This window comes from Vibrio nomapromontoriensis (genome assembly GCF_050337205.1).
GTDB lineage: Bacteria > Pseudomonadota > Gammaproteobacteria > Enterobacterales > Vibrionaceae > Vibrio > Vibrio nomapromontoriensis.
This window is the reverse complement of record NZ_JAKJSS010000013.1, coordinates 115,344-196,307: the sequence shown is the minus strand read 5'-3', so window position 1 is coordinate 196,307 and position 80,964 is coordinate 115,344. Positions and strand designations below refer to the sequence as shown.

71 protein-coding genes, 1 tRNA gene and 3 rRNA genes (1 of these 75 cut by a window edge) are annotated in these 80,964 nt (G+C 45.5%); 40 read left to right on the top strand and 35 right to left on the bottom strand.

What is annotated here, in order from left to right:
• From L4D05_RS17790 to L4D05_RS17755, 8 genes are all read left to right on the top strand, one after another.
• Positions 1-194: ribosomal RNA gene (locus tag L4D05_RS17790) — 23S ribosomal RNA — on the top strand; the annotation flags it as partial.
• Positions 195-326: 132 nt separating this feature from the next.
• Positions 327-442, top strand: a 5S ribosomal RNA gene (gene rrf / locus L4D05_RS17785).
• Positions 443-503: 61 nt separating this feature from the next.
• Positions 504-580, top strand: a tRNA-Thr gene (locus L4D05_RS17780).
• A gap of 36 nt (positions 581-616) precedes the next feature.
• Positions 617-732 (top strand): 5S ribosomal RNA (rrf, locus tag L4D05_RS17775).
• Between the two features lie 207 nt (positions 733-939).
• Positions 940-1,491, top strand: a complete 552-nt coding sequence (locus L4D05_RS17770) for an AAA family ATPase (protein WP_428794795.1) — start codon at positions 940-942, stop codon at positions 1,489-1,491.
• 56 nt (positions 1,492-1,547) lie between these two features.
• The gene (locus L4D05_RS17765) at positions 1,548-2,459 is read left to right on the top strand and encodes a virulence factor BrkB family protein (RefSeq protein WP_428754193.1); all 912 of its coding nucleotides are present in this window, start codon (positions 1,548-1,550) and stop codon (positions 2,457-2,459) included.
• Positions 2,431-2,865 carry a D-aminoacyl-tRNA deacylase gene (dtd, locus tag L4D05_RS17760; RefSeq protein WP_428754182.1) on the top strand — a complete coding sequence of 145 codons (435 nt, stop codon included), beginning with the start codon at positions 2,431-2,433 and terminating at the stop codon, positions 2,863-2,865. The genes L4D05_RS17765 and dtd overlap by 29 nt, the downstream gene beginning before the upstream one ends.
• 39 nt (positions 2,866-2,904) lie before the next feature.
• Positions 2,905-3,822: a bifunctional GNAT family N-acetyltransferase/hotdog fold thioesterase gene (locus L4D05_RS17755; protein ID WP_428754180.1), complete on the top strand. Its 918-nt coding sequence runs from the start codon at positions 2,905-2,907 to the stop codon at positions 3,820-3,822.
• Between the two features lie 39 nt (positions 3,823-3,861).
• Here L4D05_RS17755 and L4D05_RS17750 read toward each other — a convergent pair whose 3' ends face one another.
• The 4 genes from L4D05_RS17750 to hslR all read right to left on the bottom strand — a co-directional run bounded on the left by L4D05_RS17750 (position 3,862) and on the right by hslR (position 9,101).
• Complete coding sequence (locus tag L4D05_RS17750; RefSeq protein WP_428794794.1) at positions 3,862-5,751, bottom strand: AsmA family protein; 1,890 nt, start codon at positions 5,749-5,751, stop codon at positions 3,862-3,864.
• Positions 5,752-5,860: 109 nt separating this feature from the next.
• Positions 5,861-7,486 carry a phosphoenolpyruvate carboxykinase (ATP) gene (gene pckA / locus L4D05_RS17745; protein WP_428754177.1) on the bottom strand — a complete coding sequence of 542 codons (1,626 nt, stop codon included), beginning with the start codon at positions 7,484-7,486 and terminating at the stop codon, positions 5,861-5,863.
• A gap of 330 nt (positions 7,487-7,816) precedes the next feature.
• Positions 7,817-8,698, bottom strand: coding sequence for an Hsp33 family molecular chaperone HslO (hslO, locus tag L4D05_RS17740; RefSeq protein ID WP_428754175.1), 882 nt, complete (start codon positions 8,696-8,698; stop codon positions 7,817-7,819).
• A gap of 16 nt (positions 8,699-8,714) precedes the next feature.
• Positions 8,715-9,101 (bottom strand): ribosome-associated heat shock protein Hsp15, encoded by a 387-nt coding sequence (hslR, locus tag L4D05_RS17735; RefSeq protein WP_428754173.1) that lies wholly within the window; start codon positions 9,099-9,101, stop codon positions 8,715-8,717.
• 315 nt (positions 9,102-9,416) lie between these two features.
• Here hslR and gspC point away from each other — a divergent pair, with 315 nt between their 5' ends.
• From gspC to L4D05_RS17675, 12 genes are all read left to right on the top strand, one after another.
• On the top strand, positions 9,417-10,298 hold the full coding sequence (gene gspC, locus L4D05_RS17730) for a type II secretion system protein GspC (RefSeq protein ID WP_428794800.1): 882 nt from the start codon (positions 9,417-9,419) through the stop codon (positions 10,296-10,298).
• Positions 10,299-10,329: 31 nt separating this feature from the next.
• On the top strand, positions 10,330-12,354 hold the full coding sequence (gene gspD / locus L4D05_RS17725; protein WP_428794793.1) for a type II secretion system secretin GspD: 2,025 nt from the start codon (positions 10,330-10,332) through the stop codon (positions 12,352-12,354).
• Positions 12,354-13,850 carry a type II secretion system ATPase GspE gene (gene gspE, locus L4D05_RS17720; protein ID WP_428794792.1) on the top strand — a complete coding sequence of 499 codons (1,497 nt, stop codon included), beginning with the start codon at positions 12,354-12,356 and terminating at the stop codon, positions 13,848-13,850. Before gspD ends, gspE begins: the two co-directional genes overlap by 1 nt.
• A complete protein-coding gene (gene gspF, locus L4D05_RS17715) occupies positions 13,851-15,080 on the top strand; it encodes a type II secretion system inner membrane protein GspF (protein WP_428794791.1) in 1,230 nt (409 codons plus the stop codon).
• Positions 15,081-15,141: 61 nt separating this feature from the next.
• Entirely contained in the window at positions 15,142-15,585 is a 444-nt protein-coding gene (gspG, locus tag L4D05_RS17710; RefSeq protein WP_250618750.1) for a type II secretion system major pseudopilin GspG, read from the top strand.
• A 53-nt stretch (positions 15,586-15,638) separates the two neighbouring features.
• On the top strand, positions 15,639-16,241 hold the full coding sequence (gene gspH, locus L4D05_RS17705) for a type II secretion system minor pseudopilin GspH (protein WP_428754167.1): 603 nt from the start codon (positions 15,639-15,641) through the stop codon (positions 16,239-16,241).
• Positions 16,189-16,581, top strand: a complete 393-nt coding sequence (gene gspI / locus L4D05_RS17700) for a type II secretion system minor pseudopilin GspI (RefSeq protein ID WP_428794790.1) — start codon at positions 16,189-16,191, stop codon at positions 16,579-16,581. The genes gspH and gspI overlap by 53 nt, the downstream gene beginning before the upstream one ends.
• Positions 16,571-17,287 (top strand): type II secretion system minor pseudopilin GspJ, encoded by a 717-nt coding sequence (gspJ, locus tag L4D05_RS17695; protein WP_428794789.1) that lies wholly within the window; start codon positions 16,571-16,573, stop codon positions 17,285-17,287. The genes gspI and gspJ overlap by 11 nt, the downstream gene beginning before the upstream one ends.
• Positions 17,284-18,318, top strand: coding sequence for a type II secretion system minor pseudopilin GspK (gene gspK, locus L4D05_RS17690; RefSeq protein ID WP_428754161.1), 1,035 nt, complete (start codon positions 17,284-17,286; stop codon positions 18,316-18,318). Before gspJ ends, gspK begins: the two co-directional genes overlap by 4 nt.
• The gene (gene gspL / locus L4D05_RS17685) at positions 18,287-19,522 is read left to right on the top strand and encodes a type II secretion system protein GspL (RefSeq protein WP_428794788.1); all 1,236 of its coding nucleotides are present in this window, start codon (positions 18,287-18,289) and stop codon (positions 19,520-19,522) included. Before gspK ends, gspL begins: the two co-directional genes overlap by 32 nt.
• A gap of 8 nt (positions 19,523-19,530) precedes the next feature.
• Positions 19,531-20,025, top strand: coding sequence for a type II secretion system protein M (locus tag L4D05_RS17680; protein WP_265674628.1), 495 nt, complete (start codon positions 19,531-19,533; stop codon positions 20,023-20,025).
• Complete coding sequence (locus L4D05_RS17675; RefSeq protein WP_428754158.1) at positions 20,026-20,784, top strand: type II secretion system protein N; 759 nt, start codon at positions 20,026-20,028, stop codon at positions 20,782-20,784.
• A gap of 165 nt (positions 20,785-20,949) precedes the next feature.
• Here L4D05_RS17675 and cysQ read toward each other — a convergent pair whose 3' ends face one another.
• The 4 genes from cysQ to L4D05_RS17655 all read right to left on the bottom strand — a co-directional run bounded on the left by cysQ (position 20,950) and on the right by L4D05_RS17655 (position 24,050).
• Positions 20,950-21,774, bottom strand: a complete 825-nt coding sequence (cysQ, locus tag L4D05_RS17670; protein ID WP_428754156.1) for a 3'(2'),5'-bisphosphate nucleotidase CysQ — start codon at positions 21,772-21,774, stop codon at positions 20,950-20,952.
• A 4-nt stretch (positions 21,775-21,778) separates the two neighbouring features.
• Entirely contained in the window at positions 21,779-22,336 is a 558-nt protein-coding gene (gene nudE, locus L4D05_RS17665) for an ADP compounds hydrolase NudE (protein WP_428754154.1), read from the bottom strand.
• 262 nt (positions 22,337-22,598) lie between these two features.
• Complete coding sequence (gene nfuA, locus L4D05_RS17660) at positions 22,599-23,186, bottom strand: Fe-S biogenesis protein NfuA (protein WP_265674632.1); 588 nt, start codon at positions 23,184-23,186, stop codon at positions 22,599-22,601.
• 114 nt (positions 23,187-23,300) lie between these two features.
• On the bottom strand, positions 23,301-24,050 hold the full coding sequence (locus tag L4D05_RS17655; protein WP_428794787.1) for a phosphoribosyltransferase family protein: 750 nt from the start codon (positions 24,048-24,050) through the stop codon (positions 23,301-23,303).
• 45 nt (positions 24,051-24,095) lie between these two features.
• Here L4D05_RS17655 and bioH point away from each other — a divergent pair, with 45 nt between their 5' ends.
• A complete protein-coding gene (gene bioH / locus L4D05_RS17650; protein ID WP_428794786.1) occupies positions 24,096-24,863 on the top strand; it encodes a pimeloyl-ACP methyl ester esterase BioH in 768 nt (255 codons plus the stop codon).
• A 243-nt stretch (positions 24,864-25,106) separates the two neighbouring features.
• Positions 25,107-25,556, top strand: coding sequence for an ATP-dependent Lon protease (locus L4D05_RS17645; protein ID WP_265674635.1), 450 nt, complete (start codon positions 25,107-25,109; stop codon positions 25,554-25,556).
• Positions 25,557-25,631: 75 nt separating this feature from the next.
• Here L4D05_RS17645 and L4D05_RS17640 read toward each other — a convergent pair whose 3' ends face one another.
• Positions 25,632-27,962, bottom strand: a complete 2,331-nt coding sequence (locus L4D05_RS17640; protein WP_428794785.1) for a Tex family protein — start codon at positions 27,960-27,962, stop codon at positions 25,632-25,634.
• A 278-nt stretch (positions 27,963-28,240) separates the two neighbouring features.
• Here L4D05_RS17640 and L4D05_RS17635 point away from each other — a divergent pair, with 278 nt between their 5' ends.
• Positions 28,241-30,130 carry an ATP-dependent zinc protease family protein gene (locus L4D05_RS17635; RefSeq protein WP_428794784.1) on the top strand — a complete coding sequence of 630 codons (1,890 nt, stop codon included), beginning with the start codon at positions 28,241-28,243 and terminating at the stop codon, positions 30,128-30,130.
• Positions 30,131-30,268: 138 nt separating this feature from the next.
• Here L4D05_RS17635 and L4D05_RS17630 read toward each other — a convergent pair whose 3' ends face one another.
• Positions 30,269-31,402, bottom strand: a complete 1,134-nt coding sequence (locus L4D05_RS17630; protein WP_265674638.1) for a CNNM domain-containing protein — start codon at positions 31,400-31,402, stop codon at positions 30,269-30,271.
• Between the two features lie 320 nt (positions 31,403-31,722).
• On the opposite strand from L4D05_RS17630, the gene hupA reads away from it, so the two are divergent.
• Together hupA and L4D05_RS17620 are read left to right on the top strand one after the other, a co-directional pair.
• On the top strand, positions 31,723-31,995 hold the full coding sequence (gene hupA / locus L4D05_RS17625) for a nucleoid-associated protein HU-alpha (RefSeq protein WP_250618734.1): 273 nt from the start codon (positions 31,723-31,725) through the stop codon (positions 31,993-31,995).
• 231 nt (positions 31,996-32,226) lie between these two features.
• Positions 32,227-32,922: a DUF1481 domain-containing protein gene (locus L4D05_RS17620; protein ID WP_428754146.1), complete on the top strand. Its 696-nt coding sequence runs from the start codon at positions 32,227-32,229 to the stop codon at positions 32,920-32,922.
• Between the two features lie 83 nt (positions 32,923-33,005).
• Here the strand turns inward: L4D05_RS17620 and purD are convergent, their stop codons facing one another.
• Together purD and purH are read right to left on the bottom strand one after the other, a co-directional pair.
• Positions 33,006-34,295, bottom strand: a complete 1,290-nt coding sequence (purD, locus tag L4D05_RS17615) for a phosphoribosylamine--glycine ligase (RefSeq protein ID WP_428794783.1) — start codon at positions 34,293-34,295, stop codon at positions 33,006-33,008.
• Positions 34,296-34,380: 85 nt separating this feature from the next.
• Positions 34,381-35,973 carry a bifunctional phosphoribosylaminoimidazolecarboxamide formyltransferase/IMP cyclohydrolase gene (gene purH / locus L4D05_RS17610; protein ID WP_428794782.1) on the bottom strand — a complete coding sequence of 531 codons (1,593 nt, stop codon included), beginning with the start codon at positions 35,971-35,973 and terminating at the stop codon, positions 34,381-34,383.
• Positions 35,974-36,269: 296 nt separating this feature from the next.
• Between purH and zntR the strand changes: the two genes are divergently transcribed.
• From zntR to L4D05_RS17590, 4 genes are all read left to right on the top strand, one after another.
• On the top strand, positions 36,270-36,665 hold the full coding sequence (gene zntR / locus L4D05_RS17605; protein WP_265674643.1) for a Zn(2+)-responsive transcriptional regulator: 396 nt from the start codon (positions 36,270-36,272) through the stop codon (positions 36,663-36,665).
• 172 nt (positions 36,666-36,837) lie between these two features.
• The gene (gene cadC, locus L4D05_RS17600; protein ID WP_428794781.1) at positions 36,838-38,436 is read left to right on the top strand and encodes a lysine decarboxylation/transport transcriptional activator CadC; all 1,599 of its coding nucleotides are present in this window, start codon (positions 36,838-36,840) and stop codon (positions 38,434-38,436) included.
• Between the two features lie 472 nt (positions 38,437-38,908).
• Positions 38,909-40,255, top strand: a complete 1,347-nt coding sequence (gene cadB, locus L4D05_RS17595; protein WP_428794780.1) for a cadaverine/lysine antiporter — start codon at positions 38,909-38,911, stop codon at positions 40,253-40,255.
• A 105-nt stretch (positions 40,256-40,360) separates the two neighbouring features.
• Positions 40,361-42,499: a lysine decarboxylase CadA gene (locus L4D05_RS17590; protein ID WP_428754139.1), complete on the top strand. Its 2,139-nt coding sequence runs from the start codon at positions 40,361-40,363 to the stop codon at positions 42,497-42,499.
• Positions 42,500-42,639: 140 nt separating this feature from the next.
• On the opposite strand, the gene L4D05_RS17585 is transcribed toward L4D05_RS17590, so the two are convergent.
• From L4D05_RS17585 to L4D05_RS17540, 10 genes are all read right to left on the bottom strand, one after another.
• Entirely contained in the window at positions 42,640-44,283 is a 1,644-nt protein-coding gene (locus L4D05_RS17585) for a methyl-accepting chemotaxis protein (protein WP_428794779.1), read from the bottom strand.
• Between the two features lie 312 nt (positions 44,284-44,595).
• Entirely contained in the window at positions 44,596-44,892 is a 297-nt protein-coding gene (gene fis / locus L4D05_RS17580; protein ID WP_006073423.1) for a DNA-binding transcriptional regulator Fis, read from the bottom strand.
• A 23-nt stretch (positions 44,893-44,915) separates the two neighbouring features.
• Positions 44,916-45,884 carry a tRNA dihydrouridine synthase DusB gene (gene dusB, locus L4D05_RS17575; protein WP_265674648.1) on the bottom strand — a complete coding sequence of 323 codons (969 nt, stop codon included), beginning with the start codon at positions 45,882-45,884 and terminating at the stop codon, positions 44,916-44,918.
• Between the two features lie 201 nt (positions 45,885-46,085).
• Positions 46,086-46,967 (bottom strand): 50S ribosomal protein L11 methyltransferase, encoded by an 882-nt coding sequence (gene prmA, locus L4D05_RS17570; RefSeq protein ID WP_265674649.1) that lies wholly within the window; start codon positions 46,965-46,967, stop codon positions 46,086-46,088.
• Between the two features lie 106 nt (positions 46,968-47,073).
• The gene (accC, locus tag L4D05_RS17565) at positions 47,074-48,417 is read right to left on the bottom strand and encodes an acetyl-CoA carboxylase biotin carboxylase subunit (protein ID WP_265674650.1); all 1,344 of its coding nucleotides are present in this window, start codon (positions 48,415-48,417) and stop codon (positions 47,074-47,076) included.
• A gap of 15 nt (positions 48,418-48,432) precedes the next feature.
• Positions 48,433-48,888, bottom strand: a complete 456-nt coding sequence (gene accB, locus L4D05_RS17560; RefSeq protein WP_265674652.1) for an acetyl-CoA carboxylase biotin carboxyl carrier protein — start codon at positions 48,886-48,888, stop codon at positions 48,433-48,435.
• 55 nt (positions 48,889-48,943) lie between these two features.
• Positions 48,944-49,393: a type II 3-dehydroquinate dehydratase gene (aroQ, locus tag L4D05_RS17555; protein WP_428794778.1), complete on the bottom strand. Its 450-nt coding sequence runs from the start codon at positions 49,391-49,393 to the stop codon at positions 48,944-48,946.
• 273 nt (positions 49,394-49,666) lie between these two features.
• Positions 49,667-51,616, bottom strand: coding sequence for an acetate--CoA ligase (acs, locus tag L4D05_RS17550; protein WP_428794777.1), 1,950 nt, complete (start codon positions 51,614-51,616; stop codon positions 49,667-49,669).
• 168 nt (positions 51,617-51,784) lie between these two features.
• Entirely contained in the window at positions 51,785-52,411 is a 627-nt protein-coding gene (locus L4D05_RS17545; protein WP_428754135.1) for a 3'-5' exonuclease, read from the bottom strand.
• A 40-nt stretch (positions 52,412-52,451) separates the two neighbouring features.
• Positions 52,452-54,278 carry a DUF294 nucleotidyltransferase-like domain-containing protein gene (locus L4D05_RS17540; protein WP_428794799.1) on the bottom strand — a complete coding sequence of 609 codons (1,827 nt, stop codon included), beginning with the start codon at positions 54,276-54,278 and terminating at the stop codon, positions 52,452-52,454.
• Positions 54,279-54,566: 288 nt separating this feature from the next.
• On the opposite strand from L4D05_RS17540, the gene L4D05_RS17535 reads away from it, so the two are divergent.
• From L4D05_RS17535 to L4D05_RS17520, 4 genes are all read left to right on the top strand, one after another.
• Positions 54,567-55,754, top strand: a complete 1,188-nt coding sequence (locus tag L4D05_RS17535) for a 3-phenylpropionate MFS transporter (RefSeq protein ID WP_428794776.1) — start codon at positions 54,567-54,569, stop codon at positions 55,752-55,754.
• 69 nt (positions 55,755-55,823) lie between these two features.
• Positions 55,824-59,252 (top strand): PAS domain-containing hybrid sensor histidine kinase/response regulator, encoded by a 3,429-nt coding sequence (locus L4D05_RS17530; RefSeq protein ID WP_428794775.1) that lies wholly within the window; start codon positions 55,824-55,826, stop codon positions 59,250-59,252.
• Between the two features lie 163 nt (positions 59,253-59,415).
• Positions 59,416-59,748 (top strand): DUF3316 domain-containing protein, encoded by a 333-nt coding sequence (locus tag L4D05_RS17525; RefSeq protein WP_428754129.1) that lies wholly within the window; start codon positions 59,416-59,418, stop codon positions 59,746-59,748.
• A gap of 154 nt (positions 59,749-59,902) precedes the next feature.
• Positions 59,903-60,238: a DUF3316 domain-containing protein gene (locus L4D05_RS17520; protein WP_428754128.1), complete on the top strand. Its 336-nt coding sequence runs from the start codon at positions 59,903-59,905 to the stop codon at positions 60,236-60,238.
• Between the two features lie 101 nt (positions 60,239-60,339).
• On the opposite strand, the gene L4D05_RS17515 is transcribed toward L4D05_RS17520, so the two are convergent.
• Both L4D05_RS17515 and L4D05_RS17510 read right to left on the bottom strand, forming a co-directional pair.
• Positions 60,340-62,043 carry a sodium:solute symporter family protein gene (locus tag L4D05_RS17515; protein WP_428754126.1) on the bottom strand — a complete coding sequence of 568 codons (1,704 nt, stop codon included), beginning with the start codon at positions 62,041-62,043 and terminating at the stop codon, positions 60,340-60,342.
• A gap of 10 nt (positions 62,044-62,053) precedes the next feature.
• Positions 62,054-62,320 (bottom strand): DUF4212 domain-containing protein, encoded by a 267-nt coding sequence (locus L4D05_RS17510; protein WP_250618715.1) that lies wholly within the window; start codon positions 62,318-62,320, stop codon positions 62,054-62,056.
• A gap of 333 nt (positions 62,321-62,653) precedes the next feature.
• On the opposite strand from L4D05_RS17510, the gene L4D05_RS17505 reads away from it, so the two are divergent.
• A complete protein-coding gene (locus tag L4D05_RS17505; RefSeq protein ID WP_428794774.1) occupies positions 62,654-64,384 on the top strand; it encodes a potassium/proton antiporter in 1,731 nt (576 codons plus the stop codon).
• A 106-nt stretch (positions 64,385-64,490) separates the two neighbouring features.
• On the opposite strand, the gene L4D05_RS17500 is transcribed toward L4D05_RS17505, so the two are convergent.
• The 4 genes from L4D05_RS17500 to aspA all read right to left on the bottom strand — a co-directional run bounded on the left by L4D05_RS17500 (position 64,491) and on the right by aspA (position 70,078).
• Positions 64,491-65,120: a response regulator gene (locus L4D05_RS17500; protein ID WP_428794773.1), complete on the bottom strand. Its 630-nt coding sequence runs from the start codon at positions 65,118-65,120 to the stop codon at positions 64,491-64,493.
• A 99-nt stretch (positions 65,121-65,219) separates the two neighbouring features.
• Positions 65,220-67,007 (bottom strand): protein-disulfide reductase DsbD, encoded by a 1,788-nt coding sequence (locus L4D05_RS17495; RefSeq protein WP_428794798.1) that lies wholly within the window; start codon positions 67,005-67,007, stop codon positions 65,220-65,222.
• Positions 67,008-67,165: 158 nt separating this feature from the next.
• Positions 67,166-68,476, bottom strand: a complete 1,311-nt coding sequence (locus tag L4D05_RS17490) for an anaerobic C4-dicarboxylate transporter (protein ID WP_265674670.1) — start codon at positions 68,474-68,476, stop codon at positions 67,166-67,168.
• Positions 68,477-68,626: 150 nt separating this feature from the next.
• Positions 68,627-70,078 (bottom strand): aspartate ammonia-lyase, encoded by a 1,452-nt coding sequence (gene aspA / locus L4D05_RS17485; protein ID WP_265674672.1) that lies wholly within the window; start codon positions 70,076-70,078, stop codon positions 68,627-68,629.
• Positions 70,079-70,426: 348 nt separating this feature from the next.
• Between aspA and L4D05_RS17480 the strand changes: the two genes are divergently transcribed.
• The 3 genes from L4D05_RS17480 to mutM are packed head-to-tail and all read left to right on the top strand — an operon-like array spanning position 70,427 to position 72,333.
• Complete coding sequence (locus tag L4D05_RS17480) at positions 70,427-70,945, top strand: FxsA family protein (RefSeq protein WP_265674673.1); 519 nt, start codon at positions 70,427-70,429, stop codon at positions 70,943-70,945.
• 6 nt (positions 70,946-70,951) lie between these two features.
• Complete coding sequence (locus L4D05_RS17475) at positions 70,952-71,506, top strand: hypothetical protein (RefSeq protein ID WP_428794772.1); 555 nt, start codon at positions 70,952-70,954, stop codon at positions 71,504-71,506.
• A gap of 8 nt (positions 71,507-71,514) precedes the next feature.
• Positions 71,515-72,333 (top strand): bifunctional DNA-formamidopyrimidine glycosylase/DNA-(apurinic or apyrimidinic site) lyase, encoded by an 819-nt coding sequence (mutM, locus tag L4D05_RS17470; RefSeq protein WP_428794771.1) that lies wholly within the window; start codon positions 71,515-71,517, stop codon positions 72,331-72,333.
• Positions 72,334-72,434: 101 nt separating this feature from the next.
• Here the strand turns inward: mutM and lpxM are convergent, their stop codons facing one another.
• The 4 genes from lpxM to coaBC all read right to left on the bottom strand — a co-directional run bounded on the left by lpxM (position 72,435) and on the right by coaBC (position 76,382).
• A complete protein-coding gene (gene lpxM / locus L4D05_RS17465) occupies positions 72,435-73,385 on the bottom strand; it encodes a lauroyl-Kdo(2)-lipid IV(A) myristoyltransferase (RefSeq protein ID WP_428794770.1) in 951 nt (316 codons plus the stop codon).
• 7 nt (positions 73,386-73,392) lie between these two features.
• Positions 73,393-74,334 (bottom strand): LpxL/LpxP family Kdo(2)-lipid IV(A) lauroyl/palmitoleoyl acyltransferase, encoded by a 942-nt coding sequence (gene lpxL, locus L4D05_RS17460; RefSeq protein ID WP_428794769.1) that lies wholly within the window; start codon positions 74,332-74,334, stop codon positions 73,393-73,395.
• A gap of 5 nt (positions 74,335-74,339) precedes the next feature.
• Positions 74,340-74,930, bottom strand: coding sequence for a nucleoid occlusion factor SlmA (gene slmA / locus L4D05_RS17455; protein WP_250618704.1), 591 nt, complete (start codon positions 74,928-74,930; stop codon positions 74,340-74,342).
• Between the two features lie 240 nt (positions 74,931-75,170).
• Positions 75,171-76,382, bottom strand: a complete 1,212-nt coding sequence (gene coaBC, locus L4D05_RS17450; protein WP_428754116.1) for a bifunctional phosphopantothenoylcysteine decarboxylase/phosphopantothenate--cysteine ligase CoaBC — start codon at positions 76,380-76,382, stop codon at positions 75,171-75,173.
• 213 nt (positions 76,383-76,595) lie between these two features.
• Between coaBC and radC the strand changes: the two genes are divergently transcribed.
• The 3 genes from radC to rpmG all read left to right on the top strand — a co-directional run bounded on the left by radC (position 76,596) and on the right by rpmG (position 77,985).
• A complete protein-coding gene (gene radC, locus L4D05_RS17445) occupies positions 76,596-77,270 on the top strand; it encodes a RadC family protein (protein ID WP_428754115.1) in 675 nt (224 codons plus the stop codon).
• A 296-nt stretch (positions 77,271-77,566) separates the two neighbouring features.
• Positions 77,567-77,803 (top strand): 50S ribosomal protein L28, encoded by a 237-nt coding sequence (gene rpmB / locus L4D05_RS17440; RefSeq protein ID WP_076589033.1) that lies wholly within the window; start codon positions 77,567-77,569, stop codon positions 77,801-77,803.
• Positions 77,804-77,817: 14 nt separating this feature from the next.
• Positions 77,818-77,985 (top strand): 50S ribosomal protein L33, encoded by a 168-nt coding sequence (gene rpmG / locus L4D05_RS17435; protein WP_002535344.1) that lies wholly within the window; start codon positions 77,818-77,820, stop codon positions 77,983-77,985.
• 114 nt (positions 77,986-78,099) lie between these two features.
• Here rpmG and L4D05_RS17430 read toward each other — a convergent pair whose 3' ends face one another.
• The 3 genes from L4D05_RS17430 to cpxA form a co-directional block, all read right to left on the bottom strand.
• Entirely contained in the window at positions 78,100-78,576 is a 477-nt protein-coding gene (locus tag L4D05_RS17430; RefSeq protein WP_428754114.1) for a tRNA (cytidine(34)-2'-O)-methyltransferase, read from the bottom strand.
• 179 nt (positions 78,577-78,755) lie between these two features.
• Positions 78,756-79,880, bottom strand: coding sequence for a M14 family metallopeptidase (locus L4D05_RS17425; RefSeq protein WP_428754113.1), 1,125 nt, complete (start codon positions 79,878-79,880; stop codon positions 78,756-78,758).
• Positions 79,881-79,969: 89 nt separating this feature from the next.
• A protein-coding gene (gene cpxA, locus L4D05_RS17420) for an envelope stress sensor histidine kinase CpxA (RefSeq protein ID WP_428794768.1) crosses the window boundary here: on the bottom strand, positions 79,970-80,964 show its 3' portion. 394 nt of this gene lie beyond the right edge of the window; only the last 995 of its 1,389 coding nucleotides appear in the window; the start codon falls outside the window, past its right edge; it ends in the stop codon at positions 79,970-79,972.

Genomic DNA, 80,964 nt, shown 5'->3' with positions numbered 1-80,964 from the left:
ATTGCCCGGTAGCTAAGTTCGGAATCGATAACCGCTGAAAGCATCTAAGCGGGAAGCGAGCCCTGAGATGAGTCTTCCCTGGCACTTTAAGTGTCCTAAAGGGTTGTTCAAGACTAGAACGTTGATAGGCAGGGTGTGTAAGTGCTGCGAGGCATTGAGCTAACCTGTACTAATTGCCCGTGAGGCTTAACCATACAACACCCAAAGGGTTTTGATGGACTCAAAGCAAGAACATAATTGAATGTGTATTAAGAACKTTTATTAAGCTTTCCGAATTAATTTTGCCTTTAGCTTTTAATAAAAGCTGAAAGTAAAAGAAGAATTTGCTTGGCGACCATAGCGTTGCGGACCCACCTGATCCCATGCCGAACTCAGAAGTGAAACGCAGTAGCGCCGATGGTAGTGTGGGGTTTCCCCATGTGAGAGTAGGACATCGCTAGGCTTTAATTTTGATAAAAGAGCCCGTTTGAAAAAGCGGGCTCTTTTAGTCCAAAAAACTAATTGCTGATATAGCTCAGCCCGGTAGAGCGCACCCTTGGTAAGGGTGAGGTCCCCAGTTCGAGTCTGGGTATCAGCACCAGTTAACCGCTAGCGTATAACGTTAGCTCAAGATTTACTTGGCGACCATAGCGTTGCGGACCCACCTGATCCCATGCCGAACTCAGAAGTGAAACGCAGTAGCGCCGATGGTAGTGTGGGGTTTCCCCATGTGAGAGTAGGACATCGCCAGGTTCTAATTATAACCTCACCTGAGGTTAATGAATAAAGCAAAGAGCTATAAGTCTTTATTTATCGTATTCAAAGCCCGCCTTCTTGGTGGGCTTTTTTCGTTTTGACGATAATAAAATCTGCCCTATAGACTCGGCTGTATATCTTCATTCTTAGAAGAACGATGGTAGACTCAATACTATCGCCCCATCACAGTAAGACTGACACGTAATGAACACGACCCTTCCATTTATTATTACAGGTGGTCCAGGCTCAGGGAAAACGACGCTCTTAGAGTCAATGGAATGTGAAGAGATACAAGTATTTCCTGAAGTGCCAAGACAGCTTATTATTGAGCAGTCCCACGTAATCAATGGCATTTTACCATGGGTTGATTTATCGGGATTTGCAGAGCTATGCTTCAGAGAGATGCTGACTCAAAAGCAGGTAACATTAAATTATCCACTCACTTTCCTTGATAGAGCGATTCCAGATATCTGTGCCTATCTCTCATGGGGTAATTTAGAGATTCCACAACATATTGCTTTAGAAGCGAGCAGCGGCTATCAACAGCTTGTGATATTCTGCGAGCCGACATTAGAAACTTATGTGCAAGATGACATTCGCCCGTATCCTTTCGAGGAAGCACTGGTCATTCATCGAAAGCTTTACGAGTTCTACGAGTCTATGGGATACCAAATTGTCTCATTGCCATTGCTGGCAGTTAAAGAGCGCGCAGCATTACTAACCTCTATATGTCGAGAATACTTACGCGTCGTTTAGCAAGGAGCCTACGAGTGAAGTTTAAAATCAGGGACAATGCATTTCCCATTCGAAACATGATGGAGTTGATTGCAAAGATTATTCGTTTTGTTCGTTATCTAGCACAACGAATGGCACATGACCGTGTCAATGTTAATGCAGGCTACTTAACTTATATTACTTTGCTTTCTATAGTGCCTTTACTGACGGTCTTGCTCTCCGTGCTTTCTTCATTTTCAATCTTCGCTAATACAGGGCAGGTACTTCAAGACTTTATTATCCAGCACTTTGTTCCTGCTGCTGGTGATGCTGTATATTCTGCCTTGGTCGAATTTGTCTCTAATACGACAAAGATGACAGCAATTGGGAGTAGCTTTCTATTTGTTGCCGCTTTAATGCTCATCTCTAACATTGACCGAAACTTAAACTATATTTGGCGAGTTAAAGTGAAACGGCGCGCCGTATTTTCTTTTTCAATGTACTGGATGATACTGACGTTGGGTCCTATTTTAGTTGGGGCAAGCATCGTTGGTACCTCTTATGTGACGTCATTAAAAATACTGGAGCATGATGCATTAAGTGGGGCTTTCAGCCTATTAATTGGCTGGTTGCCCGCCATTTTGGCGCTCTTGGCATTCTCTGGGTTATATCTATTAGTCCCGAATAAAAAAGTGCGTTTCTCTCACGCTTTAATTGGGTCTTTGGCCGCAACCTTACTGTTTGAAATTAGTAAGAAAGCGTTCGCATACTACATTACCCAGTTTCCCTCTTATCAACTAATTTATGGAGCGATAGCCGCGATTCCAATATTGTTTATATGGATATACTTATGTTGGTTCATTGTTTTGATTGGTGCAGAGGTGACAGCTGCGCTTGGTGAGAAAGAGCACTGGCTACCCAGATCTCACATGTTACAATCGAGCGTCGACAATGAATCTCAACAGATAAAGGAAGCGCTAAGTGATAGCACTGATACAGAGAGTAAGTGAGTCTTCGGTTAGCGTTGACGGACAAGTTGTAGGGGAAATTGGTAAAGGGTTACTCGTTTTACTTGGTGTCGAAAAAGATGACGATGACGCAAAAGCGAAAAGACTGGTTGAGCGAGTCACGACCTATCGAGTTTTTGAAGATGAAGCTGGTAAAATGAACCTTAATGTAAAAGAAGTAGGTGGAAGCTTACTTGTTGTCTCGCAATTCACTTTACCTGCGGATACCAAAAAGGGCACGCGTGCAGGATTTTCACGCGGTGCAAACCCTATAGATGCAGAACGTCTTTACCACTACTTTTCTGAACAATGTCGTCATGTATTACCAACAGAATGCGGGCAGTTCGCCGCTGATATGAAAGTTTCTTTAGTCAATGATGGCCCTGTGACGTTTTGGTTGCAAGTATAGGTCGAGTAAAGCGCTAGTTTTACATTTGAAAGGATATCCATGTTTAAACTTATTACTCCAAAGACTGAGAATCAACTGGCTAAGTACTACCAGTTTCGCTGGCAGATGTTACGAGAGCCATGGCGTTTACCGGTTGGCTCTGAGCGAGACGAGTACGATGAAATGAGCCATCACCGTATGATCGTTGATGGTCGCGGTCGACCGATGGCTATTGGTCGTCTCTATATTACGCCTGATAATGAAGGTCAGATCCGTTATATGGCGGTAAAGAGCAGCCGTCGTGATAAAGGAATGGGTTCTTTGGTACTTGTAGCACTGGAGTCTTTTGCGCGACAGGAAGGGGTTAAACGTTTAGTGTGTAATGCTCGTGAGGATGCGATTTCATTCTACGGTAAAAATGGTTTTGAGTGCCAAGGGGAGTTGAACGATCAGCATGGTCCAATTCGCCATCAGCTGATGATTAAGCCGCTTGATCCGTTAGCAAAGGTATTACGTCGTCCTGAATGGTGTGCCGAGCTACAACAGCGCTGGGAACAGCAGATTCCAATTAGTGACAAGATGGGCATTAAAATTAACCAGTACACAGGTTATCGATTTGAGTGCAGTGCTCAGTTAAACCCTAACCTTAATCCACATAACACAATGTTTGCTGGGTCAGCTTTTACTCTCGCGACATTAACGGGTTGGGGAATGACGTGGTTACTAATGCAAGAGCGTGGGTTGAATGCCGATATAGTGCTTGCTGATAGTGGGATTCGTTACCGACACCCGGTAGAAATGAACCCTGTGGCGGTGACTTCACTCGATGGTATTAGTGGCGATTTGGACCGTTTAGCGACGGGACGTAAAGCGAGAATTATCATTAACGTCACGATCTTTAGCGGTGATAAGCCTGCTGTAGAGTTTGTTGGTACTTATATGCTGTTACCAAACTACCAAGACAAAATGACTCAGTAGTACGGTCTGCGATATTGTTTCGCGATATCGCTGACCATATTATTGCTCTAATAAGCAGCTTGTTGTCGGCTTTTGTTTCACTGACCCTGATAGTAAATCAATAGTGGTCAACTCGGAACAGTGGGAAATGAGCTTTAGTTCCACTGGAGATGTTTCGAGGTGACTTAACTCTACCTCGCCAGATGCTTCCCCATCGATATTATCACCATGGATGGTTAGTGGTGACAATGATAAGCGCCCCCGATCGGCAACAAATTGAAGTGGTGTTATTTCTACTGGAATAGAGTTACCCTTATTGCTCGCGATAGAGGTATTGTCAAATACGGCGTCAAACTTGCCTGTTAACGTTTTTGAAATAGCTAGCCTATCGGCAGTGAGTACATTCATAGACAGATTGATATCAGCGGTGCCAGTAATATCAATACTGTTTGGTGTCTGCAAATATTTCAACAAAGACAACGGTAGAGAATAAGCTCTTGCACTGACGGTTAAGGGCTGACTTATCGCAGAAAAGTCCAGTGAAGCTACCACATCTAGATACCCTTTTTGATAGGGGATAAATAGTCGTTTCAATTGCCATTTGCCATCGTTACTTTGTATTTCTAAAGCGACTTGACTGGCTAAGACACTATCAATACTAACGCTATTGGCTGAGGCCGTGGTTTTGCCTTGCCATAGACCCCACTGACCTTTTTGTATCAACTCTAAATTATTACCTTCCAAATTTAAGCCAGATACCTGCCAGTTAGGTTTATCCTCGGTTTGTATCCATTGCCCACGACCGACTGTAAGATGATTGATACTGAGTTGGTTGAGATCGGTAAGAGGAAGGAGCTTGAAAAGTGACTGTAGAGCATTTTGCTGTGTTTCTTCATACACCTTAACACCATCGATAACAACACGGTCAAGTGCGATCGCATTGGGCTGCCAAACGCCTGCGAGCTGAATACGACCCTGCTCAAGCGTACTATCGATATCTTTTAAGTTTATCACTCCCTTACCAGCAATGACCTCAACGGTAGGTTCAATAAACTGGAGGCTCTGGTATTGGATACTATCAGCGTCAAACGAGACGTAAGCATCAATTTGCTCCCAAATAGAGTGGCGAAGATCAATTTGTTCAAAAGACGCGTTGAGATTTTCTACTTTGACATCGTTGAAACGTAGATTAGCGTGCAGTAAATCTACGCTATTGATGTGACCAATGGCAGTAAAGATCTTGTTGTAATGAGCGATAGAAGCCGTTGTAAGATCGAGGTTAAGCTTATCTACTGTCGCATTCACTAAGGACCACGTGCCATTTTCATACTGTGCTTGAGTGGATACCGTTGCTTGATTCCAGGTGAAAGACGCACCGTAGATCTTGCTTTCCTCGCCGTTGAGTACGCCATCAATGAGTACGTCGTTGGCGGATTCTCCTTGGTAGTATATTTGAGAAGCCCGTAGCTGAAACTCACCACGGATACTCGCTATGTTTGGCTGATATTGAACATTGCGGAGCTGCAATTGAAGATCGTTGATGATCACATTGTCATCAGAGTAATCAATATGATCGAGAGCTATATTATCGATCGATAAGTCATGGGCTAATGATGTAGATTGACGAGACAGAGTTGAGCCTGAAAGTAGCAATTCATGAATACGGAGTGGCGCAGTAATTGATTGTGAGGGTGAGAGCCAAATAGACATGCTATTGGCATCTATCGATTCCTGCCCCTGTCTTTCAATATGGACACTATTGAAGTCAAACTGATTTGGGTACTGGTAGCGTACGGATTCGCTGATTACTTTAATGTTCAGTGTTTTGTCTAATGCATAGGAAACCATAGGGCTCGCATACTGTGTATGCAGCAAACAAAAGAGTGCTAATACAGAAAGTAGTCCTAGAGCGATGAGCGCTATTACTATGGCCAGTGTTTTTCGTATCACGTTGTTCTCTCTTACCTACTGAGCATAATCAGTAATTTAGCTCGAAAGTGATCAAAAAGCCCCTCTTATGAGGGGCTTGGTCACTAAAACTTGAATATTAATCTAAGTATTAGTCTATTTGTGGTCCTGCCGCGACTAATGCTTGACCTTCCGAGTTATCAGTATACTTCTCAAAGTTATTCACAAAACGTTTCGCGAGGTCTTCCGCTTTGCTTTCCCATTGTAGTGGGTCAACATATGTATCGCGTGGGTCTAAAATGCCAGAATCGACGCCAGGTAACGAAGTCGGAACTTCTAGGTTAAACACTGGGATTGTCGTAGTTTCCGCATTTTCAATTGAACCATCTAAGATAGCATCAATGATACCGCGAGTATCTTGGATTGAAATACGTTTACCAGAACCGTTCCAGCCAGTATTCACTAGATAAGCTTCAGCGCCAGCGGCTTCCATACGTTTAACTAACACTTCTGCGTATTTAGTTGGGTGCAGTGTTAGGAAAGCGGCACCGAAACATGCAGAGAATGTTGGTGTTGGTTCAGTAATACCTCGCTCTGTACCGGCTAGTTTAGCAGTAAAGCCCGATAGGAAGTGATACTTAGTTTGCTCTGGAGTTAGCTTTGAAACGGGTGGAAGCACGCCAAATGCATCAGCGGATAGGAAAATAACTTTATTCGCATGACCACCTTTAGAAACGGGTTTTACAATGTTGTCGATATGATGGATAGGGTAAGAAACACGGGTATTCTCGGTTTTCGAACCATCATCAAAGTCGATAGAACCGTCATTGCGAACCGTTACGTTTTCTAGCAGAGCATCACGGCGAATCGCGTTATAGATATCTGGCTCAGCTTCTTTGGATAGATTGATCGTTTTCGCGTAGCAGCCACCCTCGAAGTTGAAGATGCCATCATCATCCCAACCATGTTCGTCGTCACCAATCAGCTGACGTTTTGGATCGGTAGACAGTGTTGTTTTACCTGTACCGGATAGACCAAAGAATACAGCGACGTCTTCATCTTCGCCTTTGTTAGCAGAGCAGTGCATGGATGCGATGCCTTTAAGCGGTAAGAAGTAGTTCATCATTGCGAACATGCCTTTCTTCATTTCGCCGCCGTACCAAGTGCCACCAATAAGCTGCATTTTTTCTGTCAGGTTGAAGACGGTGAAGTTTTCTGAATTCAGACCTTGCTCCTGCCATTTTTGGTTGGTGCACTTAGCACCATTCATTACCACAAAGTCAGCTTCGAACGTTGCAAGTTCTTCATCGCTTGGGCGAATAAACATGTTCTTAACGAAGTGTGCCTGCCATGCTACTTCTGTGATAACACGGATACATAAGCGAGTGTCAGGGTTGGTACCGCAGTAGCCGTCAATAACAAACAAGCGTTTGTTAGATAGCTGCCCAGTGACCAGTGTTTTTAACTCATCCCAGACATCGGCAGAAATTGCTTTGTTGTCATTTTTTCCTTGATCAGACCACCACATCGTGTCACGAGTCGTGTCATCGCGAACAATGAACTTATCTTTAGGGGAGCGACCTGTAAAGATGCCTGTATCAACGGCAACTGCGCCTAATTCAGTGACGACACCTTTTTCGTAACCTTGTAGGGTGTCTAATGTTTCTTCGGTGAAAAGTTGCTCATAGCTAGGATTGCGAACAATCTCAGTAGAGCCAGTGATGCCATATTGAGTTAGATCGAGTTGTGCAGCCTTATTAATGTCCATAACGGTCATAGGTGCTCCTTATTGGATTTTTGTAGGGATTTTAAAATTGTTATAATTTGTTTTTTATTTTGAACTCCATGCTAGCAACGGAAACCCGATAAAACAGGGATGCAGTTCAAAAATTACTCATCATATCGTGACGGTTTTAAGTGTTTGGTCACATATTAAATCGCGGTGGTTTATTCTAGGGCAAACCTTTGCGTTAGGGTAAATGTAACATAAGTGATAACAGGATAGTGATACGTTCCGTCTGGAAATGTTGTGTTATCGTTAAATTTTTCATAAAAAAAAGCCAGTTCAGATAGAACTGGCTTGTGTAACATATTTCTAACACCGAAATTAGTGTAGAGTCGGTTTCTCACCTTGCTCATCTTTTTGAGCAAATAACTCTTTTATGTCGCCATCATCAAATGAGTAAGTGCTACCACAGTAGTCACAATGTAGTGCTACCGACCCTTCTTGCGCTAAAATTTCATAGACTTCATCTTGGGCAATAGTGGCAATAGCGTCTGCACTGCGTTCACGTGAACAGCCACAGAAAAATTCGACTTCTTTTGGTTCGAACAATTGAACCTTGTCTTGGTTGTAAAGACGGTACAATAGGTCATTGGCTTCTAAGGTGAACAGCTCTTCATTTTTTACAGTGTTTGTTAATTGCTCTAAGTGTTCAAAGTCTTCAGGTGAGCCAGTGCCATCAGGCATGACTTGTAATAGCATTCCTGCCGCCTTAGCTTGACCATCCTGAATGCCTGTGCGGATCCAAAGACGAGTTTTGAGTTGCTCTGAACGCTCAAAGTAACCTTCTAACACCTCTGACAAATTAGCGCCTTCTAGACCCACTACGCCTTGGTAACGCTCACCTTTATCTGGAGTGATCGTGATAACAAGATAGCCTTTACCAAGCATGTCGTGAATCGAGGCGTCATCGGCAATTTGACCTTCCCAGCGTGCCACACCACGTAGTTTTTGGTTATGGTCACCATTGATTACCGCCAAAGAGACTGGACCATCACCTTGCAGTTGCATGGTAATTGAGCCTTCAAACTTTAACGTCGCGGTGAGTAGGCTAGTTGAAACAAGAAGCTCTCCAAGCAGGCTTTGCAGTGCTGCAGGGTATTCTTTGCTAGAAATAATCTCTTGATAAGCCGTATCGAGCTGTACCAATTCTCCTCGTACAGATAGCTCTTCAAAAAGGTAGCGGTTTAATGTGTTATTAGCCATTTAAGGAAGCTCCAGCTTATTGGTGTTTAAACTTAATGATATTGCGACGCTGTTTTTTGTCAGGACGACGCTCTGGACTTGGGTTGTGTGCATTCAGTTTGCGCTGCAAAGCGAATTCTTCTCGCTTAGCGATACTCTCTTTCGTTTCAGAATAAAGAGTCTGGGCTTCCGGTGCTCCTCTACGCTGATCTGAAATACGTTCAATCATCACCGTTTTTTCTTCGTTGCCTTGACGGAGGGTTATTACGGCGTTCAGCTCTACAATTTTACTGGGTTTTGAACGTTGTCCATTGTAGTGGACTTTCCCACCGTCGACCATATTACGGGCAACACTGCGTGTTTTGTAAAAGCGAGCGGCCCACAACCATTTGTCGAGGCGAACGGCATTATTTTCTGAACTCATCTCGATTCCTGCTTTCTAACCCGCATTATAGTGTAAGACACTAAATACGTTGCGGCGGGTTTACAATGATTACCCCACTAAATGGTGTTTAGCTCCCAAAAAATCAACCCTAGCAAGTAGATTGCATGGCACTAATATTTATATGTGACGTAAACTCACAATTATGGAGTGTTCTCAGCAGAAATTGACGCTAGTAAATGAAAAAACCAAGAAAAGGATTCATAATGCATCATTATGATGGAATACGGCTAGAGACAGGATACTAGGTGCGTGAAAGGATTTTCCATATCGACAACAACATTACAATCTACACCTCTGTTTTCATACTTACGTCGTTGTCTACATTATCAACCTCAATTGAGTTTATTTATCGCGCTGTGTCTGCTCGGTTTATCTGCTTGGATTGCCGGTGTATTAGCGTGGCAGTTATTTCCACAATCATCGTCGGTAGGGCGTTGGGTGCCTCCAACTATTGTGAAGGTGCAGTCGACAGGTACGAGCAATAGCGCTTACTCATCAGAAATTAATAAGGCCAATATTTTTGGTCAGTACCAACGCGAGCAAAAAGTCGTACAAACGCCGGTTGTTACGGATGCGCCAAAGACGAGGTTGAATGTTGTGTTAGTGGGTTCTGTTGTGAGTAACAACCCAGATCGCAGCTTGGCAGTCGTGGCAAATAGGGGCAAGCAAGGCACTTATGGTATTGGAGAGCAAATTGAAGGAACTCGTGCCACCATCGCCGCTGTTTTGATTGATCGTATTATTATTTCCAATTCGGGTCGTGATGAAACAGTGATGCTGGAAGGTATTGAGTATAAAAAACTGGACTTAAAACAACCAGCACCGGCTGCTGCGTCAAATGTCGTAGGTAATAATCCAAGAGATAATGAAGAAAAGTTAGCCGCAATTCGCAGTACGATTACCCAAGACCCACAACAGATTTTTCAGTATGTCAGGCTTTCTCAAGTAAAACGTGACGGGAAAATATCGGGATACCGTGTTAGTCCAGGTCGTGATGCTGAGCTTTTTAACGCAGTAGGTCTACAAAATGGTGATATTGCCGTTGCACTTAACGGCGCTGATCTTACCGACCCTGCAGCGATGGGACAAATTTATCAATCCATTTCGGATTTAACCGAACTCAATCTCACGGTTGAACGGGATGGACAACAGCACGACATCTTTATTCAATTCTAGTCGTGAATGTAGTATTTCAAGGGAGCAACAAGTGAAGAGTTGGCTTAAGAAAAGTACTTGGTTATTGGTGGGAAGCTTGTTGGCAGCTCCCGCAGTATCTGCCAATGAATTTAGTGCCAGTTTCAAGGGAACAGACATACAAGAGTTCATTAATATCGTAGGTCGTAACCTCGATAAAACGATCATTGTTGATCCGTCTGTGCGTGGCAAAGTGGATGTTCGAAGTTATGACGTCTTGAGTGAAGAGCAATATTACAGTTTCTTCTTAAATGTACTCGAGGTGTATGGTTATGCTGTTGTTGAAATGGACAATAACATTCTCAAAGTCATTAAAGCGAAAGACGCAAAAACGTCTGCCATTCCTGTTGTTGGGGATAACGACATTGCCAAAGGTGATAGCGTTATTACTCGTGTGGTTGCCGTTCGAAATGTCTCGGTGCGTGAATTGTCGCCGTTACTAAGACAATTAAATGACAATGCTGGTGCGGGTAACGTCGTGCATTATGATCCTGCCAACATCATCTTAATTACCGGGCGCGCAGCTGTGGTAAACCGCCTTGCCGATATCATTCGCCGCGTTGACCAAGCGGGTGATAAAGAGATTGAAGTGGTTGAGCTGCAAAATGCTTCTGCCGCAGAAATGGTTCGTATCGTTGATGCATTAAACAAAACTACGGATGCTAAAAATACCCCGGCATTCTTGCAGCCTAAGCTGGTGGCCGATGACCGCACCAACTCTATTCTTATCTCGGGTGATCCTAAAGTTCGTAAGCGTTTACGTAGCCTAATCAGTCAGCTAGATGTTGAAATGGCGACGAAAGGTAATAACCGCGTGCAATATCTGCGTTATGCCAAGGCTGAAGATTTGGTCGAGGTATTAAAAGGTGTATCGGACAACCTGCAAAAAGAAAAACAGTCAGGTGGTAAATCAACATCCAGTGCCAACCGTACAGAAGTGATGATCACGGCGCATGCGGATACTAATGCGCTCGTACTGACTGCGCCGCCAGATATTATGAAGGCGTTATTGGAAGTTATTTCACAGTTGGATATTCGTCGTGCACAGGTGCTTATCGAAGCGCTAATTGTTGAGTTAGCAGACGTTGATGGTGCTAATTTGGGTGTGCAATGGGGTAATGCGACGAGCGGTAGTGTGGTTCAGTTCTCCAATACTGGCGCGTCGATTGGCAGTGTTATGGTCGGTATGGAGGATGCGAAAGATAAGACTACGACAGAAACTCGTACTGATGCGGACGGCAACCCTTATAATGTAGAGACAAAAACATCGGGTGATTACACAAAACTTGCTAGTGCGCTAGGTGGCGTACAAGGTGCGGCCGTCGGCATTGCAATGGGTGACTGGACAGCATTAATTACCGCCGTTTCCAGTACGTCTAACTCTAACATTCTGTCTTCGCCAAGTATTACCGTCATGGATAATGGTGAAGCCTCATTCATTGTTGGTGAAGAAGTGCCTGTCCTAACAGGCTCTACTGCGGGCTCGAACAACAGCAACCCATTCCAAACGGTTGAGCGTAAAGAAGTGGGCATCAAGCTGAAAGTTGTGCCCCAAATTAACGAAGGTAATTCCGTTCAGCTAACCATTGAGCAAGAAGTTTCCAACGTATTGGGTGCGAGTGGTGCGGTCGATGTAAGATTTGCTAAACGTCAGCTCAATACCTCGGTGATGATCCAAGATGGTCAGATGCTGGTGTTAGGTGGTTTGATTGATGAGCGAGCGGCGGAAAGTGAATCTAAGGTTCCTTTCTTAGGGGATATTCCCTACCTAGGACGCTTGTTTACCTCAACCAGTACCACGGTTGAGAAAAAGAACCTGATGGTCTTCATCAAGCCGACCATTATCCGTGATGGTATTACTGCTGACGGTTTGACGCAGCGTAAGTATAACTACATTCGTGCAGAACAGTTGTTTAAAGCGGATCAAGGCTTGAAGTTGATGGATGATGGTTATATTCCTGTTCTACCTGAATTTGGTGAAACCACACGTTACCCATCTGAAATACAAGCCTTTATTGAGCAAATGGATACTAAGTAATGGGAGAGACAGTGGAGTTTCGCCCGTTAGTTACCCGATTGCCATTTAGCTTTGCCAATCGGTTCAAGGTGGTATTTGAAGCCAGTGAATCTGAGGCGGTATTGTTTTACGTTGAGCCATTGGCGCTTAATGCTTTGCAAGAAGTTAAACGTGTTTATCGACAAACATTTGAGTTAAAGCCTCTACCGGCTGAAAAGTTTGAAGCGAAATTGACCCAAGCGTACCAACGGGACTCTTCGGAAGCGAGGCAGTTAATGGAAGATATCGGCGCAGATAGCGACGACTTCTTCTCATTAGCAGAAGAGCTGCCACAAGATGAGGATCTACTCGAGTCGGAAGATGATGCACCTATTATCAAATTGATCAATGCGATGTTAGGCGAAGCAATTAAAGAAGGGGCGTCGGATATTCATATTGAGACCTTTGAAAAAGTGCTCTCTATTCGCTTCCGCGTAGATGGTGTATTACGGGATGTGTTGGCGCCGAGCCGTAAGCTTGCGCCATTATTGGTCTCGCGAGTTAAGGTTATGGCCAAACTGGATATTGCTGAAAAACGCGTGCCTCAAGATGGTCGTATCTCATTGCGAATTGGTGGACGAGCGGTAGATGTTCGTGTGTCAACGATGCCTTCCTCACACGGCGAACGTGTCGTGATGCGATTATTAGACAAAAATGCGACACGTCTCGATTTGCATAGCTTAGGGATGACCGCGACCAATCATGATCACTTCCGTAAACTTATCCAAAGACCTCATGGCATTATTCTGGTGACGGGTCCAACGGGGTCGGGTAAGTCGACGACCTTGTATGCTGGCCTGCAAGAAATCAATAGTAATGAACGCAACATTCTAACGGTCGAAGACCCGATTGAATTTGATATAGATGGGATTGGTCAGACGCAAGTTAACCCTAAAGTGGACATGACGTTTGCTCGAGGGTTGCGGGCGATCTTGCGTCAGGATCCAGATGTTGTGATGGTTGGTGAGATTCGAGATCTTGAAACAGCGCAAATCGGTGTTCAAGCATCATTGACGGGTCACTTAGTGATGTCGACGTTACATACTAATACGGCGGTGGGTGCCATTACTCGTATGCGAGATATGGGCATCGAGCCGTTTCTGATCTCCTCTTCTTTGCTTGGCGTACTCGCGCAACGCTTGGTGCGTACCTTGTGTAAAGATTGCAAAGTCCCTTACCAAGCTGATACGCAAACCAAAAAGCTATTTGAAATGTCAGAGACTGAGGAATTAGTCCTACATAAAGCGGTAGGCTGTGAAAAATGTAATCAAAAAGGCTACCGAGGGCGAACGGGTATTCATGAGCTTTTGATTATTGATGATGAGGTACAAACCTTGATTCATAATGAGGCGGGTGAGCAAGCCATTGAAAAAGAAGTGCGAAACTACACGCCGAGCATCCGAGATGACGGATTGAGTAAGGTTAAGCGCGGTATTACCTCACTGGAAGAGGTAATGCGAGTGACAAAGGAAGCATAAGTGGCCGCATTTGAATATAAGGCTTTAAATGCCAAAGGCAAGCAGACCAAAGGGCTGATTGAGGGCGATAACGCAAGACAAGTGCGCCAGCGTCTCAAAGAGCAAGGGTTGATGCCAATAGATGTGGTTGAAGCAAGAAGCAAACCTACACGAAGCGCCAACGGAGAGGTAGCAAAACCGGCATTTAAGCGTGGTATCAGCACCCCAGATTTGGCCTTGATTACTCGACAATTATCGACATTAGTTCAATCGGGGATGCCACTTGAAGAGTGTTTGAAAGCAGTATCTGAGCAATCAGAGAAGCCTCGAATTCGGACAATGCTGGCGGCCATTCGTTCCAAAGTAACGGAAGGCTACACTTTGTCAGATAGCTTGGCTGATTACCCTCACGTATTTGATGAGCTTTTTCGCTCAATGGTTTCTGCAGGGGAAAAGTCTGGACATTTAGACTCCATCTTAGAGCGTTTAGCAGACTACGCCGAAAATAGACAAAAGCTGCGTTCAAAGTTGCAGCAAGCGATGATCTATCCAGTCGTGCTGGTGGTGTTTGCGGTGGCGATTGTCGCATTTCTTCTGGCTGCTGTCGTACCCAAAATTGTGGGGCAGTTTGTGCAAATGGGACAAGAGTTGCCGAAATCGACTCAGTTTCTTTTATCCTCAAGTGATTTCATTCAAAACTGGGGTATCGCACTGCTGATTGGTTTTGTACTGATAATGTACACAATTAAAACCGCATTGCGTCGCCCAGTCATACGGATGAAGTGGGATACCAAGGTTCTGGGGCTACCACTGATTGGAAAAATAGCCCGAGGCCTGAATACCTCGCGTTTTGCTAGAACACTGGCGATATGCACTTCCAGTGCCATCCCAATTTTAGATGGTATGAAGGTGTCAGTGGATGTGATGACGAATCACTTCGCTAAGAAGCAAGTATCGCTTGCAGCTGATAATGTGCGAGAAGGGGCAAGTTTACGTAAGGCGTTAGAGCAGACGAAACTGTTTCCTCCTATGATGTTGCATATGATAGCGAGTGGTGAGCAGAGTGGCGAACTAGAGAGTATGCTCACTCGCGCCGCTGATAATCAGGACCAAAATTTTGAATCGACGATCAATATTGCGCTAGGAATATTTACTCCCGCGCTCATCGCTTTGATGGCGGGTTTAGTATTGTTTATCGTAATGGCGACATTGATGCCAATACTGGCAATGAACAATTTGATGTCTGGGTAATCTAACCACGTAGACAGCATGATATTACCTCGTTTACGAGGTGTTTTCCTTGGAGTACTAGATGAAACAGAAAATGAAAAAACAAGCAGGCTTCACCTTGCTAGAAGTGATGGTCGTTGTGGTTATTTTAGGCGTGTTAGCCAGTTTTGTTGTTCCTAACTTATTAGGTAACAAAGAAAAGGCCGATCAACAGAAAGCGATTACCGACATTGTAGCGCTAGAAAATGCCTTGGACATGTATAAGTTGGATAACAGTATTTATCCAACCACGGATCAAGGGCTAGAAGCGTTAGTGACGAAACCAGGTAATCCAGAGCCTCGCAATTATCGTGATGGTGGTTATATTCGTCGTTTGCCTAACGACCCTTGGGGCAATGATTATCAATACTTGAGCCCGGGTGATAAAGGAACGATTGACGTGTTCACTCTTGGTGCTGATGGTCAAGAAGGTGGTGAAGGCGCAGCAGCCGATATTGGTAACTGGAATCTTCAAGACTTTCAGTAATAGGTAAGATAACAGAGCGTGTGAGCGCTCTGTTATCAATGAAGTGGTAACCGATGCGTCCTATTAAGTCCTTTCATTCAGGTTTTACGCTACTAGAGATACTTTTAGTACTAGTGCTGCTCTCGCTTAGTGCTGTAGCCGTAATTGCGTCAATACCGCCTAAACAAGATAATCAAGTAAAAGAAGAAGCTCAGCGCTTATTCCAAAGGCTTCAGCTGTTCAATGAAGAAGCAATGTTGGCTGGCAAGGATTTTGGAATTAGAGTTGATGAAGAACAGCGCCGCTATGTGTTTTTGGAACTCAAACCGGAAGGTTGGGAAAAAATATCATTAAAAACGATCCCAGATGAGATCACACTTCCGGATGGTTTAACCATTAAGCTTGATTTGAGTAATGGTGTCTGGGGCGTGGACGACCGACTGTTTGAACCCACATCTTTATTTGATGATGAGATGTTTGCAGATGTCGAAAAGAAGAAAAAACCAGAGAAGCCACCGCAAATATTTATATTGTCGAGCGGTGAATTTACCCCAGGTGTCTTTGTCCTAGCACCAGAAAATCGCGCTAAGAAAGATCTCACGTGGCATATTCAAATCCAGGAAAATGGCTTGGTACAAGCAATGGATGATAGGGATTGGAATGATGAAAAGCGTTAGGGGTATGACGCTGCTGGAAGTGCTAGTTGCCTTGGCTATTTTTGCCACCGCTGCGATTTCTGTCATTCGCTCGGTTTCTCAGCATATTAATACCTTGAGTTACCTAGAAGAGAAAACCTTCGCCGCGATGGTCGTTGATAATCAAATGGCGAAAGTTATGCTTAATAGCAGTGCATTAAAAGCCGCGAATGGCAAAGAGACGTTAGCGGGGCGAGAGTGGTTTTGGCGAGTTACACCCGTTAAAACATCAGATAATTTGCTTAAGGCTTTTGATGTCAGTGTCGCGACTGACAAAAAATCGAGCCCAATTGTGACCGTAAGGAGTTACGTTGCAAAATAATCGCAACGGGGCGCCTTCACGCGGATTTACTTTAATTGAAGTCTTAGTGGCGATGGCGATTTTCGCAAGTCTGAGTGTGGCTGCTTATCAGGTCGTGAATCAAGTACAGCGAAGTAATGAGTTATCTCAAGAGCGCAGTGCTCGACTACAAGAGATTCAGCGAGCTTTTGTCTACTTAGATAGTGATTTTAGGCAGATAGCTTTACGACAGTTTCGACATGAAGGTGAAGCACCATTATCTGCTCTGATGATATGGCAGCAGAATTTGCTCGACTCGGATAGTAAGGGGGTACTCTTTACCCGTTTAGGTTGGATGAACCCGCAAAGCCAATTTCCTAGAGGTGAGGTGGCGAAGATAGGCTACCGCCTGAAAGAGGATAAGTTAGAAAGGTTATGGTGGCGTTATCCCGATACCAGTGTCGGAGAGCTACCCGTTATCTTGCCGATTCTGACGAAAGTGAATACTTTCGAACTGCGGTTCTATAATGGCGATTCGTGGTCAAAAGAGTGGCAACAAGAACTTACTTTACCTCAAGCAGTAGAAGTCACGTTGGAACTAGAGGATTACGGGAAAATTACCCGAATTTATTTGACGCCGAACGGCACAGTCAATACCTCTGCGTCAGCAGGAGGCAATGCCAATCAAGGTGGCGGATCGAGTCAGGGTGATGGCAGTAATGATGCCAACCAAGGGAGTGGTGGATGATGAAAAAAGTGCATGGTCATTCATCATCTCAAAAAGGTGTCGCGTTGATCGTGATATTGTTGTTATTGGCGATCATGGTGTCGATTGCGGCGACGATGTCGGAGCGCTTATTTAGCCAGTTTACCCGAGCTAATAGCCAGATTAATTACCAGCAAGCCTATTGGTACTCTATTGGGGTTGAGGCTCTCGCAACCGTCGCGATTAAAGAGAGTTTTAAAGACAATAAAGACAGTATTAACCTCAATCAGCCATGGGCGATTGAAGAGCGTACGTACCCGCTAGATTACGGCGAAGCTACCGGGCGTATTGTCGACATGCAGTCATGCTTTAACATCAATGCTTTGTCGAGTATTGCTCCGACTGCAAATAGTACGGAGAAGCCTTTTTTAGTGCGATTTTTTCAGCGACTGTTGGAACAGTATGACGTAGAAAATTACCAAGCAGAGCAGATAGCAGACTCAACCTGGGAATTTGTAAATAAAGAAACCACAGTACGGTCCGTATCGGGTGTGGGTGACAGTTATTATGAATCACTATCTCCTGCTTATGTCACCGCTAACGGCTTATTGGCGGATAGCTCTGAATTACGGGCTGTAAATCAAGTGATGGGGGATGTCACGCTGCGCTTAGGATCAGCGATTTGCGCGCTTCCAGTTTCGACGTGGCAATTGAACGTCAATACGCTCGCTACGGAAGATGCTGATATATTGGTTGCACTGTTTGCTCCTAACTTATCGCGAGATAATGCGTTGCAATTATTGGAGAATCGCCCATTTGATGGTTGGTCAGGAGTGGACAAATTTCTTGCAGAATCACAAATGAGTAGTGTGGATGAGAATACTCGTAAACAAGCGTCTCAGTATTTATCTGTAGACAGTGTGTACTTTGAGCTTGATGCTCAGGTCGTGGTGGATGAATCACGGCTGAGATTAAGAACGTTATTTTATAGCAAAGATAGAGAAGATCTGACGGTGGTACGTCGTCGATTTGGAGGATTGAGTGAGCGAGTTCTTAACCGTTCGACTGAATAGTCAACCTAATAGCCCAGTATGTTGGGCGGTGTGGTCGACTGGACAAAAGGAAGTGATTGCCAGTGGTGAGCTGGAAAGTCTTGAGCAGCTGGAAACAATAAAAGAGTACGCTCAACAAAGAGTGACTTTATTACTGTTGTGCTCTCAAGACGTTCATTTCTCCGAAGTAGAGATCCCGGCGGGGGGAGCTCGTCAGTTTGAGACGATGTTGCCTTACTTAGTTGAGGATGACATTGCCCAAGATGTTGATGACTTACATTTTTCGATACTGCATAAGTACAATGGTAAAGCGGTAGTTTGTGCCGTGGACCGCGCGTATTTACTGCAAATATTAGCGTGCTTTTTAGAGTGTGGTATTGACGTTAAGAAAGTCGTGCCCGATGTATTAGCTCTGCCAGAATCCGAGCATATTAGTGCGCTTGAATTAAATGAACAGTGGCTATTTCGAACCAGTCAGTGGCGAGGAATGACGGTAGATCAGCACTGGCTTGGCGCTGCGATTGACTCTGATTACCTAACCTCAATGTCAGAGGAAGGCGAAGTTGACGTCATCACGGTTGATGTTTACTCCCAACCTTGTGAAGAGATGAAGGCTGATTCGACCCATATCACATGGCAATTTGCGCCGATTGAAATGCCGATGGCGCTGTTATCGCAAGGTGCTATTGATAGCCAAGCAACGTTATTAACGGGTGAGTTAAAGCCGAAAGCCTCATTTGTTAAGTACTGGAATATTTGGCGTAAAGTTGCGATTGCTACGGTGATTTTGTTGGTTGCGCTTATTGCAGAACAGGTGGTTTTGGTGAGTCAGTATGAATCACAAGCCACGGCATACCGAGCGGAAAGCGAACGTATTTTTCGCACGGTATTCCCAGATAAGAAACGAATACCCACAGTCAGTTATCTTAAAAGGCAAATGCAAGATGAGTTAACCAAGCTTGGTGGATCTGGTATGTCTAGCACCTCAGCATTGGAATGGTTGGCTAAGTTGCCCAATACCGTCGGTCAAGTGAATGGAATGCAGGTCATCAGCTTTACTTATGACGGTAATCGTAATGAAGTTCGTTTAAGCGTGACAAGCCGTGATTTTGAGAGTTTTGAATCGGCTAAGGTCAAACTAGAAACGCAGTTTGATGTTTCACAGGGGCCACTGAATCGAAACGGTGAATTGGTGATGGGTAATTTTGTGTTGAAGAAGAAGTAGGTCATTACATGAAAGGATTATTATTGACGGCCCAAAGCTGGTGGATCTCAATTAGCCAGAGAGAGCAAAGGCTGATGATTGTCTGCTCTATTTTTTTGATTCTTGGTGTCATTTATTGGGGCATTCTCTCTCCTTTTGCTGTGCGAACAGAATTAGCTCAGTCACGTATACAATCGGAAAAGCAGTTGCTGTCTTGGGTAAAAGAGCAAGCCAATCACATTACCGAAAAACGTCAGGCTGGTGGTGTCGTTGTGTCAAAACAGGCGCTTAACCAAATTATCACCTCATCCACGGGGCGTTTTAATATTGAACTTATTCGTATGCAGCCTCGCGGGGAAGAGCTACAAGTGTGGATCAAACCGATACCGTTTGAGTTTTTTGTTAACTGGTTATTTTATCTGCAAGAAACACATGGTGTGAACGTAGAAATTATGGACATAGATAAAGCGGACCAAAGTGGTGTTATTGAAGTGAACCGCTTGCAGTTTAAGCGAGGGGGCTAAATGAAACGAGTGATAAAGTATATCGCGTTGTTCACTGCTGTCTTTTTCGCCAGTGTGATTTATCACGCGCCTGCGCAAGTGTTATTAAGCGTCGCCCCCTTGCCACCTAGTTTGGTGATTAGCGGTGTCCAAGGAACCATATGGCAGGGACGAGCACAGAGTGTGAGTTACCAGCGTCAGCAAGTAGGCGAGGTGAGTTGGCGTTTTTCATGGTCGAGCATACTGACGCTTTCACCAGAATATGCGGTTCGCTTTGGGCGCGGTAGTGCACTGGGCATTGCAGGGAAAGGCAATGTCGGTGTTAATTTCTCAGGACCCTATATTCATACCTTACTGGCTTCTCTGCCTGCAGAGAGTATTCTTGATATTTATACGCCACCCGTTCCTATTAATGCCGGTGGTCAGATAGAGCTAGCGATTCGTTCTATGCAATATCAATCGCCATGGTGCGGCAGTGGTGATGGCTCATTATCATGGAATGCTGGTTATGTGGAGACGCCAGTCGGGAGTTTAAGTTTTGGCCCGACAGTGGTTGATATGACTTGTAGTGATAGTACGATTAAAGCCAGTGGTGCTCAAAATAGTGCGCAAGTATCCAGCGAGTTTACGGGTGAGTTAAAGGCGAATCGTCAGTATCAAACTCAAGCTTGGTTTAAACCCGGCGCCGATTTTCCGACTTCTATGCAACAACAACTTAAATGGATTGGTAATCCAGATAATCAGGGGCGTTATTCTTTTAACTATCAAGGACGCTTTTAAATGGTTTGATGACTTGTACTTGATGACTGGTGCTAATAGGGGCGAGTTATTCATCTAACGCTACAGGTACAATAAAAAGGCGGTGGTTACCACCTTTTTTACGTTTATAGTGTGGTCTTTTTTGATATTGATACTTGAGTGTAAGTTATTGCCACTAGAGGGAGGTTACTCTTTAATAAGAATATCGTCCCAAGGCAGAGCTTGATCACCAATCACGATGAAGTTGGGATTTTCTAACGTTTCTCTTAAGTTATAGGAAAGCGGCGCGAGTTGAGTGCTAAGAATGGCCCCTCCCGCTTCTTCAACAATACATTGTGTCGCCGCCGTGTCCCACTCTCCGGTAGGCCCGAGTCTTAAATAACAATCGACAGCGCCTTCTGCGACAAAGCATGCTTTCAGGGCGGCGGAGCCTAGAGGGACTAAGTCATAATTCCATGCGCTACTCATTTTTTCTGTCACACGATTGATGTTCTGTCTACGGCTAATAGCAATAGAAATCGCGTGGCTAGCCACTTCATGCGTGTGCACTTTAATTCTTAAACTCTCATCCATCTCGGGAATCTTCCACGCCCCTTTACCCTGATAAGCGTAATAGGTCACACCAGACACGGGAGCATAAACGACGCCCATGATAGGCTTGTTATCACGAACCAAGGCGATAATCGTGGCAAAGTCGCCGCTGCGAGCAATGAACTCTTGTGTCCCGTCTAAGGGATCAACTAACCAATATTCTCGCCACTGGGAGCGTTGCTCTAAGCTGATATCAGCGGCTTCTTCCGACAAAACTGGGATGTTTGGGGTAAGTTGAGACAATTGCTCCATAATCAATTTATGGGCGGCTAAATCAGCACTGGTGACGGGTGTATCGTTGTCCTTGGTATAGGATTCGTAGTCATTCTTTTCATAAATATCGAGAATGAGCTGCCCAGCAGAGCGTGCAATTTCAATAACATCAGGTAAATGGTGGGAGAGGTCGTGATTGAGAGTCATTACGTTACAGCCCCAGAGTTGGTTTTAGTCTTAACATTAACAATAGCGCAGTGATGCTGCGAGCTTCAGAAAAATCGATGTGCGTGAGTAGCTCATCGGCTTGAGCAAGTGGCCACTTGATGATCTCCAGTGGCTCTGGTTCATCACCTTCTAGCTTTTCAGGGTAAAGATCTTGTGCGACGAAGAGTGTCATACGGCTAGAGAAGTAAGACGGCGCTAAAATAACTTCTTTGAGTGGTGTCAGAGTACGAGAGCCAAAGCCGATTTCTTCTTTAAGTTCACGCACTGCCGCTTGTTCTGCTTCTTCGCCTGGATCAATAAGACCTTTAGGGAATCCTAACTCGTAACGCTCTGTGCCTGCCGCGTACTCACGAACTAATAGAATATCGCCATGCTCGGTGATTGGGACCATCATAACGGCATTTCGACCACTGGGCTTCATGCGTTCGTAGGTTCGCTTAGTCCCGTTTGAAAACTGTAAGTCTAGCGCTTCAATCTTAAAGAGCCTAGATTCAGCAACGGTTTTTTGGGCTAAGATTTCAGGTCCTTGTTTGGACGGCATGGGAGTTCTCCTTAGCATATGCAATGATAGCGATACCATCGCGACGCATTGATTGTAGTGGTTAATATATACCTAAGTAACTTCAAGATGCTAGGTTCTGTGACAATTACTTATGGCTAGGTTCGTGTTTGAGTTTGCTAGGAGGGTGTCATTATCTGCGATGATGTGGCGAAGAAAAATAAAAGCGGCGCGTAAAGAGTAACTTTACGCGCCGCTTTAAATACTGCTGTCTTACTTGAGGGTAAGCCGCCTAAAGGGAGGGCTAGTAGTAAGAATGCTCGCCGCGATCGTGCTCGGTCATGTCGCGAACCGCGCTTAACTCACCAGAAAACTCTTCAAGCAGTTGCTTTTCGATGCCTTCTTTTAGCGTAACATCGACCATGGAACAACCATTACAGCCGCCGCCAAACTGGACGATGGCAATCCCCTCTGGTGTAATTTCCATTAGGCTAACATGACCGCCATGGCCGGCTAATTGCGGATTAACCTGTGTTTGAATCGCATACTCAACGCGCTCCATTAGCGGAGCATCGTCTGAGACTTTACGCATTTTTGCATTTGGTGCTTTTAGCGTAAGTTGAGAGCCCATTTTGTCAGTGACAAAATCAATTTCAGCGTCTTCAAGGAAGGGAAGAGAAAGCTCGTCAACGTAAGCCGTTAGAACTTCGTATTTAAATTCAGTATCGTTGCTTTCAACGGCTTCTGGTGGGCAGTATGACACGCCACACTCTGCATTTTGTGTTCCAGGGTTCACAACGAAGACGCGGATGCTGGTACCTTCTGGCTGCTGTGCCAGAAGTTTTGAAAAGTGACTTTGTGCACTTTCTGTAATAGTAATTGGATTTGACACGACGAGTACCCGAGTAATTTTGTAGGTTATTACCGCTATTCTACTCTTGAACTAAGAGGATGCCAAAATTTTTTGCTCACGGCTTGTACAAGATGTGTCGTCGAGTGCAGTGAATCAATTTGGCGTGCGGCACAGACAGTAAATATCAATTTTTTCTACGCCTACTTCAAGTAATAATTGGCTTAAATGCTTAACCGTCGCGCCAGTTGTGACCACATCATCAATAATGGCAACATGTTTGGCTGTGGGGGCGTTTTGCAAAGAGAAGGCGTTGCCTACGTTAGTGAGTCTTGCCTGCCGGTTAAGTGACTTCTGTTTCGGCGTATTCATCCGTTTATGAAAAACCTGCCCTTTAAGGTGACAGTTAGGCCACAAGGCATGCATTTGTTTTGCCATTAAATGACTAAGATTAAAGCCTCGCCATAATTCTTGATGCCAGGTCATGGGAACAGAAATGAGTATCGGAGCGGGATCAGGAATGCGTTGCTGGAGTTTTTGTATCAGTGGCGGTAATAACCAAAATTGCCGCTGCTGTTTTATTTTTTGAATAAAGAGTGAAAGCGGGAATTGGTAGTCACCTAAACAAACCATCCTTTGCCATGGTGGTGGAAGTTTGAGGCACTCACCACATACCGACTGTTCATTGAGAGGTTGTTCACTGGGACATTGTTCATTGAGAATAGGTAAGGCGCAGCGCAGGCAGCGTGGAACAACATCTTCGATATAAGGTTGGCAATAGTGGCACCAAAGGTTATGACCGAGCGAAGAAGGGATACCGAGACCACATATATGGCATCGCTTACGTATGGGAGTAAAATTCTGCATGACGCTATCAACTGACGTTTGTAAGATAGTGATTAGCATGAAGTAAAATTCAATCGAGAAAGTTGTAATTCAGTAGGAGAGAATGTGAGTCAAGATGTGAAAGTTCACTGGCAATCAGAAGGACAGGGCCCCGATCTTATTTTGATCCATGGTTGGGGTATGAACGGTGCGGTATGGGAGCAGTGCATACCGAAGTTAAAAGACTGCTTCACGGTACATGTCGTTGATCTACCTGGTTACGGTTTAAGTGGCGAAGTATCATGCCAATCATTTTCTGACTTGATAACACTTGTCCTAGAGGGCGCGCCATCGAGAGCGATTTGGTTAGGGTGGTCGCTTGGAGGGCTGGTGGCCACACAGATTGCGAATCAGCATCCAGATCGTGTTGTACAATTAGTGACGTTAGCGAGTTCACCGAAATTTTCGCAACAATTACCGTGGAAAGGAATAAAGCAGGAGGTGTTGAATGCCTTCACTGAGCAGTTGTCCGCGAATTTCACCTTAACGATTGAGCGCTTTATGGCACTGCAAGCGATGGGGAGTCCTAGTGCTCGCAAGGATGTAAAACAGTTGAAAGAGGCGGTTTTATCTCGTCCAATGCCGGCACCGGAGGCGCTTCATTTAGGCTTAGAGTGGTTAGGGAGTTTAGATTTGCGTCAAGCTTTACGAGAAGTCGATGTTCCTGTTCATCGCTGGTATGGTCGCCTAGATGGTTTAGTACCAGTGAAAGTCGCTGATGTGCTGGACTCTGAAATGAGTGCACATGATTCTCATGTGTTTACTGGTTCCTCTCATGCCCCCTTTATTACTGAATTAGATAACTTTGTCGGAAAGTTAAAGTCTCTCCTTTAACCTTGTAGCTCGATAAATTGTTGGTTTTTCATTCGAATTGAGTAAAGTTTTTCACAGATATTCCGATACGATAAAAAGAAAGTATGTTTTTAAATGGCAGTAGCAGCGTGTAAATCTAAGCTGCTACTGTTCTATGGTAGGCGTCTAGGTCGCGTGCATAAATGCGAATTATACGTCGTCATTTGTAACCCACTAAATTGTGCAGTATTAGTTATTTTCACTCAATTGAGAGGAGAGTGATAAGTGATAGTGTCGCCCAATAATATCAGTGCGCCTGTGGTGGCTTCTTCTGTTAATCCACAAACAGAGCAAGCAGCCCGTGATAATAAGGTTCGTGAGCCAATTATCCCTACGGTTGAGCTTGCAAGAACCAATGCGGAACGTCGTATTAATGAAGAGGAAAAGCGGCGCAAACGAAATGCTTGGGATCCGGCTGAGCATCCCGAATATGACGACGATAATGAGCCGCGTTCCACAAGCGATCCTATTCAACGTTTGTTTCAGCTGTTGGCATTGAATACCTACAGTGCGTCACAAGGAAAAGGATACGCAATGCGTTTTCGCTTACCGCAAAAAATACTCAAAGCGGCCATTATGGAAGGGAGAATGGCAAAGCGACGTACCGTTATTCGCTACCATTATGGCCATGCGGTTGCGCCGAATACGCCCTCTGATATTATTGCGGTAACGTAAAAAGAGCACAAATTGTGCTCTTTTTATTATCCATGCCCTTTTTATTACGGGCATGAGGATGACGATGGATTGCGGTTATTTTTTTGCTTTAGCAAACGCAGCCGCGAAGGCTCCACCCATCGCATTGCCACCAGTCTCTGCTCGCGGCTGACGCGGCTTAGAAGCTGTTTTTGTCGTAGAAGTCGTCTTGTTATTTTGACCACCTGATCGAGAGGTTCGATTATCTTGTCCTGGCTCGTCGTTCAGGCGCATGGAAAGCCCGATACGTTTTCGAGCCGCATCCACTTCCATAACCTTTACTTTGACAATATCGCCCGCTTTCACCACTTCGCGAGGGTCTGAAACATAGCGATCGGTCAATGCTGAAATATGAACTAAGCCATCTTGGTGCACACCAATATCGACGAAGGCACCAAAATTGGCGACATTCGAGACAACACCTTCCAGAATCATTCCTGGCTCTAAATCAGCAACGGTGTTCACCCCTTCTGCAAACGTCGCAGTTTTAAACTCTGGTCTTGGATCTCGGCCAGGTTTGTCGAGTTCTTTGATGATGTCAGTGACGGTGGGTAAACCAAAAACATCATTGGTGTAATCGATGGCACTCAATGACTTTAGAAAAGCACTGTCGCCGAGTAATGAATTCAATGGGCGATGAGTTTTTTCAGCAATCGTTTTGACTACGGGGTAGGCCTCTGGGTGAACAGAAGAGGCATCTAATGGGTTCTTGCCACCCATTATGCGTAAGAAGCCAGCACATTGCTCAAATGCTTTTGGCCCTAAACGAGCGACTTTTTTGAGCGTAGTACGAGCGTCAAAACGGCCGTGCTCATCACGGTAGTCGACAATGTTTTGCGCCAAGGTTGTTGATAAGCCAGCAACTCTAGTCAGTAGGGCGGACGATGCTGTATTAACGTCGACACCTACCGCATTTACACAGTCCTCAACCACAGCATCAAGGCGCTTTGCGAGCATGGTTTGGCTAACATCGTGCTGGTATTGACCTACACCAATTGACTTAGGGTCAATTTTTACCAACTCTGCGAGTGGGTCTTGCAGTCGGCGAGCAATGGACACTGCGCCACGTAGAGAGACATCCATGTTCGGAAACTCTTTTGCTGCGAGTTCTGAAGCCGAATAGACCGATGCACCCGCTTCACTGACAATGATTTTTTGTACTTTATGGTTGCCACGTTTAATCACGTCAGCGGCAAAGCTATCGGTTTCACGTGATGCCGTGCCGTTACCGATAGCAATGAGGTCAACATTAAACTGTTGGATAAGCTTATCGATGGTGTGTGCAGATTTATCGTATTGCTTTTGCGGCACGTGAGGATAAATAACATCGGTGGCCAATACCTTACCAGTGGCATCTACCACCGCAACTTTACAGCCAGTTCGTAAACCTGGGTCTAAACCAAGAGTGGCGCGAGGACCCGCAGGTGCCGCCATGAGTAAGTCTTTTAGGTTCGTCGCGAAAACCTCAATAGCCTCGACTTCAGAGCGTTCTTTTAGCGCGCCCATTAATTCTGTTTCCATGTGCATCGACACTTTGATACGCCATGACCAGCTGATAACTTGTTTGCGCCAAACGTCGGCAGCCGCGGTACTAAGGTGAATGCCATAGTGCTGGGCAATCAGGGTCTCACAGTATGATTCTCTTACTTTCTCCTCATTTGCTGGATCGGCGTTGAGGGAAAGTTGCAGGTAGCCTTCATTTCGGCCGCGCAGCATAGCGAGCGCTCGATGAGAAGGTACTTTGCTAATCGCTTCATTGTGCTCGAAGTAATCTTTGAATTTTTCACCTTCACTTTCCTTACCCGCGATCACGCGAGAGGTGAGCTCCGCATGGCTGGTTAAATAGCGGCGAACCTTATCGAGTAAGCTCGCGTCTTCAGCGATGCGCTCCATAATAATGGCACGGGCACCATCAAGCGCGGCTTTGCTATCGGCAATGCCTTTTGCAGCGTCAATATAGCGCTGAGCCGAACTTTCAGGCTCATTATCTGGCTGCAACCAAAGGAGATCAGCGAGCGGCTCTAAACCGGCCTCAATAGCAATTTGTCCTTTAGTGCGACGTTTTGGTTTGTAAGGTAAGTAGAGATCTTCAAGACGAGTCTTACTGTCAGCCTCATTAATTTCATTGGCTAATGAGGCGGAGAGTTTGCCTTGTTCATCAATGGATTTAAGGATGGTTTGACGTCGGTCGTCGAGCTCTCGTAAGTAGCTCAGGCGCGAATCCAGTGAGCGAAGCTGAGTATCATCAAGCCCCCCCGTGACCTCTTTTCGATAGCGAGCGATAAAAGGAACAGTATTACCGTCATCAATCAGTGTGACAGCAGCTTCTACTTGCTTTGGGCTGACGCTCAGCTCTTTAGCAATCAGTTGACAGATAGCGTGGCTCATCCGTGTATTCTCTTTTTGTTATGTGAGAGAAAGGAATGCTCCCTTCCTTGATATCTTTAGGATATAAGGGCTCGAAAGCAAGTTTGCAATTGCTCGGTCATTTTTCTCTGCATGACAGAGGTGAAAATAGCTGTAGATTTGCTAATTTATTGATATGCGCGTGGATATTCCGTTAGTTTTCTGTAAAGTTAAAAGAAGGCAGGGAGAAATTAGGATGCTCGTTGTCTTATATGAAGTGGATACCATTAGTCGGTCGGTCAGTGAATGGATGTATTATAATGAAGAAATCAGCAATTAAATTGGCGTTAATTCTTGCCTCTATGACCAGTGGGTGGGCAATGGCCGCACCTGATCTTTCTACGACTCAAGCACCATTACTCACGATTGAGAAAAAGATCGTCTTAGGTCGTGTTGAAAGTGTTTATTATCAAGGTATTGAAGCGTTAGAAGGCGTGCCATTTGTCGGAAAAATTGACACCGGTGCCGACACGACATCAATGCATGCTGAAGATATTGAAGTCATCAGTAACAACCCTAAATATCAAGGGCTCAGTAATGACAAGCTGCTGCAAACCATAGTCGATGAATACGGTGGCTCGGCGAGCGACTGGTGGCTAGAAGAGTTTGACAATGAACAGCGCAACTTCCAAGGTATTGTACGTTTTTCAGTACGCCACCCTTATACCGGTGAAAAAATCACAATGGAACGCCCGTTGACGAGAACGAGTGTGATTCGAAGCCGCACAAGCAGTACACCAATCTACCGACCGGTAGTGACTCTTCCAATGACCATCGCGGGAAAAACCGTTGAAACAGAAGTAAACCTGACAGATCGCAGTGGATTTAGTGCGCCTATTTTAATTGGCAAAACTTTCTTAGCCAATAACGCGTGGGTGATGGCTGGGTATGATTATTTACAAGCGCAGAAAGACGCGCAGGTGATTGGTCGTCGCGAAGTGGGTTCTGTAGACGGCGTGAATGTCGATGTGAGCCTTTCACTTAAGAATAACTACAGTATCTTGAACGCACAAAATATCCAAGTAAATCAAAAAGAAGGCAGTGTCACTTTTGATTTGGCTGGTAAGGATAAGGAATCAAAGTCGGTGACGTATCCTTTAGTGAAAATGTTGTCGATGGGCGATAATGAGTACCCAATGGTTTACGTGACCTTTAAAGGGGAAAAAGAATTTGAGCAGCCAATTTTGGTCTATCTGAAAGACCGTTCGAAAAATAGCACTCAATTGCGTCTAGGTTTGAATACGATAAATCAGCATTTCATTATCGACACTCAAGCTAAGAATAAACTGACAAAGAAAAAGCAAAGCTTTAAAGCGCGAATGAGTGACAGCCCACTTGTTGTTTCTCCGGTTGAAACATTGATTTTAGATGGGCACAAATTGGATGCTGAGCCTTCTTTCACAGTTAGCACCCCTTTACTTAAGGTCGCCAGCTTTGAAATGATTGAGGCGAAAGGGCGAGATAAAGTTGAGTACTACCTCTCTAATGATCTTGGAAATGATGAGATTATTCGTAAAACCATTTTGCGAAAAATTAAAGTAGGTGACACGGTGAGACCCGTTGTCGATGGTGAGTTCATCGTAGGAGGCAAGGACGTTAATGTTGAGTTTGCTTTAGAGGCGCTGGATAGTGACGAAGGCAACCAACCGTATTTTGTCATTGGCAAGAAAGCTAAGAAGTCCGGCGTATTAGTGAATACACGCAGTGAAAATTTGCTTGATGCGTATCCTGTATTTACCGCGGGGCATATTGAGAATGCAACCGTCGAAGGGCTGCAATTTCCAGTTAAATTAGACACTGGCGCTGATGTTAGTTCGATGAATGCACTGGATATCAAGCAGTTTGAAAAAGACGGTAAAAAAATGGTCACCTTTACCTATGCCAATGATATGGGTATGAAGCAGACGTTTACTCGTGAAGTTGTCGACGTTATGCGCATCAAGGCCAAGCAAGGTGAAAAAGCCAATGTCCGCCCTGTCGTTGAGATGAGAGTGCAATTAGGGGATGTGGAGAAAACCGTAAAGGTGAATCTACAAGACCGCTCTCGCTTTCATTACAGCATGATTTTGGGTAAAAACTTCCTCAAGTATGGGGTGGTGGTGAGTAGTGATGAAAACTTTTTACTTGGTAATGAGATTGGTAGTCACTAAAACGACGTCATCGATAGAATAAGAAGCCGCAGTAAAATAAAAAGCGCCAGCGAGGATTCTCACTGGCGCTTTTTGGTATCGTTATGAAGCTAGAAGCTAGAAGCTAGAAGCTAGAAGCTAGAAGCTAGAAGCTAAAAGCTATGACGGAGATTGGTCAGAGTCTTTCTTTTCAGCGGTCTCTGCAGGCTTATCCGAAGGTTTGTCCTTTAGCTCTTCATCGTCCTCATCAGAACCATCAATCATGCTATGCTTTTCTTTCCAATGCTCCCAGCGTTGTGAGGCAAGCTCTTGCATGTCTGTGGTCTTGTCTGCCTCATCGACAATCTCTTGGCCGAGTAAGTGCTCGAAGATATCTTCCAGGGTAATAATGCCTTGAATCGTGCCGTACTCATCAACAATGATGGCGATGTGTAATCGTTCAGCCATCATTTTTTCAAAGGCTTTAGGTAGCATTATTGTGTTAAATAGCACATGAATAGGGCGCATGACCGCACCTAGTTGCTGCTCTCCAGCACCTTGTTGCTGGAGCTTAAATAGCTCAAGACGGTGTACAAAGCCTAAGATATTGTCTTTTTGCTCACGATAAATCAGTGGGCGAGAAAACGGCGTATCTTTGTGTTGGTCGAGAAATTCATTAATCGTCATTTCTGCGGGTACACGAAACACAACCGGTCTTGGCGTCATCACGTGAGTGACTGGGATATCTTGTATATTAAGGATGTTCGTCAATATATTCGATTCGCCTTCAGCAAACTCCCCACTTTCTTTTGCGAGTAGTGCCATCGCAGAGAGTTCATCACGCATTTTAGGTGCTTCATGGCCACGAGCGAGACGCTTAGTGATTTGTTCAGAGAACCAAACAAATGGTGTCAAAGCCCATACCATCCAGCGCAGGGTGCTAGCCGCTGACGGCGCGAGTTGGCGCCAGTAGGTTGCCCCAATAGTTTTCGGAACAATCTCTGACAGTACTAAGATGCCAAGCGTGAGTACCGCAGAAAACACACCTAACCATTCGCTTCCAAATACCACAGCCGCTTGCGCGCCTGCTGTTGCTGCACCAATGGTATGAGCAATGGTATTGAGCGTTAGAATAGAGGCCAGTGGGCGATCGATATCGGCTTTTAGTTTCGCCAGTCTTCCCGCTGCCGGGTGTTCATTTTGTCGTAGCTGAGCAAGGTAGCTTGGTGTAATACTAAGTAGCACTGCTTCCAATACCGAACAGATAAAAGAAACACCGATCGCAACCGAAATATATACCGTTAAGAGAAACATTTATGTCCTAGTGTGTACACACATCAACCTAACTTTGCTGAAACTTCAGCCTGTGCATTGTTGGTGAGTGTTAATAAAATAGGGCTGCTCCAATGGATTCATCAGGCTTATCACTTGTGCAGCAGTGCCTTTATGGGACTTTATGACACAAATTACAAGGTTTCAAATTCAATCTTAGGGTAACAAATTGTGAGTTAATGCTCATAAAATGGCGAAATCTCAATCATTAGTGATAAAGATGCTCTACAAACCTTTGCCAGATGGGGGCTTTATGATTTAGAGTGGGCTTTAATTCGATAACATGAAAGAAGGGAAACCTAATGAATAAGACCCAATTAATCGACTTTATCGCTGAAAAAGCTGATCTATCTAAAGCACAAGCAAAAGCAGCTCTTGAAGCAACGCTTTCAGGTGTTTCTGAAGCACTAAGTGAAGGTGACCAAGTTCAACTAATTGGTTTCGGTACGTTTAAAGTTAATCACCGTGCTGCACGTACGGGCCGTAACCCTAAAACGGGTGACGAGATCCAAATCGCTGCTGCTAACGTACCTGCATTCGTTTCAGGCAAAGCGCTTAAAGACGCAGTTAAGTAATTAAAGCAGCACCGATGATATTGGTATCATCGGTGCTGTTGTTACTAAAGAGGATTACTGGTAAACCTGCCCAAGCCTTATCTCTCGTTGTTTTACCAATGCTTCCCTTTCTCAGATACTAAACTTATATGAACATCCTGCCATTTTTATGGTCTTATCATAGAGTGCACTTTCCGATTAACGCTGGTTATTTTCTCGATAGTATCGATCATTTGAGGTCATAGAACGTAAATGAAAAAGACGCTACTGCTATCATTACTCACGGTTGCCTTAGTGGGTTGTTCTTCAACGCCTACCCCTAGTATTAACCAGTACTCTCAGTTCACGGGAGGGCAAACTCTTGGTGATGCAACTAGCCTTTACTGGTACACAGAGCGTTTGACTCAGCCGTATAATGCGGCGGAATATGTCAACATGAATGATTACGGTTGGTACAAGTCTAATTATCGATGGAGTGGCGGTGAGTTACGTGAGTTTGTTCGTGAAGGGCTGCAAAATGATCCGCCAAACAAACCGGTAGAATACCGAATCCATGTGCGTTTTAATAAAGATGGTGAGGCGATTTACCAGCAGTATCGTCGTAATGGTAAAGTGCTGCCAATCAAACGGGCTCAACTTGAGAATTACCAGCGAGAAGCAACCTTACTCACCGAGCGAGTCAAAGAGCAAGATAGCGATGGCTTGGAGCTCATTCAGGGGCATTGGGATGGTAAAACATTAGAAACCTGCAATGGTATCGCTTTGCAAAACATTAAGTTTGAGCAAACACTACCAGACTTCGTTGTGCAAAGATTAGCGGCGGTAGAGAGCTACGTGGCCTTCTTGGGGAGTACGCGTTTAACTGGCGCTCGTGTAGAGCAGTTACTGATGTTATCTGAAGGCGATGCCGATTGTATTGAAAGACCGAATCTAATTGCTGATGAGTAGTAAGCAGGCTACTTTGGTTCGATAAAGGAAGGGCGCCGTTATGGCGCCCTTCTTGGTATAGCGTTAATAGATTTAGATAAAAACTACTTTTTTAGCTCACGAGCAATAGCGCGATAGCCAATGTCGTTGCGGTGGAACATGCCATTCCAACTAACTTGCTTAGTCAACGCGTAAGCGCGCTCTTGAGCCTCAGAAACGGTGTTACCTAGTGCCGTAGCACAAAGTACACGACCACCGTTTGTCACAACATCGCCAGCTTCGTTATTTGTCGTACCCGCGTGGAAAACCTTTTGGCCTTCAACTTCACTTGTTGGTAGTGAAATAACGTCACCTTTTGCGTAGTCAGCAGGGTAACCGCCGGCCGCAAGAACAACACCGATAGAAGCGCGTGGATCCCACTTCGATTCTGCTTGGTCTAGTTTCTCGTCGATAGCCATTAGGCAAAGTTCAACAAGGTCAGACTCCATACGCATCATGATTGGTTGCGTTTCTGGATCGCCGAAACGGCAATTGTATTCGATAACCTTAGGTGTGCCGTCAGCATCGATCATTAGGCCAGCGTAAAGGAAACCAGTGTAAGGTGCGCCTTCAGCGTCCATACCACGTACCGTTGGGTAGATAACTTCCTCAAGGATACGATTATGGATTTCAGGAGTTACAACTGGCGCAGGAGAGTAAGCGCCCATGCCGCCTGTATTAGGACCTGTATCTTTGTCGCCAACACGTTTGTGATCTTGGCTCGTTGCCATAGGAAGAACGCTAGAACCGTCAACCATAACGATGAAGCTTGCTTCTTCGCCTTCAAGGAATTCTTCGATAACAACGCGGCTGCCAGCTTCGCCAAATGCGTTGCCCGCTAGCATGTCTTTGATTGCGTCTTCTGCTTCTTCAAGCGTCATCGCAACGATAACGCCTTTACCAGCAGCAAGACCGTCAGCTTTGACCACGATTGGAGCGCCTTGCTCGCGAACGTAAGCGATAGCTGGCTCAATCTCAGTGAAGTTAGCGTAGTAACCCGTTGGGATATCATGACGAGCGAGGAAGTCTTTGGTGAATGCTTTCGAACCTTCAAGCTGAGCTGCTGCTTGAGTAGGACCAAATATTGGCAGGCCCACTTCACGGAAGGCGTCAACCACACCAATAACTAATGGTGCTTCAGGGCCGACGATAGTCAGTTCGATTTTTTTCTCTTGAGCAAACGCGACTAAACCTGCGATGTCTTCAACGCCGATGTTTACGTTCTCAAGTTTAGGCTCAAGTGCAGTACCTGCGTTACCTGGAGCAATGAATACTGTTTCAACGTTTGGGTTTTGTGCCGCTTTCCAACCCAAGGCGTGTTCTCTACCGCCAGCACCGATGATCAATACGTTCATGTTTTAATCCTTAAGTCTATAATTCTTAAAAGCCCCTCAAATTTGAGAGGCTCGATAGCTACTAATCGTTTAGATAAACTAAATATTAGTGGCGGAAGTGACGCATGCCCGTGAAGATCATCGCCATGCCGTGTTCGTCTGCTGCTGCGATAACTTCGTCATCACGCATAGAGCCGCCTGGTTGGATAACACACTTGATGCCTGCTTCTGCTGCCGCGTCGATACCGTCACGGAATGGGAAGAATGCGTCAGATGCCATTACACAACCTTCAACCTGTAGACCTTCGTCTGCAGCTTTGATGCCTGCAATCTTCGCAGAGTAAACGCGGCTCATTTGGCCAGCGCCTACACCAATAGTCATGTCGCCTTTCGAGTAAACGATAGCGTTAGATTTAACGTATTTCGCTACTTTCCAGCAGAATAGAGCGTCTTTTAGCTCTTCTGCTGTAGGCTGGCGCTTAGAAACTACCTTCAGGTCATCTTCAGAAACCATGCCTTGGTCGCGGTCTTGAACGAGCAGGCCGCCGTTAACGCGTTTTACGTCAAAGCCAGTGGTCTTAGTTGTCCACTCACCGCACTCAAGGAGGCGAAGGTTTTTCTTAGCCGCTACGATTGCTACCGCTTCAGCAGAAACTGACGGCGCAATGATGACTTCAACGAATTGACGCTCAGTGATTGCCGTTGCTGTTGCTGCGTCTAGTTCACGGTTGAATGCAATGATGCCGCCAAATGCAGACGTTGGGTCTGTTTTAAATGCACGGTCGTAAGCTTCTAGGATATCTTCACCTAGTGCAACACCACATGGGTTAGCGTGCTTAACGATAACGCAAGCTGGTGCGTCGAATTCTTTCACACACTCAAGTGCAGCGTCAGTGTCAGCGATGTTGTTGTAAGACAGTGCTTTACCTTGGATTTGGCGAGCGGTAGAAACGGATGCTTCTTCAGGATTTGCTTCAACATAGAATGCGGCTGCTTGGTGGCTATTCTCACCGTAGCGCATGTCTTGTTTTTTCTCGAACTGTTGGTTAAACGTACGAGGGAATTTAGACTCTTCATCACCTTCCTTGTTCTCACCGTAAGATGGAACCATAGTGCCGAAGTAGTTAGCAATCATGCCGTCGTAAGACGCGGTGTGCTCGAATGCTGCGATAGCTAGGTCGAAGCGAGTCTCTAGCGTTAGAGATTTCTCGTTAGCGTCCATTTCAGCGACAACGCGGTCGTAGTCGTGTGCGTTAACCACGATCGTTACGTCTTTGTGGTTTTTCGCAGCAGAGCGAACCATGGTTGGTCCACCGATGTCGATGTTCTCAACAGCGTCAGCAAGAGTACAACCTTCTTTAGCAACGGTTTCTGCGAATGGGTATAGGTTTACAACAACCATATCGATAGGATTAATACCGTGAGTTTCCATCACATCATCATCTTGGCCGCGACGGCCTAAAACGCCACCGTGAACTTTTGGATGCAGTGTTTTTACACGGCCATCCATCATTTCAGGAAATCCTGTGTAATCGGATACTTCTGTCACCGCAATGCCTTGCTCAGCAAGTAGGCGAGCAGTGCCACCAGTAGAAAGGATATCAACACCACGTTGCGAGAGTGCCTGGGCAAACTCAACAATACCAGTTTTGTCAGATACGCTGATAAGAGCGCGGCGAATTGGACGAGCGTTATTCATGCTTCTGTCTTCCTCAAAGTCACAGAGTTAACGTTGCTGTGGGTAGGCGTTGTGATTATGCTTACTCACGGCTAAAAGATTGTTGCCAAAACAGATTGCTTTGCAGCGCCGTTTAGAGCGCTTATTATCCATTTGGGCAATGACCCTTGCACAAAAAAGCATCGTTGATGCTGTTGGCGCGTATTCTAACCAATCTATTACAAAAAAGCTCGCGCAATCGTTTGGCATCGCAAAAAAAAGTGCAAAAAAATAGATTTTAGGTCGACATTGTAACGAAGAGGTTAAATTAAAAGGTTATGTTTCAGATAGGTGAGTTAGCAAAACGCTGCAAGGTGACGGCGGATACGTTGCGGTTTTATGAGAAAAACCAATTAATTATTCCAGCGGGTCGCAGTGAGTCGGGTTATCGGCTTTACAATGAAGAAAGCCAAAGGCAGGTCAATTTTATACTGAAAGCTAAAGAGTTGGGGCTGAGTCTGGATGAAATTAAAGAATTGCTGGGCATAAAGTTGGAAGCGACAGAGCATAGTTGTGCAGAAGTGAAAGCCATTACGTCTGCTAAATTAGCGGTGATCGATCAGAAAATTGCCGAACTCACGCGTATCCGTTCAGCGTTAAAGAAAATCAATGATGCTTGTTGTGGGCATCAGCATGATGCCAGTCACTGCTCTATCTTGGCGGCTCTGGAATAACGGTGGTAAAACGGATTAGGAGGTAAATAACCTAAGTTTGCATGTTTGATCATTCGCATTTGGTAGGTGAATGCCTATAGGGCTACTATAATCCCGCCTTTCTTCGTGTTCCTACTAGTAGCGTGGTGCTATTTGGCGGGTGCGATGCGGTATGTGAGAGACGACAATTTATATGGTAGAGGTCTATTTTCAAATCAATGACTGGGTACTCAGCGTTGATGAAAATAAGCTGTATCGACAAGATAGGGAAGTCTCCGTTGAACCACGCTTAGTCAATTTATTACTTTTTTTAGCTGAACATTCGGGGCAAGTTTACTGCCGCGATGAGCTGATTCGCTATGTTTGGGATAACGCCATCGTCACAGATCAAGTGGTAACTCAATCGGTGTTTGAGTTGCGTAAAATTCTGCGTGATGGCCGTGAAGAAAATTTACACTATGTCGGCACTGTGCCAAAACGCGGTTATAAACTGGTCGCGGCCGTCACCCCTATGACCACTGAACAGTTTCATCAATATCGGACGTTATCTACCGCTAATGTAACGGATGTGGCTCACGTCACCTCAGTGACTACACCAACTTCTCCTCCAATTGAGACTCAATCAAAAGCACTACAAGAGCCGATGGCTTTTCCGGCCGCTCCGCTCACCCGCGCGCTATATCAAAAGAAAAAAAATCCTAAACACCCTAAAGTAAAATCGCTTCTTAGCCCTTGGCGCTTAGGAATTATTAATGCAATTTGGATTGGTATATTAGTGGCGGCGGTAGGGGTGTTTACCTATAAGCAGTCGGAAGTGAGTATTACTCAGGTAATTGATACGCATTTGATCGCGTTTGAATACCAAGATGGGATTCGTAGCTTTGGGCGTAGTTACGAATTGGCGGATGGGTTTGCTCAGAAGTTGATGCTAGATATTACCCGAGTCACCGACTATCGAGTGATGTTACACAAGACGGCGTTCAAAACAGGCATTGTTCCCGGGAAAACCGTCTTAGTCAGAGTGGATGAAAACGATGGCGGAGACTTTCTAGAATTGGAATATAGAGACAACTCTTCAGAGAAAGTGTTGTTTAGTCGGCAGTACGCGTTGGCGAATAAGCATCTTAAGTCAGTGCTGAAGCAGAGTTCGTTAGATCTTATGCGGATCTTAAAGATTGAAGATGCAGAGCAGCGAGCCATTAACACGGTGTCGGGTGTGCCCAATGATCCTGAAGCGTTAGCGTTGTTTATTCGCGCCAATCATTACCTCAATGTGTCTGATAACCAGCAATTTCAGCATGCGATTGACTTGTTAGAGCAGATCCTAATCTCGGAGCCTGATAATGCTTATGTTCAGTCTGAGTTATTAGTCGCTTATTACGTCCAGCAAGCTCTTGATGAAAGTAAGGTATTAAAAGAAGAGAGGTTAACGCAACTCAGTTTGGCGCTTAATCATTTTGTCTCTAGTGAAAGTGGTCCGATCCAACCTAGAATTTATGAGGCATTGTCATTACACGAAACCATGTTAGGGGAGCAAGCTAAGGCTCAAGCTCACCTTAAACAAGCGTTAAAGATACGCGATTCAGTATTGTCTTATGTGATCAAAGGCAAGCATGCCGAGCTTGCTGGTGATCTGGATAATGCCAGTGAAGCGTATAGTGAGGCATTTTATATTGATACCTCAGTAGAAACGTATCTGTTGTGCGAAAACTTAGTGTTTTCGAGTAATCTCAAACAGATTGACCACGCGATGTATCGGGCTGTTCACCCTTCTGTTGTTCGTCTCCTGTAATAATGCGGATCAGGTGAAGTATTTACGATATGGACGTTGAAAAGACCGACGTTGAAATAGAGATCTTGAAGCGTATACCTCAAAGTAATACGTCGAGCTAAGAATGCTTCAACGCCCTCCCTATGTGGAGGGCGTTTTTATTTGTTTCACCATAACCTTGATATCAGGGCAGTGTATGGACATGGATAATATTGACGTCCTGATATTTTTATAGTGATTTATAATTTACTCGGTTATTTGTTAATTCATTGTTTTTGTTAGGGTTTGTTTGTATTGATGATAAGGTTTATATCAAGATTAACGTTCTGTCGCTAATGTTTTTATTGATAACTTTAGATTGATTTTTTTAGCGATGATAGGGCGTAACCTGCACTTCGAAATTTAATGAGGTGCAACATCACTTTCTGGTGGCATCTCGAATCGGATTCAGTTTGGGCGCAACGCGCTTAAGTAGAAAACATGTGGAGATGTTATGTCATCGAATACTAAGAAAATCGGTCTTGTTGCCTGTACGGGGGTTGTTGCCGGAAACATGATGGGCAGTGGTATCGCTTTGTTGCCATCAAGTTTAGCGGCGGTCGGCTCTATTTCACTATATAGCTGGATAATATGTATCGTCGGGGCGTTGAGTCTTGCCTTTGTTTTTGCGCGCTTAGCAACGAAAAACCCACAAGAGGGTGGACCTATTGCCTACGCGGGTGAAATCTCTCCTGTTTTTGGCTTCCAAACTGGTGTGCTTTATTACCATGCTAACTGGATTGGTAATTTGGCGATTGCAATTACCGGCGTGTCTTACCTCTCGGTCTTTTTTCCAGTGCTTAATAACCCAGTGCCAGCAGGTCTTGCGACCATCGCGTCTGTTTGGGTTTTTACCATGGTCAACTTGTTAGGTGGCAGCTGGGTGAGTCGCCTATGTACATTAGGACTTGTGCTTATTCTGGTTCCCGTTTTAGGTACGGCTTTCTTTGGTTGGACGCACTTTGAACCTGCACTCTATAGCCAAAACTGGAATGTCTCTGCAGGCAGCGACAGCCATGCTGTTATCGCCGCTGTGCTGATTTGTCTTTGGTCGTTTGTTGGCGTTGAATCTGCCGCAGTATCGTCAGGTATGGTTGAGAATCCGAAACGCACTGTGCCGATGGCAACGATGTTAGGAACCGCGATTGCAGGGGTTATTTATATTGTCTCTACCCAAATGATTAGTGGCATGTTCCCTGCGGCAGAAGTCGCGGCTTCAGGTGCCCCCTTTGCGCTAGCAACGACAGAAATCTTTGGCCATTGGACAGCCCCATTTGTAGCGGCTTTCACTGCATTAGCGTGTTTCACTTCTCTGGGCTCTTGGATGATGCTGGTTGGCGAAGCCGGTAAACGTGCCGCCACTGACGGTAACTTCCCTAAAGTGTACGGTGAAGTAGACAAAAATGGTGTGCCTAGAAAGGGCCTGATTTTGGCGTCGATTAAGATGACGGCATTAATGTGTGTATTGATGGTCTTTAGCTCTAAAACTGCTCACGCTGCCGATCTCTTTAACCAGCTCACCACCGATGCGGTTCTACTCACCATGCTGCCTTATTTCTATTCAAGTATTAATTTGATTCGTTTCGAGGGCATGACCACTCGTAATGGCTTTGTCATGTTCTTCTCTGGTGTTGCTTGCTTATTTTGCATGGTGGCATTGGCTGGGGCGGAAGGGACAACACTCACCGCTACCTTCATTATGTCGCTGATTATTCTGATGTTCTATAGCAAGAAAGCGGGGCTGGCTCAATATATGGAGCAACACCCGAACGAAAGAACGTCACAACAATCCAGTCACTAATTCTCTGCTGGTGTGAACTATCACACCAACAACTTATTCCTTAGGCGCTCTAGTTACTCACTGTCATTGGCAGGGAGCGCCCTCATTCACCTTGGAGATCTCCAAATGAATATTTTTGCAATCCTTAATCACATGGGTGTGTTCTTTAAAGAAGAGCCCGTTCGTCAGTTGCATGCTGCATTAGAAAAAGCTGGCTATGATGTGGTCTATCCTGTTGACGACAAAGACTTAATGAAACTTATCGAGATGAACCCGCGGGTATGCGGTGTGTTATTTGACTGGGATAAGTACTCACTGAATTTATGTGAACGTATCAGTGCTGTAAACGACAAGCTGCCAGTCCATGCTTTTGCCAATGACCAATCAACCTTGGATATTTCACTGACAGATCTGCGTTTGAATGTGAGTTTCTTTGAGTATGCTTTAGGTATGGCAGACGATATTGTCGTGAAAGTGAAGCAAGCGACTGAGGCCTACAAAAGTGCCATCATGCCTCCGTTCACTAAAGCATTATTTAAGTATGTAGAAGAGGGGAAATATACCTTCTGTACACCAGGGCACATGGGCGGAACCGCGTTCCAGAAAAGCCCAGCGGGCAGTATTTTCTATGATTTCTACGGTCCAAATACTTTTAAGGCGGATGTTTCTATCTCGATGCCTGAGTTAGGCTCTTTACTTGATCACTCAGGGCCTCACAAAGAAGCGGAAGAGTATATTGCCCGTACGTTCAATGCCGATAGTTCTTATATTGTGACTAATGGTACATCCACGTCCAACAAAATCGTCGGCATGTATTCAGCGCCAGCAGGCAGTACTGTGCTGGTGGATCGCAATTGCCATAAATCGCTGACACACTTAATGATGATGACGGACGTTACGCCGATTTACTTCCGACCAACACGCAATGCTTATGGAATTCTTGGTGGCATTCCACAGCGAGAATTTAGCCGTGACGTGATAGCAGACAAAGTCGCTATGACAGAAGGTGCCACAGCGCCGAGCTACGCGGTTATTACTAACTCCACTTACGATGGGCTGCTTTACAATACTCAATTCATCAAAGAGTCTTTAGATTGCAAACACATCCACTTCGATAGTGCTTGGGTGCCATACACTAATTTCAACGCGATCTACGATGGTAAATCTGGCATGAGCGGTGAGGCGATGCCGGGTAAAGTGTTCTATGAAACGCAATCCACGCATAAATTGCTCGCAGCGTTCTCGCAGGCTTCTATGATTCACATAAAAGGTGAGTTTGATCAGGCGTCATTTAATGAAGCCTTTATGATGCACACCTCAACGTCTCCTCAATATGGCATTGTCGCTTCTACGGAAACGGCTGCTGCGATGATGCGTGGTAATACGGGACGTAAGTTGATGCAAGATTCCATCGACCGTGCTGTTCGTTTCCGTAAAGAGATTAAGCGACTAAAAGGTGAGAGTGAAGGCTGGTTCTTTGATGTGTGGCAACCAGATAATATTGATACGACAGAGTGCTGGAAACTGGATCCAAAAGAGACATGGCATGGATTCAAAGATCTTGATGATGACCATATGTATTTGGACCCTATTAAGATCACACTACTGACTCCGGGAATGAATAAATCTGGTGAACTGGAGTCTTCTGGTATTCCTGCATCATTAGTGGCTAAGTACCTTGACGAGCGTGGTATCGTGGTTGAGAAAACAGGTCCTTATAATCTATTGTTCTTGTTCTCTATTGGTATTGATAAGTCTAAAGCGATGCAGCTATTACGTGGCTTAACCGAGTTCAAACGTGGTTACGACCTAAATCTAACGGTACGTAATATGTTGCCATCATTGTATCGAGAAGATCCTAGCTTTTATGAAGGCAAACGAATTCAAGAAGTCGCGCAGGGCATACATGATTTGACGATGAAGTATCAGCTTCCAGAACTCATGTATAAAGCCTTTGATGTCTTACCGGAAATGAAAGTGACTCCTCATGCTGCGTGGCAACAAGAGTTACGCGGCCAAATTGAAGAGATTAATCTGCAAGATATGGTAGGACGTGTCAGTGCCAATATGATTTTGCCATACCCTCCTGGTGTTCCATTGGTGTTGCCAGGCGAAATGGTGACAGACAGTTCGCGTCCAGTATTAGATTTCTTAGAAATGCTTTGTGAGATTGGTGCCCATTATCCAGGTTTTGAAACGGATATTCATGGCTTGTATCGCCAGAAGGATGGCAGCTATACCGTGAAGGTACTCAAGGGCCAATAATGATGACATTGTGATGTCGGCAGGCATGCTCCACCATCACGCTCTCATCAAAATGCAGTGGCCGCTACCCCAATTGACGACCACTTAAATCAAAGGCGAACGGTTTACCGTTCGCCTTTTCTTATTGCGATAAACGGAAATCAGGAGACTTTAAATGCCCCAACGCCATTGGCGAGCGTCTGTCCATCCTCCAGTAGGCGCTCGCTTGCATCGGCAAGTGACTTGGCTTCAATCGCGGACTGGCTGCCGTGGTCGGCAATTTGTGTTAGGTTCTGACTAATTTCATCGGTTGCCAGTGTTTGTTGTGAGCTGGCTTCGGCAATTTGTTGATTGAGAGAAAGAATGGCATTCACTTGATCATCAATTTCCGTGAGCGCTTGTTTCGCATTCGCAGCTTGTTCGAGTGTCGCCTTTGATTGTTGCTGTGTTTGAGTCATTGATTGGCTGACTTCTGACGCTTGAGATTGCAGTTTTTGAATGATTTGCTCTATCTCATCAGTGCTGGTTTGGGTTCGAGTCGCCAGTGTTCTGACTTCATCGGCCACGACAGCAAATCCTCGTCCTTGCTCTCCAGCTCTTGCTGCTTCAATAGCTGCGTTGAGTGCTAACAAGTTGGTTTGTTCTGCGACACCCCGAATGACTTCCAGAACCGACCCCACCTCTTGAGTATCATTGGCTAGCATCTGAATGTTGGCGTCAGTCTCCGTTAGGCGAACCGATAAAGACTGCATGTAGCTTGATGCTAACTCAATAACTTGTGTACCGTGTTTACCCTGCTCACTGGCTTGCTTAGCGGCGCTTGCTGCATGTTGAGCTGAGTTGGCGACTTCTTGGTTACTGGCGTGAAGCTCATTCATTGCTGAGGCAACAGTGTCGACAGCCTGTTGTTGTTGCTGAGATTTGCTTGCGCTGCCTTGCGCGACTTTGTTTAGTGATACAGCGGCTTCAGTGATGTTTTCGGTGACGGGTTTAATATCACTAATAATGACACCAAGCTTGGTTGTAAAACGGTTGAATGCCGCGGCAATCTGGCTTAGTTCATCGGCGCCCTTTTCAGGTAACTGGCGTGATAGGTCGCCATCCCCGCTGGCGATATCATTAAGCGCATCTAATGTTTCTTTACATGGCGTGACAATACTGCGGCTGAGCCAAGTAGCAAGGGCTAACATAAAGACTAGAGCCACTAAGACGGATGTCATCACCTTTTTGATTTCGTTCCAGACCAAGGCTTGAATATCATCGACATAAACGCCAGTACCAATGATCCAACCCCAAGGGGTAAAGGCTTTAATATAGGATATTTTTTCCACGGGAGCGTCGGCACCCGGCTTTGGCCACATATAGTTCACGAATCCAGATTGTTTGCTTTTTGCTACTTCAACCATATCGACAAACAAGCGTTTGCCATTAGGATCCGATATTTGGCTTAAGTTCTGTCCAACGAGTTTTGGTTTAAGAGGGTGCATGATCATGTTGGGTGTCATGTCATTAATCCAAAAGTAGTCGTTAGTTTCGTAACGAAGAGCCTGAATCGCTTGGCTAGCTGCTGATTGAGCTTCGCTTTGTGTCATGGCGCCTGATTGCTGTTTTTGGTAGTAATGATTGACGAGCGTATAGGCGCTCTCAACAAGGTGGCGGGTTTTGGTTTGTTTTGCCTCTGTCAGAGATTTGTCGTAGTCGACAAGTGACAGAGCAAGTGGAACAAGCAGGGCAACAGAAACAACTAGGATCAATAGATACAAACGGTTCTGAATAGAAATGCGGCGCAAGAATTGGGTATTCATCTTAAGAACTCCTTTTTCTTAAAGTGAACACATCACCAATGGGTAATATTGGCATGCTGACTTTTAAGTTAATTTTATGAATAATTATGAACTAGGCAGTCTGACTTAAATTTATAATTGTTATGCATTTACCTTACGGTATTCGCTCTATTGATACCATCCCCCAATAGTCTAAGACTTGAGCTAGCTTCAACTTTCGCTTGGAAAGGGGGGAATACCAGGAAGAGTTGGCTGGGGCGTTGCTGTTACAAGCAAAAAAAAGCCACCTTCTTAGCGAAGGTGGCTTGGTATTCTGCTAGTTACGAGAACCTATTAGTTCATGCCGTATTTTTTTAGTTTCTTGCGAAGAGTACCGCGGTTGATACCCATCATGGTTGCTGCGCGAGTTTGGTTACCGCGAGTGTACTGCATGATGGTGTCTAGTAGTGGTTGTTCAACTTCTGCCAACACTAGTTCATACAACTCAGTGACATCTTGACCATTCAATTGAGCAAGGTAGTTCTTTAGAGACGCTTTGACAGAGTCACGTAGTGGCTTCTGAGTGATTTGGTCTTGAGATGTTACTGTAGTAACGGTCAATGGTTCTGAAGTCAAATTCTGTTCGAACATAATCGGTTTAGCTCTTCTCGTAATTATGATGCAACGTTTTTAAAATAGCCTTGTAATGAATCTAGCTGCTCGTGAGCAACTTCAATTGCATTAAAGGCACGACGAAATTCACTGGCTTGTGCATGTTCTTTTAAATACCAGCCAACATGCTTGCGCGCGATACGTGGACCTAAATACTCTCCATAAAACTCATGGAGGGCGTGAACATGGCCAAGCAAGATGCCCTCAACATCTCCAACTGGACGTTCAGGCATCAGTGTGCCGTTTTCCAAATAGTGTTGGATTTCCTCGAAAATCCATGGCCGTCCTTGGGCCGGACGTCCAATCATCAAAGCGTCAGCGCCAGTATAGTCCAAAACGAACTTGGCCTTCTCAGGGCTATCTATATCTCCGTTAGCGATAACAGGGATAGAGATTGCTTCTTTAACCGCTTTGATGCTGTCGTATTCAGCCTCACCTTTATACATACAAGCTTTAGTTCGACCATGAAGGGCGAGTGCTTGTATGCCACAGTCTTCGGCAAGCCTTGCTATTTGGACACAGTTTTTATTGTCTGTATCCCAGCCAGTACGGGTTTTTAGCGTTACTGGAACATCTACTGCATCCACAACAGCACGCAGAATATCTTCGATAATCTCTGGGTGCTTTAGCAGTGCAGAGCCCGCTAGCTTTTTATTTACTTTCTTTGCAGGGCATCCCATGTTGATATCGATGATCTGTGCACCGTTCTCAACACTGAATTGTGCCGCATCAGCCATAAGCTTTGCGTCGGCACCTGCAATTTGCACGGAGCGAATACCCGATTCACCCTCATGCACCATGCGCTGCTGCGACTTAGATGTTTTCCACAGTTTAGGATTAGAGGACATCATTTCACTGACCGCCATTCCAGCACCGTAACGAAGACACAACTCGCGAAATGGTCTATCTGTTACTCCAGCCATAGGAGCGACGATAAGATTGTTCTTAAGTTGGTATTTTCCGATTTTCAAAACATCGCCACAGGTTTACACAAGCAAGGGCGCGCATTTTACGCATTTTTTCGATGCGTGAAAAGACTAATATTTGAGCATTTACAATTTGTTTCTGCAAAATGCCTGATTTTCAGCCTTTTAGTGGTGAAAGTATTCGGTATTCAACATGAGAAGTCGCCCCTGTTAACGGGTTAAACGACTTCTCATCGCGAAAAAGGGTTATTTAGTGGCGGAGATACGACACCATTCTTTGAGTTCGACGATAGGGTCAACCGTCATTTCATCACGATAGTAGTTGGCGACGTCTTCTGCTTGGGTATCAAGTACGCCTGACATTGCTAACTTACCTTGGTCTTTGACCAGCGATTTGATCACGGCTGACAAATCACGTAATGGACCCGCAAGAATGTTCGCTACCACAACATCGGCGAGTAGGTTTTCAGGTTGATCTTGTGGCAAGTAAAGTTCAAGTTGGTCAGCAACACCGTTGCGCTGGGCGTTATCTTTCGAGGCGACTAAAGCTTGAGGATCGATATCGATACCAATGACTTTAGCTGCGCCAAGTTTGATCGCCGCAATGGCAAGAATACCGGAACCACAACCAAAATCGATGACCGTTTTACCAGCAAGGTCTAGCGACTCTAGCCATTCTAAACACAATGCAGTTGTAGGGTGGGTACCGGTACCAAATGCTAGACCAGGATCTAACATCACGTTGATCGCATCTGGTTCTGGAACATCACGCCAGCTTGGGCAGATCCATAGGCGTTGGCCAAATTGCATTGGGTGGAAGTTATCCATCCATTCGCGCTCCCAGTCTTTGTCTTCGAGCTGCTCAACTTTATGTGCGAAGCCTGCGACTAACATGTTGCTGGCTTTGATTTGTTCTAGGACGAGCTTAGTGTCAGTTTCGGCATCATAAAGGGCAACAATGTCAGTATCACCCCAAAGTCGAGTCTCACCCGGTAGGGGCTCAAAGACAGGCGTGTCTTGTGCATCGAGGAAAGTAACAGACAGCGCGCCTGTTTCTTCCATTAACATATCGCCGATAAGTTCAGCGTTGTCATTTGTGGCGTTAAGTTTGATTTGAATCCAAGGCATGAGTCTGGTCCGTGGTGAGTAATTTTGCGCAGAGTGTAGCAGATTAGCGAAAAGAGCGTATAAAAAAAGCCCACATCAGTGGGCTTAGTATCATCGGGCAATAGGCTTACTGTAAACCGAGCTTCTTCTCTAGATAGTGGATGTTCGCACCACCGTGTTGGAAGTTCTCGTCGTTCATGATAGCCAGTTGTAGCTCGGTATTCACGTTAATACCTTCGACAATCATTTCACCTAACGCATTTTTCATACGAGCGATCGCCACGTCACGGTTTTCGCCGTAAGTGATGAGCTTACCGATCATTGAATCATAATGCGGTGGTACGGTATAACCGGTATAGATGTGAGATTCCCAACGTACACCCATGCCACCAGGAGCATGGAAGCGTGTGATCTTACCAGGTGAAGGTAAGAAGCGAACTGGGTCTTCGGCGTTGATTCGGCACTCGATTGAGTGACCACGCAGTTTGATTTCATCTTGAGTAAATGAAAGCGGTTGGCCAGCTGCGATACGTAGCTGCTCTTTAACAAGGTCGATACCCGTTACCATCTCAGTAATGGTGTGCTCTACCTGAATACGCGTATTCATTTCGATAAAGTAGAATTCGCCATTCTCATACAAGAATTCAAACGTACCAGCGCCACGGTAGCCGATTTCGATACACGCGCGAGTACAGCGCTCACCGATGTACTTACGCATCTCTTCGGTAATACCTGGTGCTGGTGCTTCTTCCACAACTTTCTGGTGACGACGTTGCATTGAACAATCACGCTCACCAAGGTGAATCGCGTTGCCTTGGCCGTCAGCCAGTACTTGAACTTCAATGTGACGAGGGTTTTCTAGGAATTTTTCCATGTAAACCATGTCATTGTTGAAACACGCTTTTGCTTCAGCGCGCGTCATGGCTATCGCTTCAGTCAGTTCTGCTTCAGAGCGAACCACGCGCATACCACGACCACCGCCGCCGCCAGAGGCTTTAATGATAACAGGGAAGCCAATACGTTTTGCGTGTGCTTTGTTCTTCGCGTCATCATCATCAAGAGGGCCATCAGAACCTGGAACACAAGGCACGCCCGCTTTTTTCATTGAAGTGATAGCGGAGACTTTATCACCCATCATGCGGATGGTTTCAGCTTTAGGGCCTACAAAAATGAAGCCACTACGCTCAACTTGTTCAGCAAAGTCAGCGTTTTCTGAAAGGAAGCCATAACCTGGGTGAACGGCAACAGCTCCAGTGACTTCCGCCGCGCTAATAATGCGAGGGATGTTAAGGTAGCTGTCGATGCCACGAGCTGGACCGATACAAATGGTTTCGTCTGCAAGTAGCACGTGCTTAAGATCGCGGTCAGCGGTTGAGTGAACCGCTACGGTCTTTATGCCGAGCTCTTTACAAGCGCGCAGAATACGTAGTGCAATTTCACCACGATTCGCGATTACTAATTTATCTAACATAATGAGCGCTCTCTATTATTCGATAATGACTAGAGCTTGGTCGAACTCAACTGGTTGGCCGTCTTCAACAAGGATAGCGGTAACAACACCAGACTTATCAGATTCAATTTGGTTCATCATTTTCATCGCTTCAACGATACATAGTGTATCGCCAGCATTTACTTGCTGACCCACTTTCACGAACGGTTTTGCATCAGGGCTTGGCGCGCCGTAGAACGTACCTACCATTGGCGAAAGAACTTGATGTCCAGCAGGCGCCGCAGGTGCTTCTTGAGCTGCAGGTGCTGCTGAAGCAACCGCTGGTGCAGGTGCGGCAACTGGAGCTGGAGCTGCTGCGTATTGAATCGGTGCAACAGGTGCTGTGCCATTACGGCTGATTCGTACCGATTCTTCACCTTCAGAGATTTCTAGCTCAGAAATGCCTGATTCTTCTACTAGTTCGATAAGTTTTTTGATTTTACGAATATCCATGTTTCTATCTCTTCTCTAATGTGAGTCAGATGACTGTCGTGCAGCCATAGAGTATCTATTTTGCTTTCAGCGCCTTAATGGCAGCAGAAAGAGCAAATTCATAGCCTTGCGATCCCAGTCCGCATATCACCCCTTGTGCCACATCGGACAAATAAGAGTGATGACGAAATGGTTCTCTGGCATGAACGTTTGATAAGTGCACTTCGATAAATGGTATTGAAACGCCAAGCAAAGCATCTCTTAATGCGACGCTGGTGTGAGTAAAGGCTGCTGGGTTGATAATGATAAAATCAATATCACCATGGGCGGCGTGTATCGCTTCAATGAGCTCGTATTCACGATTGGATTGCAGATGTGTCAGGGTTATGCCCTGTGCTTGCGCTAAGTCAGTTAGGTTATCAATAATTTGTGATAGTGTTTCCGAACCATAGTGTCCAGGCTCTCTTAGTCCTAATAGATTAAGGTTTGGGCCATTTAAAACTAGAATTCGTGACTTTGCTGCCATAATGCTGCCATCTTCTGTTAACGTGAAATGAACGTGATTTATCTCAAGTTTATATAAAAATCAGCCTAATTTGACGCCAAATTTTGGCTGTTTTTTAAAAGTTGACCAAGATTATAGCTAATTCACAGCATTTAGCAGCAATTTACTGGTCTAATCACCCTATCTTTGTCAGAAAACTTGCAACACAGTGCACGTTTTTACTCAATTCTGAAAAAACTTGATACAAAAAAACCGCCCTAGAACAAGGCGGTTTGTTGTGGATATGTTGCGGCTTTAAGCAAGTTCGGCTTTTTCTGCGATCAGTTTATCAACTACGCTTGGATCCGCTAAGGTTGAGGTATCGCCCAGGTTGCTGGTATCGCCTGTCGCAATTTTACGTAGGATACGGCGCATAATTTTACCGGAACGCGTTTTCGGTAATGAATCTGTCCAGTGCAACACATCAGGGGTGGCGATTGGGCCGATTTCTTTTCTTACCCAATCTTTTACTTGCTTATGAAGCTCTGCTGATGGGTATTCACCATCATTGAGCGTGATATAGGCATAGATGGCCTGACCTTTGATGTCATGTGGGATGCCAACAATTGCTGCTTCAGCAATTTTATCGAAAGCGACTAATGCCGACTCAATTTCTGCGGTGCCCATACGGTGTCCAGAAACGTTGAGTACATCATCGACACGACCCGTGATCCAGTAGTAACCATCTTCATCGCGACGCGCACCATCACTGGTGAAGTACATCCCTTTAAAGGTGGAGAAATAGGTTTGTTCAAATCGGTCGTGATCGCCATAGACGGTACGCATTTGTCCCGGCCAAGAGTCTAGAATCACTAGATTGCCGTCAGTCGCACCTTCAATGATGTTACCCATGTTATCGACAAGTGCAGGCTGAACACCAAAGAATGGCTTACTGGCTGAACCCGGTTTTAAATCTGTTGCACCCGGTAGCGGGGTAATCAAAATCCCACCAGTCTCGGTTTGCCACCATGTATCAACGATCGGTGACTGCTCGTTACCAATGGTCTTGTAGTACCATTCCCACGCTTCTGGGTTAATCGGTTCGCCGACCGAACCCATGATTCTTAAGCTGTCTCGCTTGGTGCCTTTAACTGCTTCATCCCCTTTTGCCATAAGTGCGCGAATGGCCGTTGGAGCGGTGTAGAGAATATTGACTTGGTGCTTGTCGACCACTTCGCTCATGCGGCTCGTATCTGGGTAGTTTGGTACGCCTTCAAACAAAATAGTTTTTGCACCATTAGCAAGTGGACCATAAATGAGGTAGGTGTGACCCGTAATCCAACCCACATCTGCAGTACACCAGAAGGTTTCACCTGGCTGATAGTCAAAGACATACTTAAACGTCATCGCAGCATAGACTAAGTAACCGCCAGTGGTGTGCAATACGCCTTTAGGTTTACCCGTTGACCCTGAGGTATAGAGGATAAATAGTGGATCTTCCGCTTGCATCTCTTCAGGAGGACAAATATCAGACACCGTTGCTGTGGCTTCGTGCCACCAAACGTCACGATGACTGTGCCAAGCCACATCACCACCAGTACGTTTAAGAACCATGACAGTAGAAATATTTTTCACGTCTGGATTTGTTAGTGCTTCATCAACGTTTTTCTTTAGTGGTACGGCGCGACCGCCACGAACGCCTTCATCGGCGGTGATAACGACTTTCGCATCTGAATCGATAATGCGGCCCGACAAGGCTTCTGGAGAAAAGCCGCCAAATACCACGGTGTGAACGGCACCGATTCGGGTACAGGCTAGCATGGCAACCGCCGCTTCAGGCACCATTGGCATATAAAGGCATACCACGTCGCCTTTGTTCACGCCTTGCGCTTTTAGAGCGTTTGAAAATTGACACACTTCTTTGTGCAGTTCGTTGAAGGTGAGTGTTTTATCGTCGGCAGGGTCATCGCCCTCCCAAATGATTGCTACGTCATCCCCTTTATCGGCGAGGTGACGGTCAATACAGTTCGCAGACACATTGAGTGTGCCATCTTCAAACCAGCGAATATCAACATGACCGGTATCGAAAGAGGTGTTTTTCACCTGCGTGAAGGGTTTGATCCAATCTACAATCTTGCCGTGCTCGCCCCAAAATGCCTCAGGGTTACTAACGGACTGCTGGTACATGGATAGGTAAGTGTCGTTATCCGCGTGCGTATGCGTTTTAATATTTTCTTTTACCGGATAAACATGAACTTCACTCATTGCTTCTCTCCTTGTGAATTGAGCACTTCCAACTTGGGCTGAGTTACATCTGCTACTAACTCTCGGCTAGATTGGCATAAACGGCAATTAGACTTTAGGCGTACTTGTTTTAAATGCCTTTAAATCAGTTACTTGCGCTAGTGCTGAAATGAGATCCCAGTCGCAAAATTAGTTTTGGGGAATAAAGGGCGGCATTGTGCCTTTTGTCAGTTTCAAATAGACCAGTGCGGCGGCTTTGGCGTCATTGAGGGCATCGTGCTTATTGTAGGCGGGGATTTCTAAGTGCCGACAAATAGCCTCTAAGCTCAGGTCGAAATAGCCGTTCGGCAGAATTCGCAACAGCTTGTCATTGTAGAGCTGGCTGACTTCAATGAGAGCGTTGGGAAGCGGGAAGCCAAGGTGCTTTTTCGTGACACGATCGAGGATTTTTTTGTCGTAGCGAATGTGATAACCGACCAAAGGGCGATTACCAATAAAGTTAATGAGGGACGTAATAGCTTGCTGTTCACTGATGCCATGTTTCAAATCGTGATGAGTAATATGATGAATTTTTACCGAGTTTTCGTCGAGTGACTGTGGGGCACGAAGATGCACTTCAAATGGGGCGCTAGTAATAATACGGTTACCAATGATTTTGGTCGCGGCAATCGTCACTATTTCAGCCACGTTAGGATCGAGGCTGGTTGTCTCACAATCGAGTGACACAAACTCATTGCAGCGGGCACGGGCAAACAGTGGCGCATAAGCTGTGCCTTTAAGTTTATAGTGCCACCAATATCGTCGAATTGGGTTCATACTGCTCCTTGAACGCTGGTTGTTTTTTTCCTGGGCGTCGCTATATGCGAATTTGGTAATGATAGCCAAGCCATTGCTTGAATTTTTTCACCACATGTAGCCCGTGACGTAACAAGTCCCGCTCTGGGCGTTCTAAGTTCGCTAACTGAATCGCATTTTGGGTGTGATGATGAGTGAGCTGTTGTTGTAACCTGAGTTTGAAAAATTGCTTGAGTGCTTCTGACAGATTATCGGCAGTCGAGGTCTCTAAAACGCGTTTCTCAACCAATTGATCAATTCGCTCGAAAGTGTTGGTTGCTTCTAGCCCATACTCTAGGCTGAGTGCTCGGATACCGTGAACAATAGGAAAAATGCCGCCTTGCTTGATATCCAAGCCGTCCTTGGACGCTTTGACATTACCAAATAAGGTGAGCGGTACAGCAAAAGTGAGGGCGGGGCGGGTAAAGTCAGCCAGAATCAGCTCTTGCCCTTCCATTTGTTCTCGTAATGACGTGCTTATAGGGGCAAGAAGTGCGAGGTTTCCTGCGATAGCCCGGGCGTCGGCAAGAATCGCTAACTCCATCACGTTATCGGGTGTCGCTTTAGAAATTAATTGCCGGACGTGACGGTGCCATTCAGAAACAGATTTAACCCATTGACTATTACTCACCATGACGTTGCCGGGGCATAGTGGATAACCTAATCGAGCCAGTGTATGGCTTAGTGTTTCTAATACCTTCTCTTTGTCTGGCCAATCTAATGTGTCATCTAAGATAAGTGCGTTGTCTTGGTCGGTTTTTAGGATTTGTTCTCCACGACCTTCTGAGCCTAATACGATAAAGCAGCAGTGATTATGTACTGCGGGAGGGAGGATCAATTCGAAGGCTTTTTCGATAATTTGCTCATTTACCGCTGAGATAAGCTCCATCATGAAGCGAGTGCGAATACCATTGCTCACCAAGCTATCGACAAGTTGCTGTTGTTTTGTGGATGCCAGAGCAAGTTCTTCAATGCTATTAGCCCGAGCAATACTGAGCGACAACACATGAGAGTGGGTTGAGAATGTGCTGAGTATTTGGGTCATGTCGAGCATGCCAACCGGCTTTGAACCATCGCATACCATCAGCCGCTTAACGCGTTGCCTTGTCATGGTCACCATGGCATTAAAGAGAAAGTCCTCTTTTTCAACCTGATGAACGGGAAAGGTGGCGATATCACTTATCGAAGTATCGCAGGGTAATTGATCCAGAACGACGGCATGCAGCATGTTGGTACGGGTGACGATGCCATAAGGCAGGGCAGAGGGATGCGCTTGCCGTCTTGGGTCACTATCGTGTAAGCCAATAAGAGCGGCATCAACGCCTTGATCAAGCAATAACTGTGTGACTTCGGTAATAGAATGCTCAGCATCCAGTATTAACGCCGGATGGTAAATATCTTGATCGACCTTTGTCAGAATAAACTCTGCGAGATTTTGTTGTTTTTGCGCGTCTTCGAGTAATTGCTGTCTGGTGGCTAAGTTGCTATCGAAATAGGCGGCAAATTGACCATTGGCCTGATAAAGGGAGAGGAATATCTCTTTGGGGAGTAAGTACACTAACGTGTCTTCAAGGGCGACGTAATGATGTTTTACTGGGTCGCCAAATTGGGCTCGCACATCAAACATGTCATCAAAGGTGTAGTGGGCGTATATTTCATTGCTGAGTTCATCGCGTTCCTCTACCGAGCCCTTAATTAAAATGTAGAGATGCTGACTGAGCTGATGGCTTTTTAGTAGGACATCTTTTTCTCGAAAATAAGCGACGTCTAATGATGAGCGCAACTGGTTTTGCTCGCGTTCAGACAAACGGTCGAACGGAGGCGACGACATATTAAATTTGTCAGGCATCATAGGGTCTCTGTGTTGTCTCACCGTACCTCATATTGTGACACCTATTGCATTAACCTCCAGACGACTTTAGTCGAATAGTTATTGCGATAGGTGGCGGCTAATGTTACCCGTTTAATTGGCGATGGCTTGGTGCACGATGGAGAAAAGATAGGATTCGATATTTGAGGTAATTTATTTCTAGTAACAATTCCCTTTTTTGGAAACACGTGTCATTGCATAATGTGGCCGATCGCGCAGTGATCAGGTTATCTATCCTGATTTATTTCTTCTTTTTAGGTTGTTGTTATGTTGAATCCCTCCCCTTTTGCTTGGGTCTCCCAGTACCTATTTGGTTTCTTCTTTGCCTATGGTGTCTATTTGCCATTTTGGGCGTTGTGGTTTGAAGACCAAGGCGTGTCCGCAACGGATGTTGGTATGCTCATGGGGCTTGGATTTGCGACGCGCTGTGTCGCTAATTTATTGATTACACCAAGAATTCATCAGGTTGAACGCTTACTTCCCGCACTTCGCTGGGCCACATTAGCTTGTACCCTATTTATTGCCATGCACCTTGCTGCCGGTGCCAATTTCATGTTGCTGGCATTGGTCACGGTATTATTTAATCTGAGTTTTGGCCCTATGGTGCCGCTGTCGGATGCAATGGCCAATCACTATGCGAACCGAGGCGTATTGGACTATGGTCGAGCACGGTTATGGGGCTCTGTCGCGTTTATCGCCGGCTCCTCGGTTGTCGGGTACTTGGCCTCGAAGTATGGCGCCAATATGATTGTCTACACTGCTTTGGCTGGGTTTGTGCTGTCGATGCTGTTGGTGATGAGAACGCCAGTTAACCCACCCGAATCAGAAGCGTCACATACGGCAGAGCGTCCGAGTTTAAAAAGCTTGTTGTGCGATAAAGAGGTGATTCGCTTTTTGGTATTGATTGCCCTTATTCAAGGTAGTCATGCGGCTTACTACAGTTTCAGTTCTATATATTGGAAAGAAGCGGGTCACCCTGAAAGTGTCATTGGCTACTTATGGAGTCTGGGTGTCGTTTCTGAGGTGCTATTGTTTGCCTTTAGTAAAAAATGGTTTGCTGGCTGGTCTTTGCGAACCTTATTTGTTGTTTCTTCTATTGGTGTGATCGTACGTTGGGGGTTGACGGCGTCAACAGTGGCACTGCCTGCTTTGGTGGTTATCCAGCTACTTCATGGTGTCACGTTTGGTATCGCGCATATTGCTGCCATTCAATACATTCAAAAGTCAGAAGCCAATAAAATGGTGGCATTACAGTCGCTTTATAATGCGATTCCTCTTGGTGCCTTTATAGCGCTAATGATGGCGGTAAGCGGCTGGGGGTATGAACAATGGGGGGCAAACATTTTCTGGGGTATGGCGTTTATGGGTGTATTAGCGTTATTTATTAAGGTTGAACCAAAAAGTAAACCCGTGAAAGACATCAAAGAGTTTTCTAAGCCTGACCCACAGAAATGATGCTAAGCGTTTGAGTTATTAGGCTATAGCCCTTTAAATGAGACCAAAGGTTTTAAAGGGATATAGCCAATGCAAGGATGGATAGTAATTCCTGTTTCACTGGCATACCTTGGGGTGTTATTTCTCATCGCGTGGTATGGAGACAGGCAAAAAAAGTGGTTGTCGAAGTGGCGACCTTGGGTTTATAGCCTCTCTATCGCGGTTTACTGCACCTCTTGGACCTTTTATGGCACAGTGGGGCAAGCCAGTAACAACCCGTGGTCGTTCCTACCTATTTATATCGCGCCAATTCTAGTCTTTACCTTAGGTTGGCGCGTGATCGCTCGTTTAGTGCTGATTGCCAAGCGGGAACATATCACGTCGATTGCCGACTTTATCGCTGCCCGTTACGGAAAATCACAAGGCTTGGCTGTGGCTGTCACCCTAATCGCGGTGGCGGGGATCTTGCCTTATATTGCGCTGCAGTTGCGTGGTATTACTATGGGACTCGACGTTGTCGCCCCTAACCTAGCCAATGATCTTGGTTATCAAGATACCCATATCTCTTGGTTCGTTGTCGGTGCATTAGCGGTTTTTACCATGCTATTCGGAACTCGTCATATTGATAATACCGAGCATCATCGTGGCATGATGATGGCGGTGGCGTTCGAGTCTATCGTCAAGTTGGTGGCCTTTTTGGTTGTTGGGTTTTTCATCCTTTATCTGGCATGGGAACGTCCTGATATTCGCCTAGCGGAGTTAGCATCTAGTACCTATCAGTCCCCCAATATTCCGACGTTACTTATCCACACCGCGTTAACCATGATGGCGATTATCTGTCTTCCTCGGCAGTTTCATACCATGGTGGTTGAAAATGAACGAGCAAAAGATTTGCATACTGCTCGCTGGCTATTTCCACTTTATTTGCTCCTTATGGGGCTATTTGTGTTGCCGATTGCATGGGTGGGACAGGGGTTGTTAATGGGGACCTCCCCAGACACGTATGTCATTAGTATCCCTAAGTTTGCCGATGCCGACCATATCGCGTTGTTGGCGTTTTTAGGTGGGACCTCTGCGGCGAGTGGTATGGTAATTGTGTCGACCATTGCGCTCGCCATTATGGTCTCAAATGATCTCGTGATGCCATTGTTGTTGCGACGAATCAAGCTCGCTCATCGCTCCCATCGTCACCTGTCTGGCTTGCTGTTGATCATTCGTCGAGCGCTGATCTGTTTGTTGTTGTTTGGGGCGTGGTTGTTTTATCAGGCGTTAGATTCGATACATTCCTTATCTGCGATTGGCTTTTTGTCATTTTCAGCCATTACCCAGTTTGCCCCTGCGCTTATTGGCGGTTTGTATTGGCGACTGGGGAATAGAAAGGGTGTTTATGTCGGCTTGCTAGTGGGTTTTACCATCTGGTTGATTACCTTGATGGGCGAGACCGGGTTACTTGCAGGTGATGCGCAAAATAACCTGTTGATTTGGGTGATTACTCCGCCAGAGATGTTGTTATCTTTGGATATAAAAAGTTCTGATTGGGGCATGCTGATTAGCGTTGTGCTCAATGCGTTGTGTTTCATTGCCGTGTCGTTGTCGACAAGGGCGAGTTTAACGGAGCGCTTGCAGTCGGCTTCTTTTGTCGGTACGCCATTACCCGAAAGTGAAAATATTAGCTTATATCAAAGCCGAGTGACGGTGGCTGAACTCGAAATGTTAGCCTCTCGTTTTGTGGGGCGAACGCGAGTTCGCAGCGCTTATCGACAGTTTTGGCGGCAGCAGCAACAAGATGGATTACCTAATCAACAAGCGTCGGCCGAATTGATTCGACATACCGAACGAGTGCTGGCAGGAGTATTTGGTGCCTCTTCTGCTAAGCTCGTCCTGACATCTGCGCTGCAAGGTCGCAATATGCAACTCGAAGAAGTTGCGACGATCGTTGATGAAGCATCAGAGCTCTATCACTTTAGTCGAGGGTTACTACAGGGAGCGATAGAGCATATTGGACAAGGTATTGCGGTTGTTGATAAGCAACTTAGGTTAGTGGCGTGGAACCGACGTTACCTTGAATTGTTTAGCTTCCCACCAGGGTTGATTCAAGTAGGGCGCCCTATTGCAGAGGTTATTCGACATAATGCCGAGCAAGGGCTTTGTGGTCCGGGCGATCCGAATGAACATGTTCGTAAACGTATCTATCATTTAGAGCAAGGATCGCCGCATACTTCATCAAGGATTCGCTCAGATGGTAGTGTGATTGAAGTTCAAGGTAACCCGATGCCCGGTGGCGGTTTTGTCATGAGTTTTACCGATATTACCGTATTTAGAGCCGCAGAAAGTGCGTTGCGTGATGCAAATGAGCGCTTGGAATCCAGAGTGACCGAGCGAACGAAAGAGCTGGAGCAATTAAATGCTCGTCTTGTATTCGCAACAAAAAAAGCCGAGTCTGAATCACAATCAAAAATGCGTTTTCTTGCAGCGGTCAGTCATGATTTGATGCAACCTTTGAATGCCGCTCGTTTGTTTGCTTCCTCGTTATCTGAAGTCAGTAAAGATGATGAAACGAAAAAGCTATCGTCACACATAGAGAGTGCGCTCGGCGCTGCGGAAGAGCTTATTGGCGACTTATTAGATATTTCTCGTTTGGAGTCAGGTAAGTTGCAAACGAAGGTGCGTGGGTTTGAGCTGTCGGAAGTGTTCGACACGCTAAAGGCCGAATTCAGTGCGATCTCGGTTGGGCAAAATATTCGATTTTCAGTGGTTTCTTCAGGTTTAATCGTTAAGTCGGATCCGAAATTACTGCGCCGAGTACTGCAGAACTTTCTTACCAATGCTTTTCGCTATAACCCCGAGGGGAAAGTGGTGTTGGGGGCTAGGCGAGTAAACGGCCGAGTGAGAATTGATGTTTGGGATGATGGTATTGGTATTCCTGAAAATAAACAAAAAGAGATTTTTGACGAGTTCTCTCGTGTCGATCAAGCGCGAGCCGATCAAGGGCTAGGGCTAGGGCTAGCGATCTCGAGAGGGATAGCCCGCGTTCTTAACCATCAAATTTCTATGCAGTCATGGCAAGACAAGGGTAGCGTATTCTCGATCACTCTAGATAAAGCGTATGAGATTGAGCCTATCTTGCAACCAGTGACAACAGCGCCACATGCTGCGCTTCAGCATTTAAACATTCTTTGTGTCGACAATGAACAAGATATCTTAGTGGGAATGGAGACTTTACTTGCTCGCTGGGGTTGTGACGTTAGAACGGCGCTGGACTTAGTTGGCAGTCTGAAACATCTGGATGATGATTGGCAACCCGATGTGATTTTTTCAGACTATCGTTTAGACAATGGTCGAACAGGTTTAGAAGTGCTCCAACAGTGTCGGCTGCGGTTGGGCGACTCATTTAAAGGTGTGATTATTAGCGCCGATCGTACTGAAACTATGCTTGAAGGCATTAAATCTAATGGCTTTAGCTTTTTACCAAAACCCGTTAAACCCCTCAAATTAAGGGCGATGCTCAATCGCACTTAGTCAGATAAAAGTGATGGAAAACATTAATGTCATGATTGTGTTGTTAAGTTTTCCATTGCTTTACCTTATATAACGCTTCCTTTACATAGCTTGACAGACGCTTTACATCAGGTGAGTTACGCTAGAGTCCTCTTCAAACACGTCAGTTAGAAAAGGTGAATATATGAAAAAACGATTAGTTGTAGCGTGTGTTGCGCTTATGTCTGGAAGTGTATTCGCAGGAAGCGATATTGGTAATAGCAAGTTGGAAACCGAAGCATTTTCCAGCAAGCAGAAAGCCTATGAGGCTGGCTACCAGTTGGTTGATGAACTTAATGAGATGTCCAGTGGTGCCTTGGCGCATCAATTCAAGCTGAATGCTCACAGTGACAACATCCAAGATGTTGAATTAAAAAACACTGAAATATCAGTTCAAGAATTCTCCGAAAAACAAGGAACTATAAAGTATCGCGCTCAGGTGAATGTCAGTTATCAATATGACGCGAAAGATAGTTAGTACTGTTCAGGTCTTATCTTAGGAAAAGGCAATATAATAGGGTGGCAAAAACAGGTTTATTCTCAATATCACCAAACTTAACGAGAATACGAACTTTTATTTGACGCACTATCTTTATCTCTAATGAGAATTTAGTAAGTAATGAGGTGTCATCATGAATAAACTAGCATTAATTACCGCGTCTTTGGTTCTATCATCTACAGCAATGGCGACCACAACATCACTGGTTGGTGATGTCGACTTACATTCAGAAGGCTTTAGCACTAAACAGCAAGCTTATGATGCAGGCTTTCAGATGGTTAATGATTTGAAAGCGATGCCTTCGACGGATTTAGTTTATAAGTTGAGAGTGCATGAAGGCGATTTATTGCGAAACAGTGTCCAAGTTGACGATGCGCAGGTCACCGTGCAGGAATATGCAGAAAATCGCGGTGAAATTAAGTACCGAGCGATTATCGATGTTGAGTATTCGTATAAAGAGCGCTCATAGCGGCTTACTTACCGTTTAGGTGACTGCCTGCGAGTCGCGTAAAAAAGACCAATGCGAACGCATTGGTCTTTTCTTCTTTAGCCAACGAATAAACGTTGTTATTAGTGGTCGTGTGCCTCACCAGCACCTTTCGGGTAGCGGATAGACTCAACCATTTCTTGTACATCTTCAGGTACTTCAGCAGTAAACTTGTTCACTACGATAGAGACAACAAAGTTTAGACACATACCCAGCGTACCGATGCCTTCTGGGCTGATACCAAACCACCAGTTTTCTGGTGTGCTTGCTGCTGGGTTAATGAACTTGAAGTAAATGATGTAGCTTGCTGTGAAGGCAATACCTGACAACATACCTGCAATTGCGCCTTCCTTGTTCATCTTCTTGTAGAAGATACCTAGGATGATGGCAGGGAAGAAGGATGCTGCGGCTAAGCCGAAGGCAAACGCTACTACCTGTGCTACAAAGCCTGGTGGATTAATACCTAAGTAACCTGCACCGACAATCGCGACCATGGCGGCTAGACGAGCAGCTAATAGCTCCTGCTTGTCGGTCATATTTGGTCTGAAGCCTTTCTTCAACAAGTCATGTGAAATCGACGTTGAGATGACCAATAGTAGACCAGCGGCTGTTGATAGTGCGGCTGCTAGACCACCAGCTGCAAGTAGTGCAACAACCCAGTTTGGTAGTTTCGCTAGCTCAGGAGAAGCCAGTACGATGATGTCACGGTTAATCTTCATTTCGTTGCGTTCATCGCCCGAGTAGAACATTTTGCCATCGCCGTTCTTATCTTCCCAGCCTACTAGGCCAGTGCTTTCCCAGTTTTTGTACCAGCTTGGTGCTTCTGCTGCGGGTACCCCTTTCATATCAGGGCCGTTAATGGTCTCAATCATATTAACACGAGCAAAAGCAGCAACACCTGGCGCTGTTGTGTAAAGCAAAGAGATGAACAGTAGTGCCCAACCTGCTGAGATACGTGCATCACGTACACGAGGTACAGTGAAGAAACGAATGATTACATGTGGCAGACCCGCAGTACCGACCATTAGAGCTGCACAGATGAAGAAGACATCGACCATGCTCTTGTTACCTTCGGTATAGGCGGTGAATCCGAGCTCTTCGGTTAAGCCATCGAGTTTATCGAGTAAGTAAACGTCCGTGCCTGAGATGGTCGACCCCATACCTACTTGTGGTAACGGGTTACCTGTCATCATAATAGAGGTAAAGATTGCTGGTACTAGGAAGGCGAAAATGAGGACACAGAATTGAGCAACCTGCGTATAAGTGATGCCTTTCATACCACCCAGGACGGCATAGAAGAACACAATGCCCATACCAATGATGATGCCTAAGTTAATGTCAACTTCTAGGAAGCGGGAGAAGACGACGCCCACACCACGCATTTGACCTGCTACATAGGTAAATGAAACGAAGATGGCACAAAATACCGCTACCATACGAGCTGTTTTCGAGTAGTAACGCTCACCGATGAAATCAGGAACGGTAAACTGACCGAATTTACGTAAGTAAGGTGCTAAACATAGTGCGAGTAGTACATAACCACCAGTCCAACCCATTAAGTAAACCGCACCGTCGTAGCCAACGAATGAGATGATACCTGCCATAGAAATGAACGATGCTGCAGACATCCAGTCTGCTGCGGTAGCCATACCATTTGCGACGGGGTGAACACCACCACCAGCCACGTAAAATTCACTGGTCGAGCCTGCTCGAGCCCAGATTGCGATACCGATATACAGTGCGAATGTAATACCGACGAGAATAAACGTCCAAGTTTGAATATCCATGTTCTAGCCTCTAGTCTTCCTGTACGTTGTATTTTTTGTCGAGCGCATTCATGCGAGCAACGTAAATAAATATCAGCGCCACGAAGGTGTATATCGAACCTTGTTGAGCAAACCAAAATCCTAGCTTGAAACCGCCAAATTGAATGGTATTAAGGGCATCAACAAATAGAATGCCTGCGCCGTAAGATACAACGAACCAGATGGCGAGCAGTGTCCCCATGATTCCCAAGTTTTCCTTCCAGTAGGCTTGCGCATGTTCCGATGATTCGAACGCCATGGCTATCTCCTTATTAAGTGGTGTTAACGTTATGTTACGTTTAATAAGGTAGCAGGGTCGTAGCAAGAACTCTGTGCAACTTTAGTCGAGCGGGGAGTCGGGTGAAATGCATTAATAACAAGGTGTTGAGTGGGATGCTTGCCAAAAGTGTGATGTTAAATTGCTGTTAAATTAGCCAAAGGTCTAATATTTAATGGTATCAACAAGCCGCGAGAGTGAAATTAAGTACACATTAATACACATGTGCTTAGTAAATTAGCTGAGTTGATAGCCCACAAGTATGTTTTAATCGTCATGTTAGTAATGGGTTACAGAAATCACGGAGAGTAATGAGTGGACGCAGATTCAATTAACGGCCTGTTTTTGACTGGAGCAGTACTTGTCGCATTAAGTGTGCTGTTTAGTCAGGTATCCGCAAAGCTGGGCGTGCCTATCCTAGTGATGTTTTTAGGTGTCGGTATGTTGGCGGGAGAAGATGGCCCAGGGGGCATCTATTTTGATGATTATTCCATTACTTATTTAGTGAGTAACCTAGCGTTAGCGGTTATTTTGCTTGATGGTGGCATGCGTACACGCGTGGCCAGCTTTCGAGTCGCTTTTTGGCCTTCAATCACTATGGCAACACTGGGCGTTGCTTGTACCACAACGCTGACCGGCTTAATGGCCATGTGGCTGTTTGACTTAGAATTACTGCAAGGCATTTTGGTGGGGGCTATTGTGGGCTCTACCGACGCAGCCGCTGTGTTTTCTTTATTAAAAGGACGCCAGCTCAATGAGCGTGTTGGAGCAACACTAGAAATTGAATCCGGAACTAACGATCCCATGGCGGTATTCTTAACCGTCACGCTTATTGCTGTGCTTGGTAGCTCTGGTATGGATTTGGGCGCGACCTTCCTTATCAAAAGCTTTCTGATGCAATTTGGTATTGGAATTATTGTTGGTTTAGCTGGAGGGTGGTTACTGTGGAAGCTTGTTAACCGTACGCAATTGCACGAAGGATTATATTCAATACTGGTGATTAGTGGTGGTGTGGCGTTATTGGCGTTAGCCAATCATCTTGGTGGCAGTGGTATTTTATCTATCTATCTTGTTGGGCTATTGCTGGGCAATAAGCCGACACGTTCGCGTCATTCAATACTTAGTGTACTGGATGGTATGACTTGGCTAAGTCAGATTGTGATGTTTGTGGTGTTGGGTCTATTAGTGACGCCGTCGAGCCTGGTCGACATTATGGTGCCGGGTTTTGCCTTAGCCTTTGGTATGATCTTCTTTGCCCGGCCAATTTCCGTGTGGCTAGGTTTATCTCTGTTTAAGAGTTTCGGTGCTCGTGAAAAGTGGTTTATTTCTTGGATAGGCTTACGTGGTGCGGTTCCCATCATTTTGGCTGTGTATCCGATGATGGCGGGTTTACCTAATGCTCAGCTGTATTTCAATATTGCCTTCTTCGTCGTACTGGTGTCATTGGTGGTGCAAGGAGGTACGTTAATGAAAGCGGCGGCGTTAGCCAAAGTTGAGCTCCCTCCTAAACCAGAGCCTATTTCTCGCTCTGGCGTGGAAATATTTCCCGCCAGCGAGTGGGAGATGTTCATCTACAAACTGAAACCAGAAAAATGGTGTGTCGGCGAGCCGCTACGTAAATTAAAAATGCCAGAAGGAACCCGAATTGCAGCATTATTTCGAGATAATCAGTTGTTGCACCCGTCGGGAAGCACAGAGTTGCGAGCGAGTGATACTTTATGTGTATTAGCGCAAGATCAAAATTTAGATGCATTGAGTTTATTGTTTAGTGAGGCCCCAGAAGATGAAAATCTTGCTCGATTCTTTGGTGACTTTTTCCTTGATGCCACAGCGAAGCTGTCTGATGTTTCGACGTTTTATGGCCTTGAGTTTGAGGATGTCGATGCGGATATGACTCTCAAAAGTTTGGTTGAAAAAGAGCTGGGTGCTCAGCCTGTCTTAGGGGATAGCTTTGAATGGCACGGACTGCAATGGGTTGTTGCCGCCATTGACGAGAATGAAGTGACGAAACTAGGGCTTTGTTTGCCAGAGGCCCCGGATGAGTAGCGATATGGCGTGAATGGCGTGAATAGCACTATCGCGCCTTAATACTACAACGATGGGTATAGAATAAAGCCCCCCCAAGCAATCATAAGGATTGCTTGGGGGGGCTTTATTCGCTCGCCTCATTGAGTAAAATGACCGCTTGGGTTCGATTCTTTACGCCAAGTTTTCTAAAAATTGCCGTCATATGCGCTTTAATAGTGGCCTCCGAGACATTCAAGTCATAGGCAATTTGCTTATTTAGCAACCCATCAGACAACATGCCTAGCACCTTGTATTGTTGCGGTGTCAGTGTGGCAATTTTTTCTGCGAGGTCATTGTAAGCGGAGTCCTCAGACATTAACTCGATAGGGAAGTAGGGTTCGCCTTCAAGCACTTGATTTAGAGCACCGATGAGAACTTTCATATCGCTTGATTTAGGGATAAAGCCAAAAGCGCCATGCATTTTTACCTGAGAAACAATGCTGGCTTCTTCGCTTGCTGAAATAACCACGATGGGGATATCTGGGTGGTCTGCTCTAAGTTGAATCAGTCCCGACATGCCATTTGCGCCCGGCATTTTTAAATCAAGCAAAATCAAATCTGGCTCTTCGCTTTTTTCAAGCAAACTAAGTAGAGAAGACAATGAATCCGCTTCTAATAGGTTGGCACCACTTATCGCCATATGTACTGATTGAAAAAGCGCGTTTCTAAACAGCGGATGATCGTCAGCGATAATGATGGTGTACGTCGGTTCCATGCTATCTCAACTTTTTAAAAAAATGTTAATACTATTATTGATTCTCTTGCGCTAGCAAACAATTATCTCAATGCAAAACTCTGATGAGAATCGAATTTTTTACCGAGTTAGTTGGTTTTTTCTCAGGTGTTGCAAGAAATCTTCAGCTGGTACAAACCCTGTCAACCTTGCATTGGGTTGCGCTTGCCCTTGAGCGTCCCAAAATTCAATCGTCGGTAGCCCTAAAACATTCATGGCTTTGAGCAGTTCAATATCTTGAGGTTGGTTTTTGGTGACATCCGCTTGCAGTAGCACAAAGTCATCTAATACCGACTCAACGGCAGGATCGTGGAAGGTGTACTTTTCAAACTCTTTACACGCGACGCACCAATCTGCATAGAAATCGAGCATGACAGGTTTACCCGCGAGCTTTGCTTGTTCGAGTGCTTGATTGAGCTCGTTGATATTATTGACGCGTGTAAAGGTAATCTGTGCTTCATTCTGGACTGCGTCACCAAACCAATATTGTAAGGCGGGTTGAGCAGAGGCGAACAGGCCGAGGATCGCGACAATACCGACAAAGCTTTGCTTCCAGCCACCAAAAGTGAGGCTATTTTTTTGATGATATAGCCAGCCAAATGCGACTACCCCTAAACCAGACCAAAGTAGGGTTGCCCACAGCTCTGGTAGAATTCGTTCAAGTAAGAAAATAGGTGCCGCGAGTAATACAAAACCAAACAACACTTTCACGCGGTCCATCCATCCGCCCGCTTTAGGCAGTAGCTTGTTACCAAAGACGGCAGCGGCAATAAGCGGGATACCCATCCCGAGTGCCAGCGCATATAAAGCAATACCACCCACCAGAAGATCACCACTTTGTGCGACGTAAAGTAAAGCACCAGAAAGAGGGGCGGTTGTGCAAGGCGAACAGACGAGCCCTGAGATGGCGCCCATTAAGAACACACCGAGTAGATTGCCTCCCTGCTGTTGATTACTCAGGCCGTTTAACCACGTTTGAACTTTAGATGGTAACTGTATGGTATATAGGCCGAACATCGAGAGCGCGAGCGCGACAAAGAGCACACTAAGGCCAATTAGGACATAAGGGTGCTGCATCGCTGCTTGAAATTGCATGCCAGCCGAAGCGACGACTAAGCCAAGCAAGGTATAGGTAAGCGCCATGCCTTGAACGTAGACAAAAGAAAGACCGAGCGCTTGTTTTTGAGTACGTTTCCCTCCACCTAATACAATACTGGTCAGTATCGGATACATGGGGAGTACGCAGGGAGTAAACGCGAGTCCAACACCGAGTAATAAAAACAGTGCTGGTGTCCACCAGACCTGTGAGAGTTTACTGGTTAGATCATTGTCTAATGCTGGCGCAGGTATTGCGGACTCTGCGGGTGTATCATTGATTACTTGAGCGGAGCTTGTTGTCGTAGCGGCATCATCGAAGGTAAACGGGGCAATATCAATGATACGAGTTTCCGGAGGGTAGCAAAAGCCTGCTTTGGCACAACCTTGGTATTGAACAATCAGTTTGCCATCGGGTTGATATGACTCCAGCGGTACCTGAATAAATAGCGGTTCAGTGTAAATGTTAACGTTGCCAAAAAACTCATCTTGGTAGGGGGTGCCATCTTCCATTTCAATGGCGCCAATGGTGATATTATCACCACTGATAAGGATTCTATCTTGATATAGGTAATAGTCGTCTTTGACCTGCCAGTCGATAAAAACGCGCTGTCCTTGTTGATAATAATTAAGTGGAAATGCCTCATCTACTGGGACAAAGGTATTGCTAGATTTAGGCGTAAAGGCTAAATCGGATCCTTGTCCAAATTGTGCAAAGCTTGACCATGAGAAGGTCATCAGAGAGAGCAATACGAGCTTAACGAATATTCTTATCATAAGGCGTTACTTGTGAGTTCACGTTTGAGTTATCGAAAATTACCGAAAGTTATCTTAACCTAAGACAGGCAGATAGGAAGTTTTGTTTCAAGGAAGGATAAAAAAAGAGCAACGTAATGCGTTGCTCTTTTAAATGGAGGCTATGTAGGTCGTGCTTAGCCTATGAGTAGACCACCAAAAGCAAACCCAAGTGCGACGGCTGTACTAATCGTCGCAACACCTGGGATGAAAAACGGGTGGTTAAATACGTATTGACCAATACGTGTAGAGCCCGTGTCATCCATTTCTACCGCAGCCAGCAGCGTAGGGTAGGTTGGCAATACAAATAGTGCGCTCACCGCAGCAAAAGAAGCTACGGCGGTAAGCGGAGCAACACCAATCGCGAGTGCTGCTGGCATCAACGCGACGGTTGTTGCACCTTGAGAGTAAAGCAGCATGGAAGCAAAGAATAAGACTAGCGCTAGCATCCATGGGTAGTCTTGTAATAAGGCTCCTGCAAAGTCTTTAATTTCATCGACATGGGCATTGACGAATGTTGAACCTAACCACGCGACACCTAACACACAAACGCACGCTGTCATACCTGAACGGAATGTCGCCGCCGCAGGAATTTGTGAAGCATCGATCTTTGTAAAAAGCGTGATAGCGCCAGCGGCAGCCAACATGATGGTCATAATTGCTTCATTACGGCCTAGTGCTGGATTTTCAATCAAACCTACTGAGCCGGAGATAGCCGCGGCATAACAAACCACAAATATGATTGCTGCTAAGAAAATATAGGTAGCCGTCTTTGCTGTCGGCAGAATATCGCGCTTTTGGGTAGTGTTGAGCTTAATCAAACCCTGAGCAAGACGTTCTTGATAAACCGGATCATCTTTTAGTTCACTGCCCATAAAGTTGGCAACAAACGCACCAACCATACAGGCGATGAAAGTTGTTGGAATACAAACCGCAAGTAGCGTTAGGTAATCGACGCCCATTGGTGCCAGCATGGCGGCAAACGCTACCACTGCGGCAGAGATAGGCGAAGCGGTGATGGCGATTTGCGACGCAACAACGGCAATTGACAGCGGGCGAGAAGGACGAACACCTTGGCCTTTTGCTACCTCAGCGATAACAGGTAATGTGGAGAAAGCAGTGTGACCAGTACCCGCGAGAAGTGTCATGAGGAAAGTGACGATGGGAGCGTAAAAAGTAATACGCTCGGGGTGTTTTCGTAAGAAGTTTTCTGCAATTTGTACTAACCAGTCCATACCGCCGGCAACTTGCATAGCCGCGATTGCGGTAATAACAGACATGATGATCAAGATAACATCAACAGGGATGTATGATTGGCTTGTAGGGACACCTAAAATGAGAGAAAGAGCGATGACACCAGCGCCCCCTGCTAAACCAATACCAATACCGCCGATACGTGCGCCCAAATAAATGAACAGTAGTACGACGGCGAGTTCTATAGCAACCATAGTAATTCCTCGAGTTATCGTTCGCTTAATCAATCCCAACAAGCATAGACGGAAAGCGAACGGTTGTTTTGCGTTAAATCTGCATTATTGAATGCGATGTGTTCGTAATAACCAGTAAAAAGGCCCCCGATAGGGAGCCTTAAGTAAACGTTATTCGTAGCGCTTGGCTTTATACTGAGGTTTCATCAGGTTGTCTACCGAGAAAATATCATCAAGCTCTTCTTCCGATAGAAGACCACGCTCAAGTACCACCTCTTTAACACTTTTGCCGGTTTCTGCGCAGATTTTGCCTACAATATCGCCCTCGTGGTGACCGATGTACGGGTTTAGGTAAGTCACGATACCAATTGAGTTATAAACATAACTTTCGCAGACTTCTTTATTCACGGTGATGCCATCAACACACTTGTCTCGTAAGTTTACACAGGCATTTTTTAGGATCTCTAAGGATTCAAACATGCTCTGTGCAATGACTGGTTCCATCACGTTGAGTTGCAGTTGTCCACCTTCAGCAGCAAACGAAATGGTATTGTCATTACCAAGGACTTTAAAGCACACTTGGTTTACAACCTCTGGAACTACCGGGTTTACTTTTGCTGGCATGATGGATGAACCAGCCTGCAGCTCTGGTAGGTTTAACTCGTTTAAGCCTGAGCGAGGGCCAGAAGAGAGCAGACGAAGATCATTACAGATTTTAGATAGCTTAACAGCTAAGCGTTTTAGGGCGCTGTGCGTCATTACGTAGGCACCACAATCTGACGTTGCTTCAATCAAATCTTCTGCAGGTACACACTCAAGTCCGGTAACGCTGGATAGGTGCTTAACGGCTAATTCTTGATAACCAGGTGCTGCGTTAAGGCCAGTGCCAATTGCGGTTGCGCCAAGGTTGACCTCGAGTAAAAGCTTAGAGGTATAGTCAAGATTTTTAATTTCTTCGTTAAGCGTCACCGCCCAGGCGTGGAACTCTTGGCCCACCGTCATCGGTACAGCATCTTGTAGTTGAGTACGACCCATTTTTAAGATACCAGAGAACTCTTGGCTCTTAGATTCGAATGCCCCTTTTAGGTATTCGATTGAGTCCATGAGTTTTTTTACGCTGTTAAAGACCGCGATACGGAAGCCTGTTGGATAGGCGCAGTTGGTTGACTGACTTTTGTTTACGTGGTCGTTAGGGTTAATGAATTCGTATTGGCCTTTTTCCTTGCCCATTAATTCAAGGGCAACGTTAGCAATCACTTCATTGGTGTTCATGTTAACAGACGTACCCGCACCACCTTGGAAAACATCCGACGGGAATTGATCCATGCATTTACCTGTTTCTAAGATCACGTCACAGGCTTGAATAATGTACTGCGCCACATCTTTAGGTAGGACACCTAGCTCGCGGTTAGCCAGTGTTGCTGCCTTTTTCGTCATGACCATGCCGCGCACAAAATCAGGCACGTCAGAGATAGTTGCATTAGAGATATTGAAGTTTTCAATCGCGCGTAGAGTATGAATGCCGTAATAAGCATCCGCTGGAACATGACGTTGACCTAATAGATCTTCTTCGATGCGAGTGGCTTTAGCCGCTGTGTTTGGAGCGAGGGTGGAAGTAGCCATACTTGGATCCTTAGATAATTGTTCTGCTTAGATTACAGGGTCTTTGCCATATCTGTTTTAAAGAATCCATTCGCCAGAATAATTGGCTAGTTATTACGTCCTGATTTATAGGAAACATATTACTTAAAGTGGCACATAAAAATAGTAGCTAGATCACCTTTTTAACCTAATTATTGCAGAAATCTTATCGATTGATGTGGGATGAGATGCGCATCAAATAATTCGTTGCTTACGTTGTGGGACATATCCTGAAAAACTATTTCTTTGTTAATGCCAAGCAATGTGAGCGAATTATTTGTGGTTTGCTTCAATGTGGGCGTAAACTGACAGCAAACCAAGGAGGACACTGTGTTTCCGATATTATTATTACTCTTTATTTGTGTGCCAATTATTGAAATTGGCTTGTTTATTCAAGTGGGTGGCTTTTTAGGGCTATGGCCGACCATTGGACTAGTCCTAATTACGGCTTTTGTTGGGGCAACATTAGTTCGTAGCCAAGGACTACAAACTTTGATGTCGGTACAAACGCGCCTTCAGAAAGGTGAAATGCCAGCCCAGCAAATCGTGGAAGGCGTTATGCTTGCTGTGTCTGGTGTGCTGTTACTGACGCCCGGCTTCATGACGGATGCGATGGGAATGTTGGTGCTATTACCGGCTCCTCGTGCCGCCATTGCAAAATACTTGATGAGCAAAGTAGTGGTTAACACCATGCAAGGTGGTTTCCATCAAGGCCACGGCTCTCAAGGTGGATTTCAGTCCCATGACCCGTTTCAGCGTGGTCCATTTGATGGCCAAGGGCAAGATAGCAATACGTTTGAAGGTGAATTCGAGCGTAAAGATGACAACGATAGAAACAAGTTGAACTAACGGGCTATGTTAACTCGCTTTAAACTGACTCGGCGACGTTGGAATAACGTTTTGATTGTCGCCATTTCTCTCTTTATGGGAGTCATGGCCGCACCAACGCTTATTAAGCAGTATCTTATTTCCCCACAACCCCAAGCCTCCGCTCAACTGCAGGGGTCGCCCGGGATAATTTTAAATCCTAATGATCACGTAATCGAAATAAACGCGGCGGGGCTGCAGCTCTATTTAGAGGATAGTTCCTCTTCGGTAGAGCGAGTTAATTGGCTCGCGATTCCAGAGCGTTTTAATGAACAGGCAAATCAGTTGGCGCAGAATTGGCAAGGGATCCGTGGTACGGTTGTGGATGAACCTACTTTGCATAGCCTGAAACCTGCCCTTGAAAACCCAATAACCATTGAAGTGTGGTATCAAGAGGCAGAGGAACCACAACGTGTCACGGCCTATCGACTCGACCAGTTTTGGTTAATGACCACTTATCAGCAAGAGTGGGTCGCGGTGAGCTTTGATGAAGGTGATCTTTTGCCACTTTACGAGACGTCATCGCACAATAGAAACAAATAGAGGAAGTTATGCCTGAGTTGCCAGAAGTAGAGGTATCCCGTCTTGGTATTAGCCCACATTTACTTAATCAAACCATTCAAGAAATAGTTGTTCGTAAGCGTCAGTTACGTTGGATGATCCCAGAAGAGATTCACCAGTTACACGGTGAAGCGATTTTAAATATTCGCCGACGTGCTAAATATCTGCTGGTTGATACCGCAAAAGGTAGCGCTATCATTCATCTGGGGATGTCGGGGAGCTTACGAGTTCTTGATAGCCCTCCACCGCCAGAAAAACATGACCATGTCGACTTAGTGTTAAGCAATGGTAAAGTCATGCGTTATAACGATCCTCGTCGTTTTGGTGCATGGTTATGGTGCGCGCCAGGCGAGTCTCATGAGCTTTTGGACAACTGTGGACCAGAACCACTAACCGATGATTTTTCTGCGCAGTGGATGATGGAGCGGGCTAAAAATAAGCGTGTTGCAGTGAAGACGTTTATCATGACCAATGCGAATGTAGTCGGTGTTGGTAATATTTATGCAAGTGAATCTTTGTTTAGTGCCGGTATCCATCCATTAACAGCAACTCACAGTTTAAACATGTCCGATTGGCAACGACTTGTTAAAGAGATAAAAGCGATACTCACCCAGGCCATTGCACAAGGGGGCACTACGCTAAAAGATTTCTCCCAAACAGATGGTAAGCCTGGATATTTTTCCCAAGAATTATTGGTGTATGGTCGAGCTGGTGAGCCCTGCAAGCTGTGTGGCGGGGAGATTAAAGAGCAAAAGATAGGCCAGAGAAACACCTTCTTTTGTGAGGTCTGCCAGCCAGAACGAAAATGAATGAACTAGGGTGTTAGGTGAGAGGGTTTGAAGGCACTATCACTTGATAGGACGAGACAAGTAAAAAGGGCTTACCGTGGATGACGATAAGCCCTTTTTTGTTATTGGTAGATCCTAGAACCGTCTCTTTGTGTTTCCAGTAGATACAAGTTCCACATATATTGTTCTGGTCTTTCTCTTAGTAGATCTTCAATGGCCTTGTTCATGGCGCGAGCATCTGATTCTTCATCACCCGTTGGGAAGTCCTCAATTGCCGGAAGGATGTGGACTTCATATTGGCTGGTTTTGTCGTTATAGGCAGGTAATACCGGTACCACTTTTGCTCGTGATAGCCGGGACATTTTACCAAATCCTTTTAGCGTTGCTTTCTCTGTTGCAAAGAAAGGAACAAAGACTGAGTTTTGAGGGCCATGGTCTTCATCAGGTAGCCAGTAGCCTATGTAGCCATCCTTGATAGAGCGCACGAATGGTTTAACACCCGCGCTACGAGCAAAGATTCTGCCGCCATATTGCATGCGCTGTACATGCATGAGCCAGTCGCCAATAGGGTTGTTTTGTGGCTTCATAATCGTGGTGACTTTATGCCCTTGAGCGGCCAACATGACAGCTGGGTAATCAACGGCCCACGCGTGTGGCGCCAGTATGATGACGTTTTCTCCGGCATCGAGCAGAGGCAGTAAGTTTTCTTCGCCGATCATCACTCCACGGCTTTGGTTGTGCTTGGTCGAGCGTACTAAAAATTCAGAGTAACCCAATAAGTACTGCGCCGCCTTGGCAAAGGTTTCATCAACAATGGCTTGAATTTCTTGCGGCGACTTTTCCGGAAAGCACTTCTCTAGGTTAATACGAGCACGGCGTATGACACGGCCGTTCTTTTTAACAATGAACGTTGATAGGTAGCGAGCAAAGCGGTCGCGAGGTTTAGCTGGAATAAACGCTAAAAACGCCGCGAGCAGAATGCCTAACCATGTTCCCCAATGTTTTGGGTGTAGGAAAGGCCATTGAAACCGCGGGTCATAGAGGTGCTTCTCAGTATTATTTTGGTTGCTCATAGCACTCCTATAGATAGCGAGAGTTAGTGAGTGAATGATCAGGAAGAGACTTAAAGCGCTTGTGCATCCATAACCATTGCTCTGGCGCTCGCAAGATGATCTCTTCGACATAGTGATTCATATAGGCTGCGGCAGCGACATCATCTTTTCGAGGGTACTGATCTTCGATAGATTGACCAGCAATAATTTCATACTTGCCATCGGAATTTCGGAAACCAGAGCCCGGAACAATCGCGCAGCGACTGGTGTGAGCCAATATACTGGTGCCTGTTGTTGTACAGGTCTCTTGCACCGCGAAAAAAGGCACAAAAACCGATTTATTGTGGCCATAATCCTGATCTGGAAGATAAAACAGACGGTGACCCTGACGCATAACCTTGATCATTTTTTTTAAATCGGTGCGGTAAATTAGTTGGTTACCATTGCGTGTGCGTCCACGATATTGAATGAATTCGTAGGCAGGGTTGCTGTGTGGACGATAAGCCCCATAGCCAGGTAGGCCTAAGACGGCAAAGGCGCGGGCGGTAATTTCTAGATTCAGGGCGTGTACACAGCACAAGAGCACCCCTTTATTATCAGCGTCATGCTGTTTGAGAGCGGTGATGTCCTTGACGACGAGTAAGCGCTGAAAACGCCAAGTTGGCCAAAACCAAGTGATACCAGTCTCAATTAACGCCATGCCAGAGTTTTTGAAATTCTCTTCAATAAAGTTATCCATCTCTTGCGGCGTTTTTTCCGGGAAAGCTAACTCGAGGTTACGACGAGCGATATCGGCGCGTTTGCCCCCAAATCGCATACCAAACTTGCCAATACCACGACCTAACCTAAACAGTAAGGAGTATGGTAGTACGTTGACGATGAGGGCGAGTAAGCCAAATCCAACCCAGACACCCCAATGTTTTGGGTGCAGTAAGGATAGAGTGAAATCGGGTTTCTTATCTATTTTCATAAGGGTTACTGTAGTTGCAATTTTAGGAGTGCCCAATATTCATCAAAGGTTGCTGTTGGTGAATACTTAAAATCAGAGCGAACGAATCGGTTCAGGCTGCCTTCAACTTGACCAAGTAATTGCGCGGCAAGGATCTTATCATCAACAGGAAAGCTTTTTCCTTCGCGAATTTTGCGCTCACGCAAGATTTGACGTAAAGATGTCTCAATTCTTTCGTAGAGCTGATTGATACGATCGCGTAATCGTTCATTCTCAAACATCAGGGCATGACCGGAAAGTATACGGCTGAGTCCTGGGTTACGCTCAGAAAAAACCAAAATGAGCTGTAAAACAAGTTGAATACGGGTAAGGGTATCTTTTTCTTCGTCTAGAATGCGATTAATACGAGACATGAGCGATTCTTCAATGAACTCAATTAATCCTTCAAACATACGAGCTTTGCTTGGAAAATGACGATAGAGTGCCGCTTCAGACACACCCACTTGCTTGGCAAGTTTAGCGGTTGTGATGCGAGAGGTGCCTTCGTTTGACTCTAGCATTTGAGCAAGAGCTTGCAGGATTTCCTCTTTTCTATTCGACTTTCTCGTAACGGACATAAATCCTATTCCTTTTGATTACAGCTTTGCCAATTGATCACAAAAAACCTTAAGTAGACTAAATAGTGTACCTAAGGTCATTTTATCCACGTAGGTTTAGATGCTAAATGATTGAGCTAGGTAACAATCTCTGTTCAATTCTCAAGCGTTATCTGATTGTAGAAATCACGCGTGCACCTGGCATAAACCTACGGGGTCAGGATGGGCTTCTATTAATGTGTCTTGCTAAATCGTGTTTTGCTAGCTCACAGCCAACATTTGATCGGCGATTGTCAGCATAATGCTATGGCTGAGTGCTAGCTTTGTTGCGCAGCCTAACGTTTGCTGGCCACCATTCCAGTACACGGTAATCGTATTTGTGTCGCTATTAAAGCCCTGTCCTTCCACAGAGACATCATTTGCACAAATCATATCCAGATTCTTACGTTTGAGCTTATCTAAAGCGTACGCTTCGACATCTTGAGTTTCTGCGGCAAACCCAACGGTGAATGGTCGAGAGACTGATAACGCGGCAACGGCGGCGATGATATCAGGGTTTTTCACCATAGTGATTTGCATATCATCATTATCGGCAGTCTTCTTGATTTTCTGAGTTGCAATATTAACGGGTCGGTAGTCAGCAACAGCAGCGCAACCTATAAAAACGTCGTGGCTGGTGGCTTGTGCCATCGCGGCTTGATGCATATCCTCAGCACTGACCACATTAATACGTTTAACGCCGTGTGGCGTTGTCATTGATACGGGGCCGGCAATAAGAGTGACGTCTGCACCGAGCTGCTGGGCGGCTGAGGCTAATGCGAATCCCATTTTTCCAGAGCTATGGTTGGAAATATAACGAACTGGGTCAATCGCTTCGCGGGTTGGGCCAGCAGTAATGACGACAGATTTACCGGCTAAAGGTTTAGGGCTAAAGAATTGCTCGCACTTCTCTACGAGTTGCATTGGCTCCAACATGCGACCAGGACCAACATCGCCACAGGCTTGTTCACCCGCGGCTGGGCCCCAAATCATCATATCGCGACGAGCAAGTGTCGCGATGTTTTCTTGGGTCGCGACATTAAGATACATCTGTTGATTCATAGCAGGAGAGACGGCAATCGGAGCGTCAGTCGCCAAGACTAAAGTCGTCAGTAAATCATTCCCCATGCCTGCAGACATTCTGGCGATCAGGTCGGCGGTCGCAGGTGCCAATAAAACCAAGTCAGCCCACTTTGCGAGTTCAATATGTCCCATTGATGCTTCGGCGGCTGGATCTAGCAAGCTATAAGAAACAGGGCGACCAGAGACAGCTTGCATGGTGAGCGGAGTAATAAATTCTTTGGCTGCATTTGTCATGACCACTTGAACTTGGGCGCCTCGTTCAATGAGTCGACGAGTCAGCTCGGCACATTTATAAGCAGCGATACCGCCACTGATCCCAAGTAGTATTTTTTTTCCCGCCAACGTTTGCATAACTAGCTCCTTAAATTTAGCTGCGGCTAAGATAGCAAATGCGTCCGAATCTCGCTACTTTCAAGCATTTCTCACGCGTCGCTCAGTATAAAGAAACATCATTATTACAGCGAAATAGCGCCTATCTCGCGTCTGGGTGTCACCGGACTATCTTTCTATCGATGATTAGGAAATAACCGACATCTTCATTTATAGAATAAATAGGTGTCAGTTATGGGGCTCAAATTGTTACCGCCAGAGTCACTTCCACGAGAAAAGCTGCTTAAGCAGGGCAGTTCAGCGTTAACCGATGCTGAACTGCTTGCTATCTTTTTACGAACCGGTATTAAGGGCACCAATGTGATTCAGTTATCTGACTCACTCATTAAGAGCTTTGGTTCATTGCGGGCACTTTTTTCATCCTCAGCTGAGGATTTTTGTCAGCATAAAGGGTTGGGCGTTGCAAAGTATGTTCAATTACAAGCGGTGCTGGAAATGAGCAAGCGATATTTGTCCGAACGGATAGAGCGTGGCGATGCGCTGCAAAGTGCCGAGCACACCAAGCAGTATTTGACGAGCATGCTTCGAGATCGTCAGCGAGAAGCCTTCTACGTGCTGTTTTTGGATAATCAACATCGCGTCATTGCTGATGAAGTGATGTTTGAGGGGACCATTAACGCAGCGTCAGTGTATCCGAGAGAGGTGGTTAAGCGTGCACTTGCCCATAATGCTGCTGCGGTGATACTTGCTCATAACCATCCTTCTGGCATTGCTGAGCCTAGCCAAGCCGATCGGCGAATAACCAGAAGGTTATCTGATGCATTGGGTTTAGTGGATATTAGAGTGTTAGACCATTTTGTGGTGGGAGAGGGGGAAGTGGTATCATTTGCGGAAAGAGGCTGGATTTGACCAGATTGGCGATGAAATTAACTTTTTATTGTAATATCTGTGAGACGGGTCTTTTGTTTTGATATTTTTCTGCTATTATTCGCGCACTAAAAGTATCATCTAACGCCAGCTCGCAGCAAAAAGATCAACAAATCCTAAAAAAGGATCTGTTCGGGTCTTGAGCAATGCATTGCAAGTTAGTATAATGCGCGACCTTTGATAGCCTTGTATGGGTATTCCATAATGGTAAGGCCTCTTGTATTTGAGGTTCGGCCACCAAGGTTGATATCGAGCTGAAACGATTTGGAGAGACATTCATGTCCCGAGTATGCCAAGTAACTGGTAAGCGTCCTGTAACGGGTAACAACCGTTCACACGCACGAAATGCTACTAAGCGTCGTTTTCTGCCGAACCTACAAACTCATCGTTTCTGGGTAGAAAGCGAAAAACGCTTTGTTAAACTACGTCTAACCGCTAAAGGTATGCGTATCATTGATAAGAAAGGCATCGATGCTGTTCTTGTTGACGTACGTGCCCGTGGCGAGAACGTTTAAGAGGAATTACGCAAATGGCTAAAGGCATTCGTGAGAAAATTCGTCTAGTATCTTCTGCAGGTACTGGTCACTTCTACACTACTGACAAAAACAAGCGTAACATGCCAGGTAAATTTGAGATCAAGAAATTTGATCCAGTTGTTCGCCAGCACGTTATGTACAAAGAAGCTAAAATCAAGTAATTGATTGGTTTCAATTTGTCATGTAATGAAAACCCAGCTTTTAGCTGGGTTTTTTATTGTCTGTAAGAAAGGCAACACCAGCGTGGTGCGTAGTCGTTACCTTTGTGTCAGCAATTAGCTTGCACCTTGAAAATCAAACTGACGCCATGCTTCGTAAGCGATAATAGCTACCGCATTGGATAAGTTTAGGCTTCGTGCATCAGGCATCATTGGGATGCGAATGCGCTGTTCCATAGGTAGGCTATCGATAAGATCTGCGGGCAACCCGCGAGTTTCTGGACCAAATAACAGCACGTCCCCTTTTTTAAAGTTAGCATCGGTATGATGTCCCGTCGTTTTTGTCGTACAGGCAAAGATGCGATGCCCCGGGTTATGCTCATCTAAGTAGGCAATGAACGCGGCATAGTCTTTGTGTCGCTTTACACGGGCTAAGTCATGGTAGTCCAGTCCAGCACGTCTCACTTTTTTCTCTTCAAGATCGAACCCTAGCGGCTCGATGAGATGCAAATTAGCACCACAATTGGCACTTAGGCGGATAATATTACCGGTATTAGGAGCGATTTCTGGCTCGTAGAGTGCGATATCAAACATCACGTGACTTCTCACTAATTTCTAAATTATGGCGAGAGTATACCTTATGTGGTTGGTAATGTGTTCAAGGGGAGTGTGGAGGAGTTCGCGGTATAAGCAAAGTGGCGAAGGGAATCCGAAAGCCCTATACCAATGGATGTGCATTTAGCATAGGGCGATATCCATTCTAATTCATGTCGTTAGATTTTGTCGCTCACAGCAAGGGTTGCAGCGAGCATATCGTGGCCAAAGATAACGCTGCGCTCGGGTGACCAACCATAAAGAGGGTCTGGATAGCTGTTGTTATCTTTAAATGGCATTTCAATTGTGTACGACAAGCAGTGAAATTGCTCTGCTACCCAATTAGAACCAACGGTCAGGTTGGCTTTGCCTGGTTCGTCTTTGTCGTAACCGATGTCATCTTGGAATTCAGGTGTTATCGTTAATAATGCTTGTTTGAACGTGGATTCTAGCTCGGCAAAAGCAGTATCGTAGCTAGGGATGCCTTCAGAGCCGGCAGCAAAATTATAAGGGATGGCTTCGTCGCCATGGATATCGAGGAACATATCCACGCCAGTTTCTAGCATACGCTCACGCACCAAGAAGACTTCTGGACTCTGCTCCATTGAAGGGGTTTGCCACTCACGGTTGAGGTTAACCCCTGCTGCGTTAGTCCTTAAGTGTCCACGAATACTGCCATCTGGGTTCATATTAGGGACGACATACAGAACGGCTTTTTCTAGTAACGCTCGGCTTACAGTATCACTGTCATCAAGTAAACGCTGGATCATACCTTCAATGAACCATTCCGCCATGCTTTCCCCAGGATGCTGACGCGCAATGACCCAGATTTTCTTTTTTCCTTCTTCCGGCTCACCAAAGGTAAGCAGGCTCATGTCATTATTGTCTAGCGTATGACCAAGTGTTTCTAATGAGCAGTGGTGCGCGCTTTGCGCCATGTGCAGCAGGTCTTGATGGCGGTCATAGGTGTAAGGCGCAAAGTAAGCAAAGTAAATAGAACCATGCTCAGGAATGACGTTAAATGAGAGCGTGTCGCCATCAAATTCGGCGGGAATACGAAACCATTCTTCACGATCGTAAGAGGCAACCACATCATAGCCTTTCCAACCTTCAGGATAGGCGGATTTAGCCAAATCAATAAGCTTAATGGTATGTGACTGCTCCGGCGTCGTTTCTAGGCGGAAGTGAAACCATTGATAGAATTCAGATTGATTATCGTTGTTGATACGTAGTTGAATATCATCTTTATTATCAGCGTTGACAACGGATATGTTGCCACTATCGAAATTACTAAAAATTTTCATTGGTTTTGATACCTTTTAGGCTAAGCAATAACTGCGAGGCTATCACAAAGATAGCAGAATCTATATCGCTTGATAGTGCTATTTAGGTCTTAGGCCAAAGGCAGCTCTACACGCATCTTAAGTCCACCTAACTCACTGCGAGAAGCCTCAATTTGGCCACTGTGCTGCAGTATGGCGCTTTGTGTTATTGCTAGCCCAAGCCCCGTCCCTCCTGAGTCGCGATCTCGCGCGGTTGAGACTCGATAGAAAGGTCGGAAAATATCGCTCAATTCATCTTCTGGAACGCCAGAACCATCATCTTCAACAGTGATAATCAAGCTTTCCGCTTGTTGCTGAATATCGACATTAATGACCGTATCACCATAACGAATCGCATTACGAATGATATTTTCGATGGCACTCATGAGTAGCTTGGGATTTCCGCATACGTTCGCCTCTGGAATAGCTGAAAAGGTGAGCGTTTTATTCATTTGTTCTGCCTCAAATTGCGCGTCATCTAATATGGCTTCCCACAAGCTACTCGCAGGTTGAGTCTCACGAACAATATGGCTATCGGTGTTCATTCTAGACAGTTCAAGCAGCTCGCAAATCATTTGTTCGAGGCGTTGTGCTTCGGTGTCTATTCTGGAGAGTTCGGAGCTTTCTCCCTGCTTACGAGTCGCCAAAGCGGTAGCCATGCGCAGGCGAGTTAGCGGTGAGCGTAATTCATGAGAAATATCGGACAGTAATCGCTGCTGACCTGAAATCATTTGATTCACTGCCGCCACCATTTGGTTAAAGCTTGCACCCGCTTGTTTGAATTCAGAGGTGCCTTTTTCTAAGCTTGGATCTGGCTTAAATTCTCCTTTTGCGACTCGTTTTGCAGCACGCTCTAAGCGTCTCGCAGGTTGCGTTAATGCCCACGCAAGCCAGAGTAATAATGGGGTGCTCACGACCATGACAACGAGCAGTAGCTGGAATGGTTTATCAAACATTCTCAGTAGAAAAGGGGGGGGCTGGTTCCACTTTAAGCCAATGAATAACTGTAAATCTTGCTCGGCAAGTGTGACCGGTACTGGACCCGCGAGCATGTATTTACCATAGA

Coding starts and splice junctions, on each gene's coding strand:
- mutM (WP_428794771.1), top strand. CDS start 71,515: ATGCCTGAGTTGCCAGAAGTAGAGGTATCCCGTCTTGGTATTAGCCCA.
- L4D05_RS17430 (WP_428754114.1), bottom strand. CDS start 78,576: ATGTTTGATATCGCACTCTACGAGCCAGAAATCGCTCCTAATACCGGT.
- L4D05_RS17520 (WP_428754128.1), top strand. CDS start 59,903: ATGAATAAACTAGCATTAATTACCGCGTCTTTGGTTCTATCATCTACA.
- fis (WP_006073423.1), bottom strand. CDS start 44,892: ATGTTCGAACAGAATTTGACTTCAGAACCATTGACCGTTACTACAGTA.
- gspG (WP_250618750.1), top strand. CDS start 15,142: ATGAAACAGAAAATGAAAAAACAAGCAGGCTTCACCTTGCTAGAAGTG.
- accC (WP_265674650.1), bottom strand. CDS start 48,417: ATGTTAGATAAATTAGTAATCGCGAATCGTGGTGAAATTGCACTACGT.
- rpmG (WP_002535344.1), top strand. CDS start 77,818: ATGGCTAAAGGCATTCGTGAGAAAATTCGTCTAGTATCTTCTGCAGGT.
- cadC (WP_428794781.1), top strand. CDS start 36,838: ATGGTAGAGGTCTATTTTCAAATCAATGACTGGGTACTCAGCGTTGAT.
- L4D05_RS17510 (WP_250618715.1), bottom strand. CDS start 62,320: ATGGCGTTCGAATCATCGGAACATGCGCAAGCCTACTGGAAGGAAAAC.
- nudE (WP_428754154.1), bottom strand. CDS start 22,336: ATGCCGTCCAAACAAGGACCTGAAATCTTAGCCCAAAAAACCGTTGCT.
- L4D05_RS17540 (WP_428794799.1), bottom strand. CDS start 54,278: ATGCCTGACAAATTTAATATGTCGTCGCCTCCGTTCGACCGTTTGTCT.
- radC (WP_428754115.1), top strand. CDS start 76,596: ATGGGGCTCAAATTGTTACCGCCAGAGTCACTTCCACGAGAAAAGCTG.
- aspA (WP_265674672.1), bottom strand. CDS start 70,078: ATGGCTACTTCCACCCTCGCTCCAAACACAGCGGCTAAAGCCACTCGC.
- L4D05_RS17530 (WP_428794775.1), top strand. CDS start 55,824: ATGCAAGGATGGATAGTAATTCCTGTTTCACTGGCATACCTTGGGGTG.
- lpxM (WP_428794770.1), bottom strand. CDS start 73,385: ATGAGCAACCAAAATAATACTGAGAAGCACCTCTATGACCCGCGGTTT.
- hslO (WP_428754175.1), bottom strand. CDS start 8,698: ATGGCTAATAACACATTAAACCGCTACCTTTTTGAAGAGCTATCTGTA.
- hslR (WP_428754173.1), bottom strand. CDS start 9,101: ATGAGTTCAGAAAATAATGCCGTTCGCCTCGACAAATGGTTGTGGGCC.
- gspE (WP_428794792.1), top strand. CDS start 12,354: ATGGGAGAGACAGTGGAGTTTCGCCCGTTAGTTACCCGATTGCCATTT.
- L4D05_RS17655 (WP_428794787.1), bottom strand. CDS start 24,050: ATGCTAATCACTATCTTACAAACGTCAGTTGATAGCGTCATGCAGAAT.
- L4D05_RS17770 (WP_428794795.1), top strand. CDS start 940: ATGAACACGACCCTTCCATTTATTATTACAGGTGGTCCAGGCTCAGGG.
- L4D05_RS17585 (WP_428794779.1), bottom strand. CDS start 44,283: ATGAATACCCAATTCTTGCGCCGCATTTCTATTCAGAACCGTTTGTAT.
- L4D05_RS17755 (WP_428754180.1), top strand. CDS start 2,905: ATGTTTAAACTTATTACTCCAAAGACTGAGAATCAACTGGCTAAGTAC.
- purD (WP_428794783.1), bottom strand. CDS start 34,295: ATGAACGTATTGATCATCGGTGCTGGCGGTAGAGAACACGCCTTGGGT.
- acs (WP_428794777.1), bottom strand. CDS start 51,616: ATGAGTGAAGTTCATGTTTATCCGGTAAAAGAAAATATTAAAACGCAT.
- L4D05_RS17545 (WP_428754135.1), bottom strand. CDS start 52,411: ATGAACCCAATTCGACGATATTGGTGGCACTATAAACTTAAAGGCACA.
- gspK (WP_428754161.1), top strand. CDS start 17,284: ATGATGAAAAAAGTGCATGGTCATTCATCATCTCAAAAAGGTGTCGCG.
- L4D05_RS17680 (WP_265674628.1), top strand. CDS start 19,531: ATGAAAGGATTATTATTGACGGCCCAAAGCTGGTGGATCTCAATTAGC.
- L4D05_RS17475 (WP_428794772.1), top strand. CDS start 70,952: ATGTTAACTCGCTTTAAACTGACTCGGCGACGTTGGAATAACGTTTTG.
- L4D05_RS17515 (WP_428754126.1), bottom strand. CDS start 62,043: ATGGATATTCAAACTTGGACGTTTATTCTCGTCGGTATTACATTCGCA.
- accB (WP_265674652.1), bottom strand. CDS start 48,888: ATGGATATTCGTAAAATCAAAAAACTTATCGAACTAGTAGAAGAATCA.
- purH (WP_428794782.1), bottom strand. CDS start 35,973: ATGAATAACGCTCGTCCAATTCGCCGCGCTCTTATCAGCGTATCTGAC.
- hupA (WP_250618734.1), top strand. CDS start 31,723: ATGAATAAGACCCAATTAATCGACTTTATCGCTGAAAAAGCTGATCTA.
- slmA (WP_250618704.1), bottom strand. CDS start 74,930: ATGTCCGTTACGAGAAAGTCGAATAGAAAAGAGGAAATCCTGCAAGCT.
- L4D05_RS17620 (WP_428754146.1), top strand. CDS start 32,227: ATGAAAAAGACGCTACTGCTATCATTACTCACGGTTGCCTTAGTGGGT.
- L4D05_RS17525 (WP_428754129.1), top strand. CDS start 59,416: ATGAAAAAACGATTAGTTGTAGCGTGTGTTGCGCTTATGTCTGGAAGT.
- L4D05_RS17765 (WP_428754193.1), top strand. CDS start 1,548: ATGATGGAGTTGATTGCAAAGATTATTCGTTTTGTTCGTTATCTAGCA.
- lpxL (WP_428794769.1), bottom strand. CDS start 74,334: ATGAAAATAGATAAGAAACCCGATTTCACTCTATCCTTACTGCACCCA.
- L4D05_RS17640 (WP_428794785.1), bottom strand. CDS start 27,962: ATGAGCCACGCTATCTGTCAACTGATTGCTAAAGAGCTGAGCGTCAGC.
- L4D05_RS17490 (WP_265674670.1), bottom strand. CDS start 68,476: ATGGTTGCTATAGAACTCGCCGTCGTACTACTGTTCATTTATTTGGGC.
- L4D05_RS17675 (WP_428754158.1), top strand. CDS start 20,026: ATGAAACGAGTGATAAAGTATATCGCGTTGTTCACTGCTGTCTTTTTC.
- rpmB (WP_076589033.1), top strand. CDS start 77,567: ATGTCCCGAGTATGCCAAGTAACTGGTAAGCGTCCTGTAACGGGTAAC.
- aroQ (WP_428794778.1), bottom strand. CDS start 49,393: ATGGCAGCAAAGTCACGAATTCTAGTTTTAAATGGCCCAAACCTTAAT.
- L4D05_RS17630 (WP_265674638.1), bottom strand. CDS start 31,402: ATGTTTCTCTTAACGGTATATATTTCGGTTGCGATCGGTGTTTCTTTT.
- L4D05_RS17535 (WP_428794776.1), top strand. CDS start 54,567: ATGTTGAATCCCTCCCCTTTTGCTTGGGTCTCCCAGTACCTATTTGGT.
- coaBC (WP_428754116.1), bottom strand. CDS start 76,382: ATGCAAACGTTGGCGGGAAAAAAAATACTACTTGGGATCAGTGGCGGT.
- L4D05_RS17425 (WP_428754113.1), bottom strand. CDS start 79,880: ATGAAAATTTTTAGTAATTTCGATAGTGGCAACATATCCGTTGTCAAC.
- gspI (WP_428794790.1), top strand. CDS start 16,189: ATGGCTTGGTACAAGCAATGGATGATAGGGATTGGAATGATGAAAAGC.
- L4D05_RS17590 (WP_428754139.1), top strand. CDS start 40,361: ATGAATATTTTTGCAATCCTTAATCACATGGGTGTGTTCTTTAAAGAA.
- L4D05_RS17500 (WP_428794773.1), bottom strand. CDS start 65,120: ATGGAACCGACGTACACCATCATTATCGCTGACGATCATCCGCTGTTT.
- cadB (WP_428794780.1), top strand. CDS start 38,909: ATGTCATCGAATACTAAGAAAATCGGTCTTGTTGCCTGTACGGGGGTT.
- gspH (WP_428754167.1), top strand. CDS start 15,639: ATGCGTCCTATTAAGTCCTTTCATTCAGGTTTTACGCTACTAGAGATA.
- cysQ (WP_428754156.1), bottom strand. CDS start 21,774: ATGACTCTCAATCACGACCTCTCCCACCATTTACCTGATGTTATTGAA.
- zntR (WP_265674643.1), top strand. CDS start 36,270: ATGTTTCAGATAGGTGAGTTAGCAAAACGCTGCAAGGTGACGGCGGAT.
- L4D05_RS17635 (WP_428794784.1), top strand. CDS start 28,241: ATGAAGAAATCAGCAATTAAATTGGCGTTAATTCTTGCCTCTATGACC.
- prmA (WP_265674649.1), bottom strand. CDS start 46,967: ATGCCTTGGATTCAAATCAAACTTAACGCCACAAATGACAACGCTGAA.
- pckA (WP_428754177.1), bottom strand. CDS start 7,486: ATGACCGTTATGGACATTAATAAGGCTGCACAACTCGATCTAACTCAA.